The organism is Microbacterium sp. NPDC058269 (genome assembly GCF_042881445.1).
GTDB lineage: Bacteria > Actinomycetota > Actinomycetes > Actinomycetales > Microbacteriaceae > Microbacterium.
The window spans coordinates 733,741-845,152 of record NZ_JBHVXT010000002.1 but is presented as its reverse complement, the minus strand read 5'-3'; the positions used below and the strand labels follow the sequence as shown (position 1 = coordinate 845,152).

Annotated in this window: 110 protein-coding genes (2 of these 110 running past the window's edge); 42 read left to right on the top strand and 68 right to left on the bottom strand. The window is 68.9% G+C overall.

The features are described from left to right. From ACFVWL_RS12470 to ACFVWL_RS12425, 10 genes are all read right to left on the bottom strand, one after another. Nucleotides 1-703, bottom strand: the 5' portion of a protein-coding gene (locus ACFVWL_RS12470) for a hypothetical protein (RefSeq protein WP_387183024.1). The gene continues 116 nt to the left of window position 1, outside the view; the window shows 703 of its 819 coding nt (coding positions 1-703); its start codon is at nucleotides 701-703; its stop codon lies off the left edge, out of view. 130 nt (nucleotides 704-833) lie between these two features. Then, nucleotides 834-2,648, bottom strand: coding sequence for an ABC transporter ATP-binding protein (locus ACFVWL_RS12465; RefSeq protein WP_387183021.1), 1,815 nt, complete (start codon nucleotides 2,646-2,648; stop codon nucleotides 834-836). Next, nucleotides 2,645-4,576, bottom strand: coding sequence for an ABC transporter ATP-binding protein (locus tag ACFVWL_RS12460; protein WP_387183018.1), 1,932 nt, complete (start codon nucleotides 4,574-4,576; stop codon nucleotides 2,645-2,647). The genes ACFVWL_RS12465 and ACFVWL_RS12460 overlap by 4 nt, the downstream gene beginning before the upstream one ends. A gap of 312 nt (nucleotides 4,577-4,888) precedes the next feature. Further along, a complete protein-coding gene (locus tag ACFVWL_RS12455) occupies nucleotides 4,889-5,938 on the bottom strand; it encodes a dipeptidase (protein WP_387183014.1) in 1,050 nt (349 codons plus the stop codon). A 79-nt stretch (nucleotides 5,939-6,017) separates the two neighbouring features. Continuing rightward, nucleotides 6,018-6,515 (bottom strand): methylated-DNA--[protein]-cysteine S-methyltransferase, encoded by a 498-nt coding sequence (locus ACFVWL_RS12450; protein ID WP_387183011.1) that lies wholly within the window; start codon nucleotides 6,513-6,515, stop codon nucleotides 6,018-6,020. Further along, on the bottom strand, nucleotides 6,512-8,023 hold the full coding sequence (locus tag ACFVWL_RS12445; RefSeq protein WP_387183008.1) for a DNA-3-methyladenine glycosylase 2 family protein: 1,512 nt from the start codon (nucleotides 8,021-8,023) through the stop codon (nucleotides 6,512-6,514). Before ACFVWL_RS12445 ends, ACFVWL_RS12450 begins: the two co-directional genes overlap by 4 nt. Nucleotides 8,024-8,102: 79 nt before the next feature. Continuing rightward, nucleotides 8,103-9,008: a class I SAM-dependent methyltransferase gene (locus tag ACFVWL_RS12440; protein WP_387183005.1), complete on the bottom strand. Its 906-nt coding sequence runs from the start codon at nucleotides 9,006-9,008 to the stop codon at nucleotides 8,103-8,105. A 103-nt stretch (nucleotides 9,009-9,111) separates the two neighbouring features. Further along, nucleotides 9,112-10,719 carry a bifunctional phosphoribosylaminoimidazolecarboxamide formyltransferase/IMP cyclohydrolase gene (gene purH / locus ACFVWL_RS12435; RefSeq protein WP_387183003.1) on the bottom strand — a complete coding sequence of 536 codons (1,608 nt, stop codon included), beginning with the start codon at nucleotides 10,717-10,719 and terminating at the stop codon, nucleotides 9,112-9,114. A 35-nt stretch (nucleotides 10,720-10,754) separates the two neighbouring features. Next, the gene (gene purN, locus ACFVWL_RS12430; RefSeq protein ID WP_387183000.1) at nucleotides 10,755-11,342 is read right to left on the bottom strand and encodes a phosphoribosylglycinamide formyltransferase; all 588 of its coding nucleotides are present in this window, start codon (nucleotides 11,340-11,342) and stop codon (nucleotides 10,755-10,757) included. 63 nt (nucleotides 11,343-11,405) lie between these two features. Then, on the bottom strand, nucleotides 11,406-12,791 hold the full coding sequence (locus ACFVWL_RS12425; protein WP_387182997.1) for a DUF6350 family protein: 1,386 nt from the start codon (nucleotides 12,789-12,791) through the stop codon (nucleotides 11,406-11,408). 90 nt (nucleotides 12,792-12,881) lie between these two features. Here ACFVWL_RS12425 and ACFVWL_RS12420 point away from each other — a divergent pair, with 90 nt between their 5' ends. Then, nucleotides 12,882-14,357 (top strand): NCS2 family permease, encoded by a 1,476-nt coding sequence (locus ACFVWL_RS12420; RefSeq protein WP_387182994.1) that lies wholly within the window; start codon nucleotides 12,882-12,884, stop codon nucleotides 14,355-14,357. A 65-nt stretch (nucleotides 14,358-14,422) separates the two neighbouring features. Here ACFVWL_RS12420 and ACFVWL_RS12415 read toward each other — a convergent pair whose 3' ends face one another. Next, nucleotides 14,423-14,845, bottom strand: coding sequence for a VOC family protein (locus tag ACFVWL_RS12415; protein ID WP_387182991.1), 423 nt, complete (start codon nucleotides 14,843-14,845; stop codon nucleotides 14,423-14,425). A gap of 74 nt (nucleotides 14,846-14,919) precedes the next feature. Here ACFVWL_RS12415 and ACFVWL_RS12410 point away from each other — a divergent pair, with 74 nt between their 5' ends. Beyond that, nucleotides 14,920-15,498, top strand: a complete 579-nt coding sequence (locus tag ACFVWL_RS12410) for a TetR/AcrR family transcriptional regulator (RefSeq protein ID WP_387182988.1) — start codon at nucleotides 14,920-14,922, stop codon at nucleotides 15,496-15,498. A 79-nt stretch (nucleotides 15,499-15,577) separates the two neighbouring features. On the opposite strand, the gene sucD is transcribed toward ACFVWL_RS12410, so the two are convergent. The 3 genes from sucD to ACFVWL_RS12395 all read right to left on the bottom strand — a co-directional run bounded on the left by sucD (nucleotide 15,578) and on the right by ACFVWL_RS12395 (nucleotide 18,140). Then, the gene (gene sucD / locus ACFVWL_RS12405) at nucleotides 15,578-16,480 is read right to left on the bottom strand and encodes a succinate--CoA ligase subunit alpha (RefSeq protein ID WP_021198863.1); all 903 of its coding nucleotides are present in this window, start codon (nucleotides 16,478-16,480) and stop codon (nucleotides 15,578-15,580) included. A gap of 18 nt (nucleotides 16,481-16,498) precedes the next feature. Beyond that, a complete protein-coding gene (gene sucC / locus ACFVWL_RS12400; RefSeq protein ID WP_387182985.1) occupies nucleotides 16,499-17,665 on the bottom strand; it encodes an ADP-forming succinate--CoA ligase subunit beta in 1,167 nt (388 codons plus the stop codon). 115 nt (nucleotides 17,666-17,780) lie between these two features. Further along, nucleotides 17,781-18,140: a DUF2510 domain-containing protein gene (locus ACFVWL_RS12395; protein WP_387182982.1), complete on the bottom strand. Its 360-nt coding sequence runs from the start codon at nucleotides 18,138-18,140 to the stop codon at nucleotides 17,781-17,783. A 60-nt stretch (nucleotides 18,141-18,200) separates the two neighbouring features. On the opposite strand from ACFVWL_RS12395, the gene ACFVWL_RS12390 reads away from it, so the two are divergent. Both ACFVWL_RS12390 and ACFVWL_RS12385 read left to right on the top strand, forming a co-directional pair. After that, complete coding sequence (locus ACFVWL_RS12390) at nucleotides 18,201-18,860, top strand: TetR/AcrR family transcriptional regulator (protein WP_387182980.1); 660 nt, start codon at nucleotides 18,201-18,203, stop codon at nucleotides 18,858-18,860. A gap of 78 nt (nucleotides 18,861-18,938) precedes the next feature. Next, complete coding sequence (locus ACFVWL_RS12385) at nucleotides 18,939-20,174, top strand: acyl-CoA dehydrogenase family protein (RefSeq protein ID WP_387182977.1); 1,236 nt, start codon at nucleotides 18,939-18,941, stop codon at nucleotides 20,172-20,174. A gap of 21 nt (nucleotides 20,175-20,195) precedes the next feature. Here the strand turns inward: ACFVWL_RS12385 and ACFVWL_RS12380 are convergent, their stop codons facing one another. Beyond that, nucleotides 20,196-21,479 carry a CynX/NimT family MFS transporter gene (locus tag ACFVWL_RS12380; RefSeq protein WP_387182976.1) on the bottom strand — a complete coding sequence of 428 codons (1,284 nt, stop codon included), beginning with the start codon at nucleotides 21,477-21,479 and terminating at the stop codon, nucleotides 20,196-20,198. A gap of 54 nt (nucleotides 21,480-21,533) precedes the next feature. Here ACFVWL_RS12380 and ACFVWL_RS12375 point away from each other — a divergent pair, with 54 nt between their 5' ends. Further along, nucleotides 21,534-22,334 carry a helix-turn-helix domain-containing protein gene (locus ACFVWL_RS12375; RefSeq protein WP_387182974.1) on the top strand — a complete coding sequence of 267 codons (801 nt, stop codon included), beginning with the start codon at nucleotides 21,534-21,536 and terminating at the stop codon, nucleotides 22,332-22,334. Nucleotides 22,335-22,551: 217 nt separating this feature from the next. On the opposite strand, the gene ACFVWL_RS12370 is transcribed toward ACFVWL_RS12375, so the two are convergent. The 3 genes from ACFVWL_RS12370 to ACFVWL_RS12360 all read right to left on the bottom strand — a co-directional run bounded on the left by ACFVWL_RS12370 (nucleotide 22,552) and on the right by ACFVWL_RS12360 (nucleotide 24,125). After that, the gene (locus ACFVWL_RS12370; protein ID WP_387182971.1) at nucleotides 22,552-22,800 is read right to left on the bottom strand and encodes a hypothetical protein; all 249 of its coding nucleotides are present in this window, start codon (nucleotides 22,798-22,800) and stop codon (nucleotides 22,552-22,554) included. A 312-nt stretch (nucleotides 22,801-23,112) separates the two neighbouring features. Continuing rightward, complete coding sequence (locus ACFVWL_RS12365; protein ID WP_387182968.1) at nucleotides 23,113-23,637, bottom strand: GNAT family N-acetyltransferase; 525 nt, start codon at nucleotides 23,635-23,637, stop codon at nucleotides 23,113-23,115. Nucleotides 23,638-23,639: 2 nt separating this feature from the next. Further along, nucleotides 23,640-24,125, bottom strand: a complete 486-nt coding sequence (locus ACFVWL_RS12360) for a hypothetical protein (protein ID WP_387182966.1) — start codon at nucleotides 24,123-24,125, stop codon at nucleotides 23,640-23,642. A gap of 72 nt (nucleotides 24,126-24,197) precedes the next feature. Between ACFVWL_RS12360 and ACFVWL_RS12355 the strand changes: the two genes are divergently transcribed. Then, on the top strand, nucleotides 24,198-25,649 hold the full coding sequence (locus ACFVWL_RS12355; protein WP_387182963.1) for a phytoene desaturase family protein: 1,452 nt from the start codon (nucleotides 24,198-24,200) through the stop codon (nucleotides 25,647-25,649). 46 nt (nucleotides 25,650-25,695) lie between these two features. After that, nucleotides 25,696-26,739: an ATP-dependent DNA ligase gene (locus ACFVWL_RS12350; RefSeq protein WP_387182961.1), complete on the top strand. Its 1,044-nt coding sequence runs from the start codon at nucleotides 25,696-25,698 to the stop codon at nucleotides 26,737-26,739. A gap of 36 nt (nucleotides 26,740-26,775) precedes the next feature. On the opposite strand, the gene ligD is transcribed toward ACFVWL_RS12350, so the two are convergent. From ligD to ACFVWL_RS12315, 7 genes are all read right to left on the bottom strand, one after another. Then, a complete protein-coding gene (ligD, locus tag ACFVWL_RS12345) occupies nucleotides 26,776-27,849 on the bottom strand; it encodes a non-homologous end-joining DNA ligase (protein WP_387182958.1) in 1,074 nt (357 codons plus the stop codon). 83 nt (nucleotides 27,850-27,932) lie between these two features. Further along, on the bottom strand, nucleotides 27,933-29,123 hold the full coding sequence (locus ACFVWL_RS12340; RefSeq protein ID WP_387182955.1) for an SseB family protein: 1,191 nt from the start codon (nucleotides 29,121-29,123) through the stop codon (nucleotides 27,933-27,935). 63 nt (nucleotides 29,124-29,186) lie between these two features. Continuing rightward, a complete protein-coding gene (locus ACFVWL_RS12335) occupies nucleotides 29,187-31,661 on the bottom strand; it encodes an ATP-dependent helicase (RefSeq protein ID WP_387182952.1) in 2,475 nt (824 codons plus the stop codon). Nucleotides 31,662-31,750: 89 nt separating this feature from the next. Beyond that, the gene (locus ACFVWL_RS12330; protein WP_387182949.1) at nucleotides 31,751-31,909 is read right to left on the bottom strand and encodes a hypothetical protein; all 159 of its coding nucleotides are present in this window, start codon (nucleotides 31,907-31,909) and stop codon (nucleotides 31,751-31,753) included. Nucleotides 31,910-32,039: 130 nt separating this feature from the next. Continuing rightward, on the bottom strand, nucleotides 32,040-35,132 hold the full coding sequence (locus ACFVWL_RS12325) for a lamin tail domain-containing protein (protein ID WP_387182947.1): 3,093 nt from the start codon (nucleotides 35,130-35,132) through the stop codon (nucleotides 32,040-32,042). Between the two features lie 260 nt (nucleotides 35,133-35,392). Further along, nucleotides 35,393-36,412: an ABC transporter permease gene (locus ACFVWL_RS12320; RefSeq protein WP_387182945.1), complete on the bottom strand. Its 1,020-nt coding sequence runs from the start codon at nucleotides 36,410-36,412 to the stop codon at nucleotides 35,393-35,395. Then, nucleotides 36,409-37,368 (bottom strand): ABC transporter ATP-binding protein, encoded by a 960-nt coding sequence (locus tag ACFVWL_RS12315; RefSeq protein ID WP_387182942.1) that lies wholly within the window; start codon nucleotides 37,366-37,368, stop codon nucleotides 36,409-36,411. The genes ACFVWL_RS12320 and ACFVWL_RS12315 overlap by 4 nt, the downstream gene beginning before the upstream one ends. A gap of 89 nt (nucleotides 37,369-37,457) precedes the next feature. Between ACFVWL_RS12315 and ACFVWL_RS12310 the strand changes: the two genes are divergently transcribed. After that, the gene (locus ACFVWL_RS12310; protein WP_387182939.1) at nucleotides 37,458-37,856 is read left to right on the top strand and encodes a YccF domain-containing protein; all 399 of its coding nucleotides are present in this window, start codon (nucleotides 37,458-37,460) and stop codon (nucleotides 37,854-37,856) included. 25 nt (nucleotides 37,857-37,881) lie between these two features. Continuing rightward, nucleotides 37,882-38,343 carry a hemerythrin domain-containing protein gene (locus ACFVWL_RS12305; RefSeq protein WP_387182936.1) on the top strand — a complete coding sequence of 154 codons (462 nt, stop codon included), beginning with the start codon at nucleotides 37,882-37,884 and terminating at the stop codon, nucleotides 38,341-38,343. 45 nt (nucleotides 38,344-38,388) lie between these two features. On the opposite strand, the gene ACFVWL_RS12300 is transcribed toward ACFVWL_RS12305, so the two are convergent. Beyond that, complete coding sequence (locus tag ACFVWL_RS12300; protein ID WP_387182934.1) at nucleotides 38,389-39,375, bottom strand: glycerophosphodiester phosphodiesterase family protein; 987 nt, start codon at nucleotides 39,373-39,375, stop codon at nucleotides 38,389-38,391. Nucleotides 39,376-39,465: 90 nt separating this feature from the next. On the opposite strand from ACFVWL_RS12300, the gene ACFVWL_RS12295 reads away from it, so the two are divergent. Together ACFVWL_RS12295 and ACFVWL_RS12290 are read left to right on the top strand one after the other, a co-directional pair. After that, entirely contained in the window at nucleotides 39,466-40,386 is a 921-nt protein-coding gene (locus tag ACFVWL_RS12295; RefSeq protein WP_387182931.1) for a Bax inhibitor-1/YccA family protein, read from the top strand. Nucleotides 40,387-40,554: 168 nt separating this feature from the next. Continuing rightward, complete coding sequence (locus ACFVWL_RS12290) at nucleotides 40,555-40,827, top strand: GlsB/YeaQ/YmgE family stress response membrane protein (RefSeq protein ID WP_017203627.1); 273 nt, start codon at nucleotides 40,555-40,557, stop codon at nucleotides 40,825-40,827. A gap of 79 nt (nucleotides 40,828-40,906) precedes the next feature. On the opposite strand, the gene ACFVWL_RS12285 is transcribed toward ACFVWL_RS12290, so the two are convergent. The 5 genes from ACFVWL_RS12285 to ACFVWL_RS12265 all read right to left on the bottom strand — a co-directional run bounded on the left by ACFVWL_RS12285 (nucleotide 40,907) and on the right by ACFVWL_RS12265 (nucleotide 46,263). Continuing rightward, nucleotides 40,907-42,202, bottom strand: coding sequence for an RNA polymerase sigma factor (locus ACFVWL_RS12285; protein WP_387182928.1), 1,296 nt, complete (start codon nucleotides 42,200-42,202; stop codon nucleotides 40,907-40,909). Between the two features lie 27 nt (nucleotides 42,203-42,229). Next, complete coding sequence (locus ACFVWL_RS12280; protein ID WP_387182925.1) at nucleotides 42,230-42,655, bottom strand: YciI family protein; 426 nt, start codon at nucleotides 42,653-42,655, stop codon at nucleotides 42,230-42,232. A 115-nt stretch (nucleotides 42,656-42,770) separates the two neighbouring features. Then, nucleotides 42,771-44,159 (bottom strand): glycosyltransferase, encoded by a 1,389-nt coding sequence (locus ACFVWL_RS12275; RefSeq protein ID WP_387182922.1) that lies wholly within the window; start codon nucleotides 44,157-44,159, stop codon nucleotides 42,771-42,773. Between the two features lie 8 nt (nucleotides 44,160-44,167). Beyond that, the gene (gene guaA, locus ACFVWL_RS12270) at nucleotides 44,168-45,754 is read right to left on the bottom strand and encodes a glutamine-hydrolyzing GMP synthase (RefSeq protein WP_387182919.1); all 1,587 of its coding nucleotides are present in this window, start codon (nucleotides 45,752-45,754) and stop codon (nucleotides 44,168-44,170) included. Then, on the bottom strand, nucleotides 45,751-46,263 hold the full coding sequence (locus ACFVWL_RS12265; RefSeq protein WP_387182917.1) for a DUF3817 domain-containing protein: 513 nt from the start codon (nucleotides 46,261-46,263) through the stop codon (nucleotides 45,751-45,753). The genes guaA and ACFVWL_RS12265 overlap by 4 nt, the downstream gene beginning before the upstream one ends. Before the next feature lie 102 nt (nucleotides 46,264-46,365). Here ACFVWL_RS12265 and ACFVWL_RS12260 point away from each other — a divergent pair, with 102 nt between their 5' ends. Continuing rightward, entirely contained in the window at nucleotides 46,366-46,989 is a 624-nt protein-coding gene (locus ACFVWL_RS12260) for a glyoxalase (protein ID WP_387182914.1), read from the top strand. Nucleotides 46,990-46,991: 2 nt separating this feature from the next. Here the strand turns inward: ACFVWL_RS12260 and ACFVWL_RS12255 are convergent, their stop codons facing one another. From ACFVWL_RS12255 to ACFVWL_RS12240, 4 genes are all read right to left on the bottom strand, one after another. Beyond that, complete coding sequence (locus ACFVWL_RS12255) at nucleotides 46,992-47,363, bottom strand: hypothetical protein (protein ID WP_387182912.1); 372 nt, start codon at nucleotides 47,361-47,363, stop codon at nucleotides 46,992-46,994. A 118-nt stretch (nucleotides 47,364-47,481) separates the two neighbouring features. Next, on the bottom strand, nucleotides 47,482-52,101 hold the full coding sequence (locus ACFVWL_RS12250; RefSeq protein ID WP_387182909.1) for an ExeM/NucH family extracellular endonuclease: 4,620 nt from the start codon (nucleotides 52,099-52,101) through the stop codon (nucleotides 47,482-47,484). 237 nt (nucleotides 52,102-52,338) lie between these two features. Continuing rightward, entirely contained in the window at nucleotides 52,339-53,100 is a 762-nt protein-coding gene (locus ACFVWL_RS12245) for an SURF1 family protein (protein WP_387183624.1), read from the bottom strand. A gap of 59 nt (nucleotides 53,101-53,159) precedes the next feature. Continuing rightward, nucleotides 53,160-54,275: a GuaB3 family IMP dehydrogenase-related protein gene (locus tag ACFVWL_RS12240; protein WP_387183621.1), complete on the bottom strand. Its 1,116-nt coding sequence runs from the start codon at nucleotides 54,273-54,275 to the stop codon at nucleotides 53,160-53,162. A 73-nt stretch (nucleotides 54,276-54,348) separates the two neighbouring features. Between ACFVWL_RS12240 and ACFVWL_RS12235 the strand changes: the two genes are divergently transcribed. Beyond that, nucleotides 54,349-55,434, top strand: a complete 1,086-nt coding sequence (locus ACFVWL_RS12235; RefSeq protein WP_387182906.1) for an FAD-dependent oxidoreductase — start codon at nucleotides 54,349-54,351, stop codon at nucleotides 55,432-55,434. A gap of 13 nt (nucleotides 55,435-55,447) precedes the next feature. Here ACFVWL_RS12235 and ACFVWL_RS12230 read toward each other — a convergent pair whose 3' ends face one another. From ACFVWL_RS12230 to ACFVWL_RS12185, 10 genes are all read right to left on the bottom strand, one after another. Beyond that, entirely contained in the window at nucleotides 55,448-57,136 is a 1,689-nt protein-coding gene (locus ACFVWL_RS12230) for an ABC-F family ATP-binding cassette domain-containing protein (RefSeq protein ID WP_387182903.1), read from the bottom strand. Between the two features lie 79 nt (nucleotides 57,137-57,215). Further along, a complete protein-coding gene (locus ACFVWL_RS12225) occupies nucleotides 57,216-57,767 on the bottom strand; it encodes an OsmC family protein (protein ID WP_387182900.1) in 552 nt (183 codons plus the stop codon). 356 nt (nucleotides 57,768-58,123) lie between these two features. Continuing rightward, on the bottom strand, nucleotides 58,124-59,929 hold the full coding sequence (locus ACFVWL_RS12220; protein WP_387182897.1) for an ATP-binding protein: 1,806 nt from the start codon (nucleotides 59,927-59,929) through the stop codon (nucleotides 58,124-58,126). Further along, a complete protein-coding gene (locus ACFVWL_RS12215) occupies nucleotides 59,926-60,273 on the bottom strand; it encodes a response regulator (RefSeq protein WP_387182894.1) in 348 nt (115 codons plus the stop codon). The genes ACFVWL_RS12220 and ACFVWL_RS12215 overlap by 4 nt, the downstream gene beginning before the upstream one ends. Continuing rightward, complete coding sequence (locus ACFVWL_RS12210; protein WP_387182892.1) at nucleotides 60,270-60,413, bottom strand: hypothetical protein; 144 nt, start codon at nucleotides 60,411-60,413, stop codon at nucleotides 60,270-60,272. Before ACFVWL_RS12210 ends, ACFVWL_RS12215 begins: the two co-directional genes overlap by 4 nt. Then, entirely contained in the window at nucleotides 60,410-61,897 is a 1,488-nt protein-coding gene (locus tag ACFVWL_RS12205) for a glycosyltransferase (RefSeq protein WP_387182889.1), read from the bottom strand. Before ACFVWL_RS12205 ends, ACFVWL_RS12210 begins: the two co-directional genes overlap by 4 nt. Further along, complete coding sequence (locus ACFVWL_RS12200) at nucleotides 61,897-62,610, bottom strand: PHP domain-containing protein (protein WP_387182887.1); 714 nt, start codon at nucleotides 62,608-62,610, stop codon at nucleotides 61,897-61,899. Before ACFVWL_RS12200 ends, ACFVWL_RS12205 begins: the two co-directional genes overlap by 1 nt. Continuing rightward, on the bottom strand, nucleotides 62,607-63,596 hold the full coding sequence (locus tag ACFVWL_RS12195; RefSeq protein WP_387182884.1) for an ATP-grasp domain-containing protein: 990 nt from the start codon (nucleotides 63,594-63,596) through the stop codon (nucleotides 62,607-62,609). The genes ACFVWL_RS12200 and ACFVWL_RS12195 overlap by 4 nt, the downstream gene beginning before the upstream one ends. After that, the gene (locus tag ACFVWL_RS12190; RefSeq protein WP_387182882.1) at nucleotides 63,596-64,639 is read right to left on the bottom strand and encodes a response regulator; all 1,044 of its coding nucleotides are present in this window, start codon (nucleotides 64,637-64,639) and stop codon (nucleotides 63,596-63,598) included. Before ACFVWL_RS12190 ends, ACFVWL_RS12195 begins: the two co-directional genes overlap by 1 nt. 145 nt (nucleotides 64,640-64,784) lie before the next feature. Continuing rightward, complete coding sequence (locus ACFVWL_RS12185) at nucleotides 64,785-65,099, bottom strand: DUF2277 domain-containing protein (RefSeq protein ID WP_387182880.1); 315 nt, start codon at nucleotides 65,097-65,099, stop codon at nucleotides 64,785-64,787. Between the two features lie 138 nt (nucleotides 65,100-65,237). On the opposite strand from ACFVWL_RS12185, the gene ACFVWL_RS12180 reads away from it, so the two are divergent. Next, a complete protein-coding gene (locus tag ACFVWL_RS12180) occupies nucleotides 65,238-65,711 on the top strand; it encodes a DUF4190 domain-containing protein (RefSeq protein ID WP_387182877.1) in 474 nt (157 codons plus the stop codon). Between the two features lie 71 nt (nucleotides 65,712-65,782). On the opposite strand, the gene guaB is transcribed toward ACFVWL_RS12180, so the two are convergent. After that, the gene (gene guaB / locus ACFVWL_RS12175) at nucleotides 65,783-67,285 is read right to left on the bottom strand and encodes an IMP dehydrogenase (protein ID WP_387182874.1); all 1,503 of its coding nucleotides are present in this window, start codon (nucleotides 67,283-67,285) and stop codon (nucleotides 65,783-65,785) included. A gap of 318 nt (nucleotides 67,286-67,603) precedes the next feature. Here guaB and ACFVWL_RS12170 point away from each other — a divergent pair, with 318 nt between their 5' ends. The 4 genes from ACFVWL_RS12170 to ACFVWL_RS12155 are packed head-to-tail and all read left to right on the top strand — an operon-like array spanning nucleotide 67,604 to nucleotide 71,620. After that, the gene (locus ACFVWL_RS12170; protein WP_387183618.1) at nucleotides 67,604-68,890 is read left to right on the top strand and encodes a branched-chain amino acid ABC transporter permease; all 1,287 of its coding nucleotides are present in this window, start codon (nucleotides 67,604-67,606) and stop codon (nucleotides 68,888-68,890) included. 3 nt (nucleotides 68,891-68,893) lie between these two features. Continuing rightward, nucleotides 68,894-69,871 carry a branched-chain amino acid ABC transporter permease gene (locus ACFVWL_RS12165; protein ID WP_387182871.1) on the top strand — a complete coding sequence of 326 codons (978 nt, stop codon included), beginning with the start codon at nucleotides 68,894-68,896 and terminating at the stop codon, nucleotides 69,869-69,871. Beyond that, a complete protein-coding gene (locus ACFVWL_RS12160; protein ID WP_387182869.1) occupies nucleotides 69,861-70,856 on the top strand; it encodes an ABC transporter ATP-binding protein in 996 nt (331 codons plus the stop codon). Before ACFVWL_RS12165 ends, ACFVWL_RS12160 begins: the two co-directional genes overlap by 11 nt. Continuing rightward, complete coding sequence (locus ACFVWL_RS12155; protein WP_387182866.1) at nucleotides 70,853-71,620, top strand: ABC transporter ATP-binding protein; 768 nt, start codon at nucleotides 70,853-70,855, stop codon at nucleotides 71,618-71,620. The genes ACFVWL_RS12160 and ACFVWL_RS12155 overlap by 4 nt, the downstream gene beginning before the upstream one ends. A gap of 55 nt (nucleotides 71,621-71,675) precedes the next feature. On the opposite strand, the gene ACFVWL_RS12150 is transcribed toward ACFVWL_RS12155, so the two are convergent. From ACFVWL_RS12150 to groES, 3 genes are all read right to left on the bottom strand, one after another. After that, nucleotides 71,676-72,929, bottom strand: a complete 1,254-nt coding sequence (locus tag ACFVWL_RS12150) for an ABC transporter substrate-binding protein (protein WP_387182863.1) — start codon at nucleotides 72,927-72,929, stop codon at nucleotides 71,676-71,678. 144 nt (nucleotides 72,930-73,073) lie between these two features. Continuing rightward, nucleotides 73,074-74,006, bottom strand: coding sequence for an EamA family transporter RarD (rarD, locus tag ACFVWL_RS12145; RefSeq protein WP_387182860.1), 933 nt, complete (start codon nucleotides 74,004-74,006; stop codon nucleotides 73,074-73,076). Nucleotides 74,007-74,189: 183 nt separating this feature from the next. Beyond that, a complete protein-coding gene (gene groES, locus ACFVWL_RS12140; RefSeq protein WP_017203655.1) occupies nucleotides 74,190-74,486 on the bottom strand; it encodes a co-chaperone GroES in 297 nt (98 codons plus the stop codon). Nucleotides 74,487-74,650: 164 nt separating this feature from the next. Between groES and ACFVWL_RS12135 the strand changes: the two genes are divergently transcribed. Beyond that, nucleotides 74,651-75,850: an SAM-dependent methyltransferase gene (locus tag ACFVWL_RS12135; protein WP_387183616.1), complete on the top strand. Its 1,200-nt coding sequence runs from the start codon at nucleotides 74,651-74,653 to the stop codon at nucleotides 75,848-75,850. A gap of 7 nt (nucleotides 75,851-75,857) precedes the next feature. On the opposite strand, the gene ACFVWL_RS12130 is transcribed toward ACFVWL_RS12135, so the two are convergent. The 10 genes from ACFVWL_RS12130 to ACFVWL_RS12085 form a co-directional block, all read right to left on the bottom strand. Further along, nucleotides 75,858-77,096, bottom strand: coding sequence for a hypothetical protein (locus ACFVWL_RS12130; protein ID WP_387182858.1), 1,239 nt, complete (start codon nucleotides 77,094-77,096; stop codon nucleotides 75,858-75,860). Beyond that, the gene (locus ACFVWL_RS12125) at nucleotides 77,080-78,162 is read right to left on the bottom strand and encodes a hypothetical protein (RefSeq protein ID WP_387182856.1); all 1,083 of its coding nucleotides are present in this window, start codon (nucleotides 78,160-78,162) and stop codon (nucleotides 77,080-77,082) included. The genes ACFVWL_RS12130 and ACFVWL_RS12125 overlap by 17 nt, the downstream gene beginning before the upstream one ends. Nucleotides 78,163-78,165: 3 nt before the next feature. Continuing rightward, entirely contained in the window at nucleotides 78,166-78,651 is a 486-nt protein-coding gene (locus ACFVWL_RS12120) for a hypothetical protein (RefSeq protein WP_387182853.1), read from the bottom strand. Then, on the bottom strand, nucleotides 78,648-79,715 hold the full coding sequence (tsaD, locus tag ACFVWL_RS12115; protein WP_387182851.1) for a tRNA (adenosine(37)-N6)-threonylcarbamoyltransferase complex transferase subunit TsaD: 1,068 nt from the start codon (nucleotides 79,713-79,715) through the stop codon (nucleotides 78,648-78,650). The genes ACFVWL_RS12120 and tsaD overlap by 4 nt, the downstream gene beginning before the upstream one ends. Then, the gene (gene rimI / locus ACFVWL_RS12110; protein ID WP_387182848.1) at nucleotides 79,712-80,200 is read right to left on the bottom strand and encodes a ribosomal protein S18-alanine N-acetyltransferase; all 489 of its coding nucleotides are present in this window, start codon (nucleotides 80,198-80,200) and stop codon (nucleotides 79,712-79,714) included. Before rimI ends, tsaD begins: the two co-directional genes overlap by 4 nt. Continuing rightward, nucleotides 80,197-80,853 (bottom strand): tRNA (adenosine(37)-N6)-threonylcarbamoyltransferase complex dimerization subunit type 1 TsaB, encoded by a 657-nt coding sequence (gene tsaB / locus ACFVWL_RS12105; protein WP_387182845.1) that lies wholly within the window; start codon nucleotides 80,851-80,853, stop codon nucleotides 80,197-80,199. Before tsaB ends, rimI begins: the two co-directional genes overlap by 4 nt. A 61-nt stretch (nucleotides 80,854-80,914) precedes the next feature. Continuing rightward, nucleotides 80,915-81,286, bottom strand: coding sequence for a flagellar assembly protein FliW (locus ACFVWL_RS12100; RefSeq protein WP_387182842.1), 372 nt, complete (start codon nucleotides 81,284-81,286; stop codon nucleotides 80,915-80,917). Continuing rightward, nucleotides 81,283-82,164 (bottom strand): flagellar hook-associated protein FlgL, encoded by an 882-nt coding sequence (gene flgL / locus ACFVWL_RS12095; protein WP_387182839.1) that lies wholly within the window; start codon nucleotides 82,162-82,164, stop codon nucleotides 81,283-81,285. Before flgL ends, ACFVWL_RS12100 begins: the two co-directional genes overlap by 4 nt. A gap of 13 nt (nucleotides 82,165-82,177) precedes the next feature. Next, nucleotides 82,178-83,587, bottom strand: a complete 1,410-nt coding sequence (gene flgK / locus ACFVWL_RS12090) for a flagellar hook-associated protein FlgK (RefSeq protein ID WP_387182837.1) — start codon at nucleotides 83,585-83,587, stop codon at nucleotides 82,178-82,180. A 13-nt stretch (nucleotides 83,588-83,600) separates the two neighbouring features. Continuing rightward, a complete protein-coding gene (locus ACFVWL_RS12085) occupies nucleotides 83,601-84,083 on the bottom strand; it encodes a flagellar protein FlgN (protein WP_387182834.1) in 483 nt (160 codons plus the stop codon). Nucleotides 84,084-84,279: 196 nt separating this feature from the next. On the opposite strand from ACFVWL_RS12085, the gene ACFVWL_RS12080 reads away from it, so the two are divergent. From ACFVWL_RS12080 to ACFVWL_RS12000, 17 genes are all read left to right on the top strand, one after another. Next, nucleotides 84,280-85,080 carry a sigma-70 family RNA polymerase sigma factor gene (locus ACFVWL_RS12080; protein ID WP_387182832.1) on the top strand — a complete coding sequence of 267 codons (801 nt, stop codon included), beginning with the start codon at nucleotides 84,280-84,282 and terminating at the stop codon, nucleotides 85,078-85,080. A gap of 106 nt (nucleotides 85,081-85,186) precedes the next feature. Beyond that, entirely contained in the window at nucleotides 85,187-86,017 is an 831-nt protein-coding gene (locus ACFVWL_RS12075) for a flagellin (RefSeq protein WP_021198928.1), read from the top strand. Nucleotides 86,018-86,086: 69 nt separating this feature from the next. Next, entirely contained in the window at nucleotides 86,087-87,475 is a 1,389-nt protein-coding gene (fliD, locus tag ACFVWL_RS12070; RefSeq protein WP_387182829.1) for a flagellar filament capping protein FliD, read from the top strand. 2 nt (nucleotides 87,476-87,477) lie between these two features. After that, nucleotides 87,478-87,864: a flagellar export chaperone FliS gene (fliS, locus tag ACFVWL_RS12065; protein WP_387182826.1), complete on the top strand. Its 387-nt coding sequence runs from the start codon at nucleotides 87,478-87,480 to the stop codon at nucleotides 87,862-87,864. Then, nucleotides 87,861-88,157, top strand: a complete 297-nt coding sequence (locus ACFVWL_RS12060; protein ID WP_387182823.1) for a hypothetical protein — start codon at nucleotides 87,861-87,863, stop codon at nucleotides 88,155-88,157. Before fliS ends, ACFVWL_RS12060 begins: the two co-directional genes overlap by 4 nt. A 112-nt stretch (nucleotides 88,158-88,269) precedes the next feature. Further along, nucleotides 88,270-88,611, top strand: a complete 342-nt coding sequence (locus ACFVWL_RS12055) for a flagellar basal body protein (RefSeq protein ID WP_021198932.1) — start codon at nucleotides 88,270-88,272, stop codon at nucleotides 88,609-88,611. Beyond that, nucleotides 88,608-89,000 (top strand): flagellar basal body rod protein FlgC, encoded by a 393-nt coding sequence (locus ACFVWL_RS12050; RefSeq protein WP_021198933.1) that lies wholly within the window; start codon nucleotides 88,608-88,610, stop codon nucleotides 88,998-89,000. The genes ACFVWL_RS12055 and ACFVWL_RS12050 overlap by 4 nt, the downstream gene beginning before the upstream one ends. Continuing rightward, nucleotides 89,000-89,305 carry a flagellar hook-basal body complex protein FliE gene (gene fliE / locus ACFVWL_RS12045; RefSeq protein ID WP_387182820.1) on the top strand — a complete coding sequence of 102 codons (306 nt, stop codon included), beginning with the start codon at nucleotides 89,000-89,002 and terminating at the stop codon, nucleotides 89,303-89,305. The genes ACFVWL_RS12050 and fliE overlap by 1 nt, the downstream gene beginning before the upstream one ends. Then, nucleotides 89,305-90,927 carry a flagellar basal-body MS-ring/collar protein FliF gene (fliF, locus tag ACFVWL_RS12040; protein WP_387182818.1) on the top strand — a complete coding sequence of 541 codons (1,623 nt, stop codon included), beginning with the start codon at nucleotides 89,305-89,307 and terminating at the stop codon, nucleotides 90,925-90,927. Before fliE ends, fliF begins: the two co-directional genes overlap by 1 nt. Continuing rightward, on the top strand, nucleotides 90,924-91,928 hold the full coding sequence (gene fliG, locus ACFVWL_RS12035; protein WP_387182815.1) for a flagellar motor switch protein FliG: 1,005 nt from the start codon (nucleotides 90,924-90,926) through the stop codon (nucleotides 91,926-91,928). Before fliF ends, fliG begins: the two co-directional genes overlap by 4 nt. Next, nucleotides 91,918-92,523 carry a FliH/SctL family protein gene (locus ACFVWL_RS12030; protein WP_387182812.1) on the top strand — a complete coding sequence of 202 codons (606 nt, stop codon included), beginning with the start codon at nucleotides 91,918-91,920 and terminating at the stop codon, nucleotides 92,521-92,523. Before fliG ends, ACFVWL_RS12030 begins: the two co-directional genes overlap by 11 nt. Continuing rightward, nucleotides 92,520-93,815 carry a FliI/YscN family ATPase gene (locus ACFVWL_RS12025; protein WP_387182809.1) on the top strand — a complete coding sequence of 432 codons (1,296 nt, stop codon included), beginning with the start codon at nucleotides 92,520-92,522 and terminating at the stop codon, nucleotides 93,813-93,815. The genes ACFVWL_RS12030 and ACFVWL_RS12025 overlap by 4 nt, the downstream gene beginning before the upstream one ends. Continuing rightward, nucleotides 93,812-94,240, top strand: a complete 429-nt coding sequence (locus tag ACFVWL_RS12020) for a hypothetical protein (RefSeq protein ID WP_387182806.1) — start codon at nucleotides 93,812-93,814, stop codon at nucleotides 94,238-94,240. Before ACFVWL_RS12025 ends, ACFVWL_RS12020 begins: the two co-directional genes overlap by 4 nt. Beyond that, the gene (locus ACFVWL_RS12015; RefSeq protein WP_387182803.1) at nucleotides 94,237-95,679 is read left to right on the top strand and encodes a flagellar hook-length control protein FliK; all 1,443 of its coding nucleotides are present in this window, start codon (nucleotides 94,237-94,239) and stop codon (nucleotides 95,677-95,679) included. Before ACFVWL_RS12020 ends, ACFVWL_RS12015 begins: the two co-directional genes overlap by 4 nt. 14 nt (nucleotides 95,680-95,693) lie before the next feature. Continuing rightward, the gene (locus ACFVWL_RS12010; protein WP_387182800.1) at nucleotides 95,694-96,137 is read left to right on the top strand and encodes a flagellar hook assembly protein FlgD; all 444 of its coding nucleotides are present in this window, start codon (nucleotides 95,694-95,696) and stop codon (nucleotides 96,135-96,137) included. A gap of 28 nt (nucleotides 96,138-96,165) precedes the next feature. Beyond that, a complete protein-coding gene (locus ACFVWL_RS12005) occupies nucleotides 96,166-97,326 on the top strand; it encodes a flagellar hook protein FlgE (RefSeq protein WP_387182798.1) in 1,161 nt (386 codons plus the stop codon). Between the two features lie 123 nt (nucleotides 97,327-97,449). Beyond that, nucleotides 97,450-98,079, top strand: a complete 630-nt coding sequence (locus tag ACFVWL_RS12000; protein WP_387182795.1) for a hypothetical protein — start codon at nucleotides 97,450-97,452, stop codon at nucleotides 98,077-98,079. Between the two features lie 29 nt (nucleotides 98,080-98,108). Here the strand turns inward: ACFVWL_RS12000 and ACFVWL_RS11995 are convergent, their stop codons facing one another. The 6 genes from ACFVWL_RS11995 to ACFVWL_RS11970 form a co-directional block, all read right to left on the bottom strand. Next, entirely contained in the window at nucleotides 98,109-99,983 is a 1,875-nt protein-coding gene (locus ACFVWL_RS11995) for an alkyl/aryl-sulfatase (protein ID WP_387182793.1), read from the bottom strand. Nucleotides 99,984-100,142: 159 nt separating this feature from the next. Further along, nucleotides 100,143-100,550 carry an arsenate reductase ArsC gene (locus ACFVWL_RS11990; RefSeq protein ID WP_387182790.1) on the bottom strand — a complete coding sequence of 136 codons (408 nt, stop codon included), beginning with the start codon at nucleotides 100,548-100,550 and terminating at the stop codon, nucleotides 100,143-100,145. 23 nt (nucleotides 100,551-100,573) lie between these two features. Further along, on the bottom strand, nucleotides 100,574-101,563 hold the full coding sequence (locus tag ACFVWL_RS11985; protein WP_387182788.1) for a metalloregulator ArsR/SmtB family transcription factor: 990 nt from the start codon (nucleotides 101,561-101,563) through the stop codon (nucleotides 100,574-100,576). Continuing rightward, on the bottom strand, nucleotides 101,560-102,657 hold the full coding sequence (arsB, locus tag ACFVWL_RS11980) for an ACR3 family arsenite efflux transporter (RefSeq protein WP_387182786.1): 1,098 nt from the start codon (nucleotides 102,655-102,657) through the stop codon (nucleotides 101,560-101,562). The genes ACFVWL_RS11985 and arsB overlap by 4 nt, the downstream gene beginning before the upstream one ends. Then, on the bottom strand, nucleotides 102,654-103,634 hold the full coding sequence (gene trxB, locus ACFVWL_RS11975; protein WP_387182783.1) for a thioredoxin-disulfide reductase: 981 nt from the start codon (nucleotides 103,632-103,634) through the stop codon (nucleotides 102,654-102,656). Before trxB ends, arsB begins: the two co-directional genes overlap by 4 nt. 291 nt (nucleotides 103,635-103,925) lie before the next feature. Beyond that, nucleotides 103,926-105,227, bottom strand: a complete 1,302-nt coding sequence (locus tag ACFVWL_RS11970) for an NAD(P)-binding domain-containing protein (protein WP_387182780.1) — start codon at nucleotides 105,225-105,227, stop codon at nucleotides 103,926-103,928. An 83-nt stretch (nucleotides 105,228-105,310) separates the two neighbouring features. On the opposite strand from ACFVWL_RS11970, the gene ACFVWL_RS11965 reads away from it, so the two are divergent. After that, complete coding sequence (locus ACFVWL_RS11965; RefSeq protein ID WP_387182777.1) at nucleotides 105,311-105,652, top strand: ArsR/SmtB family transcription factor; 342 nt, start codon at nucleotides 105,311-105,313, stop codon at nucleotides 105,650-105,652. Between the two features lie 9 nt (nucleotides 105,653-105,661). On the opposite strand, the gene ACFVWL_RS11960 is transcribed toward ACFVWL_RS11965, so the two are convergent. Further along, nucleotides 105,662-106,033 (bottom strand): cupin domain-containing protein, encoded by a 372-nt coding sequence (locus ACFVWL_RS11960; protein WP_387182774.1) that lies wholly within the window; start codon nucleotides 106,031-106,033, stop codon nucleotides 105,662-105,664. A gap of 62 nt (nucleotides 106,034-106,095) precedes the next feature. Between ACFVWL_RS11960 and ACFVWL_RS11955 the strand changes: the two genes are divergently transcribed. Continuing rightward, entirely contained in the window at nucleotides 106,096-106,494 is a 399-nt protein-coding gene (locus tag ACFVWL_RS11955; protein ID WP_387182771.1) for a hypothetical protein, read from the top strand. 44 nt (nucleotides 106,495-106,538) lie between these two features. Further along, nucleotides 106,539-108,239: a long-chain-fatty-acid--CoA ligase gene (locus tag ACFVWL_RS11950; protein WP_387182768.1), complete on the top strand. Its 1,701-nt coding sequence runs from the start codon at nucleotides 106,539-106,541 to the stop codon at nucleotides 108,237-108,239. A 24-nt stretch (nucleotides 108,240-108,263) separates the two neighbouring features. Here ACFVWL_RS11950 and ACFVWL_RS11945 read toward each other — a convergent pair whose 3' ends face one another. Further along, entirely contained in the window at nucleotides 108,264-109,139 is an 876-nt protein-coding gene (locus ACFVWL_RS11945; protein WP_387182766.1) for an aminoglycoside phosphotransferase family protein, read from the bottom strand. Between the two features lie 93 nt (nucleotides 109,140-109,232). After that, complete coding sequence (locus ACFVWL_RS11940) at nucleotides 109,233-109,817, bottom strand: cyclodeaminase/cyclohydrolase family protein (protein ID WP_387182764.1); 585 nt, start codon at nucleotides 109,815-109,817, stop codon at nucleotides 109,233-109,235. 299 nt (nucleotides 109,818-110,116) lie between these two features. Between ACFVWL_RS11940 and ACFVWL_RS11935 the strand changes: the two genes are divergently transcribed. The 3 genes in view from ACFVWL_RS11935 to ACFVWL_RS11925 are tightly spaced (each overlapping or abutting the next) and all read left to right on the top strand, a layout consistent with a single transcriptional unit that may run on beyond the window. Further along, nucleotides 110,117-110,365, top strand: a complete 249-nt coding sequence (locus tag ACFVWL_RS11935) for a flagellar FlbD family protein (RefSeq protein WP_387182761.1) — start codon at nucleotides 110,117-110,119, stop codon at nucleotides 110,363-110,365. Next, nucleotides 110,365-111,174, top strand: a complete 810-nt coding sequence (locus ACFVWL_RS11930; RefSeq protein ID WP_017828232.1) for a motility protein A — start codon at nucleotides 110,365-110,367, stop codon at nucleotides 111,172-111,174. Before ACFVWL_RS11935 ends, ACFVWL_RS11930 begins: the two co-directional genes overlap by 1 nt. Beyond that, on the top strand, nucleotides 111,171-111,412 hold the start of the coding sequence (locus ACFVWL_RS11925; protein WP_387182758.1) for a flagellar motor protein MotB. It continues 568 nt past the right edge of the window; only the first 242 of its 810 coding nucleotides appear in the window; it begins with the start codon at nucleotides 111,171-111,173; the stop codon falls past the right edge of the window. The genes ACFVWL_RS11930 and ACFVWL_RS11925 overlap by 4 nt, the downstream gene beginning before the upstream one ends.

Sequence of the window (111,412 nt, the reverse complement as noted above, 5' to 3'; positions counted from 1 at the left end):
CCTGGGCGGCGTCCTGCCACGCTGCGGCCGCCGGCGCTTCCCCGGCCTGCACCCTCGCCGCGTGCTCGGCTGCCTCGAACGCACGCTCGAGCTCGGCGACGGCATCCCGATACGCGGCGAACTCCGCAGGAGTGATGCGTCCGGCAGCCGTGCGGCGCATCTCCGCCGCGTGACCGGCGGCGCGGAAGTATGTGGCGGTCTCGGGACTCTTGACATCAGTCATGGCCGGATAGGAGATCTGCAGCGCAGGGTCGGTCTCGTAGCGCATCCACCGAACGGTCACGGCGTCGTGCGCGGCGTGCAGTCGCTCCAAGGGGCGCGGCTCCGAGGCTGAGGGCACTGCGGCTCTGGCAGCGTTGAGGCGGACCTGCCGCGCGCGCACATCAGCCGAGGCGGCCTTGGCATCGCGCTCGCGCTCCTTCAGCATCCGCCGCGCTCCCGCCACCTGTTCGGCCGTCGCGCGCTGAGCGGCTCGCTCCGCGGTGACGCGAGCAAGGTCGGCGCGTGCGATCTTCCAGGCGGTGCGCCGCTCGGCCGCGACCAGCTGCGCCTCTCTGAGGTCATGACGCGCCGCATCGACCGCGAGGCGGCGCCCGCTCACCGTACTGTTCCGACGACGAATTCCCATCACACCCACCGTCCCCGCTGTGATCGCAGTCGGCGCGATCCACCACCACTCGGCAGCGAGCAGCACGGGGTCCATACCTCGATGCTACCCACGCGCGGCACTCGACGCGCACCCCTGATCGTTGCGCTCCGTCTCGAACGCCGCGGCCACGACCGCCCCGCCGTGTCGGCGAAGTCGGGCGTGGCCGCAGCAGTCGAGGGAATGTTCAGACGAGCGTCTCCTGCCACGCCGCATGCAGCTGCGCGAACTTGCCGGTGCCGCTGATGAGGGCGGCGGGGGTGTCGTCCTCGATGATGCGTCCGTGCTCCATCACGAGCACCCTGTCGGCGATCGCGACCGTCGACAGGCGGTGCGCGATGATGATCGCCGTGCGGTCCTTGAGCAGGGTCTGCAGCGCATCCTGGATCAGACGCTCCGACGGGATGTCCAGCGATGCCGTCGCCTCGTCGAGGATCAGCACCGCGGGGTCGGCGAGGAAGGCCCTGGCGAACGAGATGAGCTGCCGTTGACCGGCCGAGACCCGTCCGCCGCGCTTGTTCACGTCGGTGCCGTAGCCGTCGGGCAGCGAGGAGATGAACCCGTCGGCACCCACTGCCCGCGCGGCCGCCTTGATCTCGTCGAGCGTCGCATCCGGCTTGCCGAGCGCGATGTTGTCGGCGACGGTCCCGCTGAACAGGTAGGCCTCCTGCGTGACCATGACGATCGCGCGGCGGAGATCCTTCGGGTGCAACGAGCGCAGGTCCACCCCGTCGAGGGTCACCCGCCCTTCCGAGGGGTCGTAGAACCGCGAGATGAGCTTGGCGAGCGTCGACTTGCCCGCGCCTGTCGTCCCCACCAGGGCGATCGTCTGGCCGGCCGGGATGTCGAGCGAGAAGTTCGGGAGGATCGTCTTCTCCCCGTTGTAGCCGAAGGTCACCTCGTCGAACTCGACATGGCCGCGCGACTCCCAGAGGTCGACGGGCTTCTCGGGGTCCGGAACGGTCGGGACCTCCTCGAGCACCCCCGACACCTTCTCCAGCGCGGCCGTGGCCGACTGGTAGGAGTTCAGGAACATCGCGATCTCCTGCATCGGGGCGAAGAAGTTGCGCACGTACAGCACGGCCGACAACAGCACGCCGACGGTCAGCGCTCCCTCGGAGACGCGGATGCCTCCCCAGAGGACCACGATGCCGAGCACCAGTGCGGCGACGCCCATGAGTCCGGGCTCGAACGTGCCGAACAGAAGCATCGAACGACGGTTGACATCGCGGTACTCGCCCGCGATCTCTTGGAATGCCTTGTCGTTGCGCGGCTCCTTGCGGAACGCCTTCACGGCGCGGATGCCGGTCATCGTCTCGACGAACTGCACGATCACCTTCGCGCTGATCACGCGCGACTCACGGTAGACGAGCTGCGACCGCGAGTAGAACCACTTCATCAGGAAGAACAGCGGCACACCGCCGATCGCGAGGATGAGTCCGGACTGCCAGTCCCAGAAGCACAGCGCGATGAACGTGAAGAGGCCGAACAGCACGCCGGAGACGAGCTCGTTCAGACCGCCGTCGAGCAGCTCCTTGATGGAGTCGAGGTCGCTGGTCTGGCGAGAGATGATGCGCCCTGAAGTGTAGGACTCGTGGAACTCCAGGCTCAGGCGCTGGGTGTGCAGGAAGATGCGCTTGCGCAGATCGAGCAGCACCGCCTGGGTGAGCTTGGCCGCGATGATGACGTACCACGCGATCAGCACGGCGGCGAAGGCACCGGCCAGCAGGTAGATGCCGCCGATCATGAACGTCGGCATCCAGTCGGCGTCGTTCAGCACCGCCGGCAGCGCGCGGTCGAGCCCCATGCTGATGAGGATGGGGCCCGCCACCTGCAGCGCGGTCGAGACGACGAGCACCGCGGCGGCCAGCACGATCCGTGGCTTCAACGGACTGACCAGGGATCCGAGCAGGCGGAGGGACCGACGACGGATCTCTTTACTCTCCTCGCGGGTGTACTCGGAACGGTCCTCGTTCTGGGTTCCGGTGATGGCGGAGCTCATCGCTGCACCTCCTTCTCGGTGATCGGGTCTTCGTCGGCGGCCGGCATCCCGAGGCCCTCCCGGACCTCCTTCTCGATCTCGGCCTGTTCATCGCGGATCACCGGGATCGCCCCGGTGCGCGCGGCCTCCTCCGCCTCCAGGCTGGAGATCACGTGACGGTAGTGACGGCTCGTCTTCAGCAGCTCGGAGTGCGTCCCCACGGCCGTCACCCGACCTGCCTCGAGCAGGGCGACACGATCGGCGAGCGCGACGGTCGAGGGTCGGTGCGCCACGATCATGGCCGTGGTGTCGGCGAGCACGTGGCGCAGCGCCTCCTCCACGAGAGCCTCGGTGTCGACGTCGAGCGCCGACAGCGGGTCGTCGAGCACGAGCACCTTCGGCTTCGCCGCCACCGCTCGTGCAAGGGCGAGTCGCTGACGCTGTCCGCCGGAAAGGCTGAGTCCCTCCTCGCCGATCACCGTCTCGACGCCGTCCGGCAGCGCGTCGACGAACGATGCCTGGGCCACCTCGAGAGCTTGACGGAGCACGCGCTCCCCCTCTTCGCTGTGCACATCGAGCTCGGCACGGCCGAGCAGCACGTTCTCGCGGACCGTCGCCGAGAACAGCGTCGCATCTTCGAACGCCATGGCGATGTGCTGACGGAGTTCCGCCAGCGGGAGATCGCGCACGTCGACGCCGTCGAGGGTGACCTTGCCGCCCGTCACGTCGTACAGACGCGTGGGCAGCGTGGTGAGCGTGGTCTTGCCGCTGCCGGTGAGACCCACCAGCGCCATGGTCTCGCCGGGGCGCAGCACCAGGTCGATGCCGTCGAGCAGGTCACGCTCGTGGGCACCCGCGTCCTGGTAGCGGAAGTGCGCGTTCTCGAACGCCAGCTCCCCGCGCGGGTGCGCGATGTGAACGGGGTTCTCCGGATCGGTGATCGTGTTGGTCTCCGAGAAGATGTCGAACACACGGTCCGTCGCCGTGCGGGCGTCCAACATGAACGAGAAGAGGAAGCCGATCGATTCGATGGGCCACCGCAGCACGACGGCCATTGCGAAGAACGCGAACAGCTGCGCCTCGTCGATCTGCCCCACGGAGATCAGCCAGATGCCGGAGATCAGGCTGAGCCCGAATGCGATCTGCGGCATGAGGTCGAGCCAGAACCAGATCGACGCGATCGCGCCGGCCTTGCTCATCTCGGTCTCGCGCAGCGTCTCGGCCTGACGGCTGAAGCGGCTGAGCGCGTGCTTGCCGCGCCCGAAGGCCTTCAGCACACGGATGCCGTGCACGCTCTCCTCGACACTGGTCGCGAGATCGCCGGCCTGGTCCTGGCTGCGGCGGGTGAGCGCGCCGTAGCGCTTCTCGAACAGGTAGCCGCGGATCCACAGCGGGATCGCGGTCACCAGGAAGATCGTTCCCAGCAGCCAGTGCCAGCGGAAGAGCAGCACGGATCCGATGATGATCGTGAGGATGTTGACGACGAGCAGCACGAGGCCGAAGGCGAGCCAGCGGCGGATGAGACCGATGTCCTGCATCATGCGGCTGAGCAGCTGCCCCGAGCCCCACCTGTCGTGGAACGACACCGGGAGGGTCTGCAGGCGCGAGTAGAGCTCGGTGCGCATCTTGTACTCGACCTCGGTCGAGGGGTTGAGCACGAACTGGCGACGCAGCCACACCATCAGCGCCTCGCCGAGGCCGAGCGCGAAGACGGCGAGCGCGCCCCAGACGATCGCGCTGAAATCACCGGAACGGACGGGGCCGCTGATGATCTGTTCGAGCACGATCGGGATCATCAGGGCGATGATGGCGGCGATGAGCGCGCTGGCGGCACCGCCGGCAAGCCGCCAGATGACAGGCTTCACGAACGGCTTCAGCCGCCACAGTGCGGCTGGAGTGGAAAGGGTCGATGAGGGCGAGGGATTCTGCACGGAAGGCGAGGAAGACATGTCTCTCAGACGAGTTTCGTATGGACTGCGGTTACGGAAGGGGACGGATACGAGAGCGGACTCGCAGAGTCCGGCATCCGATGAAGAAGGGGCGGGGTGGCTCTAGGAGAGCGGACGCGCCGGGGTCGAGCCGAGAGCTGCGATCCGCGCGGTGGCGATCGTGATCATGGTGTCCTCCTCAGGGGCTCGGCGATGTCGTCCGGTTGGCGCGACAGCCCACCAGCCTATTGCTGTGAACCAGCTGAAAGCAAGAGTCATTCCCGATCCGTCGATCGCGGTCGTCGACGGCAGCGAGTACGGGCGCCGGGATGCTCAGGCGTGGGCGGCGGCGGCGAGCTCGGAGCGGAGGAAGCGCTGCAGGTTGCCTCCGAGGACCGCCAGGATGTCCGCCTCCGCCCAGCCGCGACGCACCAGCGCCTCGGTCACGAGCGGAAGCCCGGACGGCCCCTCGAGTCCTGGGATGTACCGATCGACGGGGACCCCCTCGATCGTCGTCTGCACGCAGCACGGCGCCGTCGTGTCCTCGAGCACCTCGCGGACGAAGTCGGGGCCCATCCCGACGTGAGCCATTCCCCCGACCGACGCCACCCGCTCGAAATGGTCGATCAGCGTGTCGATCGTGTAGTCGCTCTCGTGCAGGTACGGCGCGAAGAAGTTGACGCACACGATCCCCCCGCTCTCCGCGACCCCGGCGATCTGTGTGTCGGTGAGGTTGCGATGGTGGTCGAACAGCGCGCGCGCCGAGGAATGGGTGGCCATGACAGGCCGCGTGGCGAGCTCGAGCACGTGGTCGACACCGCCCACCCCGAGGTGACTGATGTCGAAGGTCATGCCGATGCGCTCCATCTCGGCGAGCGCCTGGATGCCGGTGCGGGTGAGTCTGCTGCCCGCGGCGTCTTCACCGCTCCCATCGGCGAAGGCGCTGCGCCCGAAGTGGGCGACCGATCCGATGCGCACCCCGAGCCGGTACACCGTCTCGAGCATCTCGACGTCGTCGGCGATGCCGGGCATCCCCTCCAGCGCGAGCACCAGCGCGATGCGCCCCTCGCCGATCACGCGGTCGATGTCGTCGCCGTCCACGCAGAGACCCACCGCGTCCGCGTTGCCCTCCGCTAGCCGGTGCGCGGCCTCGATCATGCGGAAGGTGCGGCGAAGCGCCCCCTCCGGGCGGTACACGTCGTCGACGAACACGGGCAGGACCTGCAGATCGACCCCACCCTCCTGCAGCTGCGGAAGCCATTGCGCGCGGAAGTAGTCCGACCACTCGGCCGAGGGGCGGCTCGCCACCGAGCAGAGCAGATCGTTGTGCGCGTCGGCGACGACGGCGCGGCGGTGGAGGGCGAGTGCATCGTTGGCGGTCACGGGACGAGCCTATGGCCGCTCCCGTGCGGATGCTTCGTCGACGGGCACCATGAGGAGATCCCGGCGTGGTGCCCTCGCCTCAACCCACGGTGCTCTCCCGAGCCAGGAGGCTCTCCTTGACGCCGAGACCCCAGGCGAATCCCCCGAGGCTGCCGTCGGTGCGCAGCACCCGATGGCAGGGCACGAAGAGCGCCGGCGCGTTACGAGCGCAGATGGATGCGGCAGCGCGCACCGCCCGAGGGGTGTCGAGCCGCGTCGCGAAGCTCGTGTAGGTCAGCGGTGCGCCCGGCTCGATCGTCCGAAGCGCAGACCAGCCGGCGAGCTGGAGCGCGGTTCCGGTCTGCTTCACGGCGACATCGTCGATGGCGGACAGGTCTCCTGCGTAGTACGCGAGTGCGGCGGCCGCGGCATCCGTCTCGCCGTCGCGGAGGTGTTCCGGGCGGTTCGCGGCCGACAGGCGGTCGAGGATCGCGTCGACGTCGGAGGTCCATCCGGAGGACAGCACCCGCTGACGGTCGTCGGTGAGGATCGTGAAGGCGCCGTCCGGCGTCTCGATGGTCTGGATGAGGGCGGTCATGAGCTCTCCTTCGTCGTCGTATCGGTGGGACGTTCCGTGGTCGAGGACCGCCGAGGCCCGGCCGGGCGCACGGGGGCGGCGCGCCAGAGGTGCGCGCTCAGATAGCTGCGCCAGGGCGCTGTGCGCTCCGCCCAGTCGGTGAGCGGACGCGGATCCCCCGGCAGACCCGCAGCCGCCGCACCGGCGCGCAGTGCGACGTCGCCGGGCAGCAGCACGTCGGGGTCTCCGAGCACGCGCATGCGCACGTAGTCGGCGGTCCAGGGGCCGATGCCGGGCATCGCGAGCAGAGCGGCGCGCTGCTCGACGCCGTCGTCTCCTACGGTCAGGCGCAGGGAGCCGTCGGCGAGGGCAGCCGCCGCGCCGGTGATCGCACGGATGCGGGCGGCCGGGCCCCGCAGCACCTCTGCCCCGCGCTCGGCGATCGCCGTCATGGTCGGGAAGAGGAGGCCGTTCTCGGTGCGCTCTCCCAGTGCTTCGGCGAGTGCGGTGAGGGCCGTACGGGCGGCGACCACGGTGATCTGCTGGCCGACCATGGCGCGGATGAGCATCTCGTGCGGATCCGCCGACCCCGGAACCCGGATACCGGGGGTTCGCGCGACGAGCGGGGCGAGTTCAGCGTGTGTCGAGAGTGCCTCGTCGATCGCCGACGGGTCGGCGTCCAGGTCGAAGATGCGTCGCACGGTCGAGACCAGCGGCGCCAGGTCGCCCAGCCGGGCGACGCGTGCCCGCAGGTGAAGGCGCGACGCCTCGTCTTGGCGCACCTCGAACCAGGCGGGGCCGCCCGACATGCGCAGGTGTCGGGAGAACGAGGTCGCCGTGCTCTCCTCGATACCGGGAACGGCGCGCGCGGCCATCCAGGCGAAGATGCCGCTCGCATCGAGTGGTCCCCGGTACGGCAGCACGAGGTCGATCGCCCCCGGCACGGCGGATGCCGGGAGGCGTCGACGCGCCCTGAGCTCCCCCGGTGTGAGGCCGAACACCTCGCGGATCGTGTCGTTGCACTGACGGATGCTGGCGAATCCGGCCGAGAAGGCGACATCGGAGATCGGCATGTCGGTGCCGACGAGCAGCATCCGTGCCGTGTGAGCTCGGTGCGCTCTGGCCAGCGCAAGCGGACCGGCGCCGAGTTCGGTGGCCAGCAACCGCGTGAGGTGCCTGCTGGAATAGCCCAGGCGCGCAGCCAATCCCGGTACGCCCTCGCGCTCCACGACGCCGTCGGAGATCAGGCGCATCGCCCGGGCGGCGGTGTCGCCCCGGATGTCCCACGCGGGCGAGCCGGGAGCGGCCTCCGGCAGGCACCGCTTGCACGCGCGATACCCCGCCTCGTGCGCCGCGGCACTCGTGGGATAGAACGTCACGTTCTGCGGCTTGGGCGTGCGCGCGGGGCAGCTCGGACGGCAGTAGATACCGGTCGAGCGCACGGCCGTCACGAACTGTCCGTCGAAGCGGGTGTCGCGCGCACTGATCGCACGGTAGCGCTCGTCGAAGTCGGTCACGGGGAAGCTCATGCCTCCACTGTGTCACGCTCCACCGACCTCGACTGGCGGAAATCGGACATGACTGTCGAGAGACGGACCGGCGCTTCGGTTAGCGGCCCCGCCGCGTCATCCGGACGACCGAGCGCAAGGGCTCGGTGATCTTCCAGCTCGTGCTGCCCCGTAGCGATGCGAGCGCATCATCCCGTGCCACGATCACGTCCGAGAGACGCGAACGCTCCGTCTGCAGCGTCTCCACGACCTCGTGCAGGGACTCGACCTCCGCTTCGAGGTGCGGGATGCGCGCCACCTGTGCGATCAGACCGCCGAGGCGCTCGAAGTCCGCGCGGATGCGGCCGGCAACGGAATCATCCGCCTCGAAGAGCGTGCGGAGCGGGTCATGGACGATGTCGCCGACGGCGAGCACGCCGAGACCGTGCCCGTGCTCGAACGCGAATGCGCGCCCCGGTTCGGCGACCTCCTCCCAGAGGCGCCAGACTCCGAAGTCGTCGCGTCGTTCGGCGATGTCGTGGAAGAGGATCGCTCCCCCGTCACGGACCGTATCCCGCCATTGCTCGTAGTCCTCGCGGACGTCCTCATAGCCGTGGCGTCCATCGATGTGCAGGAGATCGACGGACGCCGCAGCGAAACGCGCGCGCGTGTCGGAGAAGTAGCCGCGGTGCAGTTGGACACTCGACGCATAGTCGCTCTCCGCGATCGATCGCACCGCCTGATACGTGGAGTCGTCGTAGAAGCCCGCGTGATCGTCGCCCTCCCAACTGTCCAGGGCGTTGATCGTGACCGCGTGTCCCAACCGCTTCGCCGCTTCGGCGAAAGCGAAGCACGAGAAGCCGTTGTGGGTACCCAGCTCCGCGACGTCACGCGGACGCAGCACGTCGATCAGCCAGGCGGCGAACGCCCCATGGGTGAGCCATGCCGAATCCACGAAGTGGGCCGGCATCCAGTAGGACGTCGGCCTCAGCCACGGAACCGTCGCCGTACCTTCGCTTGACGTCACACGCGTCTGTGCTTCCATACCGTCGCCCCATCGCCCCAGTGAGCGCCCAGTATATAGGTTACCCACGGGCCGAACCGGCATGCTCGGCCGAGACGGCGAGCGCTCAGTGGAAGAAGTGACGCTCCCCGGTGAAGAACATCGTGACTCCGGCCTTGCGGGCGGCATCCACGACCTCCTCGTCGCGCACGGAACCGCCCGGCTGCACGATGGCCGTGACTCCGGCGTCGATCAGCACCTGGGCTCCGTCAGCGAAGGGGAAGAACGCATCGGACGACGCGACCGACCCGGCGGCACGGTCCCCTGCGCGCTCGACCGCGAGGCGGCACGAGTCGACGCGGTTGACCTGGCCCATACCCACACCCACCGTGGCGTTGTCCTTCGCGAGCACGATCGCATTCGACTTGACCGCGCGGCATGCCTTCCACGCGAAGATGAGGTTCTCCATCTCCTCGTCACTGGGGCGCTCGCCCGAGACGAGCTCCCAGTTCTTCGCGACGGAGACGATGTCGTCGGGAAAGCGGTCGGCATCCTGCAGCAGCAGACCGCCGGAGACGAGGCGCACGTCCATGCGCTCCTGCTGCCAGTCCTCGGGCAGCTGCAGCAGGCGCAGGTTCTTCTTCGCCTTGAAGACCTCGAGCGCGGCCGGCTCGAACGACGGGGCGACGATGACCTCGGTGAAGATGTCCTTGAGGTTCTCAGCCATCTTGAGCGTGACCGTGCCGTTGGCCGCGATCACGCCGCCGTAGGCCGAGACCGGGTCGCACTCGTGCGCGCGCAGGTGGGCGCTGGCGATCGGGTCGAGGGCGTTCGGGGCGGTGGTCGCGATGCCGCACGGGTTGGCGTGCTTGATGATCGCGACGGCGGGCTTGACCATGTCGTAGGCCGCGCGCAGTGCGGCATCGGCGTCGACGTAGTTGTTGTACGACATCTCCTTGCCCTGCAGCTGCGTGGCCTGGGCGATGCCGTGGCCACCGGCGCGCGTGTAGATCGCGCCGCGCTGGTGCGAGTTCTCGCCGTACCGGAGGGTCGCGAGGCGCTCGGCCTGGATCGTGAGGTGAGTCGGGAGGTCGCCGTCGTCCTGCAGCGTGCCCTCGGCGAACCACGACGCGACGGCGGTGTCGTAAGCCGCCGTGTGAGCGAATGCGCGGGCGGCGAGCTCGCGACGCTGCGACACCGAGGTGCCGCCCTGGTCGAGCGCCGCGATGATGCCGGGGTACGACTGCGGCGAGACCACGATCGCCACGTTGGCGTGGTTCTTCGCCGCGGCGCGCACCATCGCGGGTCCTCCGATGTCGATCTGCTCGACCACGTCGTCACCGACGGCACCCGAGGCCACGGTCTCGACGAACGGGTAGAGGTTCACGACGACGAGCTCGAACGGGGTGATGTCGAGCTCGGCGAGCTGACGCTCGTGGTCCTCGAGACGCAGGTCGGCGAGCAGACCGCCGTGGATCTTGGGGTGCAGCGTCTTGACGCGGCCGTCGAGCATCTCGGCGACCCCCGTGACGGCGGCCACGTCCGTGACGGGGAAGCCCGCCTCGCGGATGGTCGACGCCGTCGAACCCGTGGAGACGATCTCGACACCCGCGTCGGCGAGAGCCGCAGCGAGGATGAGCAGGTCGGTCTTATCGCTCACCGAGACGAGCGCGCGCCGGATCGGCACGCTGTCGCGATCGCGGTAGAGCGTGGGGTCGTGGCGGGGGCCGGCCATGATGGGCTCCTTCGTGCGGGGGCGTCGGGTGGGGGTCAGGAAGAGGTGCTGAGGGCGAGGTCGCCGGTGGCGATCCCGCGGACGACGTCGATGAGCAGTCGACGTTCGACGGGCTTGATGCGCTCGTGCAGACTGTGCTCGGTGTCGCCGTCGAGGATCGGAACGCGCTCCTGGGCCAGGATCGGGCCCGTGTCGACACCGTCGTCGACGACGATCACACTGGCGCCGGTCTCGGTCGCGCCGGAGGCGAGCGCATCGCGGACGCCGTGCGCCCCCGGGAACTCCGGCAGGAATGCGGGGTGCGTGTTGATGAGGCGCGGCGAGTACTCCGCGACGAGCGACGGCGGCAGCAGACGCATGAGACCGCTGAGGACCACGAGGTCGGGGCTCCAGACGGCGAGCTGGCGGGCGAGCTCATCACCCCACGCCTCGCGGCTCTCGTGCTCGTGCCACGGCACCGTGAAGCTGGGGATGCCGAACTCCTCGGCGTGGGCCAGCCCCTCGGCTTCGCGGTCGGCACCGACGACGATCACCCTGGCGGGGAAATCGGGATGACGAGCGGCCTCGAGGAGGGCGCGAAGATTCGAGCCGGTGCCCGAGATGAGAACGGCGACCGTGAGCACGCGCCCAGTCTACCGGGGCGCGAAGACCTGTTCCGCCCGGCATCCGCACCCACGTCCAGGCGGTCAGTCGCTGTCGCCCCTGGGCGGTGTGAAGCCGCGGAGATCATCCAGCGGCGCCGTGTCGTCGAAGGTCTGCGTCTCGGAGAAGGGGATCCCCGATGCCGCTCCCGCCACCGGGGTGCCCGCCGGCGCGAGGCCGGAGTCGGTCATCTCGGCGATCCAGCGGTCAGTGCGCTCTTCGGCCAGCTCATCGCGGTGACGCGGGGAGAGCAGTAGGATCGCGGCGCCGACGAGAACCTCCAGGCCGAGCGCGAGCATGAAGGGGAGTGCGGCGGGGCCGACATCCGCCAACCGACCCGGCCCCATCGAGCCGTGGGCGAGCACGGCGGCGAGACCGGCGACACCCGCGCTGAGCCCGGCGATCCCGACCGCGATGACCGTGCGCTGCGCCGTGCCCAGCGGCGTGCCCTCCCAGACGAGACGGGAACGCACCGCCCACCCCGCGAAGGCTCCGGCGGCGATCGGGACGAGCACGACGATCAGCATCCACATCGAACTGTTCTCCGGCAGCAGTCCGAACACCGGGATTCCGGGCACGACCCCCAGCTGCGTGCCGGCGGGCGACACGGCGGTACCGACGCCCACGGCGAAGCCGGGTCCGGCGAGCCACGACGCCGCCCACACGATCAGGGTCGGCAGATAGACCAGCTGCGCCAGCGTCATCACCGTCGCACCGAGCGCATCGACGCGAGCGGTCTGGAACAGGGCGACGACCTCCCCTCCGCGGAACAGCGTCATCACCGCGAGGGCCAGGGCGGCCGCGCCGACGACGCCGACCAGAGTGAAGGCCGTTCCCCGCACGATCGCGACGGGGACGGGTGCCCAGTCCTCGCGGGCGTCGATGCGGTCGTGGAGACGGTCGAGGATGCCGCCGTCGCCCTCTTCCCACGCGACGCGGACAGCACCGCAGAGCGTGCCGACGAGGTAGACCGCGGCAGGGAGGAGGATCGCGAGGACGAGAGGCGTCCGCACGGCGTCCAGCCGAGCCGTCAGCGCGACGCCGGCGGAGATGGCGGCGAACACCACGGCGCCGGACAGCGATCCGAGCAGCCAGGTCCCCGCGCTCGCGGCTCTGGCTCCCGAGCGCGCGGCGAACAGCAGGGTGAAGAGAAGGAACGCCAGTGGCGTGATCGACACCGCGAAGGAGGCCGCCTGGGGCGGGATCGCGAGTGCGACGAGGAGCTCGTCCGGGATCGTCACCGCCAGCGGCACTCCGTGGCCGAACTCCCAGAGCGTGCCGGTGAGCGGCCAGAGCGCGCCCCAGTCGGCCGCGATGCCGAACGCGAGCGTCCACAGCAGCGTCAGCGGCGCGAGCAGCACGACGAGACCGACCGCCGCGGCGATGGCGGCGTCGAAGGCGGCGAGGAGCGCGACGAGGAGGTGTTGCATAGCGTTTCGAGACTACGACGAGTTGCCGACGAAGCCCTGGGGGCGCGCGTGGGGTCGGCGACACGATAGCGTTTCTCCGGAGGTTTCCCGATGACAACTGCCCCGCCCGCCCCGGCATCCACCGAGCCCAAGAATTCCGTGGACCGCTTCTTCGAGATCAGCAAGCGCGGATCCACGATCGGCACCGAGATCCGAGGGGGTCTGGTGACGTTCGTCACGATGGCCTACATCGTGATCCTCAACCCGATCATCCTCTCCGGCAAGCCCGACGTCGCCGGGGACATGCTCAGCTTCAACGCCGTGGGCGCTGCCACCGCGTTGACCGCCGGAGTGATGACGATCCTGTTCGGACTCGTCACGCGCCTGCCGTTCGGTTTCGCCGCCGGACTCGGCATCAACGCCTTCGTCGCGTTCTCGGTCGTCGGTCAGGTGACCTGGCCCGAGGCCATGGCCCTCGTGATGATCAACGGTGTCGTCATCGTGCTGCTCGCCGCCACCGGACTCCGGAAAGCGATCTTCGACGCGGTGCCGTTCCAGCTGAAGATCGCGATCACGGTCGGCATCGGCCTGTTCATCGCCTTCATCGGCTTCGTCAACTCGGGCTTCGTCACCGCGACGGGCGCCTCCTCTCCTCCGGTCGGCCTCGGCGTCAACGGCTCCGTCGCGACCGTGCCGACCCTGCTCTTCGTGATCACCCTGCTCCTCACCGGCATCCTGGTGGCACTCAAGATCAAGGGCGGCATGCTGATCGGCCTCATCGGTGGCACCGTGCTCGCGGTCATCGTCGAGGCGATCTGGCATATCGGAGCCCGCGGCTTCGACGACGAGGGCAACGTGGTCAACCCGGGCGGCTGGGGGCTCACGGTTCCCGCGCTCGACGGCTCGCCCGTCGGCATCCCCGACCTCAGCCTGATCGGTGCGGTCGACTTCAGCTTCGATCTGAGCAAGGTCAGCCTGGTCGCCATCGTGATGATCGTCTTCACGCTGCTCTTCACGAACTTCTTCGACGCCATGGGCACCATGACGGGCCTGGCGAAGGAGGCGAACCTCGCCGACGACAACGGAGACTTCCCCCGCATCAAGTCGGCGTTGGTCGTCGAGGGCGTCGGTGCGATCGCCGGCGGGGCGACCTCGTCCTCCTCGAGCACGGTCTTCATCGAGTCGGGCGCCGGCATCGGCGAGGGTGCGCGCACGGGTCTCGCGAACGTCGTGACCGGCATCGTGTTCCTCATCGCGATGTTCCTGACCCCGCTGACCTCGATCGTCCCGACCGAGATCGCCGCGGCTGCGCTGATCATCGTCGGTGCGATGATGATGGCGCAGATCCGCTACATCGACTTCACGGACTTCCGCGTGCTGCTGCCGGTGTTCCTCACCGTCTCGGTCATGCCGCTGACCTACTCGATCGCGAACGGCATCGGCGCGGGTTTCGTCAGCTGGGTGCTCATCCACGCGTTCTCGCGTAAGGCCAAGACCATCAGCCCGCTGCTGTGGGTCGTCGGAGCCGGCTTCCTGATCTTCTTCGCCCGAGGCCCGATCGAAGCCCTCTTCGGCGTCGGGATCTGACCTCTGCCCCAGGCCTTCGAATCGCGCAAATGGTCCCATTCCACGTCGGAATGGGACCATTTGCGCTACTCGAAAGTGGTCGAGGGCGCCTCGTAGGCAGCAGCGAACTCCGGTGACGGCTCGATCGGTTCGATCACGTCGATCAGCACGCCGCCGGGCGCCTCGACGATGAAGTGGCGCTGTCCGAATGCCTCGTCGCGGAGGGGCAGGCGCTCGGGAAGACCCCGCTCCCCCACCAGCCGCGCATGTTCGGTGGCCGCATCCGGTACCTCCACGTTCAGAAGCAGGCCGCGCACGGGCTCGCGGAAGCCCTCGGGGATCGTCGCGTGCGTGCGGTCGAGGATCGCGAGCTCGCCGCCATCGAAGCGCAGACTCACGTACCAGTCGGCCTCGAACGTGGTCTCGAACCCGAGCTCCTCTCGATAGAACCTTGCGGCGGCGGCGACGTCTTCGACCATCAGCACCGGATAGAAGCTCGTGATCTCCATGGTCACTCCTTTACATACAGCATGTTTGTATTCTTGGCTATAGAATACATACACATCGCACGTAAGGGAAGCACATGCCCCGAGCATCCGCCGCTGACGCCGCAGAGACCGCCCGACGCGTCCTCGAAGCCGCCACCGCGCACTTCGCCGAGCACGGGTACGCCACGGCCTCCGTCGATGAGATCGCCCGCGCTGCCGGCGTGACTCGCGGAGCCGTGTACCACCACTACGTCTCGAAGCCGCAGCTGTTCGCCGCAGTCGCCTCCGCGCAGCAGCAGCACATCGCGGATGCCATCGTCGCCGCCACCGCGGACAGCACCCCGGATGCCGCCCTCCGCGACGGCAGTCACGCCTTCCTCGACGCGATCACGAACCGGACCGCCGCGCGCATCCTGCTGATCGACGGGCCCGCCGCGCTCGGCTGGGAGCACTGGCGCAGGCTGGACGCAGAGGGCCCGGAGAACGAACTCCGGGCAGGCCTGCGCGAGGCCGGAATCGCCCCTGCGCTCCTCGACCCGCTGACGGCGGCGCTCTCCGGAGCGATGAACGAGCTCGCCCTCTGGCTCGCCGCCCAACAGGACGACCCCGCAGCACGTCGACACGCACACCGCGCGCTCGACAGCGTCCTGGCTTCCGTGACTTCGCGGAGTTGACGCGCACGCTCCGCAGCCCCGGGCATGAAAGAAGGCCCCGGAGTGGAGTCCGGGGCCTTCAGATCAAGCGTAGCTCAGATCAGAGCGCTTCGATGATCGCGCGCATCAGGTCCGCCGTCTCGGACGGCGTCTTGCCGACCTTGACGCCGGCGGCCTCGAGGGCCTCCTTCTTCGCCTGAGCGGTACCGGCCGAGCCGGAGACGATCGCGCCGGCGTGACCCATGGTCTTGCCCTCGGGAGCCGTGAAGCCCGCCACGTAGCCGACGACCGGCTTCGTGACGTTCGCCTTGATGTAGTCGGCCGCACGCTCCTCGGCGTCGCCGCCGATCTCGCCGATCATGACGATTGCCTTGGTCTCGGGGTCGGCCTCGAACGCGGCGAGCGCGTCGATGTGCGTGGTGCCGATGACCGGGTCGCCGCCGATGCCGATGGCGGTGGAGAAGCCCAGGTCGCGCAGCTCGAACATCATCTGGTAGGTCAGGGTGCCCGACTTCGACACGAGTCCGATCGGCCCCTTGCCCGTGATGTTCGCCGGCGTGATGCCCACGAGCGCCTCGCCCGGCGTGATGATGCCGGGGCAGTTCGGGCCGATGATGCGGGTCTTGTTGCCCTTGCTCTGGGCGTAGGCCCAGGCCTCGGCCGAGTCGCCGACGGGGACACCCTCGGTGATGACCACGAGCAGCGGGATCTCGGCGTCGATGGCCTCGATCATCGCGTCCTTCGTGAATGCACCGGGCACGAAGGCGATCGACACGTCGGCGCCGGTCTCCTTCATGGCCTCGGCCACAGAGGCGAAGACGGGCAGCTCGACGGCGTTGCCGTCCTTGTCCGTGTGCGAGACCGTGGTGCCGGCCTTGCGGGCGTTGACGCCACCGACGACCTGGGTGCCGGCCTTGAGCATCAGCGCGGTGTGCTTGGTGCCCTCACCGCCGGTGATGCCCTGGACGATGACCTTGGAGTCCTTGTTGAGGTAGATCGACATTCTTCTCGTCCTTCAGTCTCAGGCGTTGGCGAGCTCGGCGGCCTTGTCGGCGCCCTCGTCCATGGTGGCGGCCAGGGTCACAAGCGGGTGTGCGTACTCGGCGAGGATCGCGCGACCCTCGTCGACGCGGTTGCCGTCCAGGCGCACGACGAGCGGCTTGGAGGCCGTGGCGCCCAGGGTCTCGAGGGCGCCCTTGATGCCGTTGGCGACGGCGTCGCACGCCGTGATGCCGCCGAAGACGTTGACGAACACGCTCTTGACCTGCGGGTCGCCGAGGATGACGTCGAGGCCTGCGGCCATGACCTCGGCCGAGGCGCCGCCGCCGATGTCGAGGAAGTTGGCCGGCTTCACGCCGTTGTGGTTCTCGCCCGCGTAGGCGACCACGTCGAGCGTCGACATGACGAGTCCTGCGCCGTTGCCGATGATGCCGACCTCGCCGTCGAGCTTCACGTAGTTGAGGCCGGATGCCTTGGCCTTGGCCTCGAGCGGGTCGGCGGCGTCCTTGTCCTCGAGCGCCTCGTGCTCGGGGTGACGGATCTCGGAGGCGTTGTCGTCGAGGGTGACCTTGCCGTCGAGCGCGATGATGTCGCCCTCTTCGGTGCACACCAGCGGGTTGACCTCGACCAGCGTCGCGTCCTCGCCCTTGTAGACGTCGAAGAGCTTGACGAAGACGTCGGAGACCTTCTCGACGAGGTCTTCGGGGAAGTTCGCCGCGCGGGCGATCTCGACGGCCTTCGCCTTGTCGATGCCCGTGAGCGGGTTGACCTCGACGCGCGCGAGCGCCTCGGGGCGCTCGACGGCGAGCTCTTCGATCTCCATGCCGCCCTCGACCGAGCAGAGGCTCAGGTAGGAGCGGTTGGCGCGGTCGAGCAGCACGGAGAAGTAGAACTCCTCGGCGATGCGTGCGCCCTGGGCGACCATGACGCGCTTGACGACGTGGCCCTTGATGTCGAGGCCGAGGATGGCCTTCGCTGCCTCGTACGCCTCGTCGGGGGTCTTGGCGACCTTGACGCCGCCCGCCTTTCCACGGCCGCCGGTCTTGACCTGAGCCTTGACGACGACCACTCCGCCGATCTTCTCGGCAGCCGCCCTCACCTCTTCAGGGGTGTCCGCGACGATGCCGGCGAGAACCGGCACTCCGTACTTTTCGAAAACGTCTCGTGCCTGGTACTCGTACAGATCCACTGTGGTTCCTTCACTGGGCTGCTGTCTGGTAATTCTCTCGATGTCGAGACATCGACCAGTCCCCCAGCCTACTACCCCGAGCTGGGCGCCCCTGCGGTCTCGGCACCTCGACCGCTCAGCGTCGAGCCGGCACTCCGGCCCGGGCCCGGCGCGCGGGGAGGGCGACCCGCCGGAGCTGCCGGGTGATCAGGAACGGCATGACCACCAGGGCGGTGCCCGTGGCGACGATCACGGGGCGCACCACGACCACCGGGAGAGAGCCCCACAGCGCGATGAGGATCGCGCCGACCAGGACGGCCCCGAGAACCAGCTCGCTCACAAGCAGCTGCCTACGCACCGATGCGCTGTCCTCGGCCACGGTCGTCTCGCGACCGCGCACCTCGATGCGAGGGGTCCATCGCGTGCCGTCCCACCAGCGCAGAGTGCCGCGTCGTCGCGTCTCGTACCACCCGGCGCCAGCCCTGTCATCACTCACACTCCTCAGTATGACGGCGGCGGATCGGCGTCGTCGCACGGCGAGGTCTAGGCTTTCGCCATGCACGAATCCGCAGAACTGCGCACCGGCGTCGTCGCCGCGGCGCTCGAACTCTTCAGCGCCCAGGGGTTCGACCAGACGTCGGTGGAGCAGATCGCCAAGGCCGCCGGAGTCTCCCGGTCGACGTTCTTCCGCCAGTTCGGCGGCAAGGAGGACGTGGTCTTCGCCGATCACGAGGTGCTGCTGGAGCAGCTCAGAGAGTTCCTCGACGAAGGCCACGACGACCCGTGGGGCGCGGTGTGCGCGGCTTCGGAGTCGGTCTTCGCCCACTTCGCCCACGACCCGGAGCTCGCCAGACGCCGCTATCAGATCGTGCGCCAGGTCCCCGTGCTGCGAGAGCGCGAGATCATCACGGTGTTCCGCTACGAGCGACTGTTCGACGACTACCTGCGCAGCGCCCTCCCCGGTGTCGACCCGCTGGACGCCGTCGGGTTCGCCGCTCTCGTGACGGCGGTGCACAACCACGTGCTGCGTCAGTTGCTGCGCGGCCGCAAGAAGGTGCCGCTGGCGACGCTCCAGACGGCGCTGGCCGATGTGCGTCGCCGCTACGGCGTCGCCGGAGATGCCGTCACTGCCCCGGACGACATGGTCGTCGCGGTGTTCCCGCGCTCCATGCCGATCGCCGAGGTCAGCCGCAGGCTGCAGTCCCAGCTCGACTAGCTGCACGAGATCGACCCGCTGCGGGGTCGTGGAACCGAGTATCGAGGAGTACGATACTTGGTGCCACGAAGGAGCCCCATGAGCACTGCAGCCTCCCCCTTCCCCGGCGAGCGCGTCTCGTCGTACGACATCACCGGACGTCAGGACAGCGACTACTACGCGGTCTTCACCGACATCCCCGCCGCCGACCGCGAGGCCTGGGACCGAGCGAAGGCCTACGTCGACGAGGTCGCCCCGCAGATGGCGGATGCCTGGGACCGCGCCGAGTATCCGCTCCAGGCCGCGCGCCGGATGGGTGAGATGGATCTCGTCGTCGACGGCGTCCAGCACCCGTCGCTCACGAGCCTGTCGCCGCTGGCCGCCGGCCTCGTGAACATGGAGATCTCCCGCGGGGACGGCTCACTGGGCACGATCCTCGCGGTGCAGGGCGGACTCGCACTGCGCACCCTGGCCCTGTTCGGCTCCCCCGCACAGCAGGAGAAGTGGCTCACCGCGCTCGCAGACGGCTCGGTGCTCGGGTCGTTCGCCCTGACCGAGCCCGATCACGGCTCCGACTCGGTGTCGCTGGAGACCGTGGCCCGCCGCGACGGCGACGAGTGGGTCATCCGCGGCACGAAGAAGTGGATCGGCAACGGTGCGTCCGGCGGCATCACGTTCGTCTGGGCACGCGTCGACGACGAGGGCGCCGATGAGCACGGCGCCGTGCGCTGCTTCCTCGTGGAGCAGGACACCCCGGGTTACACCGGCAGCGTGATCCGCGGAAAGGCCTCGCTGCGCGCGATCCACCAGGCCCACATCGTGCTCGACGACGTGCGAGTGCCGCTCGAGGCCGTGCTGCCGGGGACGAAGAGCTTCAAGGACGCGTCGATCGTGCTGTACGCGACCCGTTCCGGTGTCGCGTGGTCGGCGCTCGGACACGCGACCGCCTGCTACGAGGCGGCGCTGGCCTACGCGACTCAGCGGGTGCAGTTCGGAAAGCCCCTCGCGAAGTTCCAGATGGTCCAGGAGCGGCTCACCCACATGCTCGAAGACCTCACCGCCATGCAGCTGTACTGCCGGCGCATGGCCGACCTCGAGACGGCGGGCGAGCTGCGTCCGACCCAGGCGTCGCTCGCGAAGTTCCACAACACGCGCGCGGCGCGCCGGATCGCCTCGACTGCCCGCGACCTGCTCGGCGGCAACGGCATCCTGCTCGAGAACGGTGTGATGCAGCACATGGCCGACATCGAAGCCATCCACACCTACGAGGGCACCGAGAGCGTGCAGGCGCTGCTGCTCGGCCGCGACATCACCGGGATGAGCGCGTTCGCCTGAGACAGGATCCTCGGGGTCGACTCACCGGCGTCGGGCACTCACGTGGCGCTCTCGACTCGCCGCCGCCCCGGCGATGGCCTGCACCGCGAGGAGCAGGACCAGCGCGACGACCGGGACGACCCACCCGCCGACCGCGGCGTGCAGGATGCCGAGGCCGATCGGACCGAAGCCGGCCAGCAGGTAACCGACTCCCTGCGCCATCGTCGACAGGTGCGCCGTGTGCCTCGCGTCCGGCGCACGGAGCACGATGTACGTCAGCGACAGCGAGATGGCGGCCCCCTGCCCGAGACCGAGCAGCGTCATCCACAGCCAGGGCGCGGCTCCGCCGGGTGCGACGAGAAGGCCGATCAGCCCTGTCGCGCAGAGGAACGCGGACAGGACGACCGGGAGCCACGTCGGCCGCATACGCCGCATCATCGTCGGCACGAGGAGCGCCGCCGCAATCCCGGGAAAGCTGGAGTACGACAGCAGCAGCCCGGCATCGGACACCGAGACCCCGGCGTCGTGCAGGATCGTCGGAATCCAGGTCAGGGCCGCGTAGTAGCTCAGGCTCTGCAACCCCATGAACCCGGTGACGGCCCACGCGACCGGGTCCCGCCGCAGCGCCGACATCCGTGGTTCATCCCGCGGTTCCACGATCGCGTCGAGCGGCACGCCGGCGACCGTCGGCGCGTCGGCGACCGTCCGCATCGCCCGGGGAAGCCACACCAGGAGCGCGAGCACGGCGGGAATCGCCCAGATCGCGAGGGCGCCGTGCCACGACCCGTCCAGGGCGGTCATGAACGGCACGGTGAAGGCCGCGGCCGCGGCGGCGCCGAGGAACAGCGCCGTGGAGTACAGCCCCATCATCAGCCCGACGCGGTGTGCGAAGTCCTGCTTGATCACGGCAGGCATGCAGACGTTCGCCACCGCGATACCCGCACCGACCAGCACCGTCCCGCCGAAGAGCGCCACCGGCGAGGGCAGGAGACGGACGGCGATGCCGACCGCCACCACGACCATCGTGAGTGCGAGCAGCCGATGCAGCCCGATCAACCGCGTCAGCGCCGGAGTGAGGAACGCGAAGGCGCCGAAGGCGAACACGGGGATCGTCGTCAGCAGCCCGGCCGCGGCGGCGGGGATACCGAGGTCGTGCTCGATCGCGGGGAGCACCGGCCCGACGGACGCGACCCCCATGCGGAGGTTCAGGGCGATCATCAGCAGACCGATGCCCACGTAGACCCCGGTGAGGACGCCACCTCGGCGGGTGGGCGGCGCGGTCAGAGGTGTCGGGGCGGTGTCGAACGGCTCGTGCATCGTGCTCATGCCTCGAGTCCAGCACCTGCCCGGGGTGTCAGGAAACACGTACACTGCATCGTGATGTCGAATACTCGCCAATCATCCCGAATGGTCGACCTGAACCTGGTCGACTTCGACTCCCTCGCCGCGTTGCCGATGGAGGGCGCCTACCGCTTCGCACACGCCGAGACGTCGCCGCGTCACGCCCACCCGCTCGGGCATTTGGTGCACGCGGCATCGGGGGTGCTGTCGCTGCTCACCGACGAGGGCGCCTGGATCGCGCCGTCGACCCGCATGGCCTGGGTGCCCGCGGGCGCCGAGCATCGTCATCGCGCGCATGGTCGCACGGACATGCGCATCGTCCATCTGACGGACGAGCTCTCCTCGTCGCTTCCGACCACCCCTGCCGTGCTCGTCGCGACGCCGCTGGCACGTGAGGCCGTGCTGGCGATGACGTCCGACTCCACACGCAGCATCACCGCACTGGACCACCTGCGCCGAGTGATCGTCGACGAGGCGGTCACCGCGCCGGAGCAGCCCCTGCACCTGCCCGAGCCCCACGATCCGCGTCTGCGTCGGGCGGCCCGCATCGTCGAGGATGACCTCGCCCAGCCCGTGGCGCTCGGTGACCTCAGCGTGCGCACCGGCACCGCCGAGCGGACACTGAGTCGCCTGTTCCAACAGGAGACCGGCATGGGATATCGGCAGTGGCGTCTGCAGCTGCGCGTGCACCGCGCGCTCGTCCTGCTCGCCGACGGCACCTCGGTGACCGACACGGCCGCCACGTGCGGGTGGGCCACAACCAGTCAGTTCATCGAGCAGTTCACACCGCTCGTCGGGATGACCCCCGGCCGATACCGGCTGTCCCAGCCCGCGGAATGACGCGCGGAGACGCCGATGCCCTCGGCTCGGAGCAGACGCTCAGACCGCGCGCACCATGCACACGAGCCGCTCGCGATCGTCCCACGAGGGCACGCGCTCGAATCCCCGCGACTCATACAGACGCACGGGACCATCACGCCAGTCCCACACCGAGGGGCCCCGCGATATGAGGGACACGCCCTCGGCGCTCATCGCGTGCCGACCCGTGCCTGCTCCCTCAGAAAAAGAGGAGTGTTCCGCAGAACGCAAAGCAGGCGACTCCGCAGCCGAATGCAATGAGAGTTCCAGCTGTCGGGCCACGGAGCAAAGCTCTGCCCGCAACGGCGAAAACCACGGCGCCGAAGACCAGGCCTATGGCAAGAACCCACCACGAAGGAACAACCTCTTCTGAGCTCCAGACGAAGCCAGAAGGTCTTCTCCCCACCCACGTTACGACGAAGAGAACCGCGATGACGAGGGCGGTCACCGCTCCCGTAAACCACCACACTCTTGAGCGTCGTGGCGTTACTGCATGTGACTGATCCATGTGTGCATCGTTGCACGGGACAGGATCACTGCTTCGGCGTTCCAGACGGCGGGTGCCAAAATTGACGCGTGGGCGCTTCCCCAGCTAGTCACCTCGGTGACCGACACGGCCGCCACGTGCGGGTGGGCCACAACCAGTCAGTTCATCGAGCAGTTCACACCGCTCGTCGGGATAACCCCCGGCCGATACCGGCTGTCCCAGCCCGCGGAATGACGCGCGGGCACGCCGATGCCCTCGGCTCGGAGCAGACGCTCAGACCGCGCGCACCATGCACACGAGCCGCTCGCGATCGTCCCACGAGGGCACGCGCTCGAATCCCCGCGACTCATACAGACGCACGGGACCATCACGCCAGTCCCACACCGACAGCCGCACCTGCGCGGCGTCCAGGTCGGCCGCATCGCGGAGGGCGGCGTCCAGCAGCGCCGAACCCACCCCGCGTCCGCGCACCTCGGGTTCCGCCCACAGCCGCTTGATCTCGGCCACCCCACCGTGCACCGACAGCACCACGACCCCGACGATGCGATCGCCGAGCTGAGCCACGCGCACGCGATGTTCGGCGTACGCCGCGGCCGGGTCGTCGACCTCAAGAAGGTAGCGGTCGGGAAGCGGCACGTCGGGTTCGAGGACCGATCCGTGTTCCTGCAGATGCTTCTCGGACTCGGTCTGCTGCAGATAGGCGCCCACTGCCGCGCCGACCTCGACCGCGTCGGGTCCCATGAGGTCGGCGAGCCGGATCAACGGCTGGTCGGCCGTTGATCCGGCATCAGCGCTCATGATCAGTTGCAGCCGCAGCCGCCGGCCGGAGTCTTCACCATGAAGCACACGTCGCACACTCCGTAGTCACGCTCCTCGACGGGCTTGGGCTTGTCAGAGCGAGGCGCGGACACCCGCGGAGTCGTCGTGCGCTTCGCAGCGCGCGGCGGAGTGATCGGGAGGAGCTCGGTCGGGTGGCTGACGTAGAAGTACGGTGCCCGCCCTTCGCTCGGCTGCAGACGCAAGGCCACTGCGCCGACGACGACTCGCTCGTCTTCGGTGAAGCCGTTGGTGTAGGTGCGCCCGATATGAAGGGGCGCCCCCTCGCCACGGCGGATCGCTTCGATGTAGCGACCGCGGTCGATCAACGAGCTGATGCCGATGCCGTCGACGATGGCTTTGATGAACGCGTGATTCGTCGGATCGATGCGGTGCGCGCGCAGCGCTTCCGAGAGGGAACGGTATGGACGGGAGGTGCCTGCGGGGGTCGGCCCCTGTGCTTCTTTCATTTGTTCCAGGATCGCATGTCCAGAGGGGTACGGCCGACCGTTTTCCGCTCGCATACGTGCCAAACTGACCTCATGGCTCAGGCGACGATCATCGGATCCGGTCCGAACGGGCTGGCTGCCGCGGTGACGCTGGCACGCGCCGGCTATCAGGTGCGAGTGCTGGAGGGTGCCCACACGATCGGCGGCGGGGTGCGCACGAGCGAATCCACGCTTCCGGGTTTCCGGCACGACGTCTGCTCCGCCGTGCATCCGGCCGCCCTCTCCTCTCCGTTCTTCCAGGCGTTCGGCCTCGATCGGCGGCTCGAGTGGATACGTCCCGACGCCTCCTACGCGCACCCGCTCGACGACGGGCGCGCCGCGATCGCCTGGCGCGACATCGAGCGCACGGCGGCCGACCTCGGAGTCGACGGATCCGCCTGGATCTCGCGCCTGCGTCCGCTCAGCAGCCACATCGACGGCGTCGTCGACTTCACCGGCAATCAGCTGTTGCGCCTCCCCCGCGACCCGGTGACCGCCGCACGCTTCGCGATCCGGATGCTCGATCAGGGCACGCCTCTCGCCGCTCACGCCTTCCGCACCGAGGAGGCGGCGGCGCTGATCTCCGGGGTCGTCGCGCACGCGAACTCCCCGCAGCCCTCCCTCGCGGGCGCCGCCGCCGGGCTGCTGCTCGCCGCCCTCGGACACGCGGGCGGCTGGCCCTATCCTCGCGGAGGTGCGCAGCGCATCGCCGACGCCATGGTCGCCGACATCGAGCAGCACGGGGGCACGATCGAGGCGGGCACTCCCGTCACCGACCTCGGGACGCTGGACTGGGGCGACCCTCGGCGGGGCGATCTGCTGCTGCTGAACACCTCCCCGCGGCTCGCGCTCACGCACCCCGACGTTCCCACGGGCTACGCACGGGCCGTCCGCTCGTACCGCTACGGCCCGGGAGCCGCGAAGGTCGACTTCGCCCTCGACGGGCCGATCCCGTGGACGAACCCCGACGTCGCCAGGGCGCCCACCGTGCACCTGGGAGGCACCCGCGCCGAGGTCTGGGCGAGCGAGAACGCCGTGGCCGCCGGGCACGTGAGCGAGCGACCGTACGTGCTCGCCGTGCAACCGTCGGTCCTCGACGACTCCCGGGCACCCGAGGGCAAGGCCGTGCTCTGGGCGTACATCCATGTGCCCCCGGGGTCGGACCTCGACCCGACCGCGCTCATCACCGCCCAGGTCGAGCGGTACGCGCCGGGCTTCCGCGACCTCGTCCTCGCGCATCACGCGGTCCCGGCATCGTCGCGTGAGGCGATCAACCCCACGGAGATCGGGGGCGACATCTCCGGCGGCGTGTTCGACATGCGTCAGGCGCTGCGGCGCCCCATCCTCTCCCCCTCCCCCTGGCGCACGCCGATGCACGGCGTGTACCTGGCTTCCGCCTCGACACCGCCCGGCCCGTCCGTGAACGGCATGGCCGGTTGGCACGCCGCCCGCACGGCTCTGCGAGATGCGGGAGAACCCGCGACCCTCGCCGACGTCTTCGGCTGATCGACCTCCCCTTCCGTCGCGGATCCCCTGCGGCCAGGATGGGACCATGCGCTACGACATCCCCGCGCCGATGCTCGCCAAGGCGGTGCCGGCGGTCCCCGATCCGGCGAAGGCCCCCGGAGGGCTCCTGTACGAGCCGAAGTGGGACGGCTTCCGCGGGCTCATCGCCTGGGACGGCGAGACGGTGGAGATCGGGTCGCGCGGTGCGAAGCCCCTGACCCGTTACTTCCCCGAGTTGGTCGAGGCGATTCCCCAGCTGCTGCCGGAACCGTGCCTGCTCGACGGCGAGATCGTCGTCGCCACCGGGCCGGACGGATCGCAGCGCCTGGACTGGGAGGCTCTGAGCCAGCGCATCCACCCCGCCGCCTCACGCGTCGCGAAGCTCGCCGTCGAGACGCCGGCGATGTTCATCGCCTTCGACCTTCTCGCCGCCGGGGACGACGATCTGCTCACCCAGTCGTTCGAGACCAGGAGGGCACGCCTCGAGACCCTCATGGAGGCGGTCGAGCACCCGCTGCACCTCACTCGCACGACGCGCGATCGCGACGCGGCAGTGCGCTGGCTCGCCGAGTTCGAAGGGGCAGGGCTCGACGGCGTCGTCGCGAAGCCCCTCGACCAGCCCTATGCCCCGGGCAAGCGCACCCTGTTCAAGATCAAGCATGCCCGCACCGCCGACGTCGTCGCTCTCGGCTATCGCATCCACAAGTCCGGCTCGGGAGTCGGTTCGCTCCTGGTCGGACTCTACGGAGACGACGGGGTCCTCCGCCAGGTCGGTGGAGTGGCCGCGTGGAGTGATGTGCGACGACAGGAGCTCGTCGAGGAGCTCGCCCCGTGGGTGGAGCGCGACGAATCGGGCGACGCCGTCACGGCAGAGGGCGAGCGCTCACGCTTCAGCGGCTCGAAGGACGTGTCGTTCGTGCGGCTGCGCCCGGAGCGGGTGCTCGAGGTGCGCTACGACCAGCTCGAAGGCGCGCGGTTCCGCCATACCGTGCAGTTCGAGCGCTGGCGCCCCGATCGCGACGCCCGCTCATGCACCTACGAACAGCTGGACACCGTCGCGGGCTACGACCTCGCCGATGTCCTGAGCTGAGATGTCCTGAGCTGAGATGTCCTGAGCTGAGGGGTGTCAGTCCTTCTCCGCCGGGGTGCCGTCTTCGTCCCAGTTCGCTGCGACCTTCTTGCTCGGCTGCACTCGCGGAGGCTCACCAGGCATCTTCGGAAACTCCGGAGGGAAGGGCAGCTCGCCGAGTCCGTTCCCCTTGTCGCGCTCCCACCACTCCAGCAACGTGTCGATGCGTCCCGGATCGTCCTGCATCGACGCCCACGGGTCGCCAACCTCTTCCAGACGCTTCGGGATGCTGCGCACCGTGAACGCCGTCGGGTCGAGCCCGTCGAGCTCGTCCCAGGTCACCGGCGTCGAGACGGTCCCTCCGGGAAGCGCGCGAGGGCTGTAGGCGCCGGCCATCGTGCGGTCGCGGTTCGCCTGGTTGAAGTCGACGAAGATGCGCTCGCCCCGCTCCTCCTTCCACCAGTTCGTCGTCACCTGATCGGGCATCCGTCGTTCCAGCTCGCGCCCGGCGGCGATCACGGCATGCCGCACGTCCAGGAACTCGTGGGTCGGTTCGATCGGTGCGAACACGTGGAGTCCGCGGTTGCCGCTGGTCTTGGCGAAGGCCTCCAGTCCCGCCTCGCGCAGCACCTCTCGCAGGGTGTGTGCGGCTGTCACAGCATCCGCGAAGTCGGTGCCCGGCTGCGGATCGAGGTCGATGCGCAGCTCGATGGGGTTGTCGGGGTCGGTGGCGAGCGAGGCCCAGGGGTGGAACACGATCGTGTTCATCTGCACGGCCCACACGATCGCGCTCGCACGGTTCAGGACGATCTGCGGATGCTGACGACCGCTGTTGTAGGTGACGGTGACCGCGTCGACGTAATCGGGGGTGCCCTTGGGCGGGTTCTTCGAGAAGAAACCCTCAGCTCGTGCCCCACCCGTGGGACCGATGCCGTCGCGGAACCGTTCGAGCGAGACCGGGCGGTTGCCGTTCGCGGCCAGGAACGGCACCGCGACGAGCTGCACGTACTCGGCCAGCTCGGCCTTGGTGATGCCGAGATCGGGCCACACCACGCGGTTCGGGCTGGACAGCGAGACCTCGCGCTCAGCATCGGAGTCGGCGACGGTCAGGGTCACGCGTTCTGAGGCCATGCTCCGACCCTAGAGCGCAGCCCGGACAGACGGAACCCCGCGCGCTTCGACGGCGCGCGGGGTTCGACTCGGAGGGAGTCCGGTCAGTCGCCGAGGTCGACCGCGAGCACGAGGACCGGCGTGAGGGCGTTTCGCTCCACGACGATCGAGGGACCGGCCGAGTCGACGATCACGCCGGCGATGTCGGTATGGCTCGTGAGCACCTTCGCCAGCTGCTCGGGCGCGAACGGGAGCGGACGATCGCCGCGCCCGAGCGCGATGACCTCGAGAGGGTGCGAGAAGAGCTGCAGGAACCGGCGTCCGTCGGTCGTCTGCGCCTCGGCGATGCCGACAGGTCCGCCGCCGGAGCCGTCGTTGACGGCGACCCACATCCGCGTGGTCGCGAGGGCCTCGCCGACCTTGAAGACGGAATCCTGTTCGCGCGGTGCGGCGAGGATACTCTTCACCGTCATGTCGACATCGGCCTGTTCGAGCGTCTTCTGGAGAAGCTCGGTCGGGAAGACCACTCGGTGCGGCGCCGAGGCGTTGTCGACGATGAGGCCGGCGAAATCACCGGAGACGACCTGCTGCAGCACCGAGGTGACGGGCTGGGCCACTGCCGACGTCGCCGACGGATCTGCTTCGAGCTGCACGGAGTCGCGCACCGCACGCGCGGAGCTGAATGCCAGCATGAACTGACGGTCTTCGCTGTCACGGACGACGGCGACGGAGAGCGCCTTGCCCTCGCTGATCTGTGCGCGCGCATCGCCGTTCACGCGGATGTACAGGTGCCCCTGGAGCGCCTGACGCATCACGCCGAGGAGCTGGTCGTTGGTCGCGCCCGTCTCGATCTCCGTGAGGGCCTCACGCAGCAGGACGTTGTCCTTCATGCCGGCGACGGTCTCGGTCTGCTCCGGCGGCAGCGCAGAGGCGAGAGGCAGCCGCCGTTCCTGGGGGGTCTCGGGCTGAGCGGCCGGACGCGGCGGCGTCGGCGGCGCCGCGGGTGCCGCTGCAACGGGCTGTGCGTCGGAAGCAGGCAGCCCCTCTGCGGCGGGAAGCGCCACTTCAGGACCGGCTTCTGCGCCGACGCCCCGGAACGCCTGCACCGAGATTCCGATGGAGGGCGCAGCGACGGACTGCTCGTCCGTCATGTTCTCGGTCGTCGCGCTCTCGTCGGTGTCGGTGCCGGTATCGGCCTGCGCGTTCTCGGCCTGCGCGGCGTCGGTCTCGACAGCCTCGGCGGTGGAGGCGACGGCATCGTCACCGGACTTCTTGCGGCGGGAGAAGAGGGCCATATGAGCCAGCCTAACCGGCAATCCGGCCGGTGTTTCGCCGAAGCGGGAACACCCGCGGAGATGTCAGATCTTCTCGATCGGTGCGACCTTGATGAGGAGCTTCTTCTGCCCTGCCGAGTCGAATCGCACATGGGCGATGCGCTTCGCGCCCTCGCCCGTCACCGCGTCGACTCGCCCTTCGCCGAAGTCGACGTGGCGGATGCGGTCGCCGGCAGCGAGTTCGAGGTCGCCGTTGTCGCGCATCTTGGCCGTGACTCTGTTGGGGAACTTGTCCATCGCCGTCGACAGCGGCTTCAAAGAGTCGCGCCCCGGCAGCGACTTCACCGCGAAACGATCGCCGGAGCCCGAGCCGCCGAAGCCGCCCTGGCGACGCGCGTTCAGTGCGCGCGACTGCATCCCTCCGCGCGAGTTCACGTCTCCCGGGGACTGCCGCCAATCGATCAGACTCGCGGGGATCTCCTGCAGGAAGCGGCTGGGCATCGCGACCGTGACCTCGCCGAACTGCGCCCTCGTCATGGCGAGGGAGAGGTGCAGACGCTTACGAGCGCGGGTGATGCCGACGTAGAACAGTCGACGCTCCTCCTGCGGCCCCCCGGGTTCGCCCGCCGAGATGCGATGCGGGATGAGGTCTTCCTCCACACCCGTGACGAACACCGCGTCGTATTCGAGGCCCTTCGCCGTGTGCATGGTCATGAGCGAGACCGACCCCGACTCGTCGTCGAGGTCGTCGGCGTCGGACACCAGGGCGACTTCGGTGAGGAAGTCGACGATCGTGCCCTCGGGATTGTTGCGGGCGAAGTCGCGGGCGACGGCCACGAACTCGTCGAGGTTCTCGACGCGCGCCTCGTCCTGCGGGTCGCGGCTCGCGCGCAACGCGTCGAGGTAGCCGCTCTTGCCCAGCAGGACGCTCAGGCCGTCGGCGACGGTCGTGGGCGGGGGCAGCTCTCCGGTGGCCGGGATCATGATCGCGGTGGCTTCGGTGAGCACCGCGTCGAGCTTGGCGATCGCCGCCTGGATCTTCGGCCCGACGCCGAGCTGGCCCGGCATCGACAGCGCATCGCGGAAACTGATGCCGTGTTCCTCCGCGAACCGCGCGATGGCTGTCTCGGTCACATCCCCGATACCGCGTCGAGGCTTGTTCAGGATTCGTCGCACCGACATCTCGTCGGCCGGGTTCGCGACCGCGACGAGGTAGGCGAGCGCGTCTTTGATCTCGGCACGGTCGTAGAACTTCGTGCCGCCCATGATCTTGTACGGCACGGCCGACCGGATGAAGATCTCCTCGAGCGCACGGGACTGCGAGTTCGTGCGGTAGAACACCGCCATCTCGGAGTAGGGCATGCCCGCTCGATGCAGCGACTCGACCTCGTCGGCCACGAACTGCGCCTCGTCGTGCTGCGAGTAGCCGGTGAAGCCGATGATGAGATCGCCTTCGCCCCGGTCGCTCCAGAGCTTCTTGTCCTTGCGGTCGAAGTTGTTGCCGATCACCGCATTCGCTGCCGACAGGATGTTCTGCGTCGAGCGGTAGTTCTGCTCGAGCAGAACGACCCTGGCGCCGGGGAAGTCGCGTTCGAACTCGCTGATGTTGCGGATGTCGGCACCGCGGAACGCGTAGATCGACTGGTCGGAGTCGCCGACCACGGTGAGCGATGCACCGGGCTCACCGGCATCCGCCGTCGGCGCGGGATCGGGCTCGAAGATCATCATGCCGTTGGAGGCATACGGATCCGGCGCCGCCCCGGCAGCACCAGAGACGGGGCGCGTGAGCTCGTGGATCAGCGAGTACTGCGCGTGGTTGGTGTCCTGGTACTCGTCGACCAGGATGTGGCGGAAACGACGGCGATATGTGTCAGCCACCTGCGGGAAGGCCCGGAACAGGTACACCGTCTGACCGATGAGGTCGTCGAAGTCGAAGGCGTTGGCCTTCTGCAGCTGTCGCTGGTAGTCGGCGAAGACCTCCACGAAGACCCGTTCGGCCGGGTCGCTCATGTTGGCCTGGCGCGCATACGACTCGGCGTCGGACAGCTCGTTCTTCAGCTTGGAGATGCGCGACTGCACCGACGCGGGCGTGAGCCCGTAGGCATCGGCCTCATGCTCCTTGACCAGGCGCTTGAGAAGAGCGCGCGAATCGCCCGAATCGTAGATGGTGAACGACTTGGTGTACCCGAACTGCTCGGCCTCGCGGCGCAGGATGCGCACGCACGCGGAGTGGAACGTGGAGATCCACATGCCACGCGCCGCGTCGCCGATCAGTCCCTCGACGCGCTCGCGCATCTCGCCCGCGGCCTTGTTCGTGAAGGTGATCGCGAGGATCTGACTCGGCCACGCCTCGCGTGCGCGCAACAGCGAGGCGATGCGTCGGGTGAGCACGCTCGTCTTGCCTGATCCGGCACCCGCGACGATGAGCAGCGCCGGGCCGCGATAGGTGACGGCCTCGAGCTGCTGAGGGTTGAGGCCGGCGAGGAGATCGTCTTGCCCCGGGGCTCCCGACGAGCGAGGACCGGCGGTGGAGGGGACGATGAGAGGAGCTTCGGTCATGGCCTTATGAGTCTAGGCGTCGGCACCGACACCGCGGCACGGCATGATGCCGGCCGGAGGCCTGCTCACGACCCGGCGTCCCGCGGGAGCTACCGGGTCTCCAGCGCGAGACGTCCGGCCAGGAGCACGTACGTCGCGGCGAAGGAGCGGCGCAGCCACGTCATGACCTTCGGACGCCCCAGCACCTGGGCGCGCATGGTGGCCGCGAAGACTCCGTACAGCGCGAAGACCACGAACGTGAGCGCCATGAACACCAGGCTGAGCCCGACCATCTGCCAGGGGTGCAGCCGAACGCGGCGATGATGCCCGCTCGGCGACCCCGTGAGATGCCCGCTGCGATCGAGGGACGCACGAGTGGACCCGTGCGCCCCTCCGAGGTCAGGCCGCGTGCCTCCGGCGTCGAACGGCGACGGCGCCACCGGCCAGGAGCGCCAGCGCCAGCGCCACCGCAGCCACGGGAAGCTCGGCACCGGTCGCGGCGAGCCCGCCCGCGGCCGCGCCACCGCCTGCGGCGATACGGATGTCGGCCCAGCCCAGGACTGCGCCGTTCGCGTCGAACGCCGCGATCCGATGCGCCCCGAGCGGTGCATCCGCCGGTATGGTCACCGTGATTGCGCCGGCAGCCGTCAGGGCGCCCGTCGCGATCCGCGTGGGGTCGGAGTACATCCACACCGCCACGTCCTTGCCGGCGCTGTCCGCATCGAGGGTGACGGTGACCTTCTGTCCGCGGGTGGCCACCGACGGGTTCACCGTCAGACCGTTGCGGTTGCCGTCGATGAGACCGGTGCCCGGAAGCGGCGGGTTCTCGCCGCCGGGGTTCTCACCGACTCCGGGGAGCGTGCCGGTGCGCAGTGCCTCGGAGGCGAAGCCGTCGGCGAACCACCACACCGGACGCTGACCGTCGATCGACAGCGAGGCCGGCGCGGTCGCGAAGCCCTCGTTGTTGATGTCCGGCATGCCGGCAGGGCGGGCGTAGTGGGCGATGCCCGGTTGCACGGTGCCGTTCAGCGTGATCTCGGCCGATCGACCCTGGCAGCCGTCGTCGCACACGGCCCACAGGGTGTTCCGCACACTGTCGTAGTCGAGCGCCATGACTCCGGTGAGCCCGGGAGCGATCTCCGACACCAGCGTCGCCGAACCGTCCGATCCGAGGGCGAACGCGTAGACGTGGCCGTTGTCCTCGACCGCCACGAAGAACAGCCCGTCGCCGTGACCGGCATACTCCTTCGGGTCGTACGCCGCGCCCTTGTTGTCGTCGAAGAGCTTTCCGGCGAGTGCGGCGTCCGGCACCCACTGCACGGCCTCCACACCGAGGTTCGCGCCGACGGCCGGAAGAAGCGCGGTCAGATCCCACTCCTGCTGAGCAACGAGGTCGCCGTTCGCGGACTCGGGGTCGACCTTCAGCACCACGTTCTGGTTCACGCCCTTGGCGCTGTTGTCACGCTCGGACGCCACGTACACGAAGCCGTCTCCGTCGACCGTGATGCCCTCCGTGTCGGGGCCCGCAGCACCCGGGCTCGCGGCGTCCTTCTGAAAGCGGACGCGCTTGCCCGCATCCCAGCCGGCGACCTTCGCGATCGAGCCGTCGGCGTGCGCCTCGAGCTTCCAGATGCGCCCTTCGCCGTTGTCGACCGCCCAGAGGAACGCGCCGTCGGCGGTCTCCTGCACGTCGAGTCCCGAGCTGTCCTCGAGGAACGTCGGGATGCTGTCGACCACGCGTACGTCGGCGGAGCCGGGCCACGTCGCCACGGCGACCTCGCCGGCGCACACGTTCGCCGTGCCCTTCGTGGACTCCGCCGTGACCGCGAAGGCTCCGGTGGTGTCGGGGCAACGACCCCAGGTCGTCGACGCGTGGCCGTCGCCCCAGGAAGCCTCATCGACGAGCAGGTCGCCGTCGAAGACCCGCACCGCGTCGCCGGCACCGAGGCCGAACCCGAGCTGTGCCCGCTCGATCACGAGGTACTCCCCCGCGCCGATCGTCGTGCCCGCGGAGATCGCGTAGGCGTGGGTGTCGTCGTCGTCCTTCACCACGATGCCCGAGACGTCGAGCACCGTGCTCGTCGGGTTCACGAGCTCCACCCAGTCGTCGGGCGATCCGCCGTCGGATTCGACCTCGTTGATGCGCACGGGGTTGCCGCAGGCGTTGCGCAAACCCTGGGTCGAAACCGCGATGTCGGCGAAATCACCGGAACCGTCGGCGCACCGCGCGAGCACACCCGCGGCATGCGCGGCGTACACGTGCTCGTCGACGGTGTTGCCGTTCGCGTCGCGGATCGTGACGGTGTCGCCGTTGCCGAGACCGAAGATGAAGTTCGCGGGCTGATCGAACACGAAGTAGCCGCCGGGCTGCACGATCGTGCCTGCGGGCAGCGGAGTGGTCTCACCGGCGTGACCGACCGGGTCGCCGTCCATCACGGTCCAGCCGGAGAGGTCGACCGCCGTGCTGCCGGTGTTGACGACCTCGACCCAGTCGGTGGTGTCGCCGTTCGACTCGATCTCGTTGATCACGATGTCGGGCATGACGCACGTGTTCGTGGCACCGGGAGTCGGGTGCGCGAGCACGAACGCACCGACGCCGTCGGGGCAGCGCGCCAGGGTGGCTGCGGCGAAGTCGCCGTCGATCGCCGCGTGCCCCTGCCACGGCAGAGTGTCGTCGATCATCGAGCCCGAGGCGTCGTAGAGCCGGATGCGGTCGGCGCTGCCGATGCCGATCGGTTCGCGGAACGCGGCCTCGACACCTCCGGACAGCCCGATCGTGCCCTCTTCGACGAGGAGGAACTGCCCCGCACCGATCTGGGTACCGGCGAGGAACTGCCAGCGGTGATCGTCGGAGTTGTCGCGGATCTCGTAGCCCGAGATGTCGAGCGCCTCGGTGCCGGGGTTGTAGAACTCCACCCAGTCGGCGGGCTGCGAGTCGACCTCGTTGATGACGATGGAGCCGGCGACGGGAGCGACCGCGCAGTCGTTCGGGGTGCCGGGCGTCGCTGTCGTCGCCGGCGCCCAGGCCCCCGTGCCGTCAGGGCAGCGCGCCCACACCGACAGCGGCGCGGTGTTCTCGTAGGCGTAGGAGTCGACTTCGGTGCTGCTCGGGTCGAAGAGCACGACTTCATCGCCCTTGCCGAGTCCGAAGGCGAAGTCGACGTCCTTCACGAGCACCAGGAACTCCCCCGGTGCGAGCGCGGTGCCATCCGGAGCCTTGCCGAAGCTGTCGCGCTTCTCATCGGCGATGGTCCATCCGGTGAGGTCGACCGTCTCGGTTCCGGCGTTGTAGATCTCGACCTGGTCGGCGAGGCCGGTCGCAGCATCGTCGTAGACGATCTCGTTCAGCACGAGACTCGGAGCAGCCGAGATCACCTCGGAAGAACGGATGCCGGGGTCGGCGCCGATCGCGGCGGCGGGAGTGGCGAGCAGGGTGGCGGCGCTCACGGCGCACACCGCCGCGACCGCCGCTGCACTGTGCAGACGGGGCATGGAGGACTCCTGGGGCTGGGCCGGAGGACCCCGCTGGACGCGGGGCCGGTCCGGAAGGGACTCAGTCGGGTACCAGCCCAGACCACCGATCCTGCGTGGCCGCAGAGGATCCCCCGGGTGCACAGCAGGTGAACGGACGGTGGCGATCTGCCGAGAGGCGACCTCCGCACCGCGATCCGGTTCGATCCGGTCTCACTTCCTGCCGCCTGAGAGCGCCCGGCACGGCGGGAGATGCGACCGGAACAAGCCGGGCGACGGCCTCAGGCGATGCGCGTGCCCGGGGGCAGGCGTCGGGCCGGCGTGCGGGTACGTGCCCAGGCACCGGCGAACAGCGAGCCGGCGATGACGACCTGTACGCCGAGGCCCACGAACCAACTGGGCACCGACGAGGCGATGACCTCTTCTGCCGTAGGTGTCTGGCCGTCCCAATCGCACGGGTCCCAGCGCTGCTCGAGCGGAGACTGCTGGGCGCTGCGCAGGCCGTACTTGATCTGGCCGAACATGTCGACCGGGTACCCCTCCGGCGAGAACTCGGTCGGGGTCGCATCGGCGAGCACGATGAACGGGTTCGCGGCGAGCGTCCACCAGACCAGGTCGAACCGCGGCACCTCCTGGGTGCTGTTGACCTCCCAGCGATCGCAGTCAGGGTTGCCGTTGGCGTCGTACGGCCGCGAATAGACCGTCGCCTCGCTCCGCACCGCCATGCCGCCGAGCCCGAACGCGATGAGCGTTCCGAACACGAGCGCGGCGACCACCAGGTAGGTCGTCGCGACGGAGAACAGCGGACGGGCGATGAGTCCGCTCAGGCCCACGCCGATCGCGGCCACGATGATGATCTCGGCCGCGAGCACGAGCAGCGAGACGAGCAGCACGGCCGGGTTCGCTCCCCCGCCCAGCAGCGACAGGGCGAGGAACGGCACTGCGACCACCAGGAAGGCACCGCCGGTGGCGACCGCCGCGACGAGCTTGCCGAGCATGATGTCACCGGTGGATGCGGCAGTCACCTGCACGGCGGCGAGCGTCGCGGCATCCCGATCTCCGTTGATCGCGTTGCCGCTGAGCGTCGGTGACACCAGCACGACCAGGAGCAGCACGATGTTGACGACGATCGAGTAGACGCCCGCGCCGATCGCGTCGCCCCAGGAGTACACGACGAACGAGAGCCCGGTGACGCCCAGCAGCACCAGTGCGAAGACGCCGAGCAGCACGTACCAGCCCACGCTGCGCAGGCGCTGGGTCAGTTCGAGTCGGGCGATGATGCCGATGTTCGCGAGGCTCATGCGCCCGCCTCCGTTCCGGTGGGTGGCTGGGGTGGTGTCGCGTGCTGCAGATTCAGGAACGTGTGCTCCAGCTCGTTCTGCGCGGGAGCGAACTCCACGACCGGGAGGCCCGCCTCGACGAGATGCCGCAGGGCCTGGGCTGCGGCATCCTCTCCGTCGAACCCGACGAGCACCGCCCCGCGATCCTGTGCCAGGGACTCGGGCGCGATTGCGAGATTCGACGCCACCTGCCACGCGTCGGCTTTCATCCGCTCCTCCGTCGCACCGGCGAGACGCACCCGCCAGGCGCGCACCATCCTCCGCGCGGGAGCGGCATCGACGACGGCACCGGCGACGAGGAACACCGCATCGTCGACGACCTCTTCGAGTTCCGAGAGGATGTGGCTCGAGATCAGCACGGTGCGCCCTTCGGCCGCGAAACGGCGCAGCAGCACGCGGAGTTGCACCCGCGCTTCAGGGTCGAGACCGGAGGCGGGCTCATCGAGGAGCAGCACCTGAGGGTCGTGCACGAGGGCGCGGGCGAGTCCGAGCTTCTGCTTCTGACCTCGGGAGAGCACCTTGGCCGGAGAGTCTGCGAGGTCGGCCAACCCGACGAGTGCGAGCAGCTGTTCGGCACGGACCGCGGCCTCCGGCTTCTCGATGCCGTACAGGCGTGCGGTCGTGACGATGGTCTCGCGGGCCGTGAGCGACGGCCAGGCGCCGAGCGCGTCCGGCATCCAGCCGAGCAGACGTCTCGCCGCGAGCGGGTCGACGGACGGATCGACGCCCCCGATGCTGATCGACCCGGCGTCGGGCGCGAGGAGGGAGGCGAGCATCAGGAGCAGGGTGGTCTTGCCCGCACCGTTCGGTCCCACGAGGCCGGTCACGCGACCGGGCTCGGCCCGAAGAGTGGCACCCCTCACCGCCTGCACCGTCCCGAACGCTCTGCTGACGTCTTGCACCACGATTCCGGTCATGCGGTCAGTCTGGCATCCGGAGTCCGTCGCCTCCGGGACCTCGGGGCGGATGCTCAGGCCCGGCCGAACAGGGGTGACACAATCAGCACATGCGCACGATCCTCAACATCATCTGGGTCATCCTGGCCGGCTGGGCCCTGTTCCTCGGGTACGTTCTGGCCGGCGTCCTGCTGTGCATCCCGATCGTCACGATCCCCTGGGCGATCGCCTCGTTCCGCATCGCCGCCTACGCGATCTGGCCGTTCGGCCGCGAGGTCATCAGCAAGCCCACCGCGGGCGTCGGGTCGTTCCTCGGCAACGTGCTGTGGGTGATCCTCGCCGGCTGGTGGCTCGCGATCGGGCACATCGTCTCGGGCATCCTGCTGTGCATCACGATCATCGGCATCCCGATGGGCATCGCCGACTTCAAGATGGTCCCGGTCTCGCTCATGCCGCTGGGCAAGGAGATCGTCTCCACACGCAGGAGCGCCTTCGACCGCACCCTCTGAGCGCCCCTCCGCCTACACTGGGCCGATGGATGCCGCCCGCCTGATCGCCTGGGATCACGAGCTCCGGTCGGCGCATTCCCGTCTGCGTGCAGCCCTCTCCGCCACCCGCGAAGCCCTCGTCGCGGGAGAGGACGCTCCGGATGCCACGTCGGAGCTCGTGCTGTACTGCATCGGCTTCTGCGCAGCTCTCGACGGCCACCACGGCGCCGAGGACCGTCAGCTCTTCCCCGCTCTGCGCGCGGAGCAGCCGGAGCTCGGTGGAGTCATCGACAAGCTCATGCAGGACCACTCGATGCTCGCCCACCTGCTCGCCTCGCTGCGCAGTGCCGCCGAGCGCGGTGACGGCGCCGCGGCGATCGGCGGGCACCTCGACGGGATCGCCGCGATCATGGAGTCGCATTTCCGCTTCGAGGAGCGCGAGATCCTCGACCCCCTGCGTGCACTGGTGCTCGAGGGCGATGTGAAGAGCGTGCTCGGCCCGCTCTGAGCTCCCGGGTCCTGCGAACGGGTCCGGAACCTGCGGAGGGTCAGGTCAGCTGCGGAAGAAGGCGACGCCCAGATCGGGATGATCGACGAACACGCCGTCGATGCCCTGGCGTGCGATGACGCCCCATTCCGCCTCGTAGTCGCCGTAGGCGCCGCGTCCGCCCGAGCCGCGGAACTCCGGCGCGAGGAAGGCGTTCTCCGGTCGGCACGTCCACGTGAACACCTGCAGGCCTCGTGCATGCGCGTCGGCCACGATCGTGTTGCCCCGGTCGAGCAGCATCTTCTTGCTCACGCTGATGCCGTCGACGCGACCGACGAGGTTGTCGAGCCCCTTCGGCGTGACCGTCTCCTTGTACGTGAGGGCGTGCTTGCCCTCAGCCACGAGGAGGTCGTACGGACGCCCCGACGCCTCGATCAGGTAGATGTACGAGGCGGAGACCCCGCGCGCGCGTAGCTGTCCGAGCACCGTCGACTCGAAGCACTCCATCACCAGCGGCAGCTCGCCTTCGGCCCATCCGGCGTCGCGCAGCTCGCGGTCGATGAGCGGGGCGAGGTCGAGGCCGATGCTCGCGAAGTACGTGGCGTGCTTGACCTCGAGCACCACACCGATCTCACGTCCGTGCTCCGCCGATCCGTCGCGCACGATGTCCAGCACATCACGCAGACGCAGGATCTGCTGGGCACCGTCGAAGCTCGCGCTCGAGGTCCGCACCTCCGGCAGCCGCTCGCGGATGCGCAGGGTCGACAGCTCCGCCCAGGTGAAGTCCTCACTGAACCATCCGGTCAGCGCCTGCCCGTCGACGCGCTTGGTCGTCTTGCGGTCGGCGAACTCCGGATGATCCGCCACATCGGTCGTGCCGGAGATCTCGTTCTCGTGCCGCACGATGAGAACGCCGTCCTTCGTCGCCACGACGTCGGGCTCGACCGCATCCACCCCCATGGCGAGAGCGAGCTCGTACGAGGAGCGGCTGTGCTCCGGACGGTAGCCGGGCGCACCGCGGTGCCCGATGACGAGGGGTGATTTCCTGGGCACGCTCTCAGCGTAGAACACCCCGGCAGCGCGCCCTCGCGAGTATCGTGGAGGAAAGAGACCTACTACCCCCCTTTGGAGTGAGGCCCACCAATGAGCAACTTCGCTTTCAACAACCCTGCTTTCCAGCAGCAGGACCCGCGCAACGTCGCGACGTACCCGGGCGGACCTCAGGCTGCCCAGGGCGCGCAGAACGCCTCGCTCCAGCACGGGGCGATGGACGCCGCGGCCAACGCGCAGCTCGAGGGCATGTACGCGGCCCCGCCAGCCGGTGCCATCGAGACCGACCGCATGTCCGTCGAGGACACCGTCTGGAAGACCGCCGGCCTGTTCGGCATCCTTCTCGTCACCGCCGCGATCGGCTGGGTGCTGACGCTCGGTGGCCTGGACGTGCCGCGCTACGACCCCTACAACCCCGCTGCCGTCAGCATGCTGCCGTGGATCGTCGGCGCCCTCGGCGGCTTCGTGCTGGCGATGGTCATCACCTTCACGTCCCGCAAGAAGGTCCGCCCGGCGCTCATCTTCGCCTACGCGGTGTTCGAGGGTCTCTTCATCGGTGGCATCTCGGCGTTCTTCGAGGTCCGCTGGCCCGGCATCGTCTTCCAGGCGACGCTCGCGACCGTCTCGGTGGTCGGTGTGACCCTTGCCCTCTTCGCGAGCGGCAAGATCCGCGCGTCGAAGAAGGCGACGAAGATCTTCATGATCGCCATGATCGGCTACCTGGTCTTCTCGCTGCTGAACCTCGTCCTCATGTGGACCGGCGTCAACACCAACGCGTTCGGCCTGTTCAGCGCCGAGATCATGGGCATCCCGCTCGGTCTGATCATCGGCGTCCTCGTCGTCATCATGGCGGCGTACTCGCTGGTGCTCGACTTCGATCAGATCCAGCAGGGCGTCCGCAACGGCGCTCCCCGCAAGTACGGCTGGCTCGGCGCTTTCGGCATCATGGTCACGGTCGTCTGGCTCTACGTCGAGATCCTGCGCATCATCGCGATCGCCCGCGGCAACAACTGACCGCGAGCCTGATCCGAACACACCTAGAGGTCCGTCTCCCCAGGGAGGCGGACCTCTTCGCATATCCGGGGGCATGCGCGCAAGGGGTTGGCACTCGGGCCGCGATGTCGGCACTGTAGAAGTCAGAAGCCCCGGCACCCCGGGGCTCCCGATCCACAGGAGCTGACCATGAGTTTTCTCGGCTTTCTTCTTCTCGGCCTCATCGCCGGAGCCATCGCCAAGCTGATCCTTCCCGGCAAGCAGGGTGGCGGCTGGTTCATCACGCTGCTCCTCGGTGTCGTCGGAGCGCTGCTGGGCGGTTGGCTCGGCAGCCTCATCCTCAACCGCCCCCTCACGGAGTTCTGGGATCTGGGCACCTGGCTCCTCGCCATCGCCGGTTCCATCATCGTGCTGCTGATCTACGGGCTGATCGCCGGTCGCGGCCAGAAGGTCAACGACTGACGCCACACGGCGCCGACGCTCGTCGCGTCACCCCGATGCCCGTCCCCGTCGGCAGCTTCGCGCTGCCGCTGGGGGCGGGCTATTTCTCTGCCCCGAGCGCCTTCCGCTCCAGCAACGACCGCTCACGGTCGTTGCCGGCGAGACCTGCGGCCACGACGAACTCGCTCCGAGCCTCTTCCTCTCGTCCGAGCCGCCGCAGCAGCTCGCCCCGCGTCGCGGGCAGCAGGTGGTAGCCACGCAACGCCCCGGAGGACGACAGCTGATCGATGATGCGCAGGGCGGATGCGGGTCCGGTGGCCATCGCGACGGCCGCTGCCCGGTTGAGCTCCACGACCGGTGACGGAGAGATGCGTCCGAGTGCCTCGTATAGCAGCACGATCCGGTCCCAGTCGGTCTCATCGATCGATGCCGCCACCGCATGGCACTCGGCGATCGCGGCCTGCAAGCAGTAGGCGCCGCGTCCACGGCCGAGCACGTCCGCCGTGGCCAGCGATGCACGACCGCGAGCGATGCGTCCTCGGTCCCAGCGTCTGCGGTCCTGATCGGCCAGGAGCACGGGGTCACCGTTGCGATCCACACGGGCGGCGAACCGCGCCGCCGTCAGTTCCATCAACGCCAGGAGGCCGTGCACCTCGGGCTCACGCGGCATCAGCGCCGCGAGCACACGGCCAAGGCGGATGGCCTCGTCGCTCAGCTCGGGTCGCATCCATTCGGGGCCACTGCTCGTCGCATGGGCCTCGTTGAAGATCAGGTACAGCACACCGAGGATGGCACCGATGCGCTGCGCACGCTCCTCGCGAGGAGGAACCTCGAAGGGCGCGTTCGCCGCGGCGAGCGTCTTCTTCGCCCGCACGATGCGCTGCTGCACAGTGGCGGTCGGCACCAGGAAGGCTCGGGCGATCTCCTCGCTCGACAGCCCTCCCACCACCCGTAGCGTCAGAGCGACCTGGGCTTCCTTGGAGAGCACCGGGTGGCAGGAGATGAAGATCAGACGCAGGACATCGTCATCGACCGTGTCCGGGTCCCACAGCGGGTCTCCCCCGTCGCGCTGCTCGCGCTCCAGGTCGTGCGCGAGCAGTGCGGCCCTCTCGTCAAGGCGCTCCTGCCGACGCCACCGGTCGATGGCCTTGCGCTTCGCGACCGCCGTGAGCCACGCCCCGGCGTTGCGCGGAACCCCCTCGGCGGGCCACTGCTGCAGTGCATCGACCAGCGCTTCCTGGGCCAGGTCTTCCGCGAGGCCGAAGTCGCCGACCATCCGCGTGAGCGCCCCGACGATGCGTGCGGACTCGATGCGCCAGACGGCAGCGACGGCGCGCTCCGCGGACCCGGGGTCGGGTGCCGAACGCGCCGTCTCGTCGTCCGCCGTGGCGTCCATCAGTGCAGCTCCATCACTGCTTCTCGATCACTGCTGGGCGCGCTGAGCCTGCTCCTCGCGCCAGCCCGCTTCCTTCTCGATCCACTCGTTGTCGGCGGGGAAGTCCTCGACGCCGGTCACGCGCCGCACCTCGAGGTACGAACCGCGTCCGAGAGGTGCACGACTCGCCCACTCCGCTGCCTCTTCCCGCGTGGGCACCTCGATGATCCAGAAGCCGTTGAACAGCTCCTTGGTCTCACCGTAGGGGCCGTCGGTGATGAGCGGCTTCTCCGTGCTGAAGTCGACGACGAAACCCTCGGACGCGTCGGTCAGCCCCTCGCCCGCGACGAGCACGCCGGCCTTGATCATGGACTCGTTGTACTTGCCCATGGCCTCGATGACCTGCTCGAACGGGGTCTCCTTGTATGCCTCGACGGCCTCGTCGGTCGCGCGCATGATGAGCATGAACTTCATGATGTTCTCCTTGTTCGAAGGGCCGTCTCTCGACCCTCTCATCAATGACGTCGAACGGGAACGGCCCGGATCGACATCATCCCGGAATTTCTTTCTGAAGAGAGTTCTCGCAGAGTCAGACGCGACGGGAAGGGCGCGCAGCGACGTCGGCGATCACCGCGGTGAGGGCGTCGAGCGAGCGCTGGGGGCTCCACGCCGCGGCGACCGATGGGGCCTCGGCGCTCAGGGCCGCGAGTCGATCGGGATCGGTCAGCAGCGCGTGGATCGCCTCTCCCAGCGCATCGACGTCACCGCTCGGGACCAGGACGCCACCGCCCTGTGCCAGCACGTCACGGATGCCGTAGCGGGCGTCGTACGACACGACGGGAGTCCCGTGCAGCAGCGACTCGACGATCGACAGCGGCTGCCCCTCGAAGGCGGTCGCCGTGACGATCATCGACGCCCGATCGAGCACGGTTCCCGGGGAATCGGTATAGCCCGCGAGCAGCACACGGTCGCCCGCGTCGAGCTCCTCGATCAGTGCGCGCAGCCGATCCTCTTCGGGCCCGCCGCCCCAGATCTCCATCCGTGCGCCGTCGACGTCTGCGGCCAGGAAGGCACGAATCGCGTGTTCGACGCGCTTGCCCGGAGCGAGGCGGCCGAGCACGACCACCAGGCCGTTCTCACGCAGATCGTCGCGACGCTCGACCGGGGCGATGGGATTCGGCACCAGGACGTGGGAGGCCGCGGATCCGAAGCGCGCCACGACGTCGTCGCGCTGCGTGGCGGTCGGCCAGATCACGGCGTCGAAGCGATCGGCCAGGCGGAACCAGCGCGTCCAGAGCGTGTTCATCGGGGCGTCCGGAGTGTACGGCGCCTCCACGTGCATGGTGTGAATCGTGTGCAGGATGCGTACTCGCGGGTCGGACCAGTCGGCGATGAGCTCGCCCAGCTGTCGGGACTCGCAGATCACGATGATCTGACGGTCGCCGAACGCCGCCGTCACCTTCTCGAGCCACGCCAGGTAGAGCCCGCGGAACCCGTGCAGCGCGCCGACGACCTCGCCCGAGGCGCCGTAGACGAGGACGGGCTCCTCGGTCAGGTGCCAGTCGGGATTGCCCGGGATGACCGGCAGCGCTGCGAACGGCCGCTCCTCGGCATCCGTCAGCACCCGGTACTCGATGTCGGGATCAGGGCCGACCGCGGCGTCGGCGGCAGCACGCAGCCAGTCGGCTGCTCCCCCGTCGGCATCCGCGGCCTCGTCGAACAGGTTCCGCATGCGCGAAGGGTCGACGAGCGCACCCTGCTCCGCGAACGTCCGTCGGTGCTCAGCGTGGTCGGCCGCGGTCCCCGGGTCGAACGTGAGCAGCTGCGGACCCGCACCGCCGCCCACCCCGGCGGCAGCGAGCTGGCGCGCGCGCGTGAGCGTCGCGATCGTGTAGCCGCCGTCCATGCCGGGGATCAGCCGGCTGGACAGCACCAGGTACTCGGCGTCGGGAAGCACCGGCGCCGCGTCGGGGAGCATCGCGCTCCCTACTCCCACTCGATCGTCCCCGGCGGCTTCGACGTGACGTCGAGCACGACGCGGTTGACGTCGCGCACGCCGTTCGTGATGCGGTTCGAGATCTTCGACAGCACGTCGTAGGGCAGACGCGTCCAGTCGGCGGTCATGGCGTCTTCACTCGACACCGGACGCAGCACGATCGGGTGACCGTAGGTACGGCCGTCGCCCTGCACGCCCACCGAACGCACGTCGGCGAGCAGCACGACGGGGCACTGCCAGATCTCCTGGTCGAGGCCCGCCTTCGTCAGTTCGTCGCGCGCGATGGCGTCGGCCTCACGCAGAATCTCGAGACGGTCAGCGGTGACCTCACCGATGATCCGGATGCCGAGACCGGGCCCCGGAAACGGCTGACGTCCGACGATCGTCTCGGGGATGCCGAGCTCGCGACCGATCGCGCGCACCTCGTCCTTGAAGAGGGCGCGCAACGGCTCGATCAGCTCGAAGTCGAGGTCGTCGGGGAGGCCGCCCACGTTGTGGTGCGACTTGATGTTCGCGGTGCCCGCACCGCCGCCGGACTCGACGACGTCGGGGTAGAGCGTGCCCTGCACGAGAAACTTCACGGGTGCGCCGCCCGAGGCCTTCGCCTCGGCGACGAGGTCGAGCTGCACCTTCTCGAACGCGCGGATGAACTCGCGTCCGATGATCTTGCGCTTCTCCTCGGGGTCGGTCACACCCTGGAGGTGACCGAGGAACGTGTCGGCTGCATCGACCGTGATGAGGCGCACACCGGTGGACTCGACGTAGTCTTTCTCGACCTGCTCGCGCTCGCCCTTGCGGAGGAGCCCGTGGTCGACGAAGACGGCCGTGAGCTGGTCGCCGATGGCCTTGTGCACGAGAGCGGTGGAGACCGCGGAATCCACGCCACCGGAGAGCGCGGAGATGACGCGGGCGTCACCGACCTGCTCGCGGATGCGCTCGATCTGCTCGGCGATCACGTTGCCGCTGTTCCAGTCCGAGGCGAGTCCGGCGCCCTTGTGCAGGAAGTTCTCCAGGACCTGCTGACCGTGGTCGGAGTGCTTGACCTCGGGGTGCCACTGCACCCCGTAGAAGCCGCGCTCGGGGTTCGCGAACGCGGCGACCTTGGTCGCTTCCGTCGTCGCGAGCACCTCGAAGCCGTCGGGGGCCTTGGCCACCTGGTCTCCGTGACTCATCCAGACGTTCTGCTGAGCGGGCTGGCCACCCAGCAGCGTGCCGCCGTCACCGCTGATGACGGCATCCGTCGCGCCGTACTCGCGCAGCCCGGTGTTCGCGACCTCGCCACCCAGTGTCTGGGCCATGTACTGGAAGCCGTAGCAGATGCCGAGAGTCGGGACGCCGAGCTCGAAGACCGCAGGGTCGAGCTTGGGCGCACCCTCCTCGTACACCGACGAAGGACCGCCGGAGAGGATGATGGCCACCGGGTTCTTGGCGGCGATCTCCTCGGCCGTGGCCGTGTGGGGCACGATCTCGCTGTACACGCCCGCTTCGCGGACTCGACGGGCGATCAGCTGCGCGTACTGCGCGCCGAAGTCGACGACGAGCGCGGGACGCTGCTGGGTCTCGGACTGTTCGGTCAACGGACACCTTCCGGGGCGGGGGTGGAGGCCTCGGCGGCCTCTCTGGTGGCGAGATAGGTCTTGACTTCACGGGCGACGACCGCCTCCATGAAGAACGACAGCAGCGGCACGACGCCGCCGAGTGCGAGCAGGATGAAGCGCGGGAAGCGCCAGCGCATCAGGCTCCACATGCGGAAGCACGCGAAGAGGTAGACGACGTAGAACCAGCCGTGCGCCACGAGGATGAACAGCGACAGGTTGAACCCGTCGCCGAGCGAGGTCATCTCGCAGGAGTTGGTCATCGGGGCGAAGAGCGACCACCACTGGCAGTCGGGACCGGCGAGCACGCCGGCGAACCAGAGCGGCCCTCCGGAGCCTCCCATGAAGAGCTCGAGGTGGATCGGCGTGTACTTCAGCACCATCTCGGTCAGCAGCAGGAGCAGCATGACTCCGGTGATGATCGACGCGATCTGGTAGAACTTCAGCGCACCGCGGATCGCCGGAAAGCTGGCGACTTTCGGTTCGGGCATGCGTCCAGTCTAGCCGCCGGGAATTCGTGTCGAATCCGGCCGCGGAGGCATCGGTCAGGAATCGAGAAGCGGGCGCGAAGCCGCCCTCGTAGCGTCGTCGTCATGAACACCACCATCGATTCCCTCACCCTCGACGTCCCCGATGTGGACGCCGCCCGCTCCTTCTACGCGCAGGCTTTCGACCTCGGCGACCGCCTGCAGTTCCGCACCGCGGATGCCGAGACCTCCGGCTTCCGCGGCTACACCCTCTCCCTCGTCGTCTCGCAGCCGGCGAACGTGCGCGCCCTCATCGACGCGGCCGTCGCCGGCGGAGCCACTGTCATCAAGCCGGTGTCGAAGTCGCTCTGGGGCGTCGGCTGCACGGTCCAGGCTCCCGACGGCGCCATCTGGAAGATCGCGACCTCCGCGAAGAAGGACACCGCTCCCCCGAGTCGCGCGGTCGACGAGATCGTGCTGCTGCTCGGCGCGGAGGACGTGGTCGCGTCGAAGACCTTTTACGCAGATCGCGGCATCCCCGTCGGCAAGAGCTTCGGGCGCAGCTATGTGCAGTTCGACACCGGAGCGAGCCCGATCGGACTCGGCCTGTACCGCCACGCTTCTCTCGCCAAGGATGCGGGTGTGCCGGCGGACGGCTCCGGGTCGCACCGGATCACGGTCAACGGCGTGCTGGGTGCGGCCGTCGATCCCGACGGCTTCGTATGGGCTCCTGTCGCGGTGAGCGCCTGAGGCTATGGCGCCTGCTGCGGGGGCGTCGCCTCGCCCGCGGTGAGAGGAAGGGCGGTGATCAGCCGCGAACCGGCGATCGCCGCGAAGAGGATCGCCGCGCTGCCGAAGAGGGGCAGCACCGCGAGCGCGAAGGCGGCGCTGACGCCGAAGCTGAACGACAGCGCGAGGAAGATCACCCACGCGGCGATGCCGACCACGACCGTCGCCCATTGCATGCGGGTCGTCCCTCGTCGCACCGCCGTCACCGTCGTCCGCCGCCCCTGCCGCATGACATCTTCGCCCCAGCGATGACCGTCCCACCACCGCTGTGTCTGCCGCGCGACCTCGTACCAGCCGGCGCCGGTCGGCTCACGGACGGTGGCCTTGTCTCGCATCCTGGAAATCTAGCACTCGCCCCCAGCCGGGGCGGGAGACGACGAAGGCCGCCGGGATCGCTCCCGACGGCCTTCGCCTGTGTCATACGACGAGCGGATCAGAACTACTCTTCCCGCATCAGAACCACCGCGTGAGGAGCTCCCAGAGCCAGTCGAGGATCGCACCGATGATGCCGCCCGCGCGGTTGACGGTGACGGTGGCGGTGGCCGCGTCCCCGTCGGCCTGCGACGCAGCGACCGTGTACTTGCCCGAGGGAGCGCTCTTCGGCACGGTGACCGAAGTGCTGAACGTGCCGTCTGCACCCACCTGGACGGTGCCGACCTGGACCGGCTTGCCCTTCTTCGGACGCAGCTCGATCGACACGGTCTCGCCGGGCACGTAGCCCTCACCGGTGACCTTGAGGCTCTTGCCCGCGGTCACCTTGGACGAGCCGAGGGCGATCGATCCGGCGAACTCCTCTTCGCCCGCGATCGTGAACGGCACCTGCACCGTGGTTCCGGTACCGGCGACGGCCACGGTGAGCACCTGCTCACCGAAGACCCCGGACGGAACCGTGAAGGTCAGGCTGGCACGCCCGCCCTCGTCGGTGGTGTCGACGACGGCCGGGTCGACCGCGCCGGCCGCGAGCTGCGTACCGCCGAGCGACAGCGACACCTCACCCGGAGCGGGCTCACCGGCGCTGAACGCCAGCGAGGAGAGCGACACGGTCACCTGGTCGCCGGCGCTGTAGCCGTCGGCATCCGCGGGGGTGACCGCCACGCCGACCGCACGCTGAGCGTAGTCGGGGCTCGCGGTCTTGTTCGCGTCGAACCAGTCGACCATGGACTGCAGGTCGATCTTGCCGGTGTCGCGCTTGCCCGTGCCCTCCTTGAAGGTGAAGAAGTTGTCTCCACCCGCGGCGAGGAACGAGTTGGCTGCGACCGTGTAGTTCGCCGCCGGGTCGAGCGGTGTGCCGTTGAGCGTGATCGACGTGATCCGCGAACCCTGTGCCGCGGCGGGGTCGTAGGTGTAGACCAGCCCCTCCGAGACGCCGAGCTTCAGGAACGGACGCGCCGAGCCCGCCGGCTGCCACTGCTCCTCGAGAACGCCCTTCAGCTGCGCACCCGTGAGCGTCAGCGTCACCAGCGTGTTGGCGAACGGCTGGACCGTCGCCGCCTCGCGGTAGGTGACGTTGCCGTCGGGGTCGGATGCTCCGGCCGAGGCGTACGTGAGGTTCGCGCGGATTCCACCCGGGTTCATGATCGCCACATCGGCGCCCGTGGACCACTTCTGCACGTCGGCGACGAAGTTGCCGATGGTGGACTCGCCACCGCGGTTCTCCGATCCGTTCGTCTGACGTGCGCGGTTGAAGTCGGCCGTGATGTCTCCGACCTTGATCGCGCCGAGCACATCGGCCTCGGCCTTCGCCTTGGCGACGATGTCGGCCACCTCGGGGACAGCCGGGTACAGCGGCTTGCCCGCAGCGGTGAGGGGCTTGATCTCATTCGTGATCGAGATCAGGTCCTTCGTCTTCGGGTCGACCTGGATGTTCATCAGGCCCAGGTTCTCGCCGTACTGCCCCGCGGACACGACCGGACGGCCGTCGATCACGTGGTTGTAGGCGAGGTGGGTGTGCGCCGAGACGATGGCGTCCACGTCGTCATCGACCCCGTACACGATCTCGCCGAGAGGCGAGTCCGGGGTGATGCTGGACACGGCGGTGCTGGATGCCCCCTCGTGCACGAGCAGGATGACGACATCCGCCTCACCGTTGGACTCGTCGCCGTCACGCAGGTCGTCGGCCACCGCGTTCACGGAGTCGACGATGCTGCGGACCTCGAGGTCCTTGATGCCCTCGGGCGACACGAGCGAGTCGAGGTCTTCGGTGACCGCACCGACGAAACCGACCCGCACGCCGTCGAGCTCCTTCACCCATGCCGGTGCGAGCGCGGGCTCGCCGGTCTCGGTGACGAACACGTTCGAGGAGATGTACTCCCAGTCCGCGCGCTCCTGCACACGATCGCGCAGGTCTTCCCAGCCCTGGTCGAACTCGTGGTTGCCCGCCGCGCTGACGTCGAGGCCGGCCGCGTTGAGTGCGTCGATCGTGGGGTTGTCGTCGTTGATGAACGAGGTGAACGTCGATGCGCCGATCAGGTCACCGGCTCCGGCGAAGATCGTGTTCGGGTTCGCCTCACGGAACTGCTTGACTGCACCGGCCAGCACCGCCGCCCCCGCGGCAGCGCCGTCGGCCTCGATCCGACCGTGGAAGTCGTTGACCGTGACGACGTCGATGCTCACCGGCGGGATCTCCGAGGAGACGCCGACGATGATCGGGTCGTGGTCGCTGGAACGGTAGGGCGTTCCCGACTCGGTGGCGCCGAACGCGTAGCCGCGGTCGCTCCACTCCGGCGAGTTGATTCCCCACACACCTGCACCGGTGATCGACGAGGCGAGCGACGGCGACGCGATCACGTGGTCGAGCGAGCCGAGCTCGCCGTCGAACGTGTACGTGTACTGCCCGGAGGCCTTGTCGGCGACCAGATCGCTCCACCCGTTCGAGGTGAACACGTCGATCGGGTCTTCCTTGCCGTAGGCGTTGAAGTCGCCGATCAGCAGCATGTCGCCGCTGCCGGTGGTTTCCTCGAGCTGTTCGGTGAAGGCGAGGATCGCGTTCGCCTGCTTCACGCGGTCGGCGTTGAAGAAGCCCTGGCCGTCGGCCGGTTCGGCTCCTGCACCCTCGGGCGGCGACTTCGACTTCAGGTGGTTCGCGACGACCGTCACGACGCGGCCGTCGATGTCGAACGCCTGCGCGATCGGCTCGCGGGCGTTGCCCCATACGGTCTCGTCGGTGACGGTGACGCTGTCGCCGACCCGCTTGACCGCATCCTTCTTGTAGATGATCGCGTTGGTGATGAAGTCGGTCGTCGCCGCGTTGTTCAGAGCGGCGGGCGTGGGCACGTACCCCCACACGTCGCTGCCGGCGTCGGCGTTGAGCCCGGCGACCAGGTCTTTGAGGGCGGTGTCGATGGGCTTGCCCAGCTGCACCGAGTTCTCGATCTCCATGAGCGACACGATGTCCGCATCCAGCCCGTTGATCGCCGCGACGATCTTGGACTTCTGGATCGCGAACTGCGCCGCGTTCGCCGCACCTCGGGCGTTGGAGTTCTCACTCTTCAGCGTCGTGAAGTAGTTGTAGACGTTGAAGGACGCGACCTGGACGTCGCCGCCCACGGTCGGTGCACTCTCGGTGCGCGGGTTCGTCGCCTCGAAACCGACCTTGAGGTCGGCGGACGAAGAGTCGTCGATCGGCACGACCGGCTGCAGACGCCAGTCGTTGAAGCCCCACTGCAGCACGTAGCCGTTGTCGCCGAAGTCGACGGTGTCGCCGTTGCGGACCACCGTGTCCTTGGTGAAGTAGGGCTGCTCGCCGGGGTGCCCGCTGTTGGACACCTGGATGGACCAGCCGTCGTCGAGCAGGATGCGGTTGGCGCGGTTGGCTGCGGCGATCGCTGCAGCGGCGTCGCCCGGACGGGTGGTCTCTGTGCTCTTCACGGCGAGCGCGTCACCGGCGTTGAGCCAGAGCGCGCCGAAGTTGAACAGCTGGTGGCTCGAGGCGAGACGGTAGTTCCCCTCCGGAGCAACGTACATGTTCTCGTACTGCTCACGGTCGGCACCCTGCACCGTGGCGGGCAGCGGCGTGACGGCGGGCACTCCGACGCCGGCGGTGAGGACCTCGACGTCGGCGGCCGCGGCCGGATTGATCTGCGTCTGTCCGAAGTACTCGCTCACGGAGCCCGTCACCGAGACGAGGTCACCGATCGCGAGCGTCGGGGTCAGGGCGTTCAGGAAGACGAACACGCCGTCGGAGGCACCGGGCGTCGCATCCGTCGCGCCGCCGGAGCCCTGGGTCTGGATGACGATGCCCTTGTAGCCGCCGGTGCGGTAGTCGGCCGTGACGACGCCCTCGACCTGCACGGTCTGACCGTTCAGCGGGGAGACGTCGGTCGAGCCCTGGACCTCGGCGATGGTGGCCTTCGTCGGATCCGTGCCGGGACCTGTGCCCGGGTCGGTGTCGCCGGAGTTCTGCGGCGTGATCGTGGGCGAGAGCGTGAAGTCGGCGCTGTTGACGTCGGTGTCGACGCCGCCGGTGCGGTTGAGCGACTTGACGTCGGTGTTGCCCGTGGGCGCGGTGGCCGCCGTGCCCTCGAAGGTGTTGGAGGAGCCGTAGCCGAGCAGGTCGACGACGCCGTCGACGCCCACGACCGAGCCAGGAGTGAGGCTCACGGCGGCGGTGCCCTCGACGAGCGCGAGCGTGCCGTTGGTGCCACTCGGGGTCAGGGTGCTGACGGCGTCCGGTGCGGGCAGCTCGGCGCCGTTCGCACCGTTGCTGTTGCCCTGCACCAGGTAGTAGCCGCCGGCGGGGATCACACCGGTGAGCGGAGCCACGCCATTGAACGCCGCTGTTCCGTTCGCCGAACGGTACTGCAGCGACATGCCGTCGAGGGTGACAGGGGCGGACGTGGGGTTGTACAGCTCGACGAACTTGTTCTTGAACGCCGCTCCCGCGCTGCCGCCGGAGAGATACGCCTCGTTGATCACCACCCCCGTACCCGTGGTGTCGGCGGTGGCGGGAACGGCGGCCAGCGAGCCGAGGCTCAGCGCGGCGACGCAGGTCACGGCGAGAGCGCCGATGCGCCCCCGACTTCTACGGTGCGAGACGGGAGCCACACGGCCCTCATCGTCTGGAGCGGACATCATCGGTGCTGTCTCCTCGGTCGGGTGCGACACTTCTCAGGACTGTCACGGCACACAGGGGAAACTCCCAGCGTGCTCACATGGTTGCGAGCATACGGAGCGGTCCCGACATCCTCAACGGAGTTTTCCGATTCGTCATCCAGCGCTCACCGGATGGCCCGAGCGACCCCTGACGAAGGTCTCTAACCGGATCGGCCAGCGCACAATTGCGCAGGCCCGAGCGCGCGGATGCGCGGGCGCTCAGACGACGGGGTCGGCCCCCGCCGCATCCTCGAACTCCTCGACTTCGCGCTCCCAGGCGTCCTTGGCCAAGCGGTACCAGAGGTAGAACGCGAAGCCGGCGAAGATCGCCCACTCGACGGCGTAGAAGACGTTGAGCCAGTTGACCGGCGACATCTCATCGGGCGCCGGCGAGGAGATGTCGACCAGCCCTGCCGTCGCGGTGGTGGAGGCGAGGTACGGACGGTAGACGTCGAGCTCCTCGACGTCGTGCCAGCGACTCAGGAGCGCGGCAGGCGACATCCGATCCAGTCGCTGCGGATCGGAGTGCGGCGGCACCCGAGGACCCTCATCCGAGATGATGCGCCCGGTGACGGCGACCTCGGAGCCGTCGGCCCCGGCCTCGAGCTCCTTCACCGCCGCGTCTGCGGACTCCCTGTCCGGCGCCCAGCCGATCGCCACGGCGATGGAGACGCGCTCATCGACGCGCAGCTGCCCGGTGACCCAGTACCCTTCGACGTCGTCGTTGAAGCGGCTCGACACGACGATGAAGTCCTCGGGGACCCAGGCGCCGGAGGTCTCGACGCGCTGCCCCACGAGCGGCTCGGGAAGGTACGCTCCCGGCTCGAGCACGTCGGTGAGCTGCTGCACCTCCTCGGTGGCACCGGGGGCGGGCGGATCGGTCTCGATCGCGCGCTCCAGCTGCCACTGACCGAGCCAGGCGAACACGCCCGCCACGAGGAGGCAGAGCAGAAGCATCCCGATCCAGCGTCCCCGGAGCATGACCTCGCGGAGGGTCGGGGGGAACAGGGCAGGAGTGGTCACGGTGACGCGCAGAACCCTCAGGCCTCGTACGGTGCGAGCACGACCTCGACCCGCTGGAACTCCTTGAGGTCGGAGTACCCGGTGGTCGCCATCGACTTGCGCAGCGCGCCGATGAGGTTCGCGGTGCCGTCTGCCACGGGCGCCGGGCCGTAGAGGATCTCCTCGAGCGTGCCGATGCCGCCGACCTCCACACGGTGGCCGCGCGGCAGCTTCGGGTGATGCGCCTCGGGGCCCCAGTGGAAGCCGCGACCCGGCGCGTCGGTGGCGCGGGCGAGCGCGACGCCGAGCATGACCGCGTCGGCACCCATCGCGAGAGCTTTGACGATGTCGCCGGAGGTGCCGACGCCACCATCGGCGATCACGTGCACGTAGCGTCCGCCGGACTCGTCGAGGTAGTCGCGGCGCGCGGCGGCGACGTCGGAGACCGCGGTCGCCATCGGCGCGTGGATGCCCAGGGTTGCACGGGTCGTCGACGCCGCTCCCCCGCCGAAGCCGACGAGCACGCCGGCGGCGCCCGTGCGCATCAGGTGGAGGGCCGCGGTGTACGTCGCCGCACCGCCCACGATGACGGGCACGTCGAGGTCGTAGATGAACTTCTTGAGGTTGAGGGGTTCGGCCACACTCGACACGTGCTCTGCCGACACCGTGGTGCCGCGGATCACGAACAGGTCCACACCCGCAGCGGCGACCGTGTCGTAGTACTCCTGGGTGCGCTGCGGGGTCAGGGAGCCTGCGACGGTGACCCCGGCCTCGCGGATCTCGGCGAGACGGCTGGTGATGAGTTCGGGCTTGATGGGCTCGGAGTACAGCTCCTGCATCCGCACCGTGGCCTTGGCGTCGTCGAGACCGGCGATCTCCGCCAGCAGCGGCTCGGGGTTCTCATAGCGCGTCCAGAGACCTTCGAGGTCGAGCACTCCGAGTCCGCCGAGCTGGCCGAGCATGATCGCCGTCTGCGGGCTCACGACCGAGTCCATCGGTGCGCCGAGCACCGGGATCTCGAAGCCGAAGGCATCGATCGTCCAGGCGGTCGACACGTCCTCCGGGTTGCGCGTGCGCCGCGAAGGCACCACCGCGATGTCATCGAACGTGTACGCGCGGCGTGCACGCTTTCCTCGGCCGAGCTCGATCTCCATGGTCACCCCACCAGCCTACCCGGCGGCCGGAGCGGCCCGTGCTGGGAGACTGGATCCGAGACCGGGAGGCAGCATGAGGGCAGAGGACGTGGACGTCGTCGTCGTGGGCGGCGGCGTCATGGGGTTGGCCACGGCCTGGGAACTCGTGCGTCGAGGCCTCCGCCCCATGGTGGTGGAACGATTCGCCCGCGGCCACCACGAAGGCGCGTCGCACGGCGCGACCCGCAACTTCAACAACGCCTACGACGAGGAGCACTACCTCGATCTGCTGGTACGCGCCCGCCACGGGTGGGATGCCCTCGGTGACGTCGACGGCGAACCTCTCCTGCGCCTGCACGGGCTCGTCACCCACGGCGGCCTCGACATCGCCGCCGTGCACACGGGCCTCGACAGCCGCGGCATCCCGAATGCCGTCCTCTCCCCCTCCGAGGCGGGTGCCCGATGGCCGGGGATGCGCTTCGACGGCGACGTGCTGTGGTCTTCCGACGCCGGAGTCGTGCGCGCGGCGGAGACACTGCGGGAGCTGGAACGGCGGATCGTCGTCGGAGGCGGCGAGGTGCGCTGGAACACACCGGTCGCGCGCATCGACGAGGACCAGGACGGTGTCGAGATCAGCCTCGCCGACGGCGGCCTGCTGCGGGCCGAGACGGTCGTCGTGACCGCCGGCGCCTGGACGCGGACGCTCCTCCCGCGCCTCGAGCTGCCGCGCCTCACCGTGACCGAAGAGACACCGGCGCACTTCCGGCCGTCGACGGATGCGCCGTGGCCGTCGTTCAACCACTACGTCGACCCTGCGGCCTACCCCGCGACCGTGTACGGCATGCCCACGCCCGGCGAAGGTGTGAAGGTCGGCTTCCACCGCGTCGGCGACGAGGTAGACCCCGATGCCCGCCCGCACCTGCCGACGCATCAGCGCGCGCTCTCGGACTACGTGCGGGAGTGGATGCCGGGCCTCGACCCGACGTCGGCGGCACCGATCAGCTGCACCTACACCTCGACCGACGACGGGACCTTCGTGCTCGATCGCCGCGGTCGGATCGTGGTCGGTGCCGGGTTCTCCGGCCACGGTTTCAAGTTCGCGCCGGGCGTCGGCGGGGTCCTCGCCGACCTCGCGATCGACCCCGCCGCGCGCGCCGCCGCGCCCTTCCGGTTGCCCTGAACGGCGCCGGTCGTCAGCGGGTGCGCGCCACCCGCTTCTCGTCCCACACCGGCTCGTCCGACTCGTAGACCTCGCCGTCCGAACCGAACACCAGGAACCGGTCGAACGAGCGGGCGAACCAGCGGTCGTGCGTGACCGCCAGCACCGTGCCCGCGAACCGCGCGAGCGCCTGCTCGAGCGCCTCGGCCGATTCCAGGTCGAGGTTGTCCGTCGGCTCGTCCAGCAGCAGCAGCGTCGCACCGGAGAGCTCCAGCAGCAGCACCTGGAACCGCGCCTGCTGTCCGCCCGAGAGCGAGTCGAACGTCTGCTGGGCCTGGCGCACGAGGCCGTAGCGATCGAGCGCCGAGCTCGCGGCATCACGCGGCATCCCGGCACGACGGTCGTCTCCGCGGTGCAGGATCTCCAGCAGCGTGCGTCCGACGAACTCCGGATGCGCGTGCGTCTGCGCGAACAGACCGGGCACCACCCGTGCACCGAGCGCGGCCGTGCCGGTGTGCTCCACCGGGCTCAGCTGCTCCCCGGTCGAGGTGACGTGACCGAGCGTGGAGTCGGGGTCGCTGCCGCCGCGCGCGAGCAGCCTCAGGAAGTGCGACTTGCCCGATCCGTTCGAGCCGAGCACCGCCACCCGGTCGCCGTACCAGACCTCGGCGTCGAACGGGCGCATGAGCCCGGTCAGCTCCAGGCGCTGCGCGACCACGGCGCGCTTGCCGGTACGTGCGCCCCGCAGACGCATGTCGAAGTCCTGCGAGGGCGGACGCTCCTCGGGTGGTCCCACCTCCTCGAACTTGCGCAGACGGGTCTGCGCCGCCTGATACCGAGAGGCGAAGCCGTCGTTCGCCGAGGCCTTCACCTTGAGGTTCGCCACCAGGGTACGCAGCTTCTCGTGTTGTTCGTCCCAGCGCCGGCGCAACTCGTCGAGCCGGTCCATCCGGTCGGTTCTCGCCTGTTGGTAGGTGCCGAACCCGCCGCCGTGCACCCAGGCGGTGGCGCCGGCGCCCCCGGGCTCGAGCGTGACGAGCCGATCAGCAGCGCGTGCGAGCAGCTCGCGGTCGTGCGACACCAGCAGCACGGTCTTCGGTGTCTGACGCAGCTGCTCCTCGAGCCACCGCTTGGTGGGCACGTCGAGGTAGTTGTCCGGCTCGTCGAGCAGCAGCACCTCGTCGGGGCCGCGCAGGAGAGCCTCGAGCGCCAGCCGCTTCTGCTCACCACCGGAGAGGGTCGTGAGCTCGCGATACCTGGCGCGCTCGTACGGCACGCCGAGCGCCGCGACCGTGCACTGGTCCCAGACGGTCTCGTGCTCGTAGCCGCCCGCATCCGCGTACTCGGCGATCGCCGACGCGTACGCCATCTGCGTGTCGTGCTCATCGCGTTCGATCAGCGCGTTCTCGGCCGCTTCGAGGGCCTCGGCCGCCGTGCGGATGCGCGCCGGGGCGACACGCACCAGCAGCTGATGCACGGTCTCGCCCGCCTCTCCGTGACCGACGAACTGGTCCATCACTCCGAGCCCGCCGTCGATCGTCACGACGCCGTCATCGGCCGCCTGATCGCCGCGGATGATCCGGAGCAGGGTGGTCTTGCCCGCTCCATTCGGACCGATCAGCGCACTGGTGGAGCCGGCGCCGACTCTGAACGTCGCCTCATCGAGAAGCGGTCTGCCGTCTGGGAGCGTCAGGGAGACGCTGGATACATCGATATAGCCCACGGTGCGTGGCCGTCCTTCCGCCCGCGCATGCCGAGCCGACCAGGCTATCAGTCCGGAGCGACCACGCTCCGGACTGCGCTCAGACGAGAGCGCTCGACGTCGGCACGGGAGCGGCGAACAGATCGAGCACGGGGCAGTGCGCGTCGACGACCGCGCGCAGGTTCTCGTACTGCTCAGCCGTGTCAGGGCCCGTGATGTCGACGGATACCCGCACGTCGTGGAATCCGGCGCGCCCCGACTCGTCGATGCCGAAGAGCTTGCGCACATCGAGGTCGCCCTCCGCCGTGATCTCGATCTCGTCGATCGTGAGTCCGAGAGCCTGCGCGTAGAGCCGGTAGACGACCACCTGGCAGGAGACGAGGGCGCCCAGCGCGTACTCGACCGGGCTGGCTGCGACGTCGTCACCAGCCAGCGCCCCCGGCTCGTCGACGAGGAAGCGGTGCTTTCCCGCGCGGATCTCGGTCGCGACCGATCCGATGCCGCGTCCGCTCACCCGATACGTGAGCTGGGCGTTCGCGTCGTCCGTCGCGATCCTCTCGTTCCACGCGGCGCCGGCGTCAGTGAGTCGCTGCGCGCGCTCGACAGGGGTGACATCGGCGATGCCGGCGAGCTGGTCCTGGAGAAGAGTCATGGCCCGACGGTAGTGAGGCGTGAGGTCGCGCTGCCGGCGGCCCGTCATCCGACTTCACACCCGGACACAGAGCGTCACGGTGCCGAGACCTCCGCCTGGTTTCAGCGCCGCAGTTGCTCGATGCGCTCGGACTCGCCCCAGGCGCTGAGAGACGAGTTCCACCCTCAGGCGATAGCTGAGCAGCAGACCGGATGCGATTGCCCCATCAGCTCCGGATGCGCGCACCGTCTGCGCGACCTCCGGCGTTCCACGAGGAGGGATTCGAGAGCATCCTTTCCGTCGAGCTGCGACCTGACCAGAGCCTTTGCCTGCTCCCGGGTCACCAGGATCACGCACTGCGCATCGCGATGAGGGATTCAGTCGGCGCGGCTCAGGCTCATCAGCACTTCGGTGCGGGGTGCCGCCGGCAGAAGGAAGCGGAACTCGGTGCCCACGCCCTCCTGGCTCGTCACATCCATCGTCCCGCCGTGCGCGAGGACGATGGCACGGGTGATCGTCAGACCGAGCCCCACCCCCGGAACCGCGTTGCGCGTCGCCGTCGACGCACGGAAGAAGCGGGTGAACAACATCCCCTGCTCGTCTTCGGGGATGCCGACCCCGGTATCGGCGATGGAGAACTCGACGCCGCCGTCGACCGCGCGCACCCGCGCGGTCACCGTGCCCCCTCGCGGGGTGAACTTGATGGCGTTGGAGAGCAGATTGTCGATGGCCTGCCCCACCCTGCCCGCGTCGATGACGACGGGAACAGCTCCCGGCTCGACCTCTGCCACGAGCTCGATCCCCTCGCGCTGCGCATGGGGGCCGGCCGACGCCACTGCCGAGCGCACGAGCTCTGCCACATCGGCTTCCTCGCGCTCGAGCGGGAACCGCCCGGACTCGACCTGCGCGGTGAAGAGCAGATCGCCGACGAGATTGAGCAGACGCTGGGCATTGCGCTCGATGATGCCGACGAACTCCTGCTGGTCTTCGGTGAGAGGCTGCCCCGGATCGTTCTGGAGCAGATCCAGGAAGCCGATGATCGCGCTGAGCGGCGTACGGAGCTCGTGCGAGATCATGCCGACGAACTCGTCCTTCATGCGGGCGACCTCGACGGCCCTTGTCTCGTCGGTGAGGACGAACAGATAGCCCTGCTGCGCACCGGCACCGTCCTTGTGCGGGCTGACGGTCACGCGAGCCGGGACCGTGGTGCCTCCCGCCGTGATCACCTCGACGTCGCCGTCGACCGTGGCCCCGGCGTCGGCCTGGGCGAACAGTGCTTTGATCCCGGGAGCAAGATCGGCGTATCCCGGGGGCAGTCCGCCCGCCGGATCCGGCGGCTCCGCATTGTCCGCGGCCAGCATCGAGAGCACGGCGGTCGAGAAGAAACGGTCGATGCGCACGTCGCGCAGCGCTTCGTCGACCGGTAGGCCGAGAAGGCGTACAGCCCCGGGGTTCCAGGCCGTGACGGTGCCGCCCCGATCCGTGGCGATCACCGCCTGCGCCGTGATCGACGACCACAGGCTCTCGAACGAGTCGAGCAACTCACGGTACTGACGCTCCTTGTCGCGCAGCTGCACGATCATCGCGACGTTCTCCGACAACGCCCTGGTGCGCTCGGCGACGAGTTCCTCCGCCTGCTCGACGCGCATACGCTGCTGCCGCGAAAGCTGGTTGATGACCGCGGCCACCGCCGAGAACACCAGCGGCCCCACCACGCCGCGCAACCACTCGACGGAGGTGTCGGGCGGGTCGGTGAAGTACGGCATCAGCAAGGCGATCGAGGTCAATCCGCCCACCACGAACACCCAGCGGATGCCGGGAGCCGCCGCCAGCCAGACCACGGGCAAGAGCACGAGCGACGAGAACAGCGAGGTGGCACCGCCGGTGCCGGTACGGAACAGGCCGAGGCCGACGATGTCGACGATGGGGATCAGCAGCACGGCCCAGCCGTCGTGCACACCGCGTGCGGTGAACACGGCAGCGACCACCGTGGCGGCGAGGACGACGACGATTCCTGCCACTGCGGGCGCGAGATTCGTGATCGGAAGGTCGGGGACCCACCAGGTCAGGATCGCCGCGACGACGGTCGCGATGACCGTGGGCGCCTGCTTGAGCAGCGGGCTCGGGTTGTCGAAGACCTGGTACCAGCGGTTCTCCGCGCGGTCGAGCGGCGTCGCCCTCACCGCCGCACTCTCCCGACGATGGCATGCAGGTCGGAACCCGTGATCGGCTTCGGCAGGGCCGCATCGGCCGGCGGATAGTCGGCGGCGTCGAGCACCGAACTGATCACGAGGAAGCAGTCCGGAAAGCGCTCCTGGACGAGTCGCGCGCACTCCTGACCCGAGATCCCGGGAAGGAGCAGGTCGAGCACCGCCAGGACGGGATCGATCTCGGGGAACGCCGCGATCGCCGATTCCGCGTCGCGAGCGATGAACACGTCGAATCCCTCACGATCGAGATAGCGGCGCAGCAGCGCTGCCTGATCGGGAGCGTCCTCGACGACGAGGGCCAGCGGCCTCCCGGTCATCGAAGGAGCAGCTCTCGCACGACGACGATGACGACGACCACCGCGAGGGCCAGAAGCGCCTGCGGGATCAACCGTCGCTCACGTCGGGCGTCCGCGGCGATCTCCTCGACTTCGACATCGTGCGACGGGGGTGTGGTCATGAGTCGACACGTCCGATCTTCTCGGTCTTGATCCAGGAGGCATCGGCTCGACGCCACTCTTTGATGTAGGAGTCCACGGTGATGGCGCACAGCAGGGAGCCGTAGCCGCAGATGTAGAGCAGCAGACCGGCGAAGAACCGTCCGCCGGGAAGGGGCTCGACGGCGCGCGCCAACCAGATGCCGAGCATCGAGATCGGTCCCCACAGGTAGAAGACCACGGCCCAGATGAAGCCGGACTGATCCGTCAGCCCGAGGCCGAAGGTGGCCAGGAGCGATTCGAAGGCCCAGGGGAACAGCGCGATCGCCATCAGGATCAGGGCGCCGAGCCCCGGGAACATGATCGCCTCGCGCCAGGAATGCCGGCCGGTCCGTGGGTCGAGCTGCACCGAGTACAGCATCGAGAAGAGGTAGATGCAGGCCGCGGCGATCCACATGAAGCGGAAGACGAACTCGGCGATGTCGCTGTGCAGGAGGAGCAGCGCGAGCATGCCCGCCGCCGCCAGGAGCATGAACGCCGGAAGCAACAGGATCGTGAACCAGGCGAGCCCGAACCCGAAGCTGCCCAGGTTGTGGTCGCGGCTCGGCCGGAACCACAGCTTGCGGTAGATCGATGTCAGCTGCACGTTGCCCCGCGCCCAGCGCAGGCGCTGCTTCCACAGACTGTCGATCGTGCGCGGTTCCTCGGCCAGCACCACGGCATGCGGCTCGAAGACCATCCGACGCCCCTTGAGCTGCCCCTCGAAGGTCGTCATGGTGTCTTCGGCGAGGGTCCCCGTGGGGATCCGCCCGCCGATGGCCTCGAGGTTCGCCCGCGAGTGCAGTTGGGCACCACCGGCGAGGCAGGCGATCGCGCCGCCGACGTTCTGCACCCGACGGGCGGAGAGCTGACCGATGACGTACTCGATCGCGATGAACCGCGTGAGGTAGTTGCGGTCGCGGCTGCCCTCGGCGATATACGCCGTCACGGCGCCGACCTTCTCGTCGGCGAGGTGCCGGGTGAGCTTGCGCAGCGAGTCACGCGCGAAGATCACGTCCGCGTCCATGATGAGAACCGCTTCGGTCCAGGAGTCGGCGAGGACCACGTCGAGGCCGTGGTTGAGGGTGTGCGCCTTGCCTTCGCCACCCTTCTCGCGCCGCAGATGCACGACCCGGCCGGGGTGGGACTGCGCCTTCGCGGTCACGATCGCCGGGGTGTCGTCGGTGGAGGCGTCGTCGACGACGAACACCCGCAGACGCTCGGCCGGATACTCCAGCTGCAGCAGCCGCTCGATGGCGGGGCCGATCACCGCGCCCTCGTTCCAGGCCGGGATGATGACGGCGACGTTCGGGTGATAGGGCGCCGCTTTGCCGTAGTGGTTGCGGAACGCATGCAGCGGCAGCATGAGGAACTGCAGGCCGGTGTTGATCACCGGCAGAGTGCCGACCAGGACGCACAGCAGGAGAACGATGACCAGCACGGTCTCCAGCACGGAGAGGTCCGTCATCAGGATGCCTCCACCGCGTCGAGCAGCGCGACGACCCGGGTGTAGCGCCCGACCTCCGACGCCTCATGGCTGTCGGTGGAGGCGACGATCTCCCCACCGGCGTGACGGAGCGCGACCAGGGCTTCGACTCCGGGACAGCCCCACTTCTCGTTCACCTCGACGAGGGTGTCGGTGTCGGCGGCGGTGCGTGCCCAGGCATCCGTCCGCTGTGCACCCAGGTCGGCTTCGGACAGACCGATCTTCGGGAGGATCGAGAAGCAGTGCGCGAGCTGGTTCCCCGGATACCGGCGCATCGTGGCGATGAGCGCATCGACGAACTGATCGAGCACGTCGTCGGTCGCCCAGCCCGCGGCGATCCGCTCCCGCACCGTGGAAGGACCGAGAGGGCCGTCCGCACCGGGGAACTGATGGTCGGCGATGAGGATGCGATCGATCCCACCCGGCAGCGTCGGGATGTCGAGCGTTCCCGTCGTATCGAGCACCTTCGCCTCCACGCCGGTGAGCACCGTGAGCCCGTCCGGCACCTGGAGCGCCCGCACGGCGGCGAGGTACTCCGGAACCCAGGTCGTGCTCTGACGCACGTGATCGACCAGACGCAGCGTGGTCAGACCCGCCGTCGCTGCCGCTGCGACGTTCTGCGTGAGCGTCGAGACGGCATCGTCCGAGAACGTCGAGTGGACGTGGTGGTCGCCCCGAAGCAGCGCGTGGCTCACAGTTCCTCCTGATGCCCCGCATGGTCGGAGACCAGCACGTCTTCGATCTCGACGATCACATCCTCGAGGAAGCGCACCGAGGCGATCTCACGGAAGGGGATCTGCACCGGAAGCTCGCGCCCCAGGAACAGATCGGCCACGAGCGACGGGATGTCGACGCCGGCCGCGATCGTCAGGGGCAGGGCGCCCGGGAAGCGCGGATTGACTTCGAGCAGCACGGCCCGCCCTGTGCGGTCGCGACGCAGCTGCACGTTCGCGACGCCGACCAGTCCGATCGCCCGCGCGATCGATGCCGCCGTCTCCTCGAGCTCCGGGTCGCGGAGGGTGCGTCCGGCGATCGCCACACCGGAATCGACCCTGGCGCGGGTGCGGGGCACAGCGGCGACGACGTTGCCCGCCGCGTCGGCGATCACGTCGACCGAGTACTCCTCCCCCGGGAGGAAGTCCTGCACGATGAGCCCCTCGTCGGTCGGCAGCGCCTCGAGCGCTGCACGATCGGGGACGAGCCGCACGCCGCGGCTCCCCGCTCCCTGACGCGGCTTGGCGAAGACCGGGAACTCCCAGTCGACGGCCTCGGCGTCACGTCCGGCGAGGACCGTGCGCGGGGTGTGCCCGGTCGGCGCGCACCGCTCTGCGAGGGCGAGCTTGTCGAGCGCGGTGTTCAGGGTGTCTGCCGACGGCGCGGCCAGAACGGCGGGGGCCAGCTCGTCGCGTCGACCCGCGAGGGCGATGAGTTCGACGTCGACGGTCGAGATCACCAGGTCGAGGTCGTCTTCCTCCACCATGCGGGCGATCGCCGGTACGAAGTCGTCGTCCCTCCCGGGCGGCACCAGACGGCGCTGCGCCGGTGGAACCAGGTAGATACCGCTCGCCCAGCCGTCCATATCGGCGGCGAAGACGGTCAGATCGGAGCGACGGAGCAGCGACCTGATCACGGCCACGCCTGCCGGGCCTCCGGCACCGGTCACCAGCACCCGCTTCGTCATCAGCTCTCCCGTCGTGTGAGTTCGTGGGCGCCGATGAACTCGGCGGTCTCGCGCACCACTTCCAGAGGTTCGACTGCGGTACCCCCGCCGAACCTCGACCAATACCGGGCGGTCGCGGTGACGAACTCGGGTGCCAGGTAGTCGCGGCTCGCCGTCTGGGATCCGAAGCGCTCGAGCAACCGCAGCTTCTCGTCGAGGTACTGGTCGATGCGCACGAACCTCGTGGGGCGGAAGTCGATCGTGGAGGACGGGCTCTGATAACAGGCGACCGTGCCCACGCGCCGCGTCGCCACGATGGTCGCCTCGCTCACGGCCCTGTGGTCTTGATGGCGGTCATGGCTCGAATGGGTGTAGACGATCGTGGGCTGGATCTCCTGCACGACCTCTTCGATGATGCGGACCGTGGAGCCTCCGCCGGAGATCTCCGTGTCGACGAGATCCTTCAGGAACAGACGGGCGCCCAGCATGTCGGCCGCCTCCAGGGACTCGTTCTGTCGACTGTCGGCGTCTCCCCCTCTGGCCCCGCGGGAGAGCGTGAGGATGGTGATCTCGTCCTGAGCCCTGGCGTGCGCCGCGAGCAGCCCGCCGACGCCGATCTCGACGTCATCGGGATGTGCGCCGATCGCGAGCACCCGCTCGGGCTTGCGCGCCTCTTCACGGCGACGGCGCCCCTCTTCGACCAGACGGGTGACCGCCTCCACGAGCTTGCCGTTGTCGAGCGGCTTGGTCAGGAACTCATCCGCTTGCGCCCGCAGGGCCGACACCGCGTACTCGACCGAGACGTGGGCGGTCATCACCACGACGGGGACCGAGGGAACCGTCCTCCGCAGCTCGGCGAGCAGCTCGAGCCCGTTGAGCCCGGGCATCTCGATGTCTGTCACGACGACATCCGGGCGCACAGCGGCGACGCGCTCGACCGCCATCTGCCCGTCGGAGGCGACATCGACGATGCACCCGGCCCGCCGTTCGAGCACGGTCTTCACGAGCAGGGCGACATCAGGATCGTCATCGACGACGAGCACACGAGGAGAATCCTCTGGCATGGGTACAGCTCTCCTTGGGGAGGTTCCCTGACCGAGGGGGATCGGCCACACGATCTCGGTGCCCTTCAACACCGAGACCGCAGGGAAAGTCGAGCGGGGTATGTCGATTGTGGCATACGATGCCGACCTCGCGACGGCGCGTCTCCTAGGCTCCCGCGCGCGCGGCGCGTTTCTCCTCCTGGAAGACCCGGATCGCCTCGTAGCGCTCTGCGGATCGTGCCCGTCGCTTCGCCGCCTCGTCCTCGCGATTCTTCGGCGGCGCCGCGGTGACGAGTTCGCCCAACAGACGGCCGACGACCTGCGCGATCTCTCCGACCGCGCTGTCGAAGGCGGCCTGGTTGGCTCGCGACGGCGCCGTGGTTCCGGAGATCTTGCGCACGAACTGCAGCGCTGCATCGTGGCACTCCTCATCGGTCGCGGCGGGCTCGAGGTTGTTCAACGGGACGATGTTCCGGCACATACGGGCACGCTACGCCGCCCCGCGGACAGACGGAAGGGGGCCAGGGTGGGGATGGTGCGGCTGTGGGGCGGTCGCTACGCTCGGGGCTACCGGGGCCGCCTCTGCGTCCCCTCCCACACCCGTCGACAGGACAGAGAAATGACGAACCCCCCGTTCCCCGAACCGCCTGCCCCCGATTCTTCGAATCCGGTGACGCCACCGCCCGCCGCTCCCGCCGCACCTCCGGCCGGCACCTCCGATGCACCTCCGGCCTGGGATGCCACTCCCGGTGCGGCACCCGCCGCCGGCTACCCGGCTCCCGCAGCACCCGCGTATCCGCAACCCGAGCCGACCCCGCCGGGACGCGTCCTGTCGATCGTCGGACTCGTCCTCGCTTTCCTGGCCGCACCGATCGGCCTCATCCTGAGCATCGTCGCCGCCGTGAAGCTCGGCAAGGCCGGGCAGCCGAAGGGACTCGCGATCGCCGGCATCATCGTCGGCGCGATCCTGACGATCGTCGGCATCATCGGGATCATCCTGTTCGCGACCGTCATCGCCGGAGTAATCGGAATGTGCGCCGAACTCGGCAGTGGCGTCTGGGAGGTCAACGGCGTCACCTACACCTGCGGCTGACCCGCATTCGACGAGAAAGCGAGAGGGACCGGATGCGAGTCGCATCCGGTCCCTCTCGTCGTCTGTGACGACTACTTCTTGTAGTTCGGGGCCTCGACCACGATCTGCACGTCGTGCGGGTGCGACTCCTTGAGCCCCGCCGAGGTGATGCGCACGAACTTGCCGCGCGTCTTGAGCTCTTCGATGGTGCGGGCGCCGACGTAGAACATCGACTGACGCAGCCCGCCGACCAGCTGATAGGCCACGGCGGCGAGCGGTCCGCGGTAGGGAACCTGCCCCTCGATGCCCTCGGGGATCAGCTTGTCGTCGCTGGGGACGTCGGCCTGGAAGTAGCGGTCCTTGGAGTACGAGGTCTGCTTGCCGCGGGTCTGCATCGCGCCCAGCGACCCCATGCCGCGGTACTGCTTGAACTGCTTGCCCGACTGGAAGACGATCTCGCCCGGAGATTCGTCGGTTCCGGCCAGGAGCGAGCCGAGCATCACGGCATCGGCACCGGCGACGAGCGCCTTGGCGATGTCGCCCGAGTACTGCAGACCGCCGTCGGCGATCACGGGAACCCCTGCGGGGCGGGCGGCGAGGGAGGCCTCGTAGACCGCCGTCACCTGGGGCACGCCCACGCCCGCGACGACGCGCGTGGTGCAAATGGAGCCGGGACCGACGCCGACCTTGACCGCGTCGACTCCGGCATCGATCAGAGCCTGAGCGCCTTCGCGGGTCGCGACGTTGCCGCCGATGACGTCGATGTGCTCGAACGACGCGTCGGCCTTCAGGCGGCGGACGAGATCGATGACGCCCTGCGACTGGCCGTTGGCGGTGTCGACCACGAGAACGTCGACCCCGGCATCGCGCAGCGCCTCGGCGCGCTCCCACGCGTCGCCGAAGAAGCCGATCGCGGCACCGACGCGCAGTCGACCCTGGTCGTCCTTGGTGGCGAGCGGATACTTCTCGCTCTTGTCGAAGTCCTTGATGGTGATGAGACCGGCGAGCTTGCCGTCACTGTCGATGAGCGGCAGCTTCTCGACACGGTGCTTCGCGAACAGCGCGATGACCTCGCCCGCCGCGACACCCACGGGAGCGGTGACGAGGTTCTCCCGCGTCATGACGTCCTTGACGAAGGTGCTCTGGCGCTCGAAGCCCGAGACGAACCGCATGTCGCGGTTCGTGATGATGCCGACGAGCTTGCCCTCGTCGTCGACGACGGGAAGACCGGAGATGCGGTACTTCGCGCAGAGGTTGTCGACCTCTTCGACGGTCGCGTCCTGCGTCGTCGTGATGGGGTCGGTGATCATGCCCGACTCGCTGCGCTTCACGCGGTCGACGTGCGCGGCCTGGTCGGCGATGGAGAGGTTGCGGTGCAGGATGCCGATGCCGCCCTCACGCGCCATCGCGATCGCCATGCGCGACTCGGTGACCGTGTCCATCGCGCTCGACAGGAGCGGGGTGGCGACCGAGATGCGGCGTGTGATGCGCGAGGACGTGTCGGCCTCACTGGGGATCACGTCGGTGTGCCCCGGCAGGAGCAGCACGTCATCGTACGTCAGTCCGACGAAGCCGAAGGGATCGTGCTGTTCCATGGATTCTCCTTCTGCGCGAGTCGCGCATGTCCGAGTGCGAGGGGGTGGTCGACGTCGGCCGGTGCGGGGCCGCGGCCCGTATGAAGATTCTAAGCGAGACACGCCCGAGAACATTCCCAGAGCCCCGCCGTTACCGGACTGTTGACACGGACCGTAGGTGATTCGCCGATCGACCATTACGCTCAAATGCGTCGTCCATCCCTGCGGTCGAACCCGAGACCGCAGAGACACAGCACTCAAAGTGGAGGTTGCGTGGGACCCACAACAATCGCCGTGCAGCGAAAGCGCCCCTGGGTGGTCGCGCTGCTCGCTATCCTCATGGCGCTCACCGCGTTCGTGTTCATGCCCCCCTCACCGGCTTCGGCCGAGACGACGGACGACGGGCAGGAGATCACGGACTTCTACTTCGCCGGTGTCGTCACCAACGCCGACCAGCCCGTCGAGGGCGTCGCGATGTCGATCAAGGGGAACGGCTTCGAAGCCGACACCGAGACCGATGCCGAAGGAAAATGGCGCCTCTACGTGCCGGAGAAGGAGACGTACACCCTCACCGTGGACGAATCCACCCTTCCGGACGGAGTGATCGTCGACGCCACCCAGCTCCCCGAGGGCATCCAGCCGGTCTCGGGTACCACGGCGTCGTTCGAGCTCGAGTTCGGTCTGACCGGGACCAAGATCGTCAACTTCTTCCTGGGCGCGGGCGAGCGGGTCACGGTGTCGTTCCTCGACCAGCTCTTCTCACGGCTCGTCGGAGGCCTGAACTTCGGGCTCCTGCTCGGACTGGCCTCGATGGGTGCCGCGCTCATCTACGGCACGACGCGCCTCTCCAACTTCGCCCACGGCGAGATGGTCACCTGGGGTGCCGTCATCGCGCTGATCTTCACCACGTTCTGGCAGCTGCCGCTCTGGCTCGGCATCATCGCCGCCGTGATCGGTGGCGCAGCCCTCGGCTGGGCACTCGATGCGGGGATCTGGAAGCCCCTGCGGCGACGAGGACTCGGCGTCGTGCAGCTGATGATCGTGAGCATCGGTCTATCGCTCGCGCTGCGCTACGGCATGCAGTACTTCATCGGCGGCAACACCTACCAGCTCCCGGGCGCGAGCCCCGAGCCGATCAGGTTCGGTCCTATCTCGCTGTCTTACATCGACATCATCGGCATGGCGACGAGCATCATCGTGATCCTCGCTGTCGCGTTCTTCCTCACCCGGACCCGCACCGGAAAGGCGACGAGGGCGATCTCGGACAACCCGCAGCTCGCCGCCGCATCCGGCATCGACGTCGACAAGGTGATCCGCACCGTGTGGATCCTCGCCGGTGCACTGGCGGCGATCTCCGGCATCCTCTGGGCGTACTTCCGCCCCGGGGTGAAGTGGGACATGGGCATGCAGATGCTGCTGCTGATGTTCTGCGCGATCACGCTCGGCGGTCTCGGCTCCGCGATCGGCGCCCTGATCGGCTCGATCATCGTCGGACTCGCCGTCGAGGTCTCGACCTTGTTCGGCGTACCGACGGACCTCAAGTACGCGACGGCCCTGGTCGCGCTGATCCTGATCCTGCTGGTGCGACCGCAAGGCATCCTCGGACGAAAAGAAAGGTTGGGCTGACACATGGACTTCGGCAGCATTTTCGGCAACACCGCCTCCTACCTCTTCAGTCCGACCACCATCGCCTACGCCCTCGCGGCAACGGGTCTCGCCGTGCACTTCGGATACACCGGACTGCTCAACTTCGGTATGGCCGCGTTCATGGCCATCGGCGCCTACGGGTACGCGATATCGATCCTGACGTTCGGCTTCCCCTGGTGGGCGGCACTCCTGGTCGGCCTGCTCGGCGGGGCGGTGTTCGCTCTCGTGCTCGGCATCCCCACCCTCCGTCTGCGCGCCGACTATCTCGCCATCGCGACCATCGCCACCGCCGAGGTGGTGCGCCTGCTGTTCGTGACCGAGCTCTTCAAAGACTGGACGAACTCCGCCGGCGGCCTCTCCGGGTACCACCAGAGCTTCCGCGATTCCAATCCCTTCCCGGAGGGAACCTACGGCTTCGGGCCGTGGACATACAACGCGACGGATCTCTGGGTCCGCGTCGTCGGACTGATCAGCCTCGCCGTGGCAGTGCTCGTGGTCTGGGCGCTCATGCGCAGCCCGTGGGGTCGCGTGCTCAAGGGCATCCGTGAGGATGAGGACGCGGTGCGCTCGCTGGGCAAGAACGTCTTCGCCTACAAGATGCAGGCGCTCGTGGTCGGCGGTGTGATCGGCGCCCTCGGCGGAGTCATCTTCGTCCTGCCGTCCGCCGTCATCCCCGGAAGCTACTCGACCTCGCTGACGTTCTTCCTGTGGACGATCCTGCTGCTGGGTGGTGCGGCCACGGTCCTCGGGCCGACGCTCGGTGCGGTGCTGTTCTGGGTGGTGTTCGCCTTCCTCGGTGCGCTCCTTCCCGCGATGGCGAACGCCGGGTTGCTGCCGATGTCGGGCCAGCAGGCCGACGTCGTGCGCTACATCGTGATCGGCATCGTGCTGATGCTGATCGTCATTTTCCGGCCTCAGGGCATCCTCGGAAACAAGAGGGAGATGACCTTTGTCAAGTAATGACGACGCGGCGGTCACGCCCACGAAGAGTGCGCCACGTGCCAAGACCGGCGGTCTCGCCGCTGGTCCCGCAGCGCCCGGTGTCAAGAAGGTCGATCCCATCCTGATCGTCGATGCGGTCGAGCGGCGCTTCGGCGGTCTCACGGCGGTCGACGTCGACCACCTCGAGATCCCGCGCGGAGCCATCACCGCGCTCATCGGCCCGAACGGAGCAGGCAAGACGACCCTGTTCAACCTGCTCTGCGGCTTCGACAAGCCGAACAGCGGCACCTGGTCGTTCGACGGCACGAACCTGTCGGGCATCCCGTCGTTCAAGGTCGCGCGGATGGGACAGGTGCGCACGTTCCAGCTGACCAAGTCGCTGTCGTTGCTCACGGTGCTCGAGAACATGAAGCTCGGCGCGAAGGATCAGCGCGGCGAGGGCTTCTGGGCGGGACTGTTCCCCTTCCTCTGGCGCAAGCAGGATCAGGAGATCGAGGCGCGTGCGCACGAGCTGCTCACGCGGTTCAAGCTCGACGCCAAGGAGCAGGACTTCGCCGCATCGCTGTCCGGCGGTCAGCGCAAGCTGCTCGAGATGGCCCGCGCGCTCATGAGCGATCCGACGCTCGTCATGCTCGACGAGCCGATGGCCGGGGTCAACCCGGCGCTCACACAGTCGCTGCTCGAGCACATCCTCGATCTGAAGGATCTGGGGATGACGGTGCTGTTCGTCGAGCACGACATGCACATGGTCCGCCACATCGCCGACTGGGTGGTCGTGATGGCCGAGGGCCGTGTCGTCGCCGAAGGTCCGCCCGACCAGGTGATGGAAGACCCCGCCGTGGTCGACGCCTATCTCGGCGCGCACCAGGACGTCGACCTCGGTGCTGTCACCGGCCGGCTCGCGGTGATCTCCGAAGAAGACGCGACCAGGATCCGCGAGCAGATCGAGACCGAGGTCGAAGCCGAGGTCGAGGCCGAAGACGTTGAGGAGGAGAAGTCATGACCGACGCACCCGTCGAGCGGAACGAGATCAAGAACGACGACGTGATCGTCGAGCTGACCGACGTCCATGCCGGCTATCTCCCCGGAGTGAACATCCTCAACGGTGCGAACCTCATCGCCCGCAAGGGAGAGCTGATCGGCATCATCGGCCCGAACGGCGCCGGCAAGTCGACGCTCCTCAAGGCGATCTTCGGCATGGTCGAGATCCGCTCCGGCGACGTCACCGTGAAGGGCGAGAGCATCGTCGGGCTCAAGGCCGACAAGCTCGTGCGCCGCGGGGTCGCCTTCGTGCCGCAGACCAACAACGTGTTCCCGTCGCTGACGATCCAGGAGAACCTGGAGATGGGGCTGTACCAGAACCCGAAGATCTTCGCGGAGCGCCTGGAGTTCGTCAGCAGCATCTTCGGCGAGCTGGGCAAGCGCCTCAAGCAGCGGGCCGGTTCCCTCTCGGGCGGTGAGCGGCAGATGGTCGCGATGTCGCGCGCGCTGATGATGGACCCGTCGGTGCTGCTGCTCGACGAGCCCTCCGCCGGCCTCTCCCCCGTGCGTCAGGACGATGCATTCATCCGCGTCTCCGACATCAACAAGGCGGGGGTGACGACGATCATGGTCGAGCAGAATGCGCGGCGCTGTCTCCAGATCTGCGACCGCGGCTATGTGCTCGACCAGGGCAAGGACGCCTACGAGGGGTCGGGGCGCGAGCTGCTGAACGACCCCAAGGTCATCGGCCTCTACCTCGGCACACTGGGCACCGACGCCGCCTGAACCGTGCATGAAGAAGGCCCCGGATGCCGAAGCATCCGGGGCCTTCTCCGTGTGATTACTTCAGACGGGTCGTGGTGTTGTCGGCACCGAACTCGTAGACGCCGATGGCCGCACCCTTCGGGTCGTTGTTCTCGTCGAACGTGACCTTGCCGGAGAGACCGTCGTAGTCCGCCGTGCCACCGCCGTTGATGATGTCGGCGCACTCCGCGAACGTGCTGCACGCTTCGCCGTCGCCGTCGCCACCGGAGACCGTGCGCATCTGCTCGGCCATGTCGGCGCCCTCGACCGAGCCGGCGGCGAGTGCCGACAGCGCGATGAGGATGACGGCGTCGTACGCCTCGGCGGAGTACGTCACCGCGTCGATCGGGTCGTTGCCCTCGGCGGTCCAGACCTCGTTGAGCTGGTCGAGGAAGTCCTGCGGCAGGTCTGCACCCGCGCGCGTGCCCTTCGAGCCCTCGAGGTTGACCGAGATGTCGGTTCCCCAGTCCTTCAGGTTGCCGTCGACCAGGTACAGCGAACCGGTGTCGACGCCGGCGTTGCCGAGCAGCGGTGCGATGGTCGCGAACTGCTCGTACGAGACGACGGCCACGGCATCCGGGTTGGCGGCGGCGATCGAGGCGACCTGCGCGTTGAACTGCCCGTCACCCTGGTTGTACGAGACCGACTCGACGACCTCGCCGCCGGTGCCCTCGAACGTCGCCGTGATGGCCTCGGCGAGACCGGTGCCGTACGGATCGTTCTGGTAGATGATGCCGAGGGTCTTGTGGCCGTCCTCGGCGATCTGGTTGCCGAGCACCTCGCCCTGCAGCAGGTCGCTGGGGGCGGTGCGGAAGTACAGCGGGTTGATGCCCGTGAAGTCCGGCGACGTGTTCGACGGCGAGACGGTGAGGATGCCCGCACCGGCGTTGCCGTCGAGGATGAGCTTGGTGACGCTCGACGACGCGGCACCGATCATCGCCGTGATCCCGGCGTTCTGCAGGTTCGTGATCGAGGTCTCGTACGCCTTGTTGTCGAGGTCGCCCTCGTCGGCGGTGGTGAGATCGATCGTCACGCCGGCCTTGGCGTCGTTGATCTCGTTCACGGCCAGCTGGACACCGGCTTCCATCGGCGCCCCGAGGAACGCGAGCGTTCCGGTGGCCGGAAGCAGCGAGCCGAGCTTGAGCGTCAGATCGGCGGCTGGCTTGTCGCTGCCGCCGCTCGGCTCTGCGCTCGGGGTGCTGCTGCAGCCGGCGATGACGATGGCGGATGCACTGATCAGTGCGATCCCGGCGAAGACCTTCGCTGTGCGCGAGCCCTTCAATGCGTTCATGATGCTCCCTTGCGTAACTGAACGTGGATTGTGGCCACAATCGGGTGCTCTAACACTAGGGCGTGAGTCCCGCGCGCAGGGGTCGCAAGTGTCTCGGTGCGTTAACGATCCGACACCGGGTTCCCCACCTGATGATCCCCGGGATCAGGCCGGGTCAACCCGCGGAATCCTGCGGCCCCGACGTGCGGCGAGCAGGAGGTCGACGATGAAGACACCGATCGCGATCCACACGATGATGAACCCCGCCCAGCGCTCGGTGGGCATCGGCTCGTGCAGCACGAGCACACCGATGAGGAACTGCATCACGGGGGTGATGAACTGGATCATGCCGATCACCGTGAGGTTGATGCGTCGGGTTCCTGCGGCGAACAGGAGCAGCGGGACGGCCGTGGCGACGCCGGCGAAGGCCAGCAGCAGCGCGTGCGTCCACCCGTTCATGCCCATCGTGATGCCCCCGGGTGTCAGAGCGACGATGATGAGCTGCACCACGGCGATGGGGATCAGCCAGAACGACTCCAGCGTGAGACCGCTCACCGCGTCGACGGCGGGACCGATCTTCTTCTTGATGAGGCCGTAGACCCCGAAGGACGCCGTCAACGACAACGCGATCCACGGGAACGCCCGATAGGCGACGACGATCACGACGACCGCGATCGCCGCGATGGCGATGGCTGCCCACTGCAGCTTGCGGATGCGCTCCTTCAGAACGAAGACGCCCAGCAGCACGGTCGTGATCGGGTTGATGAAGTAGCCCAGGCTCGTCTCGACGACGTTGCCGCTGAGGGTTCCGATCAGGAACACCTGCCAGTTGACGTAGATCAGAAGTCCGGCCAGAGCCGTCCAGCCCAGCAGCTTCGGCTGGCGGAGGATGACGCCGAACGCGACCCAGCCGCGCGTGACCGTGAGCAGCAGCAGGCAGAACACGAACGACAGCAGCACCCGCCAGGCCACGACCTCCCACGGCCCCGTCGGCACGAGGAGGAGGAAGTAGAGCGGAAGCACTCCCCAGAGGAGGTACGCCCCACCCGCGTAGGCGACGCCGGCGGTCTGCGTGGCGCGGGTCGTCTCTGGGGGCACCGCACAACCCTATGCCCGCGCTGCCGCCGCGAACTCCATCGCCCGGCCTCTCCGGCGGAGTTTGGCAGGAAACGGATGCCCGGTGGCGTACGCAGAAGGGGGCCCGGATGCAATGCGCATCCGGGCCCCCTTCGAGGACCTTGGCCCTGCCCCTCATGAGGGGCGGGAATCAGGTTCCGCAGATCAGCGGACGACGACCGCCAGGACGTCGCGAGCCGACAGGACGAGGAACTCGTCTGCGCCGAACTTCACCTCGGTGCCGCCGTACTTGCTGTAGAGCACGCGGTCGCCGACGGCGACGTCGAGCGGAACACGGTTGCCGTTGTCGTCGATGCGGCCGGGGCCGACCGCCACGACCTCGCCCTCCTGGGGCTTCTCCTTGGCGGTGTCGGGGATGACCAGGCCACTCGCGGTGGTCTGCTCGGCCTCGACCTGCTTGATGACGATGCGGTCCTCGAGCGGCTTGATGGAAACCGACACGGTCTACCTCTTCTTTCTTGACGCTGACACGAAAGACTTGTTCGCACTCTCAACCCGAGAGTGCTAATCCAGTCTAGGCGCTCGGCTGGCACTCACGCAATGCGAGTGCCAGTGCGCGCCGCGGTTCGGCACATCGCCCGGGCAATTAGGCTGAGCACGTGGAGATGTCCGAGCTGCGCGCCCTGCTGACCCCCGCCGGTCTCGAGCTGCTCGACGCGGTCGGGCCCATCGAATCGACGGCCGACGTCGCCCGCGCCGTCTCACGATTGCGCGCAGCCGACCACTCCCCCGAGTTGGTCTCCGCCGTGGTCGGACAAGCCCACCTGCGGTCCAAGGCGGCGGCGAAGTTCGGCCCCTTCGCCGCGCGCATGCTCTTCACCCGAGCAGGGCTTGAGCAGGCCACGAGACTCGGGGTCGCGGCCCGGCACGCGCAGCGGATCCGCCAGGCCGGCTTCACCCGTGTCGCCGACCTCGGCTGCGGCATCGGCGGGGACGCGCTCGCCTTCGCCGGAGCCGGGCTCGATGTGCACGCCGTCGACGCCGACGAGGTCACCGCGGCCCTCGCGGCCTACAACCTGGCCCCGTTCGGCGACAGCGCCGTGGTGAGTCACGGCACGGCGGAAGATGCCTTCTCGACGCGGGAGGCCGGTGGCGCCGTCTGGATGGACCCGGCCAGACGCACCTCGGGGCACAGCGAGACCCGACGCGTCTCGTCCGACGACTACTCCCCTTCCTTGGACTGGGCGTTCGACGTGGCCGCCCACCACCCGACCGGCATCAAGCTCGGACCGGCGCATGATCGCGACGCGCTCCCCACCGACGCCGAGGCGCAGTGGGTGAGCGCCGACGGCAGCGTCGTCGAACTCGTCGTCTGGAGCGGAGCCCTCGCCCGAGCGGGAGTCCGCCGCGCGGCGCTCGTGATCCGCGACGAGCGCTCGCACGAACTCACCGCGCCGGCGGACGCCCCCGACGAACCCGTGCGCGAGCTCGGTGCCTTCCTGCACGAACCGGACGGCGCGGTGATCCGTGCACGTCTGATCGGCGAGGTCGCCCGAAGCCTCGATGCGGGGATGCTCGACGAGCACATCGCCTACCTGACCTCGGACACCGCGCTGACGAGCCCGTTCGTGCAGTCCTTCCGGGTGCGGGAGACCCTGCCCGCGAGTCCCAAGGCGATCAGTGCCGCCCTCAAGGCGCACGGCATCGGACGCCTGGAGATCAAGAAACGCGGAGTCGACATCGATCCCGCGGCTTTCCGCAAGAAGCTCACGCTGCGCGGCGACCAGGAGGCGACGCTGATCCTCGCCCGCATCGGCGATCAGCGCCGCGCGATCCTGGCCGACCGGGTGCCCGCAGCGAACTGACCCTCGTTCAACGCTCCGCGTCGCGACCCGGCGGCTCGACCACGATGGGGTCGCCAGGAGGGGCATCGACCCGGACGGTCTCCCCCGGCCCCACCTCGGTGAACGGCGCCTCGGTGATGGTCAGATAGGGCGTCTGCTGCGACGTGTACCGCAGTTCGAGCAGCACCACCTGCGACACGGCACCGTCCGGATCGGCATCGACGACCTGTACGCCGAGTCCATCTCGCAGCGCCGTCTCGAAGGGTGAGCACGACACCGCGCCTTCGGCATCGACGATCAGGCACCTCTCGGTCGAGCCTTCTTCGGTGATACGGTCGGCGACCCAGACATCACCCCCGCGGAATCGACCGAGGAGCGAAAGGCCCAGCTCGTACCCGTCGTCGACCAGCGCCTCGGCACGTTCTCGCTCAGCGCCCTCGAACCACCCGAGGGTCGAGGAAGCCATGCCCCATCGTTGGAGGGCCACCATCGGCTCGCCTGTTGTGGAGATGGCCAGGGTGGCGTTCACGACTTCCCTCGCGCCTTCCTCCTGCTCCCCTCCGGCTTCGGCCGGCACGGGCAACGATGCCGAGAGTCCGCCGCTGATCTGCGCCTGCGGAAGACAGGCCGTATGCGACTGGGAGCCGACATCCAGGACCAGGCACCCGCTCTTCCCGTCGTCCTGAGTCGCATACCAGGCGAGAGCCACGTCGCTCTGCGCGACAGCTCGGACGGATCCAGGGTCGAACACGTCGGGGTCGGCCTGGAGCGCGGCACGACGCTCCTGCTGCTCGGCTGTGAGCGGAATCCCTTCGACCCGTGGCGAGAACAGTGCCCACCCGGCAGCGACGCCGGCGAGGAGCAGCATCGCCGCGACGATGACGACCTTCGCCGCATGCTGCCGCAGTGAGCCGGCGAGGGTCTCCGGCTCATCGGACGGCTGCGACTGCGGCTGCTGCTGCGGCTGCTGCTGCGGCTGCTGCTGCGGCGGCTGCGGCTGCTTCTGCGGCTGGTCCAGGGTCTTCACCGCGTCCTGCGCCCGAAGCACGGATGCCTCTGCGTCCTCCGCCCGTCCGCCGATCGGATGCGAGGGCTCGGTGGGAACAAGCTCCCGCGGTTCCCCCGCCTCCGCGACGACGCGCGATGCGCGACGCGCTGCTTCGAGCGCGGCGAGTCGCTCCGACTCCGCCTCGGTCAACGCCCCGTCGCGACCGTACGCCCGCTGCTGCAATGCGCGCAGCTCCCCGGCCTCACTCTCCCCCGGCACCGGTCACGCCTCCTTCGCGTGTGATGACGAGGAAAGACGGCCTCGGGCCCGACGCGAGCTCCAGGTGCGTCACGGCGCCGGTGTCGACATCGACGATGTTCAGGACCAGACTCGAGGCCTGATCCTGCATCGTCTCAGGATCAGCGCAGATCATCGGGGAGTCCGCGGTCGCCCCGCCGTGGATGAGGCACCGGTTCTGTGATTCGCGCTGGGTCGCCGTCCACACCGGCACGTCGCCGTCATAGCCCACCACCCAGAGCGAGTTGCCCTGGAAGCCCTCGTCCGCGAGGCGCACCGCCGTCTGCGCCTCTTCCTGATTGGAATACGTGATGCCGCCGGGGCCCGTGTCGTAGTCATACGCGTCGACGGCGACGGCGGGGTCGCCCGAAGGAGCGAACAACATCTGGGCGGCGACCTGCCGCTGCGTATCCGCGGTGCCGCTCACGGTGATGACCCCGTAGATCCCGGCCTCTTCGACCGTGTCGGTACGGTCGCAGCTCGGCACCACGACTTCCCCGGCGCGCAGGATCAGACAGGTGCGTTCCCGCTCCTCCTTCGTGGCCGTCCAGACGACGGCGCCCTCCTCGACCGCGAGCGCGCGGATGGACCCCGCATCGTAGTCGCCGCTCGCGACCAGCTCGCGCTGCCAGTCCTGCTGCTCCGCGGTCAGCTCGACGGACGCGAGCCCGGTCCTGCCGAATGCGAGCCAGCCGACCCCCAATCCGACGAGGAGAACAGCCACGGCCGCGACGGTGAGAAGGCGCCGATGAGCCCGCAGAGGCGACGATAAACGCGTGGAGATCCCCTCGACATCCGCGGGTCCGGGCACAGAGGGCTCCGCAGCGCCGGCATCGACCTCGTCATCCTCCACCGCGGCTGCGGGTGCGGTGATCGGCGTCGAATCGGGATCGACGGCACCCTTCACCGCGGGCTCCAGCGCAGGCATGCCACGGCGGTCTTCCAGCTCGCGCAGTCGGACGACGGCGGCGTCGGTGAGCGACGCCTCACGGCCGTAGGCCCGTGCCTGCAGGGAGCGCAGTTCCTCGAGCTCCGCCGCGTTCAGCATCGGTCAGCCGAGTCTCTCGAACTGCATGCCCGCCCAGACCAGCCAGCCCAGGCTGTAGACCGTCGCGCAGAGTCCGAGCACGAGCGCCCAGCGCGCGATCGCGCGGCTCTCGACCGGACGACGCAGCGACATGATCGCGGCGATGACCGCCACCACCGCGACCGGGATGCCCCACCCCACGAAGAACGACGCTCCGAGGGCCACGATGGCGGCCAGCAGCGCCCACGGCGCGAGTCGGGTGTCATCGATCGACACGGAGCCCGTCGACGGCTCCCACTCGGTCTCGTCGGGAGCATCGATGTCCGGACCGGTCACGACGACCGGCTCGATGCCCACCGGACCCGTCGGTAGCCGGGTGTATCCGTCACGGCGAGCGCCGGGAAGGCGGGCGGTCCCTGCCGGGTGCTCCACCTCGTCGCTGGGACGCTCGATGCGCGCCGCCGGTGTCGCCGAGGGCTTCGCCTCAGGAGAGCCGGGGATGTCGCTCACGCCGCCACCGCCTCCGCGATCTGGATCTCGGTGACGGGAAGGGTCGAGTCTGCCCCGAATGCCAACGTGGACGGGCGACGGCCGGAGGAGATCAGCTCGGACGCGAGGGCCGCGATCATCGCGCCGTTGTCGGTGCACAGCGACAACGGCGGGATGCGCACCGTGACACCTGCCGCTTCGGCGCGCTCGAGAGCGACCTCGCGCAGCCGGCGGTTCGCGATCACGCCTCCCCCGAGAAGCAGGCGCGGGACACCGAGGTCGGCACAGGCGGCGAGCGCCTTCGTGACCAGGACGTCGACGACGGCTTCGCGGAAGCTCGCGGCGACGTCGGCGACGGGGACGTCGATCCCCTCCGCTTCGCAGCGCTCGACCCAGCGGGCCACGGCTGTCTTCAACCCGGAGAACGAGAAGTCGTAGCGGTGCTTCGCCACGTCCGATGCGCGAGACAGTCCGCGGGGGAATCGGATCGCGTTCGGGTCGCCGTCGGCGGCTGCGCGGTCGATCTCCGGGCCTCCGGGGTATGGGAGCGACAGGAGGCGGGCGACCTTGTCGAACGCTTCTCCCGCCGCGTCGTCCATCGTCTCGCCCAGCAGCTCGACGTCGGTGGTGAGGTCGCGCACATGCAGCAGCGAGGTGTGGCCGCCGGAGACGAGCAGCGCGATGGTGGGGTACTCGAGCGGAGCAGAGTCGGCGGTGAGGATGTCGGCGGCGATGTGCCCGACCAGGTGGTTCACCGCGTACAGGGGCTTGTCGATCGAGACGGCCAGACCCTTCGCCGCACCGACGCCGACCATCAGCGCACCGGCGAGTCCTGGGCCGCTCGTGACGGCGACCGCGTCGAGGTCGTCGAGCCGCACCCCCGCCTCGGCGAGCGCCGCATCGATCGCGGGCTGGAGCGCCTCGAGGTGCGCCCTCGCGGCGACCTCGGGCACGACGCCGCCGTACCTGGCGTGCTCATCCATGCTCGACGCGATCGTGTTCGAGAGCAGGGTGCGTCCGCGCACGATGCCGATGCCCGTCTCGTCGCAGCTCGTCTCGATGCCGAGGACCAGCGGTTCGCTCATGCCTTCGCCTCCTCGGTCGTGGTGTCGGACGCCGGGTGGCGGCGCAGCTGCAGACGCATCACGATCGCGTCGACGTCGTCGGGCTGATAGTAGTGCGGGCGACGGGCGATCTCTTCGAACCCCTCGGCGAGGTAGAGCCCCTCGGCGGCGGGGTTGTCGGCTCTGACTTCGAGGAACACCTCGCGCGCGCCGCGCTCTGCGGCGGCCGCGAGCAGTGCCCGCAGGAGGATCCTGCCACGGCCCCGGCCGCGATGCTCGGCGAGCAGAGCGATGGTCTGGATGTCGGCGTCGGCGCTGCCGTGAAGGGCCCGCACGCCGCCGTAGCCGATCAGGGCGCCGTCGTGCTCGTCGACCAGGTATCGGCCGTGCGGGCTCGCCAGCTCGGCCGCCATGGTCTCGGGGCTCCAGGCGTCCGTCGGGAAGGACCGGTTCTCGATGGCCATGATCGCGTCGAGGTCTTCGACCGTCGCGTCGCGGAGGGTCACGTCCCCACCTTCTTCGGGGCGCCGGGGAGCGTCACATCGGGGTGACGCATGTAGAGGGGCTCGTCGCCGGTGAGGACGCGCTCGGCAGCGAGCGCGCGCGCCCCGACCCGAGCCAGGTCCGTTGCGGACAGCGTCGACACGTCGATGCGCCGGATGCCGTCGAGGTGTGCATCGGCGTCGGCGGCCCGCACGAGCACGGTGTCGGCGACGACGACCGGGATGCCGTCGTCGTCGAGGCCGTCGAACACGGTGATCGCGACCTCGCGTCGACGGGCATCGGTCACGATCGCGAAGGTCTCGGTCTCGGTCTCGGTCTCGAGGACAGTGAGGGCCGCAGCGAAGTGACTCGGGACGGGGATGACCGGGAGGCCGCGACCGAGCGCGAAGGCGCGCGCTGCGGCGATGCCGATGCGCAGCCCGGTGAACGGCCCGGGGCCCATGCCCGCGACCACATGGGTGATGTCCGTATCGTCCGCCTCGCGCAGGACGTCGACGCGAGCGTCGCCCGCCTCGCACAGAACACCGACGAGCAGGTCGCCGATGACCTCGGCGTGGCCGAGCGGGTCGACGGCACCGGCTTCGGCGCGACGCGCCCCGTCGGCATCGATGAGGGCGACAGCCGTGCCCAGGGAGGTATCGACGGCAAGGATCACGACTCCAGATTAGCCGCCGTCCCGCGGGGAGAGCGGTCCGCAGGAGTCGAAGACCGCGAGGTCAGCCCAGCGGAGCGCGCAGTGGGTAGTCCTGGTCCTCGAGAATCACCTGCGCGGCAGCACCCGTCGTCTGGTTGACGATCACGGGAGCGAGGAGGTTCACGCTCACGCCCTCGGACGACGGATGCGCGACCACGAGGATCAGCGCGTCGTCGGGTGAGCCGAGGGCGAGGCCGTCCGCCTGCTCGTCGGTGATCGTCGGCGCATAGTCGCTCAGCACCGTACGAGGGTCCACGAGGTAGAGGCGCAGCGCGGCGTCGTCGACGGCCCGCATCGAGAACAGCCCCTCGGATCCTTCGACAGGAGCGAGGGCGAAGTCGACGTGGGGTGCGAGTCCTGGCGGCGGCGCGAGGAAGGTCAGCGCGGCGGTCATCGGAGGAAGTCCATGAGCGAGGGCTGGAGCACGCGCGCGTTCACGGCGAGCGCCGAGCGGTACACGAGCTCCTGCGCCTGCAGACGCACGAGCACTTCGATCGAATCGACATCCTCCACCGCCGTCCTGCGCGACTCGAGGGACACGGAATTCTGCACTGCCGCCTCCTTGGCGCGTTCGATCTGGGACTGCCTCGTACCCACCGAGCCCTGTACGGCGAGCATGGCCGTGCGGCGACCGTCGATCTCGCCGAGACGAGGACCGACGTTCGTGCCGGAGCGGAGGTCGGCGACGATCTTGTCGACGAGCGCGAAGACCGAGTCGTCGCCGGTACCGAAGACGGCCGCACCATCGGTGTCGACGCGGACGGATGCCGCATCGGACACACGGCGGGTGACCTCGGCTCCCGGCACCCCGCTGTGGCTGTAGTCCGCGGCGAAGGCCGCGGTATCGGACGTGCCGGCGAACACGGAACGGCCGAGCAGCCGGGTGTTGGCCTGGGAGAGGAGCTCCTTGCGGATGCCTTCGAGTTCGACGGCCAGCGCCTCCTTGGCCGTCGCGTCGAGGGCACCGTCGTTCGCCCCCTGTGCCGTGAGGTCGCGGACCCGGCCCAGCAGAGCCGTGCTCGCGGTGATGGCGGTATCGGCCGCAGTGACCCAGGCCAGCCCGTCGTCGATGTTGCGCGCGTACTGCTCGGTGCGGCGCTGTTCGGCATGCAACGCCAGAGCGGCGGCTGCGGCAGCCGGGTCGTCGGACGGGGCGGCGAATGCACGCTGGGAGGTCGCCTGCTCCTGCAGACGCGCCAGTTCGGAGAGGTTGGACTGCAGCTGGCGCATCGCCGTCTGCGTCATGGCGGATGACGTCACTCGAGAGATCACGGTGCTCCTTCGCTCAGCGTCCCACGAGGCCCGTGCGGTTGATGAGCACGTCGAGCGCCTCATCCACCGCGGTCATCACGCGGGCTGCGGCCTGGTAGGCGGTCTGGTAGGTGAGCAGACTGATCGTCTCCTCGTCGCCGTCGACGGCGGCGACCGACTGCTGCGCCCCGACCGCGGCGACCGCGGCGGAGTCGGAGAGCTTCGCACGCTGCACATCGGCGGCCGTCGCGACCCCGAACCGGGTGACCTGATCGGACCACAGCGCATCGGGAGAGCCGGCACGACGACCGATCTGCGAGATCAGGTCGGCGTTCGTCGCATCCAGAGCACCGGAGCCCGGTGCCGCGAGTGCCAGCTCGGACGCCGATCCCACGGCGACCTGCAGTCCGAGTGCGGCAGAGCCGGTGACAGGAACGGTGAAGAAGTCTCCGCCGGCCTGGCCGGTGGAGGTGACGCCCGCCCGGTGCTGGGTGTTCATCGCGTCGGCCAGGGCCGTCGCCACCTTGTCATAGGTCGCCGCGAGTCCGGCGAGCATGCCGCCTTCAGCGGCCGGTGCGAGAACCGAGAGCGAGGCGCCGAGCTCGCCGCCGTCGATCGAGACGGGAAGATCGGGCGCCGATGCCCAGGAGAGGCTGAAGCGCTGACCCGAATCGATCGAGGCGGGCCCCGCCAGCACGAGGTGGCGGGAGTCGGAACCGGAGACCAGCGCGTTGCCGCCGAGGCGGACGGTCATCGTGCCATCGCTCTCGATCGTCGCTGCCGCACCGGACATCCTGGCCACGTTCTGTGCGAGGACACTCCGCTGGTCCATCAGCTCGTTCGCCGAGCGGCCGGAGGCGAGCGCATCACGGATCTCGTCGTTGAGCACCGCGATCTGGTCGGCGGTCGCGTTCACCTGCGAGACCGTGCGATCGGCGGAGTCACGCGCGTTGCTCCACTGCGTGGCGACGTTCCGGTAGCCGCCGGCGATGTGCGAGGCGAGCTCCTTGGCCGATTCCAGGATGCTCGATGCCGCGGCCCCCGAATCCGGAGTGTTCGCGAGGTCCTGCCAGCCGGACCAGAACTTCGACAGTCGCGCCGCGAGTCCGTTCGCGGTGGGCTCGGCGAGCGATGCCTCGATCGTGGTCGCGGCCACCGCCCTGGTCGACCAGTAGCCCGAGGCGCCGAGAGCGTCACGCACCCTGGCATCGAGCAGCGCGTCGCCCAGTCTCGCGACGCCGTCGATCGAGACGCCGTGTCCGGGGAGGGCACCGACGCTGAACCGTCCAGTCTGCGCGATCGCAGCGACCGCCGAGGTCGTCACACGCTGCCGCGTGTACCCCTCGGTCTTCTGGTTGGCGATGTTCTGCCCGACCACGTCCATGCCGCGCCGGGCGGCCGCCAGTCCGCTGGCCGCCGTGTTCAGTCCACTGAAGGTCGACATGATCCCCTCTCGGTCACATCTCGGTATCGATGATGCGCGCGGCGTCGTCGCGTGCGCGGTCACCCTTGGTCGTGTATTCGCCGGTGTCGTGCCCGAGCGCGGCGATGGTCTCCTGCGTGGCGCGGAGCACTCCGCTGAGCTGCTCCGCATTGGCGTCACGCATCTGCTCGACCTCGGCGGCGAGCTTCGTGAGCGCCCGCAGATGGTCGGCGAAGACCTCCTGCCATGCCCCCTCCGGCGCATGCTCGATCAACTCGCGGATCGTCGACGCCTCGGGAGCTCCCCACTCCTCGGCGACGGCCGCGACCTCGACGGTGCGGGCGAGTCCCGCGCCACGCAGCCTGTCGAGCACCTGATCGATCTCGCGTGCGGCGAACTGGATCCACTGGGACCGCCCGGCAGCGAGCAGCAGCTGCTGTTCGTCGAGCTTGAAGAGCAGCATCTCGAGAAGCTCACGCTCGCGCCACAGCTGTATCGATAGTTCGTTGGCTCCCATGATCCCCTTTTCCCCAGTGATCGCCCCGCCTGTCGACGCGGCCAAACGTCACTATCGGCCAGCGCTTCCCTAACGTTACTATGTGGAACGGCGGTGGACTGTTCTCCCCATGTACAGATCACAAGAAGTGTGATAGGTGCATCTGTTCATCTCCTCGGAACTTCCGGAGTGCATCCAGAGAGGTGGATCATCCCCCATGTCGTCGCGCGCTCAGCGCAATCTGCTCATCGAGAGCAACCTCCCTCTGGTCGGATACCTCGCCGCCGAGACCCATGCCCGTGCCACCCACATCCCCCGCGACGAACTCGCGGCCGTCGGAGCGCTCGCGCTCGTGACCGCCGCCGAGGCGTTCGACCCCGAACTCGGCGTGCCCTTCGGCGCCTATGCCCGTCGTCGCATCCTCGGCGCGTTCGCCGACGAGATGCGCTCGATGGACTGGGCGTCCCGCGGCATCCGCAAACGAATAAAGGAGACCGTCGCCGTCCGCGAGACCCTGACCGCCGGACTCGGCCGGACGGCGACGGCCGCCGAGGTCGCCACGGCCATGGGCGTCGCGAAGGACGTCGTGGTCGAGGCGCTCGGCGATGCCGCCAGGATCCTGACGACCCTCGACGAGCCCTCGGCGCGCGACCTCGCCGCTGACATCCCCCTCCCCGAGGAGTCGGCGATGGTCGGAGAACGGCGCGAGGTGCTCGAGCAGGCCGTCGCCGCCCTTCCGGAGCGCATGCGACGGATCGTGCAGGCCGTCTACTTCGACGAGCGTCCGGTGAAGGAGATCGCCGAGGAGCTGGGCGTGACGCACTCCGCGGTGTCGCAGCAGCGGTCGGAGGCCATCCGCCTCCTGCGCGATGCCCTGGACCGGTACTTCGCCGAGGGTGCGGCACCGACCACCACGACGCGGGTCTCGGTCGGTGCGCGCGATGCCTACTTCACACGGATCGCCGACGCCGCGGGCTCACGCATCGCCGGCGTCTTCCGCGAAGCAGCCCCCGCGTAGCCACGACGCCGCTCACGGCTAACGGACACGATCCCTCCGCCGATAGGTGTGGGTGGGAGACCACGGATGGTCTCCCGCACAACACCATTCACGGAGGAGAACCCTTATGGGTATGCAGATCAGCACGAACGTGTCGGCACTCAACGCCTACCGCAACCTGTCGAACACGCAGAACGACCTGTCGAAGTCGCTCGAGAAGCTGTCGAGCGGTTTCCGCATCAACCGCGCGGCAGACGACGCTGCCGGCCTCGCGATCTCCGAGGGCCTGCGTTCGCAGGTCAACGGCCTGAACGTCGCGGCCCGCAACGCCCAGGACGGCATCTCGGTCATCCAGACCGCGGAAGGCGCCCTGACCGAGGTCCACTCGATCCTGCAGCGCGTTCGCGACCTGACCGCTCAGGGTGCGAACGACTCGAACAACGCGAAGTCGCGCGACGCGATCCAGAAGGAGATCAACACCCTCGGTGATGAGCTCACCCGGATCGCCGGCAGCACGAACTTCAACGGCATCAAGCTGCTCTCGGGCGGCGACACGCTGACGTTCCAGGTCGGTGCGGGCTCCGTCGCCGCCGAGGACCAGATCTCGGTCGCCCTGACCGACTTCGCCACCCTCGGTGCCGACATCAAGACGCTCGCGGCGACCATGACGGACGCGGCGACGTACGGTACCGCGCTCGCGGGCATCGACACGCAGATCCAGGCGGTCTCGACCGCACGTGCCGGCTACGGTGCGCTGCAGAACCGCTTCGAGTCGACCATCAACAGCCTCAACGTGTCGGCGGAGAACCTCGCCGCTGCCGAGAGCCGCATCCGCGACACCGACATGGCGTCCGAGATGGTCAAGTTCACGTCGAAGAACATCCTGTCCCAGGCAGGTACGGCGATGCTGGCCCAGGCCAACCAGGCCAACCAGGGCGTGCTCCAGCTCCTGCGCTGAACCACGTCATAGGGTCCGGGCGCCCACCGGCGCCCGGACCCTGTCCGCCCCCGACCCGTAAAGGCGATCATGTCCCTCTCGCTCGACGGCCTCGTCTCCGGCCTGAAGACCACCGAGGTCATCAAGGCGCTGATGGATGTCGCGGCCATCCCCCGTTCGCTGCTCAAGGCGAAGATGGATGACAAGAACGGCATCGTCACCCAGCTGCGCACGCTGAACACCGCGGTGCAGAACCTCGCGACGGCGGCGGAGAAGGCCGCGACGCGCGACGGTCTGGCCCGCTTCACCACCACCTCGTCGTCTCCCACCGTCACCGTCGCCACCCGCGAAGGCGCTGCTCCCCTCTCCGCCGACATCGTCGTCGACAAGGTCGCCAAGAACCACACGATCGTCTCCGCGGCCTCGAAGGGCTGGCCGTCCGACCCGCCCGTGATCACCCTCGAGAACGCGAAGGGCGAGCGTCTGCAGGTCACAGCCGACTCCACGTCGATGCAGGACGTCGCACGAGCGGTCAACGAAGCGGGCTTCGGCATCGTCGCCGCGGCCGTCCCCGCCGGGCGCGACGCAGACGGCAACGTGATGCACCGTCTCCAGCTGCGCGCAGCCGATTCCGGAGAAGCCGGGCAGTTCCGCGCATACCGCGGAGACACCGCCGCCGTCGCGGCAGGCACCGCCTCCGACATCTCCACCGAAGCGGGAGCCGCGGTCATCGACGTCGGGGCCGACGCCCAGGTGCGACTGTGGGCCGGTACCAGCGCCGAGCAGGTGCTGACCTCGTCGAGCAACACCTTCACGGACCTGTTCGACGGTGTCGACGTGACCGTCTCGGCCGTCTCCACCGCCCCCGTCACCATCGGCGTCGCGGTCGACACCGCCGCACGCACCAAGGCCTCGGCCGACTTCATCGCCGCGGTCAAAGACATCCTGACCCGCATCGACAACGGCTCGAAGGCGACCGTCGCCGCCAAGCAGGGAGACAAGACCACCCTGGGCGTCTTCACCGGCGACAGCGCGGTCCGAGGTCTCCGCACGGCCCTCGCCGACGCGGTGCAGCACCCGGTGAACGGGGTCTCGCCCTCGTCGATCGGCATCTCGACCGACATGTACGGCGTGCTGAGCTTCGATGAGAAGAAGTTCGCCGAGGCGCTCGCGAAGGACCCGGACGCGGTCGCCGGACTGTTCTCCGACATCGCCTCGCGCGTACAGGAGACCTCGACGGTCTACTCCGACAAGTACGAAGGTCTGCTCACCACGCGCATCACCGGGCAGGAGAGCGAGGTCAAGGGCCTCGGCGAGCAGATGGAGCGCTGGGACGTTCGCCTCGCCCAGCGCAAATCCACCCTCGAGCGCACCTACGCCCGCCTCGAGGTCATGCTGTCGCAGCTGCAGTCGCAGTCCTCGTACCTGACCTCGCAGATCGCCGCCCTTCCGGGCTCGAGCTCGAACTCGGGGAAGTGAGCATGAACGCCGCCCTCCGTGCACAGCAGCGCTACCGCGACGACGCGGTGCTCTCGGCACCGCCCGAGCGCCTCGTGACGATGCTCTACGACCGCCTGCTGCTCGACATCGAGCGGGGAGAGCGGGCTCAACACGCCGAGGACTGGGAGGAGGCGAACGCCCAGCTGCAGCACGCACAGGCGATCGTCTCGGAGCTGTCGTCATCGCTCACCGACGACTGGAACGGCAGCGCCGGCCTGCGCTCGCTGTACGTGTTCCTGTCGCAGACCCTCATCGGCGCCAACATCGGCCGTGACCCCGAGCGCACGCACGCCTGCCACGAGATCATCGCTCCGCTGCGGGATGCCTGGCACGAGGCCGCCCGCACGGTCGCCGAGGCACGGTCATGAACCTCGACGAGTGGACCACGATGCTCGACCGGCTCGAGCAGGACGCCGGACGGGTCCTCGCCGCCGCCCCCGGCACCGCAGCGGACGCCGACCTCGCACCATGGTCCCCGCCGGCCACGCCGCTCCCCGTCGAACTCGCCGATCGCGCCCGGCACGTCGTCGAACTCCAGCGTTCGGCGATGGAGCGCACCCGCGCGGATCTCGAAGGCCTCCGCCAGCACCTCGGCGCCGTGAGCCGCATCCCGAGCACGCGTCGCCCCGAAGAGCCCGCCTACCTCGACGTCGACGGGTGAGACCGCTCCCTAACATCGCGGACGAGCCTGCCGATAGAGCAGGGAGAGCAGGGATGGCTCGCAAGACTCGGCCATGGATCGGCCACACCAGCCACACACGGGGAGCCGGTTCGTGTTCGATTCTGTGACCATCAACGCACTGACGAGTGCGCTCGACGGCCTCGCTCAGCGCCAGCGTGCGATCTCCGACAACATCGCCAACATCAACACCCCGAACTATCACGCCAAGCGCGTGCAGTTCGAAGAGGCGCTCGCCCGCTCGATCGATGCGGGCGACGGACGGGTCGGCGCGACGGTCGGCACCTCGCTCGAGCCGACGCGTCTGAACGGCAACAACGTCAACCTCGACACCGAGACCCTTTCCAGCATCGACACCATGCTGCGCTACCAGTTCGCGACGCAGGCCGTGAACGGCTCGTTCACCTCGATGCGCACGGCGATGAGGACCTCATGACCTTCGACGCGATCGGCATCGCCGGCACCGGCCTGACCGTGCACCGCAAGTGGCTCGACGCCATCAGCGACAACATCGCCAACATCAACACCGCGGCTCCCAGCAACGGTGCGGCGTTCCGAGCGAGGTACATCCTCGCTCAGACGAGCGACCAGTCCCCCGGCGTGTACGTGGCCGGCACCGCGCAGGGCAGCGCGCAGGGACGCCTCGTGCATCAGCCTGACCACCCTCTCGCGGACGCGGACGGCTACGTGCGCTACCCCGACATCGACCTCGGCGACCAGATGAGCCAGCTCATCCTCGCCCAGCGCGGCTACCAGGCCAGCGCGGCCATCGTCGACCGCGCGCGCAACTCCTACGAATCCGCCCTGCAGATCGGACGCAGCTGATGGCCTCACTCCCCGGCATCGAAGCCATCTCCTCCGGGTTCACGCTCGCCCCGCCCACCCCCGCAGCGGCGAAGGCCGCGGACGACACCGCCTTCGCCAACAGCGTGACCGGTGCCATCGACGAGCTGCGATCGCTGCAGTCCGAGTCGGACAAGCTCAAGGTCGCCGCGGTCACGGGCGACCTCGATGACATCCACTCCGCGATGATCGCGTCCTCGCGAGCCTCCGTCACCCTCGAACTGGTCGCCGCCGTGCGCAACAAGGGCGTCGACGCGTTCAACGAGATCATGCGGATGCAAGCCTGATGCCCCAGGCCGTCACCAACGTGTTCCAGCGGATCGGGCGCGTGATCGCGGGCTTCTCGCTCGCGCAGCGCACGATCGCCATCATCGGCGTCGCCGTGCTCGCGCTGGGGATCGTCGCGCTGTCCAGCTGGCTCAGCCGCCCGACCTACACGCCGCTGTTCTCCGGGATGAGCGCCTCGGATGCGAACGCCGTGGTCGAGCAGCTGCGGTCGTCGTCTGTGCCCTACGAACTGGCCGACGGCGGAGCGACCGTGCTGGTTCCCGAGAAGGACGTGTACGACCAGCGGCTCGCCGCCGCCTCGGCAGGGCTTCCCGGCGCCAGCTCCGGCGGATACTCGCTGCTGGACAAGATGGGTGTCACGACGAGCGAGTTCCAGCAGTCGGTGACCTTCAAGCGGGCCATCGAGGGCGAGCTCGCCGCGACGATCTCGTCGATCAAGGGAGTGACCGCCGCATCGGTGCAGCTCGCGATCCCCGAGGAGAGCGTCTTCGTGTCGGAGACCATCGATCCCACCGCGTCCGTGTTCGTGGAGACCTCCGGCAGCGCGACGCTCTCGCCGAAGCAGGTCGAGGCGATCGTGCACCTGACCTCCGCGGCGGTCAGCGGCATGAAGCCCGAGAACGTCGCCGTCGTGGACCAGAGCGGTCAGACCCTCTCGGCCGCGGGCGTCGGGACCAGCGGCGGTATCGATCAGCAGGCCAGCGACTACGAGGCACGGGTGACCGCGAGCGTGCAGCAGATGCTCGACACCGTCGTCGGTCCCGGGAACGCCAAGGTGACCGTCGTCGCCGAGATCGACCACTCCGTCAACGAGCGCGTGGAGGAGACCTATACCCCGGCCGAGGGCGCTCCCCCGCTCACCGAGCAGACCAGGACGGACACGCAGAACGGCTCGAGCTCGAATGCCGGAGTGCTCGGCCCCGACAACATCGCGGTCCCTTCGGCCGACGGCGACGGAACCTCCGAGTCCACCGAGACGTCGAAGACCAACGCGGTCAACAAGAGCACGCAGAGCACCTCCACGCCCGCCGGTTCGCTGCTTCGCCAGTCGGTCTCCGTCGCGGTCGACGCGGGGGCGGGCGGCGATCTGAGCACCGCGCAGCTGAGCGACCTCGTCGAGACAGCGGCCGGGATCGACACCGATCGCGGTGATTCGATCGCCGTCGAGCTCGTGTCGTTCAACCAGACGACCTCCGAAGCGGCACAGGCCGCGCTCCAGGCGGCGAAGGATGCCGAGGGCGCCGAGCGTCAGGCTGGGCTGCTGAACACGATCATCATCGCCGCAGCGATCGCGATCCCCCTGCTCGCCGGTCTCGCCGCCCTCATCATGCGTGCGCGCCGACGCAGCAGCGCCGACACCGAGTTCGACCAGCTCTTCGGCGAGCGCCCGCCCGCACTCACCGCCCTCGACGCCGGCGCCACCGCCGCGATCGACCAGTCGCCGACCACGCCGCTCGCCTTCCTCGAGACGGCGCCCGACCCGGAGCCGGAGCCCGACCCCGAACCCGCGCAGGTGAGCCTCGAGCGCCGACGCGCGGAGATCGACTCCCTCACCCGGCAGGACCCGAAGCGCACGGCAGACCTGCTGCGGACCCTCATCGACGACAGGCAGCAGGTATGACCAGACTGACCGATCGGCAGACGGCGGCGGTCGTGCTGATGAACCTCGACCGCGCACAGGCGATCGAGGTGATGAAGCACCTCTCCGAGGCCGAGGCCGAGGCCGTCGCCGCCGAGATCATCGACCTGCAGAACCTCGACGCGGCGACCACCGCGCAGGCCCTCGGACAGTTCCACCGGATCGCGTCCGGCCACCTGCCCCCTGCTCGTGGGGGCCGCGACATCGCCGCGGGTCTGCTGGAGGCGACGTTCGGCGCCGAGCGCGCGGCCGCCGTACTGGGCAGGGTCGGCTCGTCGTCGATGAACTCCTCCTTCGAGTTCCTCGGGTCTGCGGATCCCGCGCAGCTCGCGACGCTGCTGGACGGCGAGCTCCCGCAGACGGTCGCCCTCGTGCTCGCACACCTGCCGACCGACCGCGCCGCCGCCGTGCTGGCCGCGCTCCCCGATCCCACGCGCACCGATGTCGCCCACGGGATCGCGACGATGGGCACCGCCTCTCAGGAGGCGATCGCGATCGTGGCGGATGCGCTCAAGGCACGCACCGGTACCTTCGCCGCACGCGACACCCCCGAGGTCCTCGGCGGGGTGGAACCTCTCGTGGAGATCATCGCGCGCTCGGGGGCCACGGTCGAGAAGGCCCTGCTGGCGAGCATCGAAGACAGGGACAGCGCCCTCGCGGAAGACATCCGCTCGCGCATGTTCACCTTCGCCGACATCGTCAAGCTCGACGACCGCGACACTCAGCGCGTGCTGCGGGGCATGGACATCCGCTCGCTGGCACTGGCGCTGAAGGGCGCGCACCAGCCGATCGCCGACCTCATCCGTCGCAATGTGTCCGAACGGAACAGGGAGAACCTCGACGAGGAGGCCCGCACGCTCGGCCCCGTCCGTGTGTCGCAGGTCGAAGAGGCCAGGGCCGAGATCGTGCGCACGATCCGCGCGCTCGAAGCGGCCGGTGACATCACGGTGCAGCGCGCCGATGAGGACGAGTATGTCTACTGACGCCTTCTCACCGGTGCTGTTCCCGCGTCTCGACGGACGCGAGAGCGGTGAGGAGCATGCCAGGGCGCGGATGCGCGGATATGCCGATGGGCACGCGGAGGGCTTCCGGGCCGGTCGCGCCGAGGCCGAAGCCGCGCAGCGCGCGGCGGAAGACGCACGGAGCGCGCGCGAGGCGCTCGCTGCCGGGGAGATCGAGAGCGCTGTCACCGCGCTGCAGGCCGCCGCACGCTCGCTGGGCGACCGCGAACGCGAGCTGACCGCTGCCGCGGAGGACCAGGTGCTGCGCTGCGCGATCGAGTTGGCGGAACTGATCATCGTCGGCGAGCTCTCCGACGCCGGCGCCTCCGCGGCCGCCGCCGCCCGGCGCGCGATCGCCGGCGCGGACCCTGCCGAGATCCGCGAGGTGCGACTGCACCCGGACGACCTGCGGACGCTGCGGGGATCGGCAGCGGAACCGGCCGGGATCGCGCTGATCGGCGACGACTCCCTCGACCGAGGCGACGCCGTCGCGAGCCTGGCACACGGACATATCGACGCCCGCGTCGCGAGCGCACTCGCCCGTGCCCGCCGCGCCCTCGCCGAGGCCGGCGCATGAGCGCCTGGGGGGCGGTACGCGAAGCGGTGCGACCCGAGCGCGTCGGAGAGGTCTCCCAGGTGCGAGGCCTGAGCGTGCAGGTGCGCGGCCTCGAGGGCGCGGTCGGCGACGTCGTGACGCTCGACGGCGTCGATGCCGAGGTGGTCGCCATCGGTGAGGGTGGGCTGCGCTGCATGCCGCTCGCCCCGGTGACGGGTCTCACGGTCGGCGCTCCGGTGCGGGCGCGCGGAGGCGCGCTGCGCGTGCCGACGGGTGCCGCTCTGCTCGGACGCGTGCTCGACGGGCTGGGCCGACCGATCGACGGGAAGGGGCCTCTGACCGGTGCCGTCCCGGTGAGCCTCGACCATGCGCCGCCCTCGATCATGGGCCGCGACCGGATCGACTCGCCCCTTCCGCTCGGCGTGCGGACCCTCGACACACTCGTCAGCGTCGGCCGCGGTCAGCGCGTGGGACTGTTCGCCGGCTCCGGAGTGGGAAAGTCGTCCCTGCTGTCGATGATCGCCCGCGGAACCGAAGCCGAGGTCACCGTGATCGCTCTCGTCGGCGAGCGCGGTCGCGAGGTGCGCGAGTTCATCGAAGACGACCTGGGACCCGAAGGACTCGCCCGCTCCGTCGTGGTGGTCTCGACCTCGGACCAGCCGGCCATGGCACGCATCCGTGCGGCATACACCGCCACGCGGATCGCCGAGGCCTTCCGCGACGACGGCGCCCACGCCATCCTCATGATGGACTCGCTCACCCGCGTGGCGATGGCTCAGCGCGAGATCGGCCTCTCCGCCGGAGAACCTCCTGCCACACGCGGCTATCCGCCCTCGACCTTCTCGCTCCTCGCCGGCCTGCTCGAGCGGGCGGGCACCGACACGCGCGGCTCGATCACCGGCATCTACACCGTGCTCGTCGACGGCGACGACCACAACGAGCCGATCGCCGACACGGTCCGATCGATCCTCGACGGTCACGTCGTGCTCGATCGCGCACTCGCGCTGTCGGGCCACCATCCCGCGATCGACGTGCTCGGCTCCGTCTCGCGAGTGGCCGGCAAGGTCACCGCTCCCGAACGCAGGGCGCACGCGGCCGCACTGCGCGCCGTGCTCGCGGCCCGTCGCCGCGCGAACGACCTCATCGACATCGGCGCCTATCAGGCCGGAGCGGATGCCCGCATCGACGCGGCGATCGCCCACGAGAAGGCGATCAGCGCGTTCCTCACCCAGTCGCTCGACGAGACGAGCGAGATCGGTGAGTCGTGGCGCCGTCTGGACGAGCTCGTCGCGGCCTTCGGAGGAGTCTCATGACACGGTCCTTCTCTCTGGCCGGCCTGCTGCGCGTCCGCGAGATCCAGGAGCGCGCAGCCGCCCAGCGGCTCTCCCGCGCGGTGATCGATGCCCAGCACACCGAGGCCCGCGACCGGTCGCTCCGCGCGCATCTGTCCGGCGTCGGGAGCGAGGCCGTCGATGTCCGCTCCCTCGCCGCCCTCGCCGCAGCCCGAGTGGCGGGCCGGACCCTGCTGGCCGACCTCACGACGCTCTCGGAGCTGCAGGAGCAGACGGTCGACGAGGCACGGACGGAGCACGCCGAGGCGCGGAGGGCGATGCGCGGACTCGACCGGCTCGCCCAGGCGCACGCTCTGCAGGTGCGGGCGGCCGAGCTGCACGCCGAGCAGGCGGAGCTCGACGAGATCGGTTCGCGCGGCAGCACGAGCATGGAGGGCCAGGCATGACGTCACTCGGCATCGGGGACCTGCTCGATTCGCGCGTCCAGCGCACAGCAGGTTCCACGTCGCATTCCCGGCAGGTCACGCCCGGGGCCGCCGCATTCGCCGACGTCATCCTGGATGCCGCACGTGGCTCCGCCGAAGACACCGAGGGTCCCTCCGCCAGCTCGCCTACGGACGGTTCTCCGACGGACGCCGCTCCGGCGGATGTCACGACCACGCCGTCCACCCCTTCCTCCCCCATTCCTCCGGCGATTCCCCCCGCACCCGAGCCGAGTCTGCCGACCTCTTCCGAGGGGGAGACCAGAGCCGGCGACATCACGGGCGAACTCCCCCCTGCGGCGGAGAGTGCGGAGTCGGCGGCTGCCACCGCGATCGGTGCAACGGACTCAGGTGCCACCGCCGGTTCGATCGGCTCGCCGACATCCCTTGCCGGGCCTGCCGCATCGGCCGCCGCCGTCGACGCCGCGCACGCTCAGCTCTCGCCCCCCGCAGCTGTGCCCACCCGCGCGGTCGCGACGTCGGCGGCATCCTCTCCCACCGTCCCGGCCACATCCGATGCCGGGGCGGTCACCCCCGCTCCGGAAGCCACCGTGCTCACGCCGACGTCCGCGGTCGGCACCGCCCTCGGCACGGCGGAGCCGACCGGAACCCCCACTCCCTCGACGACCCCGCGTGTCGGCACCGGCAGCAGTTCGACCGTCGCCGCCTCCGGTATCGCGGGAGCCCCGGCCGGCCCCACCCCGACGTCTCGGGTGAAGGCTCCGGAGACGGACGCCGCCCTCCCCGATGTCTCGCCGGACGCCGTCGTGCCCTCTGCCTCCGTGGTCTCGACGTCCGTTCCCACCGCGGTCCCCGCCTCGGGAGCCTCGACCGGCGACGCACCCGTCCCGCCCGCGGCCGTCGGCGGCACGCCTCCGCCCGCCCCCGTGGCCTCTGCGGCGGCTCCAGTGCCCGTCGCCCGGCCCGCGCTCCTCCCCCAGGTCACCGCTCCCGTGCTCGCTCTCGCGCAGGCCCCGGACGGCGACCACAGCCTCACCCTGACGGTGTCGCCCGAGAACCTCGGTCCCGTGACCGTGCGCGCGCACATCTCCGGCGGGGCCATCCACATCGAGCTGCACGCCCCGAACGACCTCGGTCGTGAGGCGCTCCGGGCGATCCTCGTCGACCTGCGTCGTGACCTCGCCGCCGCGGCGCCGCACGCCTCGCTCCTGCTGTCGACCTCGGACGACGGACCCGCATCGTCGAACCCGCAGCACGCCCCTCAGGGCAACGGCACCGGAACCGGCGGTCAGCCGGGAACCGGAAACCCGACCGGTCGAGACACGTATACCGGTCGCACCGCACCCGACGCCGCCGTTCCCCCTGGTCCGACATCGCCCACCGACCCGACATCGCCTGTGCCCCTCGTCTCGCCGCACGGCGGCATCGAAATCTTCGCCTGATCCGAGAGGAACCCATGACCACGGTCGACCCCATCTCCGGCACCATCCCGCCCTCCGGCGTGCAGACGGGCAGCACGACGCCCCCGACCGAGCGCAAGAAGACCCTCGACTCCGAGGTCTTCCTGAAGCTCCTGGTGACGCAGCTGACCAACCAGGACCCCAGCTCACCGATGAACACCAACGAGATGATCTCGCAGACCACTCAGCTGGCCTCGATGGAGCAGCTGACCGCGCTCACGGCGACCACGACCGAGAGCTTCGCGCTGAGCATGCGTCAGACCGCCGCTGCGCTGATCGGCCACGAGGCCCAGTACGTGGATGAGAAGGGCGTGACCCAGAAGGGCATCGTCACCTCGGTCTCCTACGCCGGCGCCGTCCCCCTCGTCACCATCGGAGACGCCTCCATCCCCCTCGATGCCGTCTCCGGTGTCGCCCTCGCTCCCCGCTCGCAGTCCTGACCAGTCCCCTTTCCAGAAAGGCATCACCATGCTCCGCTCTCTGTTCGCCGGAATCTCGGGTCTGCGTTCGCACCAGACCATGCTCGACGTCACCGGCAACAACATCGCCAACGTCAACACGACCGGCTTCAAGGCCTCGGCCGTGCAGTTCCAGGACTCGCTCTCGCAGCTCGTGCGCAACTCGATGATGCCGCAGCAGGCCGTCGGCGGTCAGAACCCCGCCCAGGTCGGTCTCGGCGTGCAGGTCGCCGGCATCAGCACGAACTTCGCCTCCGGGGCCCCGCAGCCCACCGGCGTGCCGACCAACCTCATGATCGCGGGCGACGGTTTCTTCGTCGTGCGCTCGGGCGGCGAGACCCTCTACACCCGCAACGGGGGGTTCTCCTTCGACGCGAGCGGCAAGCTGGTCTCGGCCGACGGCGCTCTCGTGCAGGGCTGGACGGCACAGAACGGAGTCATCGTCCCCGGACAGGGCATCGGCGACATCCGGCTTCCGGTCGGCGCTCTGAGCCCCGCCACAGCGACCACCACGGCCCGCGTCACCGGCAACCTGCCTTCCGGCGCCGCCGTCGGCGAGCAGCTGGTGCGCGACATCAAGACCTACGACGCCGAGGGCACGGCCACCTCGCTCCGCCTCACCTTCACCCGCACCACCACGGGATGGAACGTCACCGAGCCTGGCGGCACGAACACCGCCCTCACGTTCGTCGACGGCAAGCAGGCGGCAGCCTCCTCCATCGTCTCCGGTGGCGTCACGGTCGACCTCTCGGCGGTCACCGGGTTCGCGGATGTCAGCGACGTCGCGATCAAGGAGCAGAACGGCAAGCCGGCCGGCACCCTGAGCTCTTACGCGCTGATGAACGACGGCAGCCTCGTCGGCACGTTCAGCAACGGTGACACCGAGGTGCTCGCCCGCGTCGCGCTGGCGGGCTTCGTCAACCCGGGAGGGCTCGAGAAGGCCGGCTCCTCGCAGTACCGCCCGAGCGGCAACTCCGGCGAGCCGACGCTCGGACAGGCGGGCACCGACGGCCTCGGCGGCATCATCAGCGGCGCGCTCGAGATGTCGAACGTCGACCTGTCGCAGGAATTCACCAACCTGATCGTCGCGCAGCGCGGCTTCCAGGCGAACGCCCGCATCATCACCACCAGCGACGAGGTTCTGCAGGAGCTCACCAACCTCAAGCGCTGAGTCGGCGGAAGCCGGAGGCTCACCCGGTGAGTGGCTGCGAAGATGCCGCCACTCACCGCCGGCTTCACCCGATGCAGGTGAGCGATGCGCGACCGGCCGTGACCCGGCGACGCACTATTGGCTATGCACACGGAAGCCTCCGCGAAAACGCCGCGCACGTCTCGTGTCCTCGACATCCTCACCGTGGTCCTTCTTTCGGTGACGGCGGTGCTCACGGCTTGGTGCGGTTTCGAAGCGTCGAAGTGGGGCGGCGAGATGTCGATCGCGTTCAGTCAGGCATCCAGCGCTCGCATTCAGGCGGCCTCCGCGGAGTCGACTGCCCAGGCCGCGCGTCAATACGATCTGACGCTTTACACCGAATGGGTGTTGGCCGAGGAGAACGGGCAGGACGAACTGGTGCCCTTCATCCAAGAGCGCTTCACCGAGGAGTTCGCTGTCGCGTTCGACGCCTGGACCGCAGAGGGACGCGTGTCACGAGGCCCTCTCGCCATGGATGAGTACGTGCCGCCCGGCACCATGGAGGCCCAGGAACTCGGCGCTCGGGCAGACGCGAAGTTCGACGAAGCCCTCGCCGACAACCAGCGTGGCGACAACTACTCGCTGTTGACGGTGCTCTTCGCGCTCGTCTTGTTCTTCGCCGCGATCTCTCAGCACCAGGCGGCCCCGTGGCGACGCCGGGTGTTCCTCAGCCTGGCCGGCGTCATCGCCATCTGCGGGATCGTCACGTTGCTGACGTTCCCCATCAAGATCTGACCACGGACACGAGCTTCACGCGAAAGTGCTCACGGCGTGACGATGTCGAACGCCGGATCTCCCGCCGTGAGCACGGAGGTGAGAGTGGCGAAAGCTGAGCTGTCCCCGGTCATCTCCACGCCCGGGCTGTCTGTGTCGCCGGCGACGAGAGCGAGCAGGCGCGGCTTCGTCAGCGAGAGCGATGCATGCGCGGTAGAGGCATCCGCCGCCTTCTCGACGTAGACGAGCACCCCGTTTCTGAGCGTGACCCGGAAGTTGCGTTCCTCATCCGTCAGGCTGAAGTCGAGCGCGACATCGAGATCCCAGGCGCGGGGCCCGTCGACCGAGATGGCGACCGAGTCGAACAGTTGCTCCGCGGTGAGTTGCGCCATGATCTCGGGCGCATTCGTGGTGGTCGGCGTCCCGAAGTTGCCCGTGCGCAGCTCGGTCGCGCCCGACATGTAGAAGTTCCGCCACGTGCCGTTCTCCGCCCCATACGCGAGCTGCTCGAGCGTCGCCGCGTAGAGCTCGCGCACGGCGGTGTTCTCCGGCTCGGTGAAGATCGCATGGTCGAGGAGCGTCGCCGCCCACCGGAAGTCGCCGTCTTCGTAGGCGGCCTGTGCGGCGCTGACGATGCGGTCGATGCCGCCGGCGAGTGCGACGTACCGCTCTCCGAGCGCTTTGGGCGGGTGCGGCCAGAGGCGGGCGGGGTTGCCGTCGAACCAGCCCATGTAGCGCTGGTAGATCGCCTTGACGTTATGGCTGACGCTGCCGTAGTAGCCGCGCGCGTGCCAGGAGTTCTCCAGGATCGGGGGCAACTGGATCTCCTCGGCGATCTCGGCCCCGGTCATGCCCTGGTTCGTCATCCGCAGGGTCTGGTCGTGCAGGTAGGAGTAGAGGTCTCGCTGGAGGCCGAGGAACTCGAGGATCTCGGCGTTACCCCAGGTCGGCCAGTGGTGGGATGTGAAGACGACATCGGCCTGGTCGCCGTAGCGCTCGATAGCCTCGGTCAGGTACCGCGACCAGACATGCGGGTCTCGCACGAGAGCACCACGGAGGGTCAGCAGGTTGTGCAGGGTGTGCGTGGCGTTCTCCGCCATGCACAGTGCCCGGTACTTCGGGAAGAGGAAGTGCATCTCCGCCGGCGCCTCGGTGCCCGGTGCCATCTGGAACTCGATGACGAGTCCGTCAACCGTGTGCGACTCTCCGGTCTGGGCGACTTCGATGGTCGGCGGGATGATGCCGGCGTGACCTGTGGACGTCGTCATGCCGAGCCCCGCCCCGAGCGCGCCCTTCGCGCTGCGCTCGAGCGCCGCGCCGTACATGTACCCGGCGCGGCGGCCCATCGCCGTGCCCGCGTAGACGTTCTCCGCCACCGCTTCAGCGACGGTGCCTTCCGGGGCGATGATCTGCACCCGGCCCGACTCGACGTCATCCTTGGACACGATGCCGAAGATGCCACCGAAGTGGTCGATGTGGCTGTGCGTGAAGATGACGGCGACTACCGGACGCTCGCCGCGATGCTGCCGGTACAGTCCGAGGGCGGCTTCTGCTGTCTCCTTCGAGATGAGCGGATCGATCACGATGACGCCGTTGTCGGATTCGATGAAACTCACGTTCGACAGGTCGAACCCGCGCACTTGGTAGACCCCCTCGACCACTTCGAACAGGCCGTGCTTGGCGACGAGGGTCGATTGACGCCACAGGCTCGGGTTGACGGTGTCGGGAGCGTCACCGGTGATGAAGTCGTAGCTGTCGGCGTCCCAGACGACGTTGCCGTCCTCGTCGTGCACGACCGCGGGACTGAGCGTTCCGAGGAACCCACGGCCAGCGGCTTCGAAGTCCCGCGCATCGCTGAACGGCAGGGCCGTCTTCAGTGCCTCCTGCTGCCGCTTGATCGCCGTCGTCGCTTCGTTGTGCACCATCGTCGCCTCCTGAGGTCGCGTCCGCGTCACCGCGGCAAGTCATGAGAGTCAGCCTCATGCGTGCGCGTCGGCGGGGCAATCACCGGTTCACCCTACGGAGGTGAGGAGCGGAAGCGCCGAACTCGTCTCAGGATCACGAGCCGCCGCGGCTCCCTGTCGTCAGATCAGTTCGCTCACCAGCTGCTCGATACGCGCCCTGATGTCGTCGCGGATCGGGCGCACGGCGTCGATCCCCTGGCCTGCCGGGTCGTCGAGCTTCCAGTCCTCGTAGCGCTTGCCGGGGAAGAACGGGCAGGCGTCACCGCATCCCATCGTGATGACGACGTCCGATGCCTGCACGGCCTCGGTCGTGAGCACCTTCGGCTGCTCTGCGGTGATGTCGATCCCGAGTTCGCTCATGGCCTCGACGGCGGTCGGGTTGATCTGGTCGGCGGGCATGGATCCGGCGGAGCGGACCTCGATGCGGTCGCCGGCGATGTCGCGGAGAAACCCTGCGGCCATCTGCGAACGCCCCGCGTTGTGCACGCAGACGAAGAGGACGGAGGGCTTGGTGGTCGTGTCGGTCATGATTGCTCCCGGTTGGAGGGCGGTCAAGGAAGAAGGTCGTCGACGAGTGCGCGCACACGGTCGGCGATGTCGTCGCGGATGGCGTCCACACCCGCTCGAGAGGCGAGAGCGGGGTCGCCCACCGCCCAGTCGTCGTAGCGGACGCCGGGGATGATGGGGCAGACGTCGCCGCAGCCCATGGTGATGACGACGTCAGCCGCGCGGACGGCGTCATCGGTGAGCGGCTTCGGGAAGCGCTCTGCGGCCCGGTCGCCTTCGATCTCGGCGAGAAGCGAGCGGACGTGCGGGTGGATGACGTCGGCGGGAGCGGATCCTGCCGAGCGCGCGACGACCTTGCCTGCTGCGAGCTTGTTGACGAGCGCAGCGGCAAGCTGCGAACGGCCGGCGTTGGCGACGCAGACGAAGAGCACCTGGGGCACGGATGCGCTGCGGTCGCGGGTCAGGTCGGCGAGGCGCTGACGGGCGAAGCGTTCGGTGAGAGGCACGAGCGCCGACGTGACCCGGGCGCTGCGTGCGAGCGCGGTGTACGACTCGCGGACCGTCGTGAGCACGACATCGGCCTCGAGCTCAGGAACTTCCGCGGCGAGCTCCTCCGCGAGGCGGGTGACCCGCGCGTCGAAGTCCGGCCGCAGCTGACCATCGTCATCGACGTCCTCGGGCGCGACGGAGGCCGGCGCGAAGGAATCCAGCAATGCGGTCACTGCGCTGCGTCGACGCGGGTTGATCCGGTACCAGACCCACGTCCCGCGTCGCTCGGAGGTGAGGACATCGACGTCTTTGAGCACCTTGAGGTGGTGAGAGACGGTCGGCTGGGAGACGTCGGCGAGCTCGGCGAGGTCGCACACGCAGGACTCTCCCCGCGGGTCGGAGGCGATGGCCGACAGCATCCGCAGCCGCAGCGGATCCGACAGCGCCTTCAGCGTGGCCGCTACGGAGGTGGCAGCCTCCAATCCGATGGCATGGGTGGCGACGGGGCTGCAGGTGTCGGTGTCGGTCGTGACGGTGACGTTCATGACGGCATCCTCTCAGCGGTGTACGGGTCGGTGTGGAACCAGCGGCGAGCGGACCAGAGCGAGACATAGACGAGGCCGACCAGGACCGGGACCTCGATCAGCGGGCCGACGACCCCGGCGAGGGCCTGACCGGATGTCGCCCCGAAGGTGCCGATGGCGACGGCGATGGCGAGCTCGAAGTTGTTCCCTGCCGCCGTGAACGCCAGCGTCGACGAACGCGCGTACCCGAGCCCGAGCGCCTTTCCGGTGAACAGACCGACGAACCACATGACCGCGAAGTAGACCAGCAGTGGGAGCGCGATCCGGGCGACGTCCCACGGGCGGTTGGTGACCTGTTCGCCCTGGAGGGCGAACAGCAACACGATGGTGAAGAGCAGACCGTAGAGCGCCCACGGGCCGATCTTCGGCAGGAAGCTGTCCTCGTACCAGTCGCGCCCCTTCGTGCGCTCGCCGATGAAGCGCGAGGCGAAGCCGGCGACAAGCGGGATGCCGAGGAAGATCAGGACGTTCAACGCGATCTGCCAGACCGAGATCTCCAGCCCCTGCGAGTCCAGCCCCAGCCACCCGGGGAGGACTGTCAGGTAGAACCAGCCGAGGAGCGAGAACGCGACGACCTGGAAGACCGAGTTGATGGCGACGAGGACCGCTGCGGCTTCGCGGTCACCGCAGGCGAGGTCGTTCCAGATGACGACCATCGCGATGCAACGCGCGAGCCCGACGATGATGAGGCCCGTGCGGTACTCGGGCAGGTCGGGCAGAAACACCCAGGCGAGGGCGAACATCAGCGCGGGGCCGACGAGCCAGTTGAGCACCAACGACGAGACGAGGAGCTTCTTGTCTCCGGTGACCGCGGCGACCTTGTCGTAGCGGACCTTCGCGAGCACCGGATACATCATCACCAGCAGGCCCAGGGCGATGGGGATGGAGATCCCACCGACCTCGAGGCGGGCCAGAAGGTCCGAAACGCCGGGGATGAAGCGACCGACGACGATGCCGCCGACCATCGCCAGACCGATCCACAGCGGCAGCCAGCGGTCGAGAGTGGACAGGCGGCGGGTGGCCACCGTGGCGGTGGGCACGGTTGCGGTGTTCATGCAAAGGCCTTCTCGTCCTCGGTCGTCGCCACTGGTGCGGACTCATCACGTGCAGCCAGGTAATGCTGGGCATCCTGAGCGGCAGCGCATCCGGTGCCGGCAGCGGTGATGGCCTGGCGGTAGGTGTGGTCGACGAGGTCACCGGCTGCGAACACTCCCGACACATTCGTGCGGGTGGAGGGGTGCTCGACGAGCACGTATCCATCGGCATCGGTGTCGACGAGCCCGGCTACGATCTCGGAGCGCGGGTCGTGACCGATGGCGACGAAGACGCCGGTGGCCGCCAACTCGCGCTCATCGCCGGTGACGGTGTCGCGCAGGGTGACCGCTTCGACCTTCTCGGCCCCCACGAGGCCTGCGACTTCGCTGTTCCAGGCGACTTCGATCTTGGGGTGGTCGAGCACACGCCGGGCCATGATCTTCGAGGCGCGGAACTCGCCGCGGCGGTGTACGACCGTGACTTTCGATGCGAAGCGGGTGAGGAACAGGGCCTCCTCCATCGCGGAGTCTCCGCCGCCCACCACGACGATCTCCTGCTCACGGAAGAAGAAGCCGTCGCACGTCGCACACCAGGACACACCACGACCGGTGAGTCGCTCCTCATCCGGCAGCCCGAGCTTGCGGTAGGCGGAGCCCATCGTGAGGATGACGGCGCGGGCGAGGATGGTCTCCCCGGCGCCGGTGTCGACGGTCTTGATCGGTCCGTCGAGGTCGACCCGAATCGCATCGTCGAGGACGACGCGGGCGCCGAAGCGCTCCGCCTGCGCGCGCATCGACTCCATCAGTTCGGGTCCCTGGACGCCGTCGACGAAACCGGGGAAGTTCTCGACCTCTGTCGTGGTCATCAGCGCGCCGCCCGCGGTCACGGAACCGGCGAGCACCACGGGCGCGAGGCCGGCGCGAGCGGCGTACACGGCTGCGGTGTACCCGGCCGGCCCCGATCCGATGATCAGCAGTTCCACCTCTTGAATCGACATGTATCTATATTGACACCCATCGATATTGTTCGCAAGTGCGAGAGCTGGTCCGACTTTCCCCACAGTGGCACGCAAGAGGGAGCCTGTCCGTGTGCGGCGAACAGACTCCCTCAACGGCTGACTGCTAGTTGGCTCCGCCCCCACAGGGTTGCCCAGCGAGGGCGTGCGGTGCACACACGCGCAATCGGAGAGCTCCAGCTCGAGCTGAATCGTCACCGCGAGCGGGGAACCGTCACGGGGGTCCTCGACGGTGACGTGTTTCTCGATCAATTGATTCGACATGAATTCCCCTCAGACGACGGCGGCACGGATGGGCTGAAGCTGCACAAGCGGGGTCGCACAGCAGCTTCCGCCGCCGCTCGTGTCGAAGTCGCCCGCTCCACCGCAGACGCCGGTGTCCGGCAGGACGAGTTGGTTGCTCCGGGCAGCGATCACGTCGCCGGCGAGATGTGCGGCGACGCTTCGCGCCTGCTCGAAGCCGGTGAGGGCGAGGAACGTGGGAGCTCGGCCGTAGCTCTTCGCGCCGATGATGAAGAAGTTCTCTTCCGGCTGGGTGAGTTCGCGCGCTCCCGTGGCACCGATGGATCCGCAAGAGTGGATGTTCGGATCGATCTCAGCGGCTATCCCCGCCACCGCTTCCAGCGAAGCATCCACCGCCACTCGCAGCTCGGACAGGATGCTGAGGTCGGGGCGGAAGCCGGTCAAGGCGAATACACGAGAGACTCCGGCAACCTCCTTTCCGTTCTCCGCCGTGATCGTGAGCGAGCCCTCCACGTCTCGGAACTCGGACACGCGGAAGCCGTCGACGACGTCCACAAGTCCGGACTCGATGACCTTGCGCGCTCGCCCACCGAGCGCAGCACGCTCGGGGAGGTCATCCGCGGCACCGCCGCCGAACGCGCGCGTCGCCACCCCGCGGCGCATCAACCAGGTGATTCTCGTGTCCGGGTCTCGCCGAGCAAGTTCGCTCAGCCGGAGCACGGCATGGGCGGCGGAGTGCCCCGACCCGATGACGACGAGATGCTGCCCCGCGCATGCCGATACATCATCGGGGATGCGATAAGAGATCCGAGACGCTGCGCGCTTCTCACCGAGCGCGGGGAAGCCATCGGCCCCCGCCGGGTTCGGAAGCCCCCAAGTACCGCTGGCGTCGACCACGGCGCGGGCGGTGAGTCGGGCGTCCTTGCCGTCGGCATCGACGGTGTGCACGACGAACGGCTGGCTCTTGCGCCCTCCGTCGACGACCTTGTCGCGCCCCTGTCGCGCGACTCCGGTGACGGTCGTCCCGTACCGGACCCGGTCACCCAGCAGGTCAGCGAGTGGAGCCAGGTAGCTGCTCACCCACTCCGCCCCGGTTGGATACCCGGAAGCGGGTGCACTCCATCCCGTCGGCTCGAGGAGGCGGCGTGCAGCAGAGTCGGTCAGCTCCGGCCATGCCGAGAACAGGCGCACGTGCCCCCATTCGGAAACCGCGGCGGCAGGACCCTGCCCGCGCTCGACGACGATCACGTTCTCGTCGCGTTCGACAAGGTGCGCCGCGGCGGCGAGACCCTGCGGGCCCGCTCCGATGACGACGACAGGAAGTTCGGACATCACATCTCCTCAAATCGAAACTCTTCAATACGAAGACTCTCACTTACCTATCGAAGATTGTCAATACGTGTCAGAATAGATCCGTGACCCTGCCGACGACAATCGAAGCGCGCAGTTGCTGCGTCCCGCCCATCACCCCGGCGATGACCATCGACGACGCCGAACGCGTCGCACGCGTGTTCAAGGCGCTGGGCGACCCCACGCGGGTCAGGCTGCTGTCCCTCATCGCCGCCGGAGCAGGTGGCGAGGCATGCATCTGCGACCTGACGGAACCCGTCGGGCTCTCTCAGGGCACGGTCTCGCACCACATGAAGCTCCTCGCGGAGGCCGGTCTCGTGACGCGCGAACAGCGCGGCAAGTGGGCCTATTTCGCCCTCAACGGCGACGCGATGGACGCGGCGGCCGCCGCCCTCCGCGCGGTGTGAGCGTCTCGGTCATCCGAATTCGCGAAGCTCCGACGTCATCTCTCCGCCGGCGTCGCCCGTATTGACGGTGCCCTGCGGCTCGAAGAGGATCGCATCCACCTCTTCGTCGGCGCGTGGGCAGTGCTCGACGCCCTTCGGGACGACGAAGACATCGTTCGGGCCGAGCACGACATCGCGATCGCGCAACTGGATCGTCAGCTGCCCGCGCACCACCATGAACAGCTCGTCGGTGTCAGGGTGGGTGTGCCAGACGAACTCTCCGAGCAGCTTGACGACCTTGACGTCGTAGTCGTTGACGCTCGTCAGCCGATGCGGCTGCCAGTGCGCGGTGATGCTCGCCAGCGCCGCCTGCACGTTCCGCGTGTCTTCGTCTTCGTTCACGTCGTCAGCCTAGGCCGCCCTGCTCCACCGGTACTGTCGTGTGGGGAAGAACGGAGCCGAGCATGAACGCGATCGACGCTGTCGGCACCATCGCCGAGATCCTGTCCTGGATCGGACTCGGTGTGGGACTCCCCCTCCTCGTCGTCGTGTTCCTGGTGAAGGTGCACGACGGCGCCTGGCTGCCGCACGAGGTGGTCATCATCGAAGACGAGGACGGCTGGGCGCGCGCCCGCTGGTTCACCGCCGGAGACTTCTGGGAACGCCCGCTCCGCGCGGACGAGTCCGCCCACTGGCGCGGGCGGGAGGAAGCCGACGCGTTCATCAGCGCGCGACACCCGAGCCTGATGCGGTTCGAACCCCGACGACCCCTCCTGCATGCGTTCCAGGTACTCGGTATCACCCTGGCCGGCGTCGGTGCGGCCGCTGTCGTCCTGTCGGTCGTCCTCCTGTTCATCGGCTGACGTGTGCGGTGTCCGCGGATCACGATCCCGGGCAGGATGGGAGCATGCCTGAATCTCCGTTCGCCGCACGACCCTGGCTCGACTCCTACGCGGAGGGCGTCCCCGCCGAGATCGAGGAACCGTCGCAGACCCTGCCGGAGATGCTGGCAGCGAGCGTGAAGGCGTTCGGTCGGCGCCCGGCGCTGGACTTCTTCGGCGCGGTCACGACGTATCGCGAGCTCGGAGAGCAGGTCGAGCGTGCGGCCGAGGGTCTGCGGCGCCTCGGCGTCGGCCACGGCGACCGGGTCGCGCTGGTGCTGCCCAACTGCCCGCAGCATGTCGTGGCGTTCTACGCGATCCTCCGACTCGGCGCGATAGTGGTCGAGCACAACCCTCTCTACACCGCCCGCGAGCTGCGGCACCAGTTCGAGGATCACGGGGCGCGCATCGCCATCGTGTGGGACAAGGCCGTCGACACGATCGCCGGCTTCCCGGCAGATGTCAGGGTCGAGCACATCGTGAGCGTCGACATCACCGCGGCGATGCCGCTGTCGAAGCGCCTCGCTCTTCGCCTGCCCGTGCCCAAGGCACGCGAGTCGCGCGCAAAGCTGACCGGCACCCCGAAGGCTCGGCATCTCATCGCGTGGAAGAGCCTTGCCGATCACCGGCGGATCTCACGGCGGGTGCCGGGACCGACGCTGGACGACACCGCCCTGCTGCAGTACACCAGCGGCACCACGGGTGTCCCGAAGGGGGCGATCCTCACCCACTCGAACCTCCGCGCCAACGCGATGCAGGGACGAGCATGGGTGCCCGGCCTCGTCGACGGCGAGGAGACGTTCTACGGCGTGCTGCCGTTGTTCCACGCCTACGGAATGACCCTGTGCCTGACCTTCGCGATGAGCATCGGGGCGAGGCTCGTGCTCTTCCCCGCGTTCGACCTGGGTCTGGTCACGGCGGCGACACGTTCGGCCCCGCCCACCTTCCTCCCCGCCGTCCCGCCGATCTATGACGCTCTGGCTCGCGCGGCCGCCCGCGGCACGATCGACCTCTCGGCGGTCCGCTTCGCGATTTCCGGAGCCATGAGCCTTCCGGTCGCCACGGTGAAGCGCTGGGAGGAGGCGACCGGCGGCCTGCTCGTCGAGGGCTACGGCATGACCGAGAGCTCACCGGTCGCGCTCGGCAACCCGATGGGTCCCACGCGTCGTCCCGGCACGGTCGGCGTGCCGTTCCCGAGCACGGAGATCCGCGTCGTCGATCCCGCAGACCCGACCGTCGACGTACCGCCCGGCGAGGCCGGCGAACTCCTGATCCGCGGCCCGCAGGTCTTCCAGGGGTACTGGGGGCGTCCGGGCGAGACGGCCGACGCCCTGCTGCCCGACGGCTGGCTCCGATCGGGCGACATCGCCCAGGTCTCCTCCGACGGCTTCGTGAGCATCGTCGACCGCCTCAAGGAACTCATCATCACCGGCGGCTTCAACGTGTCGCCCAGCGAAGTGGAAGACACGCTCGTGGCGCACCCCGATGTCGTCGCCGCAGCGGTCGTCGGTCTTCCACGACCCCATGGCGGAGAAGAGGTCGCCGCCGCCGTGGTGCTCCGCGACGGTGCGACTCTCGACGTGGATACGCTGCGCGACTTCTGCCGCACCCGGCTCACCCCCTACAAGGTGCCGCGCCGCATCACCGCCGTCGACGACCTCCCCCGCTCGCTCATCGGCAAGGTGCTGCGTCGTCAGGTGCGAGACGCACTGCTCGCAGATCGCTGACGCACGCCTCACCGCGCATACCTCCTAGAGCGGGCTGGCCAGCACCTCGTCGAGCACACGCCAGCTGTCGTCACCTCCCGGCCCTGACCCGCCGGAGAGGGTCACCAGCGCCTTCCACAGGGCCCATCCTCGAGCGCGCTGCCACGTAGCGATATCGAGGCCGACGACGTCGCGGAACGCGTCACGTGCGTCCCCCTCGAAGTACGTCCACGCCATGACGAGGTCGCACGCAGGGTCACCGACCCCGCAGGTGCCGAAGTCGATCATCGCCGACAGGCGTCCCTCGCTGACGAGGAGATTGCCGACAGCAACGTCGCCATGGAACCAGACGGGCGGGAGGTCCCAGGCGCTGGTGGTCGCGGTGAGCCATACACTCCGGCAGTGTTCCGCATCCACTTTGCCGTGCAGCTGCTCGAGCGCGGCGTGAACGTCGTCGCTGTACGCGCTCGGATGTGAGCCTCGGTAGAACGAGTGCCTTCCGGCCGCCGTACCCGCGTCGGTGGGGAGAGACATGAGAGCGCGGAGGAGGCTCCCGAGATCGATGGCGAGTTGCACGCGATCGATCCCGGCTGATTCGTCGACTGTGTCGCCGGCCAGCCAACGGCGGATGGACCACGGGAACGGATAGCCCCGGCCGGGCTCCCCGAGCGCCACGACTGAGGGAACAGAGACGGGGAGCCTTCCGTCAAGAAAATCGAGCGCTCTGCTCTCCTTCTGAACCGCTGCCGCATAGGACTCCGCACGGGGAAGCCGAACAGACAAGTCGTCGCCCAGGCGAAACGTCCTGTTATCCCACCCTTGACGCACCACCGCGCGAACGGGCATGTTCGCCCAGCGGGGGAACTGCTCCTCGACGAGCTCAGCCACCACGCGCTCATCGACATCGACCGGTCGGCTCACCCCTAGATACTCCCAGACGAAGTGCTCGAACCGCTTCCGGGCAACACCAGTGGGAGACACCGCCTCGGCCGATCGCCGAGCCCTCAGGCCCCGTCAGTCCACACGTGACGAGAGCTCCTCCGCGAGCTGCGAAAGCCGCCTCCCCGCGTCGGAGAGCCGCGTGACGCCTGCTTCCAGGGACGCCAGCCTCGACGGAGGAGCATCGTGGCTGCGCGCGATCTGCAGGTTCGCTCGAAGGTTCAGTGCGGTACCGGACAGCCCGGCTCTGAGCGCTTCGACCGCGACCGCGAGATCTACCGCGAGGTGAGGGTTCCCGGCCGCCGCCAGCACTCTCGCGTCGGACACCAGCGCGACTCCGATCATGCCGAGCTTCGCCACGGATTCGGCGGCATCGACGGCACCCTCGCGCACGCGCTCATCGCGATCGGGGTCTTCTGCGGGCAGTGCCAGCGCGGCCCCGAAGCGTGCCGACACGATGCCATCCGCTTCGACCGCTTCCAGAGCCTCACGTCGTTCTCGAGCCAGCCGATCGCCGCAGTCCGACGCGGTCGGGTCGTCGGGGGTGTACGCGGCCACCATTCCCATCAGCGATGTTGCGATGCCGAGCATCACCCCGGAGGCCGCTCCGCCGCCGGGGGAGCCATGCGGCTGGCTGAGGGCGTCGAGCCACGCATCCATGGGTCGAGAAGTCGGGATCTCGGCCGGATCCTTCACGAGGCCACCGCCCGTGCTCCCCTGGCGAGCCCTGTTCTCGGGGTGATCTGCCCGTGCGAAGTGTGAAAACCGATGAACGTCATGGTTCGAGTCTTCCGACCGGCGGTGGCGATCGGTAGTGGTGGACACGTCGTGGCCGGCCTGCGAGGATGCGCCCGCTAACGCACGGCCACCGACAGCCGACAGTCACCCCCGACAGCCCAGGACGGGCCGTCGGGTCCGTGCTCCCCGGAACACGGACGAATCTTTCCAGGATGGAGCCCATGATCGTCCTCACGCGCCTGAACCGTTCGCGGTTCGCGGTGAACCCCGACCTGATCGAACGTGTCCAGGCGACGCCGGACACGACGCTCATCATGGTCGACGGTGCGACCTTCGTCGTCACCGAGACGATGGATGACGTGATCGCCCAGATCACCCGCTTCCGCGCCGGAGTGCTCGCCACAGCCGCCGCCATGATCAACGCTGCCGGAACGGATTCCGCGGCCCCCGATTCCGAGGTCGGTCTCTGATGGATCCGTCTCTCATCCTCGGACTGGTCCTCGCGTTCGGCGCCCTGATCGCCATGATCAACCTCGAAGGCGCGACCATCGGATCGCTGCTGATCCCCGCCCCGATGGTGCTGGTCTTCGGAGCCACCATCGCCGTCGGCATCGCGAGCGGCACCGTGCGCGATGCGCTGCATGCGGTCAAGTCGCTCCCCCGCGCCTTCCGCGGCGAGCGCCGCACCGCGTCGAGCATGATCGACACGGTGGTCGGCTACGCCGAGAAGGCGCGCGCCGAAGGGCTCCTCGCCCTCGAGCAGGGACTCGAGGACGAGAAGGACCCGTTCCTGCGCCAGGCACTGCAGAGCATCGCCGACGGCACCGACGCCGAAGACCTGCGAACGCTGCTGGAGGATGAGCTCACCTCGACCGCCGCCCGCAACCGCACCGCCTCACGCTTCTACATGACGCTCGGCGGCTTCGCGCCCACGGTCGGCATCATCGGCACCGTCGTCTCCCTCACGCACGTGCTGGAGAAGCTCGACAAGCCCGACACGCTCGGTCCCATGATCGCGACAGCATTCGTCGCGACGCTGTGGGGTCTGCTCTCGGCCAACTTCATCTGGCTGCCCATCGGCGGACGCCTCCAGCGTCTCGGCGAGCTCGAGCTCGAACGCATGACCGTGCTCATGGAGGGCATGCTCGCGATCCAGGCCGGCGCCCCGCCGCAGTTCGTCGGCGAGCGCCTGCGAGCCCTCGTGTCCGAGCGCTCCTCCGCCCGCTCTGGCCGTCGCGCCCGCACCCGAGCAGCCGAGGAGACGGAGCAGGCGTCATGAGCGTCCGTGCCCGTCGCCGCGTGCCGCAGGAGGAGCACAGCGGTCCGGACGAGCGGTGGATGGCGTCGTACATGGACATGGTGACGGTGCTGATGTGCATGTTCATCGTGCTGTTCGCGATGTCCACGGTCGACCAGGAGAAGTTCGAGGCGCTCAGCGCCTCCCTCGCCACCGGTTTCGGGCAGGAGCCGTCGGACGAGATCGACGCCACGACGGGTGTGGTCGTGCCCCCTGAGCT

Excerpts from the sequence above, each read along its gene's own strand:
- ACFVWL_RS12010 (WP_387182800.1), top strand. The coding sequence starts at position 95,694 with ATGACCACGGTCGACCCCATCTCCGGCACCATCCCGCCCTCCGGCGTG.
- ACFVWL_RS12360 (WP_387182966.1), bottom strand. The coding sequence starts at position 24,125 with ATGAAAGAAGCACAGGGGCCGACCCCCGCAGGCACCTCCCGTCCATAC.
- ACFVWL_RS12310 (WP_387182939.1), top strand. The coding sequence starts at position 37,458 with ATGCGCACGATCCTCAACATCATCTGGGTCATCCTGGCCGGCTGGGCC.
- ACFVWL_RS12390 (WP_387182980.1), top strand. The coding sequence starts at position 18,201 with ATGCACGAATCCGCAGAACTGCGCACCGGCGTCGTCGCCGCGGCGCTC.
- ACFVWL_RS12170 (WP_387183618.1), top strand. The coding sequence starts at position 67,604 with ATGGCGCTCACCGCGTTCGTGTTCATGCCCCCCTCACCGGCTTCGGCC.
- trxB (WP_387182783.1), bottom strand. The coding sequence starts at position 103,634 with ATGTCGATTCAAGAGGTGGAACTGCTGATCATCGGATCGGGGCCGGCC.
- ACFVWL_RS12190 (WP_387182882.1), bottom strand. The coding sequence starts at position 64,639 with ATGCCAGAGGATTCTCCTCGTGTGCTCGTCGTCGATGACGATCCTGAT.
- ACFVWL_RS12465 (WP_387183021.1), bottom strand. The coding sequence starts at position 2,648 with ATGAGCTCCGCCATCACCGGAACCCAGAACGAGGACCGTTCCGAGTAC.
- ACFVWL_RS12420 (WP_387182994.1), top strand. The coding sequence starts at position 12,882 with ATGACAACTGCCCCGCCCGCCCCGGCATCCACCGAGCCCAAGAATTCC.
- ACFVWL_RS11990 (WP_387182790.1), bottom strand. The coding sequence starts at position 100,550 with ATGACCGACACGACCACCAAGCCCTCCGTCCTCTTCGTCTGCGTGCAC.
- fliG (WP_387182815.1), top strand. The coding sequence starts at position 90,924 with ATGACCAGACTGACCGATCGGCAGACGGCGGCGGTCGTGCTGATGAAC.
- ACFVWL_RS12015 (WP_387182803.1), top strand. The coding sequence starts at position 94,237 with ATGACGTCACTCGGCATCGGGGACCTGCTCGATTCGCGCGTCCAGCGC.
- fliD (WP_387182829.1), top strand. The coding sequence starts at position 86,087 with ATGTCCCTCTCGCTCGACGGCCTCGTCTCCGGCCTGAAGACCACCGAG.
- ACFVWL_RS12250 (WP_387182909.1), bottom strand. The coding sequence starts at position 52,101 with ATGATGTCCGCTCCAGACGATGAGGGCCGTGTGGCTCCCGTCTCGCAC.
- ACFVWL_RS12325 (WP_387182947.1), bottom strand. The coding sequence starts at position 35,132 with ATGCCCCGTCTGCACAGTGCAGCGGCGGTCGCGGCGGTGTGCGCCGTG.
- ACFVWL_RS12450 (WP_387183011.1), bottom strand. The coding sequence starts at position 6,515 with ATGACCGCCCTCATCCAGACCATCGAGACGCCGGACGGCGCCTTCACG.
- ACFVWL_RS12235 (WP_387182906.1), top strand. The coding sequence starts at position 54,349 with ATGAGGGCAGAGGACGTGGACGTCGTCGTCGTGGGCGGCGGCGTCATG.
- ACFVWL_RS12185 (WP_387182880.1), bottom strand. The coding sequence starts at position 65,099 with ATGTGCCGGAACATCGTCCCGTTGAACAACCTCGAGCCCGCCGCGACC.
- ACFVWL_RS12260 (WP_387182914.1), top strand. The coding sequence starts at position 46,366 with ATGAACACCACCATCGATTCCCTCACCCTCGACGTCCCCGATGTGGAC.
- flgK (WP_387182837.1), bottom strand. The coding sequence starts at position 83,587 with ATGTCGACCTTCAGTGGACTGAACACGGCGGCCAGCGGACTGGCGGCC.
- ACFVWL_RS12290 (WP_017203627.1), top strand. The coding sequence starts at position 40,555 with ATGAGTTTTCTCGGCTTTCTTCTTCTCGGCCTCATCGCCGGAGCCATC.
- ACFVWL_RS12340 (WP_387182955.1), bottom strand. The coding sequence starts at position 29,123 with ATGGCCCTCTTCTCCCGCCGCAAGAAGTCCGGTGACGATGCCGTCGCC.
- ACFVWL_RS12150 (WP_387182863.1), bottom strand. The coding sequence starts at position 72,929 with ATGAACGCATTGAAGGGCTCGCGCACAGCGAAGGTCTTCGCCGGGATC.
- ACFVWL_RS12100 (WP_387182842.1), bottom strand. The coding sequence starts at position 81,286 with ATGACCGCCGCGCTGACCTTCCTCGCGCCGCCGCCAGGACTCGCACCC.
- fliS (WP_387182826.1), top strand. The coding sequence starts at position 87,478 with ATGAACGCCGCCCTCCGTGCACAGCAGCGCTACCGCGACGACGCGGTG.
- ACFVWL_RS12280 (WP_387182925.1), bottom strand. The coding sequence starts at position 42,655 with ATGAAGTTCATGCTCATCATGCGCGCGACCGACGAGGCCGTCGAGGCA.
- arsB (WP_387182786.1), bottom strand. The coding sequence starts at position 102,657 with ATGAACACCGCAACCGTGCCCACCGCCACGGTGGCCACCCGCCGCCTG.
- ACFVWL_RS12215 (WP_387182894.1), bottom strand. The coding sequence starts at position 60,273 with ATGACCGGGAGGCCGCTGGCCCTCGTCGTCGAGGACGCTCCCGATCAG.
- ACFVWL_RS12380 (WP_387182976.1), bottom strand. The coding sequence starts at position 21,479 with ATGAGCACGATGCACGAGCCGTTCGACACCGCCCCGACACCTCTGACC.
- ACFVWL_RS12275 (WP_387182922.1), bottom strand. The coding sequence starts at position 44,159 with ATGCTCCCCGACGCGGCGCCGGTGCTTCCCGACGCCGAGTACCTGGTG.
- ACFVWL_RS12125 (WP_387182856.1), bottom strand. The coding sequence starts at position 78,162 with ATGCTGAACGCGGCGGAGCTCGAGGAACTGCGCTCCCTGCAGGCACGG.
- ACFVWL_RS11930 (WP_017828232.1), top strand. The coding sequence starts at position 110,365 with ATGGATCCGTCTCTCATCCTCGGACTGGTCCTCGCGTTCGGCGCCCTG.
- purH (WP_387183003.1), bottom strand. The coding sequence starts at position 10,719 with ATGGCCGGCCCCCGCCACGACCCCACGCTCTACCGCGATCGCGACAGC.
- ACFVWL_RS12195 (WP_387182884.1), bottom strand. The coding sequence starts at position 63,596 with ATGACGAAGCGGGTGCTGGTGACCGGTGCCGGAGGCCCGGCAGGCGTG.
- ACFVWL_RS12085 (WP_387182834.1), bottom strand. The coding sequence starts at position 84,083 with ATGGGAGCCAACGAACTATCGATACAGCTGTGGCGCGAGCGTGAGCTT.
- ACFVWL_RS12005 (WP_387182798.1), top strand. The coding sequence starts at position 96,166 with ATGCTCCGCTCTCTGTTCGCCGGAATCTCGGGTCTGCGTTCGCACCAG.
- ACFVWL_RS12080 (WP_387182832.1), top strand. The coding sequence starts at position 84,280 with ATGTCGTCGCGCGCTCAGCGCAATCTGCTCATCGAGAGCAACCTCCCT.
- fliE (WP_387182820.1), top strand. The coding sequence starts at position 89,000 with ATGGCCTCACTCCCCGGCATCGAAGCCATCTCCTCCGGGTTCACGCTC.
- ACFVWL_RS12050 (WP_021198933.1), top strand. The coding sequence starts at position 88,608 with ATGACCTTCGACGCGATCGGCATCGCCGGCACCGGCCTGACCGTGCAC.
- ACFVWL_RS12365 (WP_387182968.1), bottom strand. The coding sequence starts at position 23,637 with ATGAGCGCTGATGCCGGATCAACGGCCGACCAGCCGTTGATCCGGCTC.
- ACFVWL_RS12135 (WP_387183616.1), top strand. The coding sequence starts at position 74,651 with ATGTCCGAGCTGCGCGCCCTGCTGACCCCCGCCGGTCTCGAGCTGCTC.
- ACFVWL_RS12060 (WP_387182823.1), top strand. The coding sequence starts at position 87,861 with ATGAACCTCGACGAGTGGACCACGATGCTCGACCGGCTCGAGCAGGAC.
- ACFVWL_RS12460 (WP_387183018.1), bottom strand. The coding sequence starts at position 4,576 with ATGTCTTCCTCGCCTTCCGTGCAGAATCCCTCGCCCTCATCGACCCTT.
- ACFVWL_RS12415 (WP_387182991.1), bottom strand. The coding sequence starts at position 14,845 with ATGGAGATCACGAGCTTCTATCCGGTGCTGATGGTCGAAGACGTCGCC.
- ligD (WP_387182958.1), bottom strand. The coding sequence starts at position 27,849 with ATGGCCTCAGAACGCGTGACCCTGACCGTCGCCGACTCCGATGCTGAG.
- ACFVWL_RS11970 (WP_387182780.1), bottom strand. The coding sequence starts at position 105,227 with ATGTCCGAACTTCCTGTCGTCGTCATCGGAGCGGGCCCGCAGGGTCTC.
- ACFVWL_RS11950 (WP_387182768.1), top strand. The coding sequence starts at position 106,539 with ATGCCTGAATCTCCGTTCGCCGCACGACCCTGGCTCGACTCCTACGCG.
- ACFVWL_RS12030 (WP_387182812.1), top strand. The coding sequence starts at position 91,918 with ATGTCTACTGACGCCTTCTCACCGGTGCTGTTCCCGCGTCTCGACGGA.
- ACFVWL_RS12210 (WP_387182892.1), bottom strand. The coding sequence starts at position 60,413 with ATGACCACACCCCCGTCGCACGATGTCGAAGTCGAGGAGATCGCCGCG.
- sucD (WP_021198863.1), bottom strand. The coding sequence starts at position 16,480 with ATGTCGATCTACCTCAACAAGGACTCCAAGGTCATCGTCCAGGGCATC.
- ACFVWL_RS11995 (WP_387182793.1), bottom strand. The coding sequence starts at position 99,983 with ATGGTGCACAACGAAGCGACGACGGCGATCAAGCGGCAGCAGGAGGCA.
- ACFVWL_RS11940 (WP_387182764.1), bottom strand. The coding sequence starts at position 109,817 with ATGGATGCGTGGCTCGACGCCCTCAGCCAGCCGCATGGCTCCCCCGGC.
- ACFVWL_RS11985 (WP_387182788.1), bottom strand. The coding sequence starts at position 101,563 with ATGAACGTCACCGTCACGACCGACACCGACACCTGCAGCCCCGTCGCC.
- ACFVWL_RS12180 (WP_387182877.1), top strand. The coding sequence starts at position 65,238 with ATGACGAACCCCCCGTTCCCCGAACCGCCTGCCCCCGATTCTTCGAAT.
- ACFVWL_RS12225 (WP_387182900.1), bottom strand. The coding sequence starts at position 57,767 with ATGACTCTTCTCCAGGACCAGCTCGCCGGCATCGCCGATGTCACCCCT.
- ACFVWL_RS12315 (WP_387182942.1), bottom strand. The coding sequence starts at position 37,368 with ATGACCGGAATCGTGGTGCAAGACGTCAGCAGAGCGTTCGGGACGGTG.
- ACFVWL_RS12385 (WP_387182977.1), top strand. The coding sequence starts at position 18,939 with ATGAGCACTGCAGCCTCCCCCTTCCCCGGCGAGCGCGTCTCGTCGTAC.
- ACFVWL_RS12240 (WP_387183621.1), bottom strand. The coding sequence starts at position 54,275 with ATGGAGATCGAGCTCGGCCGAGGAAAGCGTGCACGCCGCGCGTACACG.
- ACFVWL_RS12305 (WP_387182936.1), top strand. The coding sequence starts at position 37,882 with ATGGATGCCGCCCGCCTGATCGCCTGGGATCACGAGCTCCGGTCGGCG.
- ACFVWL_RS12285 (WP_387182928.1), bottom strand. The coding sequence starts at position 42,202 with ATGGACGCCACGGCGGACGACGAGACGGCGCGTTCGGCACCCGACCCC.
- guaB (WP_387182874.1), bottom strand. The coding sequence starts at position 67,285 with ATGGAACAGCACGATCCCTTCGGCTTCGTCGGACTGACGTACGATGAC.
- ACFVWL_RS12025 (WP_387182809.1), top strand. The coding sequence starts at position 92,520 with ATGAGCGCCTGGGGGGCGGTACGCGAAGCGGTGCGACCCGAGCGCGTC.
- ACFVWL_RS12350 (WP_387182961.1), top strand. The coding sequence starts at position 25,696 with ATGCGCTACGACATCCCCGCGCCGATGCTCGCCAAGGCGGTGCCGGCG.
- tsaD (WP_387182851.1), bottom strand. The coding sequence starts at position 79,715 with ATGAGCGAACCGCTGGTCCTCGGCATCGAGACGAGCTGCGACGAGACG.
- ACFVWL_RS12255 (WP_387182912.1), bottom strand. The coding sequence starts at position 47,363 with ATGCGAGACAAGGCCACCGTCCGTGAGCCGACCGGCGCCGGCTGGTAC.
- ACFVWL_RS12425 (WP_387182997.1), bottom strand. The coding sequence starts at position 12,791 with ATGCAACACCTCCTCGTCGCGCTCCTCGCCGCCTTCGACGCCGCCATC.
- ACFVWL_RS12320 (WP_387182945.1), bottom strand. The coding sequence starts at position 36,412 with ATGAGCCTCGCGAACATCGGCATCATCGCCCGACTCGAACTGACCCAG.
- ACFVWL_RS12265 (WP_387182917.1), bottom strand. The coding sequence starts at position 46,263 with ATGCCCGAACCGAAAGTCGCCAGCTTTCCGGCGATCCGCGGTGCGCTG.
- ACFVWL_RS12355 (WP_387182963.1), top strand. The coding sequence starts at position 24,198 with ATGGCTCAGGCGACGATCATCGGATCCGGTCCGAACGGGCTGGCTGCC.
- ACFVWL_RS12335 (WP_387182952.1), bottom strand. The coding sequence starts at position 31,661 with ATGACCGAAGCTCCTCTCATCGTCCCCTCCACCGCCGGTCCTCGCTCG.
- ACFVWL_RS11955 (WP_387182771.1), top strand. The coding sequence starts at position 106,096 with ATGAACGCGATCGACGCTGTCGGCACCATCGCCGAGATCCTGTCCTGG.
- ACFVWL_RS12375 (WP_387182974.1), top strand. The coding sequence starts at position 21,534 with ATGTCGAATACTCGCCAATCATCCCGAATGGTCGACCTGAACCTGGTC.
- ACFVWL_RS12000 (WP_387182795.1), top strand. The coding sequence starts at position 97,450 with ATGCACACGGAAGCCTCCGCGAAAACGCCGCGCACGTCTCGTGTCCTC.
- ACFVWL_RS12245 (WP_387183624.1), bottom strand. The coding sequence starts at position 53,100 with ATGCTCCGGGGACGCTGGATCGGGATGCTTCTGCTCTGCCTCCTCGTG.
- ACFVWL_RS12165 (WP_387182871.1), top strand. The coding sequence starts at position 68,894 with ATGGACTTCGGCAGCATTTTCGGCAACACCGCCTCCTACCTCTTCAGT.
- ACFVWL_RS11935 (WP_387182761.1), top strand. The coding sequence starts at position 110,117 with ATGATCGTCCTCACGCGCCTGAACCGTTCGCGGTTCGCGGTGAACCCC.
- ACFVWL_RS12445 (WP_387183008.1), bottom strand. The coding sequence starts at position 8,023 with ATGAGCTTCCCCGTGACCGACTTCGACGAGCGCTACCGTGCGATCAGT.
- fliF (WP_387182818.1), top strand. The coding sequence starts at position 89,305 with ATGCCCCAGGCCGTCACCAACGTGTTCCAGCGGATCGGGCGCGTGATC.
- ACFVWL_RS12295 (WP_387182931.1), top strand. The coding sequence starts at position 39,466 with ATGAGCAACTTCGCTTTCAACAACCCTGCTTTCCAGCAGCAGGACCCG.
- ACFVWL_RS12020 (WP_387182806.1), top strand. The coding sequence starts at position 93,812 with ATGACACGGTCCTTCTCTCTGGCCGGCCTGCTGCGCGTCCGCGAGATC.
- ACFVWL_RS12410 (WP_387182988.1), top strand. The coding sequence starts at position 14,920 with ATGCCCCGAGCATCCGCCGCTGACGCCGCAGAGACCGCCCGACGCGTC.
- ACFVWL_RS12330 (WP_387182949.1), bottom strand. The coding sequence starts at position 31,909 with ATGGCGCTCACGTTCGTGGTCTTCGCGCTGTACGGAGTCTTCGCGGCC.
- ACFVWL_RS12155 (WP_387182866.1), top strand. The coding sequence starts at position 70,853 with ATGACCGACGCACCCGTCGAGCGGAACGAGATCAAGAACGACGACGTG.
- ACFVWL_RS12205 (WP_387182889.1), bottom strand. The coding sequence starts at position 61,897 with ATGACGGACCTCTCCGTGCTGGAGACCGTGCTGGTCATCGTTCTCCTG.
- ACFVWL_RS12075 (WP_021198928.1), top strand. The coding sequence starts at position 85,187 with ATGGGTATGCAGATCAGCACGAACGTGTCGGCACTCAACGCCTACCGC.